Source organism: Xanthomonas phaseoli pv. dieffenbachiae (assembly GCF_008639345.1).
Lineage (GTDB): Bacteria > Pseudomonadota > Gammaproteobacteria > Xanthomonadales > Xanthomonadaceae > Xanthomonas > Xanthomonas phaseoli.
The window spans coordinates 2355332-2468951 of the sequence record NZ_CP041380.1; the positions used below are offsets into that span (position 1 = coordinate 2355332).

At 64.8% G+C, this 113620-nt stretch carries 103 protein-coding genes, 9 tRNA genes and 3 pseudogenes (2 of these 115 cut by a window edge); 43 read left to right on the forward strand and 72 right to left on the reverse strand.

Going from position 1 to position 113620, the window contains the following annotated elements; translation table 11 throughout:
- Together FLG15_RS10685 and FLG15_RS10690 are read right to left on the reverse strand one after the other, a co-directional pair.
- Positions 1–635, reverse strand: partial view of a sulfurtransferase gene (locus tag FLG15_RS10685; RefSeq protein ID WP_057679749.1) — the 5' portion only. 127 nt of this gene lie to the left of the window's left edge; 635 of the gene's 762 nt are visible here — the first part of the coding sequence; the start codon lies at positions 633–635; its stop codon lies beyond the left edge, outside the window.
- Between the two features lie 99 nt (positions 636–734).
- A complete protein-coding gene (locus FLG15_RS10690; protein WP_017156626.1) occupies positions 735–1100 on the reverse strand; it encodes a DUF6164 family protein in 366 nt (121 codons plus the stop codon).
- Between the two features lie 59 nt (positions 1101–1159).
- On the opposite strand from FLG15_RS10690, the gene FLG15_RS10695 reads away from it, so the two are divergent.
- Together FLG15_RS10695 and FLG15_RS10700 are read left to right on the forward strand one after the other, a co-directional pair.
- Positions 1160–1591: an FKBP-type peptidyl-prolyl cis-trans isomerase gene (locus FLG15_RS10695; protein ID WP_061112154.1), complete on the forward strand. Its 432-nt coding sequence runs from the start codon at positions 1160–1162 to the stop codon at positions 1589–1591.
- Between the two features lie 10 nt (positions 1592–1601).
- Positions 1602–2864, forward strand: coding sequence for a TIGR03862 family flavoprotein (locus FLG15_RS10700; RefSeq protein WP_057679750.1), 1263 nt, complete (start codon positions 1602–1604; stop codon positions 2862–2864).
- On the opposite strand, the gene FLG15_RS10705 is transcribed toward FLG15_RS10700, so the two are convergent.
- Positions 2848–4140: a nucleotide sugar dehydrogenase gene (locus FLG15_RS10705; protein WP_057679751.1), complete on the reverse strand. Its 1293-nt coding sequence runs from the start codon at positions 4138–4140 to the stop codon at positions 2848–2850. The two genes, FLG15_RS10700 and FLG15_RS10705, sit on opposite strands and share 17 nt — an antisense overlap.
- 138 nt (positions 4141–4278) lie before the next feature.
- On the opposite strand from FLG15_RS10705, the gene FLG15_RS10710 reads away from it, so the two are divergent.
- A tRNA-Leu gene (locus tag FLG15_RS10710) sits at positions 4279–4362 on the forward strand.
- Between the two features lie 372 nt (positions 4363–4734).
- Here the strand turns inward: FLG15_RS10710 and FLG15_RS10715 are convergent.
- The 13 genes and pseudogenes from FLG15_RS10715 to FLG15_RS10775 form a co-directional block, all read right to left on the reverse strand.
- Positions 4735–4810 (reverse strand) — tRNA-Gly (locus FLG15_RS10715).
- Between the two features lie 78 nt (positions 4811–4888).
- Positions 4889–4962: transfer RNA gene (locus FLG15_RS10720), tRNA-Cys, on the reverse strand.
- A gap of 68 nt (positions 4963–5030) precedes the next feature.
- A tRNA-Gly gene (locus tag FLG15_RS10725) sits at positions 5031–5106 on the reverse strand.
- A 36-nt stretch (positions 5107–5142) separates the two neighbouring features.
- Complete coding sequence (gene pgsA / locus FLG15_RS10730; protein WP_005916703.1) at positions 5143–5775, reverse strand: CDP-diacylglycerol--glycerol-3-phosphate 3-phosphatidyltransferase; 633 nt, start codon at positions 5773–5775, stop codon at positions 5143–5145.
- A complete protein-coding gene (gene uvrC / locus FLG15_RS10735) occupies positions 5772–7631 on the reverse strand; it encodes an excinuclease ABC subunit UvrC (RefSeq protein WP_150146083.1) in 1860 nt (619 codons plus the stop codon). The genes pgsA and uvrC overlap by 4 nt, the downstream gene beginning before the upstream one ends.
- Complete coding sequence (locus tag FLG15_RS10740; protein WP_057677645.1) at positions 7628–9046, reverse strand: NHL repeat-containing thioredoxin family protein; 1419 nt, start codon at positions 9044–9046, stop codon at positions 7628–7630. Before FLG15_RS10740 ends, uvrC begins: the two co-directional genes overlap by 4 nt.
- Positions 9047–9069: 23 nt before the next feature.
- Positions 9070–9534, reverse strand: coding sequence for a low molecular weight protein-tyrosine-phosphatase (locus FLG15_RS10745; RefSeq protein WP_057677646.1), 465 nt, complete (start codon positions 9532–9534; stop codon positions 9070–9072).
- Positions 9531–10310, reverse strand: coding sequence for a 3-deoxy-manno-octulosonate cytidylyltransferase (kdsB, locus tag FLG15_RS10750; RefSeq protein WP_017156619.1), 780 nt, complete (start codon positions 10308–10310; stop codon positions 9531–9533). The genes FLG15_RS10745 and kdsB overlap by 4 nt, the downstream gene beginning before the upstream one ends.
- A 318-nt stretch (positions 10311–10628) precedes the next feature.
- Positions 10629–11657, reverse strand: coding sequence for a tetraacyldisaccharide 4'-kinase (lpxK, locus tag FLG15_RS10755; RefSeq protein WP_150146086.1), 1029 nt, complete (start codon positions 11655–11657; stop codon positions 10629–10631).
- Entirely contained in the window at positions 11654–13423 is a 1770-nt protein-coding gene (gene msbA, locus FLG15_RS10760; protein WP_057678647.1) for a lipid A export permease/ATP-binding protein MsbA, read from the reverse strand. The genes lpxK and msbA overlap by 4 nt, the downstream gene beginning before the upstream one ends.
- Positions 13420–13884, reverse strand: coding sequence for an ExbD/TolR family protein (locus FLG15_RS10765; RefSeq protein WP_017156616.1), 465 nt, complete (start codon positions 13882–13884; stop codon positions 13420–13422). Before FLG15_RS10765 ends, msbA begins: the two co-directional genes overlap by 4 nt.
- 3 nt (positions 13885–13887) lie before the next feature.
- Positions 13888–14550 (reverse strand): MotA/TolQ/ExbB proton channel family protein, encoded by a 663-nt coding sequence (locus FLG15_RS10770; protein WP_039574250.1) that lies wholly within the window; start codon positions 14548–14550, stop codon positions 13888–13890.
- Positions 14441–16989 (reverse strand): annotated as a pseudogene (locus FLG15_RS10775) (DNA internalization-related competence protein ComEC/Rec2). Before FLG15_RS10775 ends, FLG15_RS10770 begins: the two are co-directional and overlap by 110 nt.
- A gap of 295 nt (positions 16990–17284) precedes the next feature.
- Here FLG15_RS10775 and FLG15_RS10780 point away from each other — a divergent pair.
- On the forward strand, positions 17285–18349 hold the full coding sequence (locus FLG15_RS10780) for an SDR family oxidoreductase (protein WP_150146089.1): 1065 nt from the start codon (positions 17285–17287) through the stop codon (positions 18347–18349).
- Between the two features lie 208 nt (positions 18350–18557).
- Here the strand turns inward: FLG15_RS10780 and lolD are convergent, their stop codons facing one another.
- The 10 genes from lolD to FLG15_RS10830 all read right to left on the reverse strand — a co-directional run bounded on the left by lolD (position 18558) and on the right by FLG15_RS10830 (position 25291).
- Positions 18558–19268 carry a lipoprotein-releasing ABC transporter ATP-binding protein LolD gene (gene lolD, locus FLG15_RS10785; protein ID WP_484606950.1) on the reverse strand — a complete coding sequence of 237 codons (711 nt, stop codon included), beginning with the start codon at positions 19266–19268 and terminating at the stop codon, positions 18558–18560.
- A 16-nt stretch (positions 19269–19284) separates the two neighbouring features.
- Positions 19285–20526: a lipoprotein-releasing ABC transporter permease subunit gene (locus tag FLG15_RS10790; RefSeq protein WP_022559175.1), complete on the reverse strand. Its 1242-nt coding sequence runs from the start codon at positions 20524–20526 to the stop codon at positions 19285–19287.
- 23 nt (positions 20527–20549) lie between these two features.
- The gene (locus FLG15_RS10795) at positions 20550–21002 is read right to left on the reverse strand and encodes a hypothetical protein (protein WP_057678643.1); all 453 of its coding nucleotides are present in this window, start codon (positions 21000–21002) and stop codon (positions 20550–20552) included.
- Complete coding sequence (locus FLG15_RS10800; RefSeq protein ID WP_057678642.1) at positions 20953–21201, reverse strand: FAD assembly factor SdhE; 249 nt, start codon at positions 21199–21201, stop codon at positions 20953–20955. The genes FLG15_RS10795 and FLG15_RS10800 overlap by 50 nt, the downstream gene beginning before the upstream one ends.
- A gap of 110 nt (positions 21202–21311) precedes the next feature.
- The gene (locus FLG15_RS10805) at positions 21312–22094 is read right to left on the reverse strand and encodes a succinate dehydrogenase iron-sulfur subunit (protein ID WP_057678641.1); all 783 of its coding nucleotides are present in this window, start codon (positions 22092–22094) and stop codon (positions 21312–21314) included.
- A gap of 16 nt (positions 22095–22110) precedes the next feature.
- Positions 22111–22314 carry a hypothetical protein gene (locus FLG15_RS10810; RefSeq protein ID WP_057678640.1) on the reverse strand — a complete coding sequence of 68 codons (204 nt, stop codon included), beginning with the start codon at positions 22312–22314 and terminating at the stop codon, positions 22111–22113.
- 9 nt (positions 22315–22323) lie between these two features.
- Positions 22324–24114, reverse strand: a complete 1791-nt coding sequence (gene sdhA / locus FLG15_RS10815) for a succinate dehydrogenase flavoprotein subunit (RefSeq protein ID WP_057678639.1) — start codon at positions 24112–24114, stop codon at positions 22324–22326.
- Between the two features lie 33 nt (positions 24115–24147).
- Entirely contained in the window at positions 24148–24534 is a 387-nt protein-coding gene (gene sdhD, locus FLG15_RS10820; RefSeq protein WP_008576669.1) for a succinate dehydrogenase, hydrophobic membrane anchor protein, read from the reverse strand.
- Positions 24531–24926 carry a succinate dehydrogenase, cytochrome b556 subunit gene (gene sdhC, locus FLG15_RS10825; protein ID WP_057678638.1) on the reverse strand — a complete coding sequence of 132 codons (396 nt, stop codon included), beginning with the start codon at positions 24924–24926 and terminating at the stop codon, positions 24531–24533. The genes sdhD and sdhC overlap by 4 nt, the downstream gene beginning before the upstream one ends.
- Before the next feature lie 56 nt (positions 24927–24982).
- The gene (locus FLG15_RS10830) at positions 24983–25291 is read right to left on the reverse strand and encodes a DUF1674 domain-containing protein (protein WP_014090240.1); all 309 of its coding nucleotides are present in this window, start codon (positions 25289–25291) and stop codon (positions 24983–24985) included.
- Here FLG15_RS10830 and ygfZ point away from each other — a divergent pair.
- The gene (ygfZ, locus tag FLG15_RS10835; RefSeq protein ID WP_057678637.1) at positions 25193–26065 is read left to right on the forward strand and encodes a CAF17-like 4Fe-4S cluster assembly/insertion protein YgfZ; all 873 of its coding nucleotides are present in this window, start codon (positions 25193–25195) and stop codon (positions 26063–26065) included. The genes FLG15_RS10830 and ygfZ overlap by 99 nt on opposite strands.
- Before the next feature lie 127 nt (positions 26066–26192).
- On the opposite strand, the gene FLG15_RS10840 is transcribed toward ygfZ, so the two are convergent.
- A complete protein-coding gene (locus FLG15_RS10840; protein ID WP_057678636.1) occupies positions 26193–27281 on the reverse strand; it encodes an ABC transporter ATP-binding protein in 1089 nt (362 codons plus the stop codon).
- A 245-nt stretch (positions 27282–27526) separates the two neighbouring features.
- On the opposite strand from FLG15_RS10840, the gene zwf reads away from it, so the two are divergent.
- From zwf to FLG15_RS10865, 5 genes are all read left to right on the forward strand, one after another.
- Positions 27527–29134, forward strand: coding sequence for a glucose-6-phosphate dehydrogenase (zwf, locus tag FLG15_RS10845; RefSeq protein WP_170922393.1), 1608 nt, complete (start codon positions 27527–27529; stop codon positions 29132–29134).
- Positions 29131–30138: a glucokinase gene (glk, locus tag FLG15_RS10850; protein WP_017156603.1), complete on the forward strand. Its 1008-nt coding sequence runs from the start codon at positions 29131–29133 to the stop codon at positions 30136–30138. Before zwf ends, glk begins: the two co-directional genes overlap by 4 nt.
- Entirely contained in the window at positions 30135–30854 is a 720-nt protein-coding gene (gene pgl / locus FLG15_RS10855; protein ID WP_017156602.1) for a 6-phosphogluconolactonase, read from the forward strand. Before glk ends, pgl begins: the two co-directional genes overlap by 4 nt.
- 133 nt (positions 30855–30987) lie before the next feature.
- A complete protein-coding gene (gene edd, locus FLG15_RS10860; protein WP_057678634.1) occupies positions 30988–32904 on the forward strand; it encodes a phosphogluconate dehydratase in 1917 nt (638 codons plus the stop codon).
- Positions 32905–32956: 52 nt separating this feature from the next.
- Positions 32957–33616 carry a bifunctional 4-hydroxy-2-oxoglutarate aldolase/2-dehydro-3-deoxy-phosphogluconate aldolase gene (locus FLG15_RS10865; protein ID WP_017156600.1) on the forward strand — a complete coding sequence of 220 codons (660 nt, stop codon included), beginning with the start codon at positions 32957–32959 and terminating at the stop codon, positions 33614–33616.
- Positions 33617–34403: 787 nt separating this feature from the next.
- Here FLG15_RS10865 and FLG15_RS10875 read toward each other — a convergent pair.
- The 3 genes from FLG15_RS10875 to FLG15_RS10885 are packed head-to-tail and all read right to left on the reverse strand — an operon-like array spanning position 34404 to position 42126.
- On the reverse strand, positions 34404–37490 hold the full coding sequence (locus FLG15_RS10875) for an efflux RND transporter permease subunit (RefSeq protein WP_057678633.1): 3087 nt from the start codon (positions 37488–37490) through the stop codon (positions 34404–34406).
- On the reverse strand, positions 37487–40996 hold the full coding sequence (locus tag FLG15_RS10880; RefSeq protein WP_104622115.1) for an efflux RND transporter permease subunit: 3510 nt from the start codon (positions 40994–40996) through the stop codon (positions 37487–37489). Before FLG15_RS10880 ends, FLG15_RS10875 begins: the two co-directional genes overlap by 4 nt.
- Positions 40993–42126, reverse strand: a complete 1134-nt coding sequence (locus tag FLG15_RS10885) for an efflux RND transporter periplasmic adaptor subunit (RefSeq protein ID WP_057678631.1) — start codon at positions 42124–42126, stop codon at positions 40993–40995. The genes FLG15_RS10880 and FLG15_RS10885 overlap by 4 nt, the downstream gene beginning before the upstream one ends.
- A gap of 204 nt (positions 42127–42330) precedes the next feature.
- Here FLG15_RS10885 and FLG15_RS10890 point away from each other — a divergent pair, with 204 nt between their 5' ends.
- The 4 genes from FLG15_RS10890 to FLG15_RS10905 all read left to right on the forward strand — a co-directional run bounded on the left by FLG15_RS10890 (position 42331) and on the right by FLG15_RS10905 (position 43483).
- Positions 42331–42723: a c-type cytochrome gene (locus tag FLG15_RS10890; RefSeq protein WP_033473913.1), complete on the forward strand. Its 393-nt coding sequence runs from the start codon at positions 42331–42333 to the stop codon at positions 42721–42723.
- Between the two features lie 8 nt (positions 42724–42731).
- Positions 42732–43193 (forward strand): c-type cytochrome, encoded by a 462-nt coding sequence (locus FLG15_RS10895; RefSeq protein ID WP_039567510.1) that lies wholly within the window; start codon positions 42732–42734, stop codon positions 43191–43193.
- A 91-nt stretch (positions 43194–43284) separates the two neighbouring features.
- Positions 43285–43360: transfer RNA gene (locus FLG15_RS10900), tRNA-Ala, on the forward strand.
- Positions 43361–43407: 47 nt separating this feature from the next.
- Positions 43408–43483, forward strand: a tRNA-Glu gene (locus tag FLG15_RS10905).
- A 63-nt stretch (positions 43484–43546) separates the two neighbouring features.
- Here FLG15_RS10905 and FLG15_RS10910 read toward each other — a convergent pair.
- Complete coding sequence (locus FLG15_RS10910) at positions 43547–43876, reverse strand: hypothetical protein (RefSeq protein WP_150146092.1); 330 nt, start codon at positions 43874–43876, stop codon at positions 43547–43549.
- A gap of 362 nt (positions 43877–44238) precedes the next feature.
- Between FLG15_RS10910 and FLG15_RS10915 the strand changes: the two genes are divergently transcribed.
- Both FLG15_RS10915 and FLG15_RS10920 read left to right on the forward strand, forming a co-directional pair.
- Positions 44239–44314, forward strand: a tRNA-Ala gene (locus tag FLG15_RS10915).
- A gap of 47 nt (positions 44315–44361) precedes the next feature.
- Positions 44362–44437 (forward strand) — tRNA-Glu (locus FLG15_RS10920).
- 300 nt (positions 44438–44737) lie between these two features.
- On the opposite strand, the gene FLG15_RS10925 is transcribed toward FLG15_RS10920, so the two are convergent.
- Together FLG15_RS10925 and FLG15_RS10930 are read right to left on the reverse strand one after the other, a co-directional pair.
- Positions 44738–44914: a hypothetical protein gene (locus FLG15_RS10925; RefSeq protein ID WP_017157544.1), complete on the reverse strand. Its 177-nt coding sequence runs from the start codon at positions 44912–44914 to the stop codon at positions 44738–44740.
- 379 nt (positions 44915–45293) lie between these two features.
- A tRNA-Leu gene (locus FLG15_RS10930) sits at positions 45294–45380 on the reverse strand.
- A 138-nt stretch (positions 45381–45518) separates the two neighbouring features.
- On the opposite strand from FLG15_RS10930, the gene FLG15_RS10935 reads away from it, so the two are divergent.
- Both FLG15_RS10935 and FLG15_RS10940 read left to right on the forward strand, forming a co-directional pair.
- A complete protein-coding gene (locus FLG15_RS10935) occupies positions 45519–45899 on the forward strand; it encodes a response regulator (protein ID WP_057678629.1) in 381 nt (126 codons plus the stop codon).
- A gap of 191 nt (positions 45900–46090) precedes the next feature.
- Positions 46091–49486 carry a PAS domain S-box protein gene (locus FLG15_RS10940; RefSeq protein WP_057678628.1) on the forward strand — a complete coding sequence of 1132 codons (3396 nt, stop codon included), beginning with the start codon at positions 46091–46093 and terminating at the stop codon, positions 49484–49486.
- Positions 49487–50236: 750 nt separating this feature from the next.
- On the opposite strand, the gene FLG15_RS10945 is transcribed toward FLG15_RS10940, so the two are convergent.
- Positions 50237–52600 carry a Tex family protein gene (locus FLG15_RS10945; protein WP_150146094.1) on the reverse strand — a complete coding sequence of 788 codons (2364 nt, stop codon included), beginning with the start codon at positions 52598–52600 and terminating at the stop codon, positions 50237–50239.
- 102 nt (positions 52601–52702) lie between these two features.
- On the reverse strand, positions 52703–52930 hold the full coding sequence (locus FLG15_RS10950) for a hypothetical protein (protein ID WP_017157548.1): 228 nt from the start codon (positions 52928–52930) through the stop codon (positions 52703–52705).
- A gap of 192 nt (positions 52931–53122) precedes the next feature.
- Here FLG15_RS10950 and FLG15_RS10955 point away from each other — a divergent pair, with 192 nt between their 5' ends.
- Positions 53123–54334: an NAD(P)/FAD-dependent oxidoreductase gene (locus FLG15_RS10955; protein ID WP_150146097.1), complete on the forward strand. Its 1212-nt coding sequence runs from the start codon at positions 53123–53125 to the stop codon at positions 54332–54334.
- On the opposite strand, the pseudogene FLG15_RS10960 reads toward FLG15_RS10955, so the two are convergent.
- The 5 genes and pseudogenes from FLG15_RS10960 to FLG15_RS10980 form a co-directional block, all read right to left on the reverse strand.
- Positions 54292–54768 (reverse strand): annotated as a pseudogene (locus FLG15_RS10960) (hypothetical protein). The gene FLG15_RS10955 and the pseudogene FLG15_RS10960 sit on opposite strands and share 43 nt — an antisense overlap.
- 8 nt (positions 54769–54776) lie before the next feature.
- Positions 54777–54974 (reverse strand): PspC domain-containing protein, encoded by a 198-nt coding sequence (locus FLG15_RS10965; RefSeq protein WP_017157551.1) that lies wholly within the window; start codon positions 54972–54974, stop codon positions 54777–54779.
- Positions 54975–55089: 115 nt separating this feature from the next.
- Positions 55090–56166 carry a class III poly(R)-hydroxyalkanoic acid synthase subunit PhaC gene (locus tag FLG15_RS10970; RefSeq protein ID WP_057678625.1) on the reverse strand — a complete coding sequence of 359 codons (1077 nt, stop codon included), beginning with the start codon at positions 56164–56166 and terminating at the stop codon, positions 55090–55092.
- Complete coding sequence (phaE, locus tag FLG15_RS10975) at positions 56163–57389, reverse strand: class III poly(R)-hydroxyalkanoic acid synthase subunit PhaE (protein WP_150146100.1); 1227 nt, start codon at positions 57387–57389, stop codon at positions 56163–56165. Before phaE ends, FLG15_RS10970 begins: the two co-directional genes overlap by 4 nt.
- 54 nt (positions 57390–57443) lie before the next feature.
- Positions 57444–58106, reverse strand: a complete 663-nt coding sequence (locus FLG15_RS10980) for a CDP-alcohol phosphatidyltransferase family protein (RefSeq protein ID WP_170922388.1) — start codon at positions 58104–58106, stop codon at positions 57444–57446.
- A gap of 84 nt (positions 58107–58190) precedes the next feature.
- On the opposite strand from FLG15_RS10980, the gene FLG15_RS10985 reads away from it, so the two are divergent.
- Positions 58191–58949 (forward strand): 3-hydroxybutyrate dehydrogenase, encoded by a 759-nt coding sequence (locus FLG15_RS10985; RefSeq protein WP_057680088.1) that lies wholly within the window; start codon positions 58191–58193, stop codon positions 58947–58949.
- Positions 58950–59309: 360 nt separating this feature from the next.
- Here FLG15_RS10985 and FLG15_RS10990 read toward each other — a convergent pair whose 3' ends face one another.
- The 3 genes from FLG15_RS10990 to ppsR form a co-directional block, all read right to left on the reverse strand.
- Positions 59310–59798, reverse strand: coding sequence for an NUDIX hydrolase (locus FLG15_RS10990; protein ID WP_057680087.1), 489 nt, complete (start codon positions 59796–59798; stop codon positions 59310–59312).
- A gap of 70 nt (positions 59799–59868) precedes the next feature.
- Entirely contained in the window at positions 59869–60378 is a 510-nt protein-coding gene (locus FLG15_RS10995; RefSeq protein ID WP_008573198.1) for a DUF1249 domain-containing protein, read from the reverse strand.
- 200 nt (positions 60379–60578) lie between these two features.
- Positions 60579–61400: a posphoenolpyruvate synthetase regulatory kinase/phosphorylase PpsR gene (gene ppsR, locus FLG15_RS11000; RefSeq protein WP_017168777.1), complete on the reverse strand. Its 822-nt coding sequence runs from the start codon at positions 61398–61400 to the stop codon at positions 60579–60581.
- A 142-nt stretch (positions 61401–61542) separates the two neighbouring features.
- Between ppsR and ppsA the strand changes: the two genes are divergently transcribed.
- On the forward strand, positions 61543–63921 hold the full coding sequence (gene ppsA, locus FLG15_RS11005; RefSeq protein ID WP_150146103.1) for a phosphoenolpyruvate synthase: 2379 nt from the start codon (positions 61543–61545) through the stop codon (positions 63919–63921).
- Positions 63921–64913 carry a mechanosensitive ion channel family protein gene (locus FLG15_RS11010; RefSeq protein WP_057680085.1) on the forward strand — a complete coding sequence of 331 codons (993 nt, stop codon included), beginning with the start codon at positions 63921–63923 and terminating at the stop codon, positions 64911–64913. Before ppsA ends, FLG15_RS11010 begins: the two co-directional genes overlap by 1 nt.
- A 215-nt stretch (positions 64914–65128) precedes the next feature.
- On the opposite strand, the gene orn is transcribed toward FLG15_RS11010, so the two are convergent.
- The 3 genes from orn to mntR all read right to left on the reverse strand — a co-directional run bounded on the left by orn (position 65129) and on the right by mntR (position 66764).
- Complete coding sequence (orn, locus tag FLG15_RS11015; RefSeq protein ID WP_057680084.1) at positions 65129–65713, reverse strand: oligoribonuclease; 585 nt, start codon at positions 65711–65713, stop codon at positions 65129–65131.
- Between the two features lie 71 nt (positions 65714–65784).
- Positions 65785–66300: a tRNA adenosine(34) deaminase TadA gene (gene tadA, locus FLG15_RS11020; RefSeq protein ID WP_017157562.1), complete on the reverse strand. Its 516-nt coding sequence runs from the start codon at positions 66298–66300 to the stop codon at positions 65785–65787.
- Positions 66297–66764: a manganese-binding transcriptional regulator MntR gene (gene mntR, locus FLG15_RS11025; RefSeq protein ID WP_003482839.1), complete on the reverse strand. Its 468-nt coding sequence runs from the start codon at positions 66762–66764 to the stop codon at positions 66297–66299. The genes tadA and mntR overlap by 4 nt, the downstream gene beginning before the upstream one ends.
- A 142-nt stretch (positions 66765–66906) precedes the next feature.
- On the opposite strand from mntR, the gene FLG15_RS11030 reads away from it, so the two are divergent.
- Positions 66907–68241: an Nramp family divalent metal transporter gene (locus FLG15_RS11030; RefSeq protein ID WP_150146106.1), complete on the forward strand. Its 1335-nt coding sequence runs from the start codon at positions 66907–66909 to the stop codon at positions 68239–68241.
- Between the two features lie 781 nt (positions 68242–69022).
- Positions 69023–69847, forward strand: a complete 825-nt coding sequence (locus FLG15_RS11035; RefSeq protein WP_057680089.1) for an alpha/beta fold hydrolase — start codon at positions 69023–69025, stop codon at positions 69845–69847.
- A 292-nt stretch (positions 69848–70139) separates the two neighbouring features.
- Here FLG15_RS11035 and FLG15_RS11040 read toward each other — a convergent pair whose 3' ends face one another.
- From FLG15_RS11040 to FLG15_RS11070, 7 genes are all read right to left on the reverse strand, one after another.
- A complete protein-coding gene (locus FLG15_RS11040; RefSeq protein WP_057680082.1) occupies positions 70140–70298 on the reverse strand; it encodes a XapX domain-containing protein in 159 nt (52 codons plus the stop codon).
- On the reverse strand, positions 70295–70525 hold the full coding sequence (locus FLG15_RS11045) for a DUF1427 family protein (protein ID WP_017157567.1): 231 nt from the start codon (positions 70523–70525) through the stop codon (positions 70295–70297). Before FLG15_RS11045 ends, FLG15_RS11040 begins: the two co-directional genes overlap by 4 nt.
- Positions 70526–70530: 5 nt before the next feature.
- Positions 70531–72159, reverse strand: coding sequence for an MFS transporter (locus FLG15_RS11050; protein ID WP_150146108.1), 1629 nt, complete (start codon positions 72157–72159; stop codon positions 70531–70533).
- Between the two features lie 94 nt (positions 72160–72253).
- A complete protein-coding gene (locus FLG15_RS11055; RefSeq protein WP_209227784.1) occupies positions 72254–74101 on the reverse strand; it encodes an amidohydrolase in 1848 nt (615 codons plus the stop codon).
- 113 nt (positions 74102–74214) lie between these two features.
- On the reverse strand, positions 74215–74649 hold the full coding sequence (locus FLG15_RS11060) for a DoxX family protein (RefSeq protein ID WP_057678422.1): 435 nt from the start codon (positions 74647–74649) through the stop codon (positions 74215–74217).
- Positions 74646–75302 (reverse strand): hydrolase, encoded by a 657-nt coding sequence (locus FLG15_RS11065; RefSeq protein WP_057678423.1) that lies wholly within the window; start codon positions 75300–75302, stop codon positions 74646–74648. The genes FLG15_RS11060 and FLG15_RS11065 overlap by 4 nt, the downstream gene beginning before the upstream one ends.
- Positions 75299–75739 carry a helix-turn-helix transcriptional regulator gene (locus FLG15_RS11070; protein ID WP_081022979.1) on the reverse strand — a complete coding sequence of 147 codons (441 nt, stop codon included), beginning with the start codon at positions 75737–75739 and terminating at the stop codon, positions 75299–75301. The genes FLG15_RS11065 and FLG15_RS11070 overlap by 4 nt, the downstream gene beginning before the upstream one ends.
- Before the next feature lie 493 nt (positions 75740–76232).
- On the opposite strand from FLG15_RS11070, the gene FLG15_RS11075 reads away from it, so the two are divergent.
- From FLG15_RS11075 to FLG15_RS11090, 4 genes are all read left to right on the forward strand, one after another.
- Positions 76233–79325, forward strand: a complete 3093-nt coding sequence (locus tag FLG15_RS11075) for a sensor histidine kinase (RefSeq protein ID WP_150146114.1) — start codon at positions 76233–76235, stop codon at positions 79323–79325.
- A complete protein-coding gene (locus FLG15_RS11080) occupies positions 79318–79959 on the forward strand; it encodes a response regulator (protein WP_057678425.1) in 642 nt (213 codons plus the stop codon). Before FLG15_RS11075 ends, FLG15_RS11080 begins: the two co-directional genes overlap by 8 nt.
- 253 nt (positions 79960–80212) lie before the next feature.
- Positions 80213–81340, forward strand: a complete 1128-nt coding sequence (locus FLG15_RS11085) for a Cache 3/Cache 2 fusion domain-containing protein (protein ID WP_039574963.1) — start codon at positions 80213–80215, stop codon at positions 81338–81340.
- A 44-nt stretch (positions 81341–81384) separates the two neighbouring features.
- Positions 81385–82011, forward strand: coding sequence for a DUF8082 domain-containing protein (locus FLG15_RS11090; protein ID WP_057678426.1), 627 nt, complete (start codon positions 81385–81387; stop codon positions 82009–82011).
- A gap of 192 nt (positions 82012–82203) precedes the next feature.
- On the opposite strand, the gene FLG15_RS11095 is transcribed toward FLG15_RS11090, so the two are convergent.
- The gene (locus tag FLG15_RS11095; RefSeq protein ID WP_057678428.1) at positions 82204–82446 is read right to left on the reverse strand and encodes a hypothetical protein; all 243 of its coding nucleotides are present in this window, start codon (positions 82444–82446) and stop codon (positions 82204–82206) included.
- On the opposite strand from FLG15_RS11095, the pseudogene FLG15_RS11100 reads away from it, so the two are divergent.
- A pseudogene (locus FLG15_RS11100) lies at positions 82367–82746 on the forward strand (hypothetical protein); the annotation flags it as partial. The gene FLG15_RS11095 and the pseudogene FLG15_RS11100 sit on opposite strands and share 80 nt — an antisense overlap.
- Before the next feature lie 154 nt (positions 82747–82900).
- Positions 82901–83140 carry a hypothetical protein gene (locus FLG15_RS23435; RefSeq protein ID WP_237377023.1) on the forward strand — a complete coding sequence of 80 codons (240 nt, stop codon included), beginning with the start codon at positions 82901–82903 and terminating at the stop codon, positions 83138–83140.
- 568 nt (positions 83141–83708) lie between these two features.
- Here the strand turns inward: FLG15_RS23435 and FLG15_RS11110 are convergent.
- Positions 83709–84599, reverse strand: coding sequence for a LysR family transcriptional regulator (locus tag FLG15_RS11110; protein ID WP_057678430.1), 891 nt, complete (start codon positions 84597–84599; stop codon positions 83709–83711).
- 109 nt (positions 84600–84708) lie between these two features.
- On the opposite strand from FLG15_RS11110, the gene FLG15_RS11115 reads away from it, so the two are divergent.
- Entirely contained in the window at positions 84709–86280 is a 1572-nt protein-coding gene (locus FLG15_RS11115; RefSeq protein WP_057678431.1) for a proton-conducting transporter transmembrane domain-containing protein, read from the forward strand.
- 21 nt (positions 86281–86301) lie between these two features.
- Positions 86302–88722, forward strand: coding sequence for a YbcC family protein (locus tag FLG15_RS11120; protein ID WP_150146117.1), 2421 nt, complete (start codon positions 86302–86304; stop codon positions 88720–88722).
- 297 nt (positions 88723–89019) lie between these two features.
- Here FLG15_RS11120 and FLG15_RS11125 read toward each other — a convergent pair whose 3' ends face one another.
- From FLG15_RS11125 to FLG15_RS11135, 3 genes are all read right to left on the reverse strand, one after another.
- Complete coding sequence (locus tag FLG15_RS11125) at positions 89020–89379, reverse strand: DoxX family protein (protein WP_150146120.1); 360 nt, start codon at positions 89377–89379, stop codon at positions 89020–89022.
- A 193-nt stretch (positions 89380–89572) separates the two neighbouring features.
- A complete protein-coding gene (locus FLG15_RS11130) occupies positions 89573–90475 on the reverse strand; it encodes an NADP-dependent oxidoreductase (protein ID WP_150146123.1) in 903 nt (300 codons plus the stop codon).
- Positions 90472–91359, reverse strand: coding sequence for a DODA-type extradiol aromatic ring-opening family dioxygenase (locus tag FLG15_RS11135; RefSeq protein ID WP_081022978.1), 888 nt, complete (start codon positions 91357–91359; stop codon positions 90472–90474). The genes FLG15_RS11130 and FLG15_RS11135 overlap by 4 nt, the downstream gene beginning before the upstream one ends.
- Before the next feature lie 118 nt (positions 91360–91477).
- Between FLG15_RS11135 and FLG15_RS11140 the strand changes: the two genes are divergently transcribed.
- Positions 91478–92377, forward strand: coding sequence for a LysR family transcriptional regulator (locus FLG15_RS11140; RefSeq protein ID WP_057678436.1), 900 nt, complete (start codon positions 91478–91480; stop codon positions 92375–92377).
- Positions 92378–92667: 290 nt separating this feature from the next.
- A complete protein-coding gene (locus FLG15_RS11150) occupies positions 92668–93126 on the forward strand; it encodes a GNAT family N-acetyltransferase (RefSeq protein WP_244664188.1) in 459 nt (152 codons plus the stop codon).
- Between the two features lie 216 nt (positions 93127–93342).
- Here the strand turns inward: FLG15_RS11150 and FLG15_RS11155 are convergent, their stop codons facing one another.
- From FLG15_RS11155 to FLG15_RS11205, 10 genes are all read right to left on the reverse strand, one after another.
- Positions 93343–93567, reverse strand: coding sequence for a hypothetical protein (locus FLG15_RS11155; protein ID WP_150146125.1), 225 nt, complete (start codon positions 93565–93567; stop codon positions 93343–93345).
- Between the two features lie 230 nt (positions 93568–93797).
- Entirely contained in the window at positions 93798–94766 is a 969-nt protein-coding gene (locus FLG15_RS11160) for a caspase family protein (protein ID WP_150146128.1), read from the reverse strand.
- Positions 94766–95137 (reverse strand): TIR domain-containing protein, encoded by a 372-nt coding sequence (locus tag FLG15_RS11165; RefSeq protein ID WP_150146131.1) that lies wholly within the window; start codon positions 95135–95137, stop codon positions 94766–94768. Before FLG15_RS11165 ends, FLG15_RS11160 begins: the two co-directional genes overlap by 1 nt.
- A gap of 30 nt (positions 95138–95167) precedes the next feature.
- Complete coding sequence (locus tag FLG15_RS11170; protein WP_150146134.1) at positions 95168–95905, reverse strand: PaeR7I family type II restriction endonuclease; 738 nt, start codon at positions 95903–95905, stop codon at positions 95168–95170.
- Positions 95895–97631: an Eco57I restriction-modification methylase domain-containing protein gene (locus FLG15_RS11175; RefSeq protein ID WP_244665534.1), complete on the reverse strand. Its 1737-nt coding sequence runs from the start codon at positions 97629–97631 to the stop codon at positions 95895–95897. The genes FLG15_RS11170 and FLG15_RS11175 overlap by 11 nt, the downstream gene beginning before the upstream one ends.
- A gap of 1 nt (position 97632) precedes the next feature.
- Positions 97633–97977, reverse strand: coding sequence for a HigA family addiction module antitoxin (locus tag FLG15_RS11180; protein ID WP_209228159.1), 345 nt, complete (start codon positions 97975–97977; stop codon positions 97633–97635).
- 166 nt (positions 97978–98143) lie between these two features.
- Positions 98144–98263 carry a restriction endonuclease gene (locus tag FLG15_RS11185; RefSeq protein ID WP_150147643.1) on the reverse strand — a complete coding sequence of 40 codons (120 nt, stop codon included), beginning with the start codon at positions 98261–98263 and terminating at the stop codon, positions 98144–98146.
- 209 nt (positions 98264–98472) lie between these two features.
- Positions 98473–98691 (reverse strand): hypothetical protein, encoded by a 219-nt coding sequence (locus FLG15_RS23440; RefSeq protein ID WP_209228160.1) that lies wholly within the window; start codon positions 98689–98691, stop codon positions 98473–98475.
- A 347-nt stretch (positions 98692–99038) separates the two neighbouring features.
- Positions 99039–99347, reverse strand: a complete 309-nt coding sequence (locus tag FLG15_RS11200) for a hypothetical protein (RefSeq protein ID WP_150146137.1) — start codon at positions 99345–99347, stop codon at positions 99039–99041.
- Between the two features lie 9 nt (positions 99348–99356).
- Positions 99357–99812 (reverse strand): STY0301 family protein, encoded by a 456-nt coding sequence (locus FLG15_RS11205; RefSeq protein ID WP_244666103.1) that lies wholly within the window; start codon positions 99810–99812, stop codon positions 99357–99359.
- A 440-nt stretch (positions 99813–100252) separates the two neighbouring features.
- Here FLG15_RS11205 and FLG15_RS11210 point away from each other — a divergent pair, with 440 nt between their 5' ends.
- Together FLG15_RS11210 and FLG15_RS11215 are read left to right on the forward strand one after the other, a co-directional pair.
- A complete protein-coding gene (locus FLG15_RS11210; protein ID WP_150146140.1) occupies positions 100253–102433 on the forward strand; it encodes a TonB-dependent siderophore receptor in 2181 nt (726 codons plus the stop codon).
- 192 nt (positions 102434–102625) lie between these two features.
- Positions 102626–104131, forward strand: a complete 1506-nt coding sequence (locus tag FLG15_RS11215; RefSeq protein ID WP_150147649.1) for a conjugal transfer protein TraG N-terminal domain-containing protein — start codon at positions 102626–102628, stop codon at positions 104129–104131.
- A 4-nt stretch (positions 104132–104135) separates the two neighbouring features.
- Here the strand turns inward: FLG15_RS11215 and FLG15_RS11220 are convergent, their stop codons facing one another.
- From FLG15_RS11220 to FLG15_RS11230, 3 genes are read right to left on the reverse strand one after another with little or no spacing between them, the layout of a single operon-like run.
- Positions 104136–104510 (reverse strand): DUF3742 family protein, encoded by a 375-nt coding sequence (locus tag FLG15_RS11220; protein ID WP_150146143.1) that lies wholly within the window; start codon positions 104508–104510, stop codon positions 104136–104138.
- A 27-nt stretch (positions 104511–104537) separates the two neighbouring features.
- Positions 104538–104951 (reverse strand): PIN domain-containing protein, encoded by a 414-nt coding sequence (locus FLG15_RS11225; RefSeq protein WP_150146146.1) that lies wholly within the window; start codon positions 104949–104951, stop codon positions 104538–104540.
- Positions 104938–105171: an AbrB/MazE/SpoVT family DNA-binding domain-containing protein gene (locus FLG15_RS11230; protein ID WP_015463213.1), complete on the reverse strand. Its 234-nt coding sequence runs from the start codon at positions 105169–105171 to the stop codon at positions 104938–104940. Before FLG15_RS11230 ends, FLG15_RS11225 begins: the two co-directional genes overlap by 14 nt.
- A gap of 272 nt (positions 105172–105443) precedes the next feature.
- Here FLG15_RS11230 and FLG15_RS11235 point away from each other — a divergent pair, with 272 nt between their 5' ends.
- Positions 105444–106523 (forward strand): DUF4917 family protein, encoded by a 1080-nt coding sequence (locus FLG15_RS11235; protein ID WP_150146148.1) that lies wholly within the window; start codon positions 105444–105446, stop codon positions 106521–106523.
- Positions 106524–106607: 84 nt separating this feature from the next.
- On the opposite strand, the gene FLG15_RS11240 is transcribed toward FLG15_RS11235, so the two are convergent.
- On the reverse strand, positions 106608–107063 hold the full coding sequence (locus tag FLG15_RS11240; RefSeq protein ID WP_244665532.1) for a hypothetical protein: 456 nt from the start codon (positions 107061–107063) through the stop codon (positions 106608–106610).
- Positions 107064–107459: 396 nt separating this feature from the next.
- On the opposite strand from FLG15_RS11240, the gene FLG15_RS11245 reads away from it, so the two are divergent.
- From FLG15_RS11245 to mobH, 6 genes are all read left to right on the forward strand, one after another.
- Positions 107460–108035, forward strand: coding sequence for an RNA polymerase sigma factor (locus FLG15_RS11245; RefSeq protein ID WP_150146151.1), 576 nt, complete (start codon positions 107460–107462; stop codon positions 108033–108035).
- The gene (locus FLG15_RS11250) at positions 108016–109065 is read left to right on the forward strand and encodes a FecR family protein (protein ID WP_150146154.1); all 1050 of its coding nucleotides are present in this window, start codon (positions 108016–108018) and stop codon (positions 109063–109065) included. Before FLG15_RS11245 ends, FLG15_RS11250 begins: the two co-directional genes overlap by 20 nt.
- Before the next feature lie 116 nt (positions 109066–109181).
- Entirely contained in the window at positions 109182–112241 is a 3060-nt protein-coding gene (locus FLG15_RS11255; RefSeq protein WP_150146157.1) for a TonB-dependent receptor, read from the forward strand.
- A gap of 108 nt (positions 112242–112349) precedes the next feature.
- The gene (locus FLG15_RS11260; RefSeq protein ID WP_150146159.1) at positions 112350–112757 is read left to right on the forward strand and encodes a hypothetical protein; all 408 of its coding nucleotides are present in this window, start codon (positions 112350–112352) and stop codon (positions 112755–112757) included.
- 201 nt (positions 112758–112958) lie between these two features.
- The gene (locus FLG15_RS11265; RefSeq protein WP_057663896.1) at positions 112959–113360 is read left to right on the forward strand and encodes a DUF2628 domain-containing protein; all 402 of its coding nucleotides are present in this window, start codon (positions 112959–112961) and stop codon (positions 113358–113360) included.
- Between the two features lie 219 nt (positions 113361–113579).
- Positions 113580–113620, forward strand: the 5' end (the start) of a protein-coding gene (mobH, locus tag FLG15_RS11270; protein ID WP_150146162.1) for a MobH family relaxase. Its footprint extends 1846 nt past the window's final position; the window shows 41 of its 1887 coding nt (coding positions 1–41); it begins with the start codon at positions 113580–113582; the stop codon falls past the right edge of the window.

Sequence of the window (113620 nt, forward strand, 5' to 3'; positions counted from 1 at the left end):
TAGCCGAGGATGCCGCCCTCCAGTTGCAGCACGTTGTCCATGCCATCGGCCTGCATCCACAGTGCGGCCTTTTCGCAACGGATGCCACCGGTGCAGAAGCTGACCACCGTGGCATCGGCCAACGCGCCACGATGCGTTTCCAGCGCGCCAGGCAAGTCGGTGAACTTGTCGATCGGCAATGTCAGCGCACCCTGGAAGGTGCCGTATGCCACTTCCTGCGCATTGCGCGTGTCCAGCATCACCAACGGGCGACCACGATCGTCATGCCCGTTGCGCAGCCACTCGCGCAGCACGGCAGGCGTCACCGACGGCGCACGACCTTGCAGCGGCGATGCATCGTCGCGACGAAAACTGATGATCTCCGGCTTGATCTTGACCTTGAGCCGCGCGAACGGCTGATGCGCGCTTTCGCTGTACTTGATACGCATCTGCGCAAACCGCGGATCGGCCTGTAGCCAGGTATAGAACGCGCCGATCTGCTCGGCAGCGCCTGCCAGGAACAGGTTTATGCCCTCTTCGGCCACCAGCACCGATCCTTTCAGCGCATGCTGCTCGGCCTGCGCGAGCAGGCCGGCGGCAAGTGTCTGCGGACCCTGGATGGTGACGAACTGGTAGGCGGCAGTATTGGTAATCATGCGGCTATTTTAGGGCCGCGGGCAGCCCCTAGCGAGCGCTGTGAACGGGATACCCAGCACGTTGCAGCAACGTACCTGCACCCGCGTCATGCCGCGACCTCAGCCGCGCAACAGCACAAACGGCAGCAACACCAGCGAGGCGACGATCAGCATGCCGATCAGCGTGACCAGCACGAAGACCGGTCGCCTGCGCAGCAACGCGCCAAAGGTCTCCGCTGTGCCGGCCGCAAGTTCCTCCTGGCGCTGGGCGCGCGCAATCGCGCCGCGCTGCGCCTGGTAGGCATCCATCGCCGCCTTGGCGCGCGGATAGTCGGCATCGTCGCTGAGCCAGATACCGCCAGCGGAAATCCCCCAGTTGCTCGGGCGCGTTTCATAGATCTGCACGCGCTGCTCGCGCATCAGCGCCCGCACCTCGTCGGCTTCGTCGTCGGGGACATTGCGCAGATTGAGCAGTAGCTTGGCCATGCCGCGATGATACCGGGAGCCAGGTGCGATAATGGCCGCCTTTCTCCGTGGACCCTGCCATGCGCTTTCTGTTGACGCTCATTGCCGCCCTGTTGCTCGCAAGCTGCGCACCTGCCCTGCCGCCCTCCGGCGGCACCATCGCCAGTTTCGAGCGGATCGACCGCACCGTTGGGACCGGTGCAGAGGCCACACCAGGCGCAATGGTCACCGTGCACTACACCGGCTGGCTCTACGACGAAAAAGCCGCCGACAAACATGGCAAGAAGTTCGATAGTTCGCTGGATCGCGCCGAGCCGTTCCAGTTCGTACTCGGCGGCCACCAGGTCATCCGCGGCTGGGACGATGGCGTGGCCGGCATGCGTGTCGGCGGCAAGCGCACCTTGATGATCCCGCCCGATTACGGCTACGGCGACAACGGCGCAGGTGGCGTGATACCGCCCGGTGCATCGCTGGTGTTCGATGTCGAATTGCTGGGCGTGCAGCCGCGTTGAGTACCTGACGATGACTGATCTGAGCAGGCGGCGGCTGGCCGTGATCGGCGGTGGGCCGGCCGGTTTGATGGCGGCGGAAGTGGCTTGCGCGGCAGGCTTGGCGGTGGATCTGTACGAGGCCAAGGGCTCGGTGGGCCGCAAGTTCCTGATCGCTGGCAAAGGCGGCTTGAACCTCACGCATTCCGATTCGATGCCGCTGTTTGCGCAACGCTATCGCGAACGTGAGCAACCGGTTTCCGCGTGGTTGCAGGACTTCGATGCTGACGCGCTGCGCGACTGGGCGCGAGAGCTCGGTGTGGAGACCTACGTCGGTACTTCCGGCCGTGTCTTTCCAATGGACCGCAAGGCCGCCCCCCTGCTACGTGGCTGGGTGCGCCGGCTCAAGGAACAAGGCGTCGTGTTTCATGTGCAGCACCGCTGGCAGGGCTGGACTGAAAACGGCGCACTCCGTTTCGACTCGCCGACCGGCACGGTGGAGTGCAGTGCAGAGGCAGTGGTGCTGGCGCTTGGTGGTGGCAGCTGGCCGCAGCTGGGCTCCGACGGCCAGTGGCAAGCAACATTGCAGCAACGCGATATCGCGGTCGCGCCCCTGGTGCCGGCCAACTGTGGTTTCGATATCGATTGGAGTGCGCACTTCGTGCAGCGTCATGCAGGTGCACCGCTGAAACCGGTCGTTGCGCACTGGCAGGATGGCAACGGCATGCAGCACGCATTGCAGGGCGAATGCGTGGCCACTGCGAACGGCATCGAGGGCAGCTTGATCTACGCCTTGGCTGCGGACCTGCGCGAGCAGATCGACGCCCACGGCGTCGCCGAACTCGTGCTGGATCTGATTCCGGGCCGCTCGCTCGAACGCGTGCATGCTGAACTGGCCCAGCCGCGCAAGGGACGCAGTTTCAGCGAGCATCTGCGCCGCCAGGTCGGCATCGATGGCGTCAAAGCGGCGCTCCTCTACGAAGCACTCGGCAAGCAGGCGGGCGACGATGTGGCATTGGTCGCACGCACGCTCAAGCAGTTGCCGTTGCGCCTGTTGCGGCCACGTCCGCTTGCCGAAGCAATCAGTTCTGCAGGCGGCGTGCGGTTGGAGGCGCTGGACGATCAGCTGATGGCGCTCGCACAACCAGGGGTATTTTGCGCTGGCGAAATGCTCGATTGGGAAGCGCCAACCGGCGGCTATCTGCTCACCGCCTGTTTCGCCAGCGGCCGACGCGCCGCACGCGGTGCGGTAAGGTGGCTAGCGAAGCGCCACCCAAGCGCTACAGGCGATCGCTGACTGCCGCACGCGGCCATACCGATTTGACGTCGTATACCACCGCGCCCGGTTTGCCGAGCGCAGCGATCCGCGCGACGTCGTAGTCGCGATACTGCGCATGCGCCACCGCCAGCACCACGGCATCGTAGCTGCCCTCTTCCGGCGTCTCGCTTAAGTGCACACCGCCGTGCTGCAGCGCTTCAGCCGGGTCTGCCCACGGGTCGCAGGTATCCACCTGCACACCCGCGGCCTGCAGCAGCTGCACCAATTCCAGGGCGCGGCTGTTGCGCAGATCCGGGCAGTTTTCCTTGAAGGTGGCGCCCAGCACCAGCACCCTCGCCTGCGCAAGCGCGACGCCACGCATGGCCAGCATGCCGCACACGCGTTCGGCCACATGTCGGCCGACACGATTGTTGACCTGCCGCGCGGTGTGGATCAGGTCCGGGTGATAGCCCACGCTTTCGGATTTGTGCATCAGGTAGTACGGATCCACACCGATGCAATGCCCGCCGACCAGGCCAGGACGAAACGGCAGGAAATTCCACTTGGTTCCTGCGGCTTCGAGCACATCGAGCGTGTCGATTCCCAACTTGTCGAAAATCAACGCCAACTCGTTGACTAGCGCGATATTGACGTCGCGCTGGATGTTTTCGACCACCTTTGCCGCTTCTGCCACGCGCATCGACGGAGCGCGCCAGGTGCCTGCAGCGATGATGCTGGTGTATAGCGCATCGACGGCATCGGCAGCGTCCGCTGTCGAGCCCGAGGTGATCTTGCGGATGTCGCGCAGACGCCGCTGGCGATCGCCGGGATTGACGCGTTCGGGGCTGTAACCGCAAAAGAAGTCGTGGTTGAAGCGCAGCCCAGAGCCTGCTTCGAGCAAGGGCACGCAAACTTCCTCGGTGGTTCCTGGATAAACCGTGGATTCGTAGATCACCAAGTCGCCGGGCTTGAGTGCGGCGGCGATCAAGGCCGTGGCGCTACGCAACGGCTCCAGATCCGGTTGCTCGAAGCTGTCGATCGGCGTCGGCACGGTCACGATGAAAATGCGGCACGCGGCCAGATCCGCAGCGTTTGCGCTATAGCGCAACTGCGTTGCGGCAGCCAATTCGGCATCGTCCAGCTCCAGCGTGGCATCGTGGCCATCGCGCAATTGCGCAACACGCTGCGCATCGATGTCGAAGCCCAGGGTGTCACGTTGCTCCCCGAACGCAACCGCCAACGGCAGGCCGACATAACCTAAGCCGATGACGGCGATGCGCCGCTGTGCGGGGGCGAGAAGCGTAGTGCCAGACATGCGGTTCCTTGAATGGTGCGCAGCCGGTGGCGGCGCGCTATGCGGCGGCAGCATAGCGCAGGCCGCAGACGCCAGGCAGTGCAGGAAGTACGCTGCAAAGATTCACAATCGCCGCGCAATCAGGCACGCTATCGCAATGCCCGGGTGGCGAAATTGGTAGACGCAAGGGACTTAAAATCCCTCAGCCGCAAGGCTATGCGGGTTCGACCCCCGCCCCGGGCACGTATTTATGAGGTAATCGAGTCGGCGCATGCGCACTCGTCTTCGCGCCGCGCGACGCTTGCCCGCATGATGTCCATGCCCAGTCATTCGCATCGTGCAGCCAACGTGGTGGTCACCTGGCCCAGGATTGCATTCTCGATCTCGGCGTACACGCGACATCGCGTTGCGCCACGCTTCCCGACGCGATCAGTCACACGCATGTGTCCAAAGCACCCAAGCACGTGTGCGTGCACTGGAACAGGCATTCGTTATCGGACACCCCAGCGCCACTGCTCTTAGTTCACGGCAGCCGCCTAGTGAACGAACGTCCCCGGCCAATAAAAAACGGCCGATAAGAACCCCGGATATCGAGCGATATCCGGGGTTCGAATTTGGAGCGGGAAACGAGACTCGAACTCGCGACCTCAACCTTGGCAAGGTTGCGCTCTACCAACTGAGCTATTCCCGCGTGGAGCGAAATTGTACAGCGTGTTACTTCGTTGCGCTAGCCCTGTCGTCGTCGATGGCAGGAATACCGCATGCGATGTGGAGGCCTGGGCCGGAATTGAACCGGCGTACGCGGATTTGCAGTCCGCTGCATAACCACTCTACCACCAGGCCGAAACATCAAACCCAAGGCATCCTGCCTTGAAACAACGAGACCCCTGACGCGGGGTCTTGTCTACATCTGGAGCGGGAAACGAGACTCGAACTCGCGACCTCAACCTTGGCAAGGTTGCGCTCTACCAACTGAGCTATTCCCGCTTGGGAGGCGAAATTCTACAGCGAACAGGATAGCTGTCAACTGTTGCTTTCGATTTTTTTCGGCTTGTTGCTGATCGCTGCTTTTTCGTCGGCGCGCAGACTTGGCCAAGCAGCCTGCAGATACTGAAACCCCGACCACAGCGTCAGCAAGGCGGCAATGGCCAATGTCCAGTAGCCCGCACGAAATATCAGATTGCCCAGCCAGATCTCATGCGTGGGCATCTGCCCGGGCGTGACCGAATACAACAGGCACAGCAAGGCCACCATTTGTGCGGTGGTCTTGATCTTGCCGATTGCCGCCACGCGTACCTTGGCGCGCTGGCCGATTTCGGCCATCCACTCGCGCAGTGCAGAGACGGCAATCTCGCGTCCGACGATGACTGCTGCCCAGAACGCCATCCACGGCGTGGGATGGCCCTGCACAATCAGGAACAGCGCCACGGCGACCATCAGCTTGTCGGCGACCGGGTCCAGAAATGCGCCGAATGCGGAATATTGGTGATAACGCCGCGCGACCCAGCCATCCAGCCAGTCGGTGATGGCGGCCAGCGCGAACACGCCGGCGGACGCGAAATTCGTCCACGTGTACGGCAGGTAGAACACCACGACCAACACCGGGATCATCACGATCCTCAGCAGTGTCAGCCACGTGGGGATGGTCAACTTCATTGCGGACTTGCCTCGCCTGCCGCATCGGGAAGCGCCAGCCCGTGCAGGTTAGCGTAGATTCGCGCGGCAAGTGCGGCATTGACCCCTTCCACCCGCGCAATCTCGGCCTCGCCAGCGGCCTTGAGCCCGACCAGGCCGCCGAAGTGCTTGAGCAGACTCGCGCGGCGCCGGGGGCCGATGCCGGGGATATCCTCGAGCTTGCTGGTCATGCGCGCCTTCTGGCGGCGACCGCGGTGGCCGGTGATTGCAAAGCGGTGCGCTTCGTCACGCACTTGCTGGATGAATTGCAGCGCAGGCGACGCGGCGCCCGGCCGCAGCTCGCGGCCGTCGGCCATGATCAAGGCTTCGTGCCCTGCCCGGCGCTCTTCGCCCTTGGCCACGCCGACCAGCAAGACGTTTTCGACCCCAAGATCGGCCAGCGCGGCCTGCGCCTGCGCCAGCTGGCCCGCGCCACCGTCGATCAGCAGCACATCGGGCAGCACGCCATTCTCTTCCACGGCGCGCCGGAAGCGGCGCTCGATCGCCTGCCGCATGGCTGCGTAGTCGTCGCCCGGCGTGATGCCGGAAATATTGAAGCGCCGGTACTGGCCACGCACCGGGCCACTGGCGTCGAATACCACGCACGAGGCAACGGTCGCCTCGCCCATGGTGTGACTGATGTCGAAACACTCCACGCGCTTGACCGGCTCGGCAAGTCCAAGCATCTCGCGCAAGGCTTCGCTGCGTGCATGCTGCGCGCTCTGGCTGGTGAGCTCGGTGACCAGGGTCAGCTGCGCATTGCGCGTGGCCTGCAGCAGATAGCCGGCACGCTCGCCGCGCACGTTCCACTTCAGCGCCACCTTGTGCTCGGCGGCCGTACTGAGCGCGGCTTCGATCAGCTCGGCTTCCGGGATCTCGCGGTCGAGCAGGATTTCGCGCGGGGGAGAGTGCTCGGCGTAGTACTGCGATACGAACGCGCCAAGAATTTCGTCGGCGCTGTCCTCCCCATTGGTCTTGGGAAAGAACGAGCGCGTGCCGAGATTGCGGCCGTCGCGAAAACTCAGCAACAAGACGCAGGCCTGGCTGGATTGCGTGGCGCAGGCCAGCACGTCCAGATCAGCTGCACGCCCGTCGACGTACTGACGGTTCTGCATGCTGCGCAGCGAGGAGAGCAAATCGCGCAAACGCGCGGCGCGCTCGAATTCCAGTGCCTCGCTGGCCTGCTGCATCGAGTGCATGATCTCTTCGCCGAGCTGATCGCTCTTGCCTTCGAGAAACATGGTGGCGCGGCGTACCGATTCGGCGTAATCCGGAGCGGCCACCAAATCCACGCATGGGCCGCTGCAACGCCCGATCTGGTATTGCAGGCAAGGCCGCGAACGGTTGCGGAACACGCTGTCCTCGCAACTGCGCAGCTTGAACAGCTTGTGCATCAGGCTCAGCGTTTCGCGTACACCGGTGACGCCGGTGTAAGGGCCGAAATAACGCCCTTGTACCGCGCGTGGACCGCGGTGCAAGGCAATACGGGGCCATTGTTCGCGGGTCAGCAGCACGTATGGGTAGCTCTTGTCGTCGCGCAACGAAACGTTGTAGCGCGGCGACAACGATTTGATCAGCTGATTTTCCAGCAGTAGCGCTTCGGCTTCGCTGCGGGTGACGGTGACGTCCATGCGCGCGACCTGCGACAGCATCGAAGTCAACCGGGCGTTCTTCGGCGTCCCATTGAAATAGCTGCCCACACGTTTGCGCAACGCGCCCGCCTTGCCGACATACAGCAAGGTGTCGTCGCCCGCATACATGCGATAGACGCCAGGCGCGGTGCTCAGTTGCGCAGCGAACGCTTTTCCATCGAAATCGTTTTGGGGCCTAACGCTCATTCGTCTATCGAAACATCACTCAGTGCGCCGCTGGCAAGGTCGTATCGCAAGATGGCGTGCGCATCGGTTTCTGCAATCCAGACCGCATCTGCGGTGACCGCCAGCCCGGCCGGGCCATGCAGACGACGCGGCAGCGCGACCGTTGTCAATTCACCGCCGCCCAGGCGCAGGCAGCGCAGGCGGCCATTGCCGGTGTCGGCGATCCATAGCAGCGGCGAATCGGCCGCCAGTGCGATGGCCTGTGGGAACTGCAGGCGCGCCGTGCTGCGTGGACCGTCCTGATCCCCGAACTGCCAGGTACCCTGCCCACCAACCAAGGTCTGTACCAGATCGCCCCGCAACTGCATGGTGCGGATCGACGAGCCCAGCCCGTCGCAGACATAGGCCACCTGCTGCACCGACGCCAAACCGGCCGGCTGTGCGAAAGCAGCCAGATGGCCGCTGCCGTCGCGGGTTTCAAGGGCACCGGTGCCTGCGCGCGCGGTCAGTGCGGCGCGGCCCAGGTGATAACTCCAGATCCGGTTATCGCCGGCCATGGCGATCAATACCTGGTTGTCGGCGATCGCCAGACCTTGCGGGTAGTTCAGCGCAGAGGCACCGGGCGACGCCAGGGGGCCTTCGACCGGCTCGCCGGAGCGACCGGTGCCGCACAAGGTGTCCACCTGTCCGCTGCGCAGATTGATACGACGCAGCGCATGGTTGCCGGTATCGGCGACATACAACTGATCGCGTTCCAACGCCAACCCTTGCGGACGCCGGAATGCCGCCTCGCCGACGCCGCCGTCGATGAGATCGGCATTGCCATGCCCGAACTGGCGCAGTACGCGTCCGCTGTGCGTGCACTCCAGCACGCGGTGGTGGCCGGTATCGGCGACATACAACCGGTCCTCGGTCGCGGCCAAGCCGGTGGGAAAACGCAACGCCAGATGCGGCTCGGGCTCGCGCTCGGCCACACCGTGGAGGTCGGCGTCCGACGGCGGCTGCTGGCCCTCGCACAGGGCAGTCAGCGCCTTGTCCAGATCGCCGGTGACGCCCACCAGGCGCTGCCGCTCGCGGCCGTAGGCATCCAGCAGCACCAGCGTGGGCCAGGATTCGATACCGAAGCGACGCCAGGTTTCCCAATCCTTGTCGAGCAGGATCGGCGCACTCACGCCGTGTCCGCGCAGTTGTTTAAGCGAACGTTGCGGCAGGCGCTCGCTGTCGAAACGCGGCACCTGCACCACGATCACCTGGAGCCGGCCAGGGCTGCGCGCCTGCCAGTGGGCAAGCTCGGCCAGGCGTTCGGCGCACCACACCGAGCTGGCGTTGACGAACGCCAGCACCAGCGCACGGCCGCGATGCTCCTGCAAGGTGGAGGGCCTGGCATTGAGCCAGGTAGGAAATTCCGGCAGTTCCTGGGTGAGCTGGGCGTTCATGTGGTGATTATGCCCAAGCGCGATTAGCCGCGGGTGAGTCTGGCCACGGTCAGGCGCGCGGCAGCGTCGACCAGCTGCCATACCTGCTCGAAGTCATCCATGCCGCCGGTATACGGGTCGGGGATGTCATCGCGCGCGTCGATGCCGGCCCAGGGCAGCCACAAGGCGAGCTTGTCGCGCTGCGCCGCCGGGGCGAGCCGCTGCAGATCGCGCAGATTGCTGCCGTCTGCGCACAACAGCCAATCGAAATGCTCGAAATCCGAGTGCTTGACCTGGCGCGCACGAAGACCGGAGATATCCACGCCATGGCCGCGCGCGCAGCGGATCGCGCGCGGGTCCGGCGGATCGCCGGCATGCCAGTCGCCGGTCCCGGCCGAATCGACCTCGATGCGCCGCGACAGCCGCGCCTTGTCCAGTTGCGCGCGCAAGGTGCCCTCGCCCATCGGCGACCGGCAGATATTGCCCAGGCAGACGATCAGCACCTTCATGCCGAAGCTACACGCATCTGTGCGCGGACCAGATCGTCGGGGGTATCGATGCCTGGCGGAAACGGCTCGGGCGTCACCGCCACGGCGATGCGATAACCGGCTTCCATCGCGCGCAGCTGTTCCAGCGATTCGATGCGCTCCAGCATGCCGGGCGGCATGGCCGCGAAGCGTTGCAGGAAGCCTGCGCGATAGGCGTAGATGCCGATGTGGCGCAGCCAATGACCTTCTGCAGGCACGCTATCGCGCTGGCTGGCGAAGCTGTCGCGGTGCCAGGGAATCGGCGCACGGCTGAAATACAGCGCGTCGCCGCCGGCCGTGCGCACCAGCTTCACCACGTTGGGATCGAACAGGTCGTGCGCGTTGTCCACCGGTGCGGCCAGCGTGGCCATCTGGGCACCGGAATGCTGCAGCAGATCTGCAACGGCGCGGATACCTGCAGCCGGCGCAAACGGTTCGTCGCCTTGCAGATTGACCACGCAGGTCTGCTCGTCCCAGCCGGCAATGCGTGCGCATTCGGCCAGGCGGTCGGTGCCGGAAAGATGCGCGGCGCCGGTCATCGCCACATGCACGCCGGGAAGATGCTCGATCGCCGCGGCGATACGCGTGTCGTCGGTGGCCACCCACACCTCGCGCGCACCCGCCAGCAACGCACGCTCGGCCACATGCTGGATCATCGGGCGATCGCCGATTCGTTGTAGCGGTTTACCCGGCAGCCGCGTGGAGGCGTAACGGGCGGGAATGGCGACGACGAAATCGGCAGGCGTGGTGGGTGTCATACGTGCGCGCTCTGGAGACAATGAGAAGTGGAGAAACGAGAGAACCGAATCGTTTGATGCCGATGTGTGATTGAACGGGGGTCGCGGTAGTCGTCGGCGCTGCGCTGCACGAGACCAGCACTCAGAACGCCTTTGCATGCGCGGCTTGCAGCCATGCGCACCGCTCTTAGGGTAGACCGTTGCCCAAGCACTGCGAGACTTCATGCAGCATGGATGCCCCATCACAAACGCAAGAGCGTACTCAACGCGTGGCGCACGATGGTTGGCCAGCGACGTCCAGCTGCAAGCTCACAACGGCCGGCGACGCACTCACACGCCCTACCGGCTCGCCAATTTGTTCAAGCGATCCAGCAGACTCACCCAGAACGCAGCCGGCAGCTCCGCCTTCAGTGGCACGCTGTACAGCCACTCGTCGGCGAACGGACGGCATTTCACCGCGTCCTTCTCGGTCATCAGCACCGGCAGGCGGCTTCCGAAGCTGAAATCCGCGGCGCGATAGACGTGATGATCCGGAAACGCGTGCGGCACCACGCCAATGCCGCGCGCGCGCAGCATGGCGAAGAAACGTTCCGGATGCGCGATGCCCGCCACCGCATGCACGCGCTGCCCGGCAAGCATGCTCAAGGGCTGCGCACGCTTGCCATCCATCGGCTGCACGCTGTCGATGCTCAAACGCATCTGCCACTCGCCGAAACCGGCATCATCGGGCACCTGCGGTGCGGCAGTTGCACTGGCCTGGCCAAGATTGACCACGCGGAAATCGCAATCGCGTGCCCGCGTCGCCGGTTCGCGCAACGGCCCAGCAGGCAGCAGGCGTCCGTTGCCGTAGCGCCGCTGGCCATCGACCACTTCGATTTCGACATCGCGCGCCAGACGGTAATGCTGCAGCCCGTCGTCGCAGATCACGATGTCGCAGCCCGCCTCGACCAGCGCCCGTGCAGCAGCGAGCCGGTCGCTGTCGACACGCACGCGCGCACCGGTCTTCCAGGCGATCAACACCGGCTCATCGCCGCCGAGCGCCACCGGGGTATCCGCTTCGACCCAGCGTGCGGTACCGGCGTCATCGCGGCCGTAGCCGCGGCTGGCAACGCCAGGCGTCCAGCCGGCTTCCTGCAGCTTTGCGACCAGGGCAATCGTCAGCGGCGTCTTGCCGGTGCCGCCAGCGGTGACATTGCCGACCACGATCACCGGCACCGGCACGCCATGGCGCCTACGCCAACCGCGGCGATACAGCGCCCGCCGCAATGCGATCGCAGCGCCGTAGACCGGCGCCAGCATGCGCGCCGGCAAGGGGATCGGCGTGTTGTCGTACCAATAGCCCGGCGTGCGGGTGCCGCGCTTGCTCATGCCTGGCGTTCGCGGAATTGCATGCCGTGCAAGTGCGAATACAAGCCGCCCTGCGCCAGCAATTGGTGGTGCGTACCGCGCTCGACGATCCGGCCCTGGTCCATCACCAGCACCTGATCGGCATGCTCGATGGTGGAAAGGCGATGGGCGATGACCAGCGTGGTGCGGTCCGGCATTAGCTTGTGCAGGGCGTCCTGCACCAAGCGCTCGGATTCGTTGTCCAGCGCTGCGGTGGCCTCGTCCAGAATCAGGACCGGCGCATCCTTGAGCATGGCGCGTGCGATCGCCAGGCGCTGGCGCTGGCCGCCGGACAGGCGCCCCCCCTTGGTGCCGACATGCGACTGCAGACCTTCGGGCAGTTGCGCAACAAATTCCATTGCATTGGCGCCCATGATCGCGCGCTCCAGCTGGCCGGCATCGGCGTTGCGCATTTCGCCGAACGCCACGTTGTCGGCAATGCTGCCGTCGAACAACATCACCTGCTGGCCCACCAGCGCAATCTGCCTGCGCAGATCCGCCAGGGCATACGCCTGCACCGGATGACCGTCGAGCAGGATCTGGCCTGCCTCGGCTTCGTAAAAACGCGGAATCAGCTTGATCAGACTGGATTTGCCGCTCCCGGAACGCCCGACGATGGCAGTGACAGTGCCCGGTTGCGCGACGAAGCTGACATCGGCCAGCGCCGGATTGACCTGGCCCGGGTAGCGCGCCGTGACATCGCGAAATTCGATCAAGCCCTTGGCACGCGTCAGCGGCACGGTTCCTTGATCCGGCTCGTCCGGGCTGTCGAGCACCGAAAACAGGCGCTCGGCCGATGCCAGGCCGCGTTGCACCATGTTCTGCACATTGGTGAGCTGCTTGAGGCCCGGAATGATGGTCAGCATCGACGTCATCAGCACCACGAAATCGCCGGCCGTCAGGCGCCCGGCCAATGCCTGCGCACCGGCCACGAACAGCAATGCCGACAGGCCGATCGCACCGATCATCTGCACCGTCGCGGTGGAAATGCCGCGGGTGGATTCGACCTTCATTGCCAGCCGCAGGTTGCGATTGGCCAGCGCGCCATAGCGCTCCATTTCGGTCTGCTGGGCCCCGTAGATCTTGACCTCCTGATGGCTGGACAAGGTCTGGTCGGCAGCCTGCAGCAGCTGGGCCCCGCTTTCCTGGATGCTGTGGCTGATACGGCGGTAGCGCCGCGCCACCTTGTCCATCACCCAGGCCAGCACCGGGGCGAGCACCAGGATGGTCAATGTCACCTGCCAGCTATGCCACAGCATCAGTGCCAGCGCACCGATCACCTGCAGCGATTGCTGGATCATGACCTTGACCGCATCCACTGCGGCCTGCGCGACCTGGTCCGAGTCCGAGCCCAGGCGTATCAGCATCGACGGCACCGGCTCCGAATCGAAGCGTGACCCCGGCAATCGCAGATACTTGGCCATCACCTTGATACGCAGATCGCGCGCGATGCTGCGTGCGGATTTGCCCATCGCCATGTCGGTGATGTAGCCGGCGACGCCGCGCACCACGAACAGCAGGATGATCTGCACCGGCAGCCAGCGGCTGACCTCGGCGTTCTTGTAGATGAAGGTCTCGTCGGTGATCGGCTTCATCAACGCCAGAAAACCGGTGGTGCCGGCCGCTTCGATCAACGCGGCGATCAGTGCGGCCACCAGCAACAAGCGATACGGCTTGGCGAATGCCAGCAGGCGACGGTACGTGCGCCAGGAAGACACTGGCGCCGGGCGGTCGGTGGAGAGGGTCACTGGCGGGTTCCGTTGGTGCTTGTCTTGCCGGTCGTACTGGTGGCGCTGGCCGGCGGCGCGGTGGCAATGGCAATGCGCCGGAAGCCGAGCTGGCCCAGCGCATCCTGCGCGGTCACCACGGCCTGGTACGGGGTCCGCGCATCGGCGCGCATCAGCACGGTCTGTTCGCGGTCATCGCCGGCGATCTGGGCAATGGTCTGCTTGAGCGAATCCACATCCGAGCGCAGCACTTCCTGATCGTTGATGAAATAACGCCCATCGGCATTGACCAGCACGCTCAAGGAACGCGGCGGCGCACTGGTGTGCTGGTCGCTGGCGGTCGGCAACTGCAATTGCAGCGTGGAGCGTGCGTCGAAGGTCGTGGTCACCACGAAAAAGATGATGAGGACGAGGATGACGTCAATCAATGGCACCAAGTCGATATGCGGCTCGTCCTGGCTTCGGTCGCTGCCGATGCGCATCCGTCAACCCTTCGCCGTGACGGGCTTGGCGCCCGCTGCGGCCGGCGCGACGGCTGCAGGCACGACTCGGCCATCGATGGTGTCCAGCAACAAGGTGGCTTCCTGCTCCATTTCGATGATGTAACCGGCGATGCGCCCCTTGAAGAAGCGATGTGCCATCAATGCCGGCACAGCGATGATCATGCCGGTGGCAGTGCATACCAGCGCCTTGCCGATGCCGCCGGCGAGCTGATTCACATCGCCTACGCCGTGATCGAGGATGCCCAAGAACATCTGGATCATGCCGACCACGGTACCAAGCAGACCCAACAACGGCCCGGCCGATGCAATCGTGCCCAACGCGTTCAGATAGCGCTCCATGCGATGCACCACATGCCGGCCGGTGTCTTCGATACGTTCGCGAATCACATCGCGCGGGCGGCCGCGCACGTCCAGCGCGGCGGCCAGCAAGGCGCCCAGCGGCGAATTGCGGCGCAGCGACTCGATGTGGGTGGGATCCAGATTGCCGCGCGCGGCCCAATTGCGCACCTCTTCCCCCAGGCCCGGCGGCGTCACCTCATTGCGGCGCAAGCTCCACAGACGCTCCAGCACGATCGCCAGGGCGATTACGCCCAGCAACAGCAACGGCACCATCGGCCAACCGCCTGCCTTGACCAGCTCCAACACGATTTGATTCCTCCGGCAACGCGGCCGCCTGTTCGCTGACCGATAGGATAGCAGCCGACCGCCGCCGTTCCGCAGCATCCCATAGCCGCGGCTGCCAGCGCCGTCGCTCGCGCAGTTGCAGGCCTCCGGCACCGAGCCAAACCCGGATCGCTCCCGCCTGGGCGCGGTGTCCAGCACCTCTGCCCCGCCCGACTTCCAGCGTTGCACGACCTCGGCGCGCGGATGGCCGAATCTGTTGCCATGACCGGACGCGACCAGCGCCAGGCGTGCACCGGTCGCGGCGATGAAGGCGGCTTGCGAGCCGTCGGCGCTGCCGTGGTGCGGGACGATCACCAGGTCGGCGCGCAGGTCCGCGGCGTGCCCGCGCAGCAGTCGGCGCTCGACGACTTCGCCGATATCGCCCGGCAACAGTGCGCTCGCAGACGCGGTCTCGACCCGCAGCACGCAGCTGGATTGATTGCGCAGGTAAGGAAAGCCCACGTCGGGATGCAGGAAGCGGAAGCGCACCCCGTCCCACTCCCACTGCTGCCCGGCGCGACAACGCGCGGTGACGTCCAGCGGCGCACCCGGTGGCGCAGCCGTGCGTGCCACTGGAAGTCCCGTGCGCACCGCGGCATAGCCACCGGCATGATCGGCGTCGGCATGGCTGAGCACGATGGCGTCCAGCCGGCGCACGCCAAGCGCGCGCAACGCCGGCAGCACCACGCGCTCGCCAGCATCGAACCCGTCGCGTACCGCCGGACCGGTATCGAACAACAGCGCATGGCGTTGCGTGCGCACCAGCACCGCCAAGCCCTGGCCCACATCCAGCACCTGCACATCCGCCTCGCCTGCGGCGGGCAGTTCACGATCCGGCCAGAGCAGCGGCAACCACAGCAGCGCCGCCAACGATTTACCCGGCGTCGCGCGCGGCAGCAACAGCCAGAACGCACCGAGCAAGGCGGCGATCAGGGCAACCCCGTCGGACTCGGGCACCCACCACAACGCGACCCCGGTCTGCCCGAGCCAGACGAACCCCGGCCAGGTCAGCTCAAAGCACCAGCCGGCAAGCTGCCATGCCCACACGCCGCTACCTGGGCAGATCGCTTCGAGGGCAGTCCCCAACAGGCACAGCGGCACCACCACGAAGGTCCACCACGGAATGGCGACCAAATTGGCGAATGGCCCGACCAGCGACGCCTGCCCGAACAGGCTGACCGTCAACGGCAGCAGGCCAACGGTGGCCACGGTCTGCGCAGACAGGAAGCCGCGCATGATGGCGCGATTGTCGGACGGCAGGCACCAGACCAGCCATGCCACGCCGGCGAAGCTGAGCCAGAAGCCAGCCACCAGCACGCTGAGCGGGTCCCACAGCAACACCGCCAACAAGGCGAGCGAGAGGACATGCGCGGTCGAGGCGCGTCGCCGCAGCACCCTGGCGAGGGCCACCACCCCAATCATCAACACGGTGCGTACCGTGGGCAGCGCCAGGCCAGCCAACAGCGCGTAGGCCGCAGCGCCGAGCAGCGCGGCAATCGATGCCGCATGCAGACGCGGCATGAATGTGCCCAGTCGCGGCTGCCAGCGCCAGATGCCAGCGACCAGCAGCGCGAAGAATGCCCCGACCAGCCCGACATGAAATCCAGAGATGGCGATCAGATGACTGAGCCCGGTCGCGCGCAACGTTGCCCACGCCGTATCGTCCAGCCCGCGGGTATCTCCAAGCGCGAGCGCCCGCAGGTACGGCGCAGAAGGGCCGCCGACACGCCCGGCGATGCGTTGCGACATCCGTTCGCGCCACGCATCCACGCCTTGCGGCGGCGCGATCTGGCGTGCGGTTGCAGGCATGCGCACATAGCCCGTCGCAGCGATGCGCTGCGCCAGTGCCTGGCGCTCGGCATCGAAGCCTCCGGGATTGCGCAAGCCGCGTGGCGCACGCAGCTTGAGCCGAAGCTGCCAACGCGCACCTGCATGTAGCGCCGCGCGCGGGCCGATGCGCTCGGCGCCAAAGTCGTCGTACCAGGCCAGCTGCAGGAGCTTGCCGCGCAGTGCCGCCGGCTGCGCCGGCGCCTGGTCCACGCGCAGCTGAAAACGGGTACGGCGTTGCTCGGCGGTCGGTAGCCCGACAATCTGTCCGCGCACGGTGATATCGCGCGTTTCATCCTGCGGGGGCAGTTGCGACTGCAGGGCATCGGTTACCTGCCACCCCATCGTTCCGAATCCGAAGAGTGTCGCTGCCCCGGCCAGCAATAGCGCACTCCGGCGCGGGCGCAGCCACACCGTCACGCCGCTGCCCAGCAACGCGACACACACGCAGACGACGTAAACCATGCGCGGAAGCAGTATGGGCGACCAGGCGCACGCCGCCACGCCCAGCAATAACGTGGCCGCACTGGCCACCGCCGATCCCATCTGCCGCGGCGCTGCGTGCGCTGACACCTCCATGCTGTCGGTCGCCATCCCTGACCCTATCGATCAACGTCTCCACCTTAGATCGCGACACCTTCCGCGCACAGCGGAGATCTGCCCAAGCCTGGGTAGGAAGAACACGGCCGCGGCGGTCGCTGATTGCAAATACGAAAGAAGGACTGCGACACGCAACCACTTGATGCAGTGCGTGGAACCGTGCACGCGTGACGATGCATGCCGCGCCAGCTCGAGGGATCAACGGCCCAGCACGCCCTGTGGCACAGCGTTCGCCCCGATTTCATGGTGTCGCCGCTAAGGTGAAATACGTTTCTCAGGAGCCTCCCCCATGCGTAAAGGCATTGCATTGATCGTCGGTGTGACCGGCATCTCCGGTTACAACCTTGCCAACGTGCTGCTCGCCGACGGCTGGACCGTGTACGGCCTCGCACGCCGACCACTGCCCCACGACGGTGTCATTCCGGTCGCAGCGGATTTGCTGGACGCCGACAGCACCAACAGCGCGTTACGTGGTCTACCGATTACCCACGTGTTCTTCTGCACCTGGACCCGTCGCGATACCGAGCGCGAGAACGTCCAGGCCAATGGCGCGATGATGCGGCACCTGTGCGATGCGCTCAGCGATGCGCCGTTGCAGCACATGGCGCTGGTCACCGGCACCAAGCACTACCTGGGCGCGTTCGAAAATTACGGAAGCGGCAAGGCCGAAACGCCGTTTCGCGAAAGCGAGCCGCGCCAGCCGGGCGAAAACTTCTACTACACGCTGGAAGACCTGCTGTTTGCGCATGCGCAGCAGCATGGCTTCGGCTGGAGCGTACATCGCTCGCACACCATGATCGGCATGGCCAACGGCAGCAACGCCATGAACATGGGCGTGACGCTGGCGGTGTATGCATCGCTGTGCAAGCACACCGGGCAGCCGTTCGTGTTCCCCGGCTCGCAAGCGCAGTGGAACAGCCTCACCGACCTCACCGATGCCGGGCTGCTGGGCCGCCAACTGGCCTGGGCCGGGCTTAGCCCCGCGGCGCGCAATCAGGCCTTCAACACCGTCAATGGCGATGTGTTCCGCTGGCGCTGGATGTGGGGCGAGATTGCGAAGTTCTTCGAACTCGACGCTGCGCCCTGCCCCGCTGTGCCGGAACCGATGGAGCCACGCATGAGTCAAACCGCACCTGCCCTGTGGGCTGAGGTGGCCGCGCAACACGCGTTGGTAGAGTCCGACGTCAATCGGCTTGCATCGTGGTGGCATACCGATGCCGACCTGGGCCGCGAGATCGAGTGCGTCAACGACATGACCAAGAGCCGCGAACTGGGCTTCCTCGACTTCTACGACAGCCGCGCCTCGTTCTTTGAACTGTTTACCCGCCTGCGGGCGCTGCGCATCATTCCTTGACCGATGCCGTGGCATCGCCGCAGGCTGCATTGGCCTGCGGCGAGCAGCGGCATGTGCCCTGGCAATCGCGCAGCATGCAATCGTATGCTGCCACTGCACTGCAAAAGCGCCACCAATTCGGCTAACGGTCACGGCACCGGCGCCCGCCGAAGTTTCCACGCTCATCGGCAATGCGATCGGTCTGCCAGCCGACCGCTTCGCCATGCGCTTACACCGCAGACGGCGCTAATTCGCGCAGCTTGCCCTGGTGTAGCTCCAGTACGCGGTCCAGGCGCCGTGCCAGGCCGCGGTCGTGCGTCACCAACACCAGGCTGGTGCGCTGGGCGCGGTTGAGCTCCAGCATCAGCTCGAACACGGTGCCCGCGGTCTTGTCGTCGAGATTGCCGGTGGGCTCGTCGCCCAATACGCAGCCTGGCCTGTTGACCAATGCACGCGCCACCGCACAGCGCTGGCGCTCGCCGCCGGAGAGCTCGCTGGGCTTGTGTTCGACGCGATGCCCAAGCCCGACCGATTCCAGCAGTTGCAGCGCCTGACTTTTGGCAACGGCAACATCCTTGCCGGACAACAGCACCGGCATCATCACGTTCTCCAACGCGGTGAATTCCGGCAGCAGGTGATGGAACTGGTAGACGAAGCCAAGCGCCTGGTTACGCAGCTTGCCACGCTGCGCGTCGGACAGCGCCGACATGCGCTCGCCGGCCACATACACTTCGCCGGAAGTGGGAATATCCAGACCGCCGAGCAGATGCAGCAAGGTGCTCTTGCCGGCGCCGGAGGCGCCCACGATCGCCACGGTTTCGCCGGTGGCCACCGACAGGTCCAGGCCATCGAATACCGGCGTGCGCATCTTGCCTTCGGCGTAGGTCTTGGCCAGCGCTTCGGCGCGGATCACCGCAGTTGCCTGTTCTGGTGTTTGCACGGACGTTTCCCGGATCTCATTCATAACGCAGCGCCTCCGCCGGCTGGGTGCGCGAGGCGCGCCACGCCGGGTACAAGGTCGCCAGGAAACTCATCACCAATGCCACCACGGTGATCACCACCACGTCCTGGGTCTGCATATCGGTCGGCAGGCCGGTGATGTAGTACACGTCCTCGGGTAGCAACTTGACGCTGAAAATCGTCTCGATCACACCGAGGATGCGTTCAAGGTTGAGCGTCAGCACGATGCCGCCGATCACGCCCATGAAGGTACCCATGAAGCCGATCAACGAGCCCTGCACCATGAATACCTGCATCACCCCGCCCGGCGACAGCCCGAGCGTGCGCAAGATGGCGATATCGGCCTGCTTGTCGGTCACCAGCATCACCTGCGAGGACACCAGGTTGAACGCCCCCATCGCCACGATCAGCGACAGCAGGATGCCCATCACGGTCTTTTCCATCTTCAACGAGTGATACAGGTTGGCGTTTTCCTGGGTCCAGTCGCTGACCCGATACGGGCCGTGCAACTTCACCGCCAGATCGCGCGCCACCGGCCAGGCCTGATCCATGTCATGCAGGCGCAGACGCACGCCGGTGACGCCATCCATGCGCAGCACGCGCGCCAGGTCCTGCATGTTCACCACGGCGAGGCCGCGGTCGATCTCGTTGTATCCGGCCTCGAAAATACCGCTCACGGTGAAACGCTTGAGCCGCGGCATCGCGCCCAGCGGCGTCGCCTGGGTGTCGCTGAGCAACACGACGATGCTGTCGCCGACATCCACGCCAAGCCACAACGCCAGCTCCTTGCCGATGACGATGTTGTACGACCCAGGCGTCAGGCTGTCGACCGAGCCCTGTTGCATCTTCTTGGCCAGCACCGACACCTTGCCTTCTTCGGCAGGAATCACGCCGCGCACGATGGCCGGCTGCTTGCGCGGCCCCTGCAATAAGGATTCGGTTTCGATGTAAGGCGCGGCACCGGCCACGCGCGGATCGGACATGGCGACCTCGACCGCATGCTGCCAATCGCGCATCGGCGCACCCTCTGCACTGACCGTGGCGTGGGCAGCCATCTGCAACAGGCGGTCGCGGATTTCCTTCTGGAAACCGCTCATCACTGCAAGCGTGGTGATCAGCACGGTCACGCCCAGGGCGATTCCCAGGATCGACGCCATCGAAATAAACGAGATGAAGCCATTGCGCCGCTTGGCACGCAGATAGCGCAGGCCGATGGCAACCGGAATAGGTTTGAACATGCGGTTCAACCGGGAAAGGGACGCTATGGTGCCACTAGCGGCCGCCCGGACGAAATGGCGTGGGCCTGAGCGGCCAGACGCAGTTCACGTCGTTGCGGCGCCGGCAAGGTGTCCGGCCAGAAATGCAGGCGCTCGCGCCGGCCATCCGTTCGCCTCCACGACACCACCGCAAGCGGCCCGCGCCAGCGTACCTGCAGCCCTTCCACCTGCACATCGTCAATGCTGGCGGGTGTTTGCGTCCATGGCACCAGCACTCGCCTCACTGGCGAACGCAACAGCTGGTGCAATGCTCGCCCGCCTGCAAGCAGCGCGTACGCCGACAGCAACGCGGCCAGCCACAGTGGTGCGCCGCTGCGCCACACCGCCCACACGGCGAGCGCCACCAACACGCTCAACGCGCAAATCAGCCAGCGCGAGGGGCGCCACTCAAGCCGGCAAGGCGCGAATATCGGCGATGAGTGCGGCGTTGTCGGCATCGGGGCAAGCCTCGTATCCCATGAACCAGCGCCACAACTTATCGTCTTCGCAATCCAGTAGCTGTAGGAAAACAGCGCGCTCGGCGTCGGGAGCCTGCCCCCAGCGTTGATCGAGGTAGCGCCCGAACAATTGATCGAGTTCGCGCATGCCGCGCCGGCAACGCCAACGCAATTTTTTCAGCAGGGTTTGTTCGTCCATCTCAGTCTCCACCGCACCGCATGGCGGGCCAAAAACGACAGCGGCACCTGACCCAAGGGCCGGTGCCGCTGCGAACCACTTCCCCGTGGTGGGGAATCATTGCCGTGCGATCAGGCGCGACGCGCCATCATCAACTTCTTGATTTCGGCGATCGCCAACGCCGGGTTCAAGCCCTTCGGGCAGGTCCGTGCGCAGTTCATGATGGTGTGGCAGCGATACAGCTTGAACGGGTCTTCCAGATCGTCCAGACGCGTACCGGTGTCTTCGTCGCGCGAATCGATGATCCAGCGATAAGCCTGCAACAGGATCGCCGGACCCAGATACCGCTCGCCATTCCACCAGTAGCTTGGGCAACTGGTCGAGCAGCACGCGCACAGGATGCATTCGTACAATCCATCGAGCTTGCGGCGGTCTTCCGGCGACTGCAGGCGCTCGCGGTCCGGCGGCGGCGGCGTCTGGGTGCGGATCCACGGCTTGATCGAGGCGTACTGCGCGTAGAAATGCGTCAGATCCGGCACCAGGTCCTTGATCACGCTCATGTGCGGCAGCGGGTAGATCGGCACCTCGGACTTGCCGCACGCGGCAATCGCCTTGGTGCAGGCCAGCGTGTTGGTACCGTCGATGTTCATCGCGCACGAGCCGCAAATGCCCTCGCGGCAGGAGCGACGGAACGCCAGCGTCGGGTCGATCTCATTCTTGATCTTGATCAGCGCGTCCAGAACCATCGGGCCGCATTTATCCAGATCGATCTCGTAGCTGTCGGTGCGCGGGTTAGCGTCGACGTCCGGATCCCAGCGGTAGACCTTGAAGGTGCGCGTGTTCTTGGCGCCCTTTGCAGGGTAATGCTTGCCCTTGCCGATCTTTGAATTCTTGGGGAGGGTGAACTCTGCCATAGCTGCTCTCGTTGGCTCAGGCGATGCGCGGTGCAGACGAAAACCGCACCGTGCGCATGAAGGTAAAGATGACGGATGCCACTGCCGAAGCAGTCGCGCAGCGGCCGGCCATGTGCCGGCGCTGCTCCAGCGTCATGCGACGACCAAACTGCTGCACCGACTCGCTGCCACGCACAGAGGCGATGGCGGGCGATGCCAAGGCAACGGTGGGTCGCTGCATGCGCATCGATCAGTAAACGCGCGGCTTCGGCGGGACCACGTCCACGTCCTTGCTCAGCGTGTACATGTGCACAGGGCGGTAATCGAACTCGCACTTGCCCTTGTCGTCGACGGTCACCAGCGTGTGCTTCTGCCAGTTGACGTCGTCGCGGTCCGGGAAGTCCTCGTGCGAATGCGCGCCACGGCTTTCCTTGCGCTGTTCGGCCGAATTGATCGTTGCTACCGCGTTGAGCAGCAGGTTGTTCAATTCGTAGGTCTCGAGCAGGTCCGAATTCCACACCAGCGAGCGGTCCGACACCTTGACGTCCTCGAAGGTGGCGAAGATCTCGGCCATCTTGTCCACGCCTTCTTTCAGCGTCTTGCTGGTGCGGAACACGGCGGCGTCCGACTGCATGGTGCGCTGCATGTTGTCGCGGATCACGGCGGTCGGCGTGGAGCCGTTGGCATGACGCAGCTTGTCCAGCAGGCCCAAGGCCTTGTCGCAGGCATCGGACGGCAGGGTCTTGTGCGGCTGATTGGGCTTGACCGTCTCGGCGCAGCGGTTGGCGACCGCGCGACCGAACACCACCAAGTCCAGCAGCGAATTCGAACCCAGGCGGTTTGCACCATGGACCGAGACGCACGCTGCCTCGCCGATGGCATACAGGCCCGGCACCACGGCATCCGCATCGTCGCCCTGCTTGCGCACGACCTCGCCGTAGAAGTTGGTCGGAATGCCGCCCATGTTGTAGTGCACGGTCGGCAGCACCGGGATCGGCTGCTTGGTCACGTCCACGCCGGCAAAGATGTGTGCGCTTTCGGCAATACCGGGCAGCTTTTCGTTGATCACTTCCGGACCAAGGTGGGTCAGGTCGAGCAGGATGTGATCCTTGTGCTCGCCCACGCCACGGCCTTCGCGAATTTCCACCGTCATCGAACGCGACACCACGTCGCGCGACGCCAGATCCTTGTAATGCGGTGCGTAGCGCTCCATGAAGCGCTCGCCATTGCTGTTGCGCAGGATGCCGCCTTCGCCGCGCACGCCTTCGGTGATCAGGCAGCCCGCACCGTAGATGCCGGTGGGGTGGAACTGCACGAATTCCATGTCCTGCACAGGCAGGCCGGCCCGCATCACCAGGCCGCCGCCGTCACCGGTGCAAGTGTGGGCGGAGGTGGCGCTGAAGTAGGCACGGCCGTAACCGCCGGTCGCCAGCACCACGCCGTGGGCACGGAACAGATGCAGCGAACCTTCGGCCATGTCCAGTGCGAGCACGCCACGGCAAACGCCTTCTTCGTCGAAGATCAGATCGAGCGCGAAGTACTCGATCATGAAGCGTGCGTTGTGCGCCAACGACTGCTGATACAACGTATGCAGCATGGCGTGGCCGGTCCGGTCGGCCGCGGCGCAGGTACGCTGCGCAGACGGGCCTTCGCCGTACTTGGTGGTCATGCCGCCGAACGGGCGCTGGTAGATCTTGCCATCTTCGGTCCGCGAGAACGGCACACCGTAGTGTTCGAGTTCGATGATGGCCGGAATGGCTTCGCGACACATGTACTCGATCGCGTCTTGGTCGCCCAGCCAATCGGAGCCCTTGATGGTGTCGTAAAAGTGATAACGCCAGTCGTCTTCGCCCATGTTGCCCAGCGCTGCAGAAATACCGCCTTGCGCTGCCACGGTGTGCGAACGGGTCGGAAAGACCTTGGTCAGGCAGACCGTCTGCAGCCCCTTCTGGGCCAGGCCGAACGTGGCGCGCAGGCCGGCGCCACCGGCGCCCACCACGACCATGTCGTACTTGTGTTCTGTGATCTTGTAAGCGGACATCGAATTATGGGTTCCTGTTTGGTCGCTGACGACTCAGCTCATGCCCAGCGCGATACGCGCCACGGCAAACACGCTGACGATGGCGCCCAGCACGGCAACAAAACGCACGAGGGTCTGCGCAATCAGTGCGAGCAGCGAGTCGTGCACGTAGTCTTCCAGTACCACCTGCATGCCCAGCTGCGCATGCCAGAACGAGGCAATGAGGAAGGCGACCAGCAGAATCGCATTCCACGGCTTGGCCACTGCGGCGGTGGCGGCAGCGTGATCGGCACCGATCAGGCTCAGCACGAAGATCAGGAACCAGATCGACAGCGGCACCAGTGCGGCCGCGGTCAAGCGCTGGATCACGAAATGTTCGGTACCGGTCTTGGCGGCACCCAGGCCGCGCACATTCTTCAGCGGGGTACGGTAGCGACTCATACGGCACCTCCAGACAGCAATACGTAAGCCCAGATGGCAGCGGTCAGCACAAGACTCAGAACCACCGACAGCCAGCCCATGCTGATGAACGAGCGAACGGCATAGCCTTGCCCGAAGTCCTGCAGCAAGTGGCGCAGGCCACCAAACAGGTGGAAGGCGAACGACCAGGTCCAGCCAAACAGGAAGACCTGGCCATACCAGGTTGCAGCCTGGTCACGGAAACAATTCCAATGGTCGGGACCAAGCATCAATGCGAGCAAGGCAGCGGCAATTCCCAGTGCTCCGACGGACAGTACGATGCCGGTGGCTCGATTGAGAATCGAGGTCACCATCTGTATCTGCCAGCGGTATACCTGGAGATGCGGGGAGAGAGGACGTTCGCGGATCGCCATTCGCTGGGCTCGTTTTCTCGGCTGGGCGGCACTAGGCCGCTGTGGCTAAAGGCTGCTCAAAAATCGATGCAGCGTCCATTTTTTTCCCAGTCGCCGTAGCGCGTTGGCTCGGGGCCGTCGCGCCCACCAATCTCCTTCGGCAGTGGCTTTTTCTCGGGAATATGCTCCTGAGAAGAAGGCTGCGTCTCGGAATCCTGCGCTGGGGTGGGGGTTGGATGGCCTATCATAGTGCTCTCACAACTTGGCGATTTTAGTCCTCCCCTTCCGTGGCTGACAACTTGAATCTTATTCCGCAGGGTTTTGGCTCCCTGCACGACATGCAATACGTCCGATTGGCCGGTACGGATGCAGTGGCGTTTGCGCATGCCCAATTTGCCAACGACGTACAGGCGCTGGCGGTTGGGCAGTGGCAGTGGAACGCGTGGCTGACGGCGAAGGGGCGCGTGATTGCCATCTTCGCACTCCTGCGTGAGGACGACGCACACTTGCTGATGCTGCTGCCGGACGGCAACGCGGCCGAGATCGCCGCGCAACTCGGCCGTTTCGTGTTCCGTCGCAAGCTGAAAATCAGTACTGCCGCGCTGTTTGCCTACGGCGGCTTCGTCGCGCCGGAGCACGCACATGCCGCGCAAGCCGATATCGGAACGCAGCGTATCGAGCTGGATCTGGGGAGCGCCGCGCTGCCGCGCACGCTATTGCTCTACAGCCCGGATGCATTGGCGACGCCTATCGAACTACCGAGCGTAGAGGCGCAGTGGCGGAGGACCGATCTGCAACTGGGACTCGCCCGCCTGGTCGAAGGCCAGCGCGAACAGTGGACGCCGCAGCAGTTGGCACTGGACCGCCTGCAGGCATACAGCGTCAAGAAAGGCTGCTACCCGGGCCAGGAAATCGTGGCGCGGACGCACTTTCTGGGCAAGGCCAAGCGCGCTTTGCAGCTGCTGGAAACGGATGTGGCCGTGGATGCAGGCGCTGCCGTCGCATTGGACGGTAGCGCGATCGGCACAGTGGTGAGCGTGGCCGGCAACCTTGCGCTGGCGGTATTGCCGTTGGAGCTGACGCTGGACGCAGGCACCGTGTTGCAGGCTGGCACCCAGAGCGCCCGGCTATGTGCACTCACGACTGGACTTGCGCGTTAGCGGCAAAACCTAGCGGGCCGTGCCAGGCGGGACGTCGCGCAGCAACCGCAATGGGCGAGCGTTACACGCCCAATCCGCGCGCTGGCCCTGTTCGTCTGGCGGCTAGGTCGCTGTTTGACCGGTTGGTCTAAGCCGCCTCCAGCCGCTGGCCGGTGGCTGGATCGAAAAAGTGCAGGGCCTCGCTACGCAATGCCAGGCGCAACGGCTGGCCCACCGCCGGCAAGCTCTGCGGCGGGACACGGATCACCAGCGGCTGACCGCCATGGTCGAGATTGAGGAAGATTTCGTTGCCGACCGGCTCGATCACATCGACGCGCGCATCGAAGCCCAGTACCGCATCGTCGGAAGGCTGCAAATGCTCGGGACGCACGCCGACGATCACGTCCTGGCCGAACCAAGCCGCATCGACCCGCGCCGCGCCCAGCGGCACGCGCCAACCGTCGGCCATGACCAGGTGCAGGCCGTCCTGCGCGTCCAGACGCCCCTGCAGCACGTTCATCGCCGGGCTGCCGAGGAAACCGGCCACGAACAGATTGGCCGGACGGTCGTATAGCGCCATCGGGCTGTCGATCTGCTGGATCACGCCATCCTTGAGCACCACGATGCGCTGGCCAAGCGTCATCGCTTCCACCTGATCGTGGGTGACGTAGATCATGGTGGTGCCCAGCTTGCGGTGCAGCTGCGCGATCTCGGTGCGCACGCTGTGGCGCAACTTGGCGTCCAGGTTGGACAGCGGCTCGTCGAGCAGGAACACCGAGGATTCGCGCACCATCGCCCGGCCCAGCGCCACGCGCTGACGCTGACCGCCGGACATCGCCTTGGGCAGCTTGTCCAGCATCGGGGTCAGGCCCAACAACTCTGCGGCGTTGTTGACGCGTTCGGCGATGACCTGCTTCGGATGCCCGCGCAGCTTGAGCCCGAACGCCAGGTTTTCGGCCACGGTCATGTGCGGGTACAGCGCGTAGCTCTGGAACACCATGGCGATGTCGCGATCCTTCGGCGCCACGTCGTTGACCACGCGCTCGCCGATCTTCAGCGTGCCGGCACTGATGTCTTCGAGCCCGGCGATCATGCGCAACAGGGTCGATTTGCCGCAGCCGGATGGCCCCACCAGCACCATCAGCTCGCCGTCGGCGACTTCGAAGCTCGCGCCCTGCACCGCCACCTGGCCATTGTCGTAGACCTTGCGGACACCTTCCAACTGCACTTTCGCCATCGTTTGGCCTCAACGTAAAGTTGTGCGCCCTGCCCTCGGCCCTCCCGATGGCGGTGACGCCGCATGCGCTTGCCAGGAATTACCTGCAAACGAATGCATTGGTTTATTCTGACATGTAATCGTTTTCACATGGCAACATCGAACTCCGGAGGACTATGCCGCCAGGCAGCGAGGACGTCATTGCCTGCAGTGCGGCACGCCGTACGAAGCATGGCATGCCGTCACGCAGGTGCAGCTATGCCGCCATGGCGCTAACCGCTGGTCACCAGTTGCTGCAACAATCCGGGATTGGGTGTCAGCGTCCATCCCCCCGCTGCGCGCACGCAAGTGTCGCTCAGGAACAGACGTACCGACCGCCGGCCGACCGGCGCCTTTCCGACAAGCTGCTGATAACGATGTCTCCAGAATCTGAAACGCGGTCCATGCACAACACCCTGATCCTGTTTGGCGCCACCGGCGATCTTGCCCAGCGCTATCTGTTTCCCTCCCTGCTGCGTCTGTTCATCGACGGCCTGCTGCCGGAGGACTTCCGCATCCGTGCATTGGCGCTGTCGCCGCACGACACCGATGCATTTCGCCAAGTGCTGCAGCCGCGTTTGACCGAAGCATTGCCGATCGCGACCGCCGAACAGATCGACACGTTGCTGCAGCGGGTCGACTATCGCTCGGTGGATCTACGCGATGCCGATTCGGTGGCCAACGCGGTCCGCGAACTGGCCAGCCGCCGGTGCGTGAGCTATCTGGCGATCCCGCCGGGCCTGTACATCAGCACCTGCCAGGGCCTGGCGCTGGGTGGCGCGCTGGCGGCACCGCATCGCTTGATGCTGGAAAAACCGATCGGCCACGACTCGGATAGCGCCCGCGACATCCTGCAGTCGATCGGTGCGCTGATCGACGAAGACCGCGTGTTCCGCCTGGACCATTATCTGGGCAAGGCGGCGGTGCAGAACCTGATCGCGCTGCGCTTCGGCAACACGCTGCTGGAAGCGGTCTGGAACCGGACCTACATCGAGTCGGTGCAGATCCTGGTCGCCGAAAGCGAAGGCGTCGACGGGCGCGATGCCTACTACGCCCGCTCCGGCGCACTGCGCGACATGGTGCAGAGCCATATCCTGCAGCTGTTGTGCCTGGTGGCAATGGAGCCGCCGGCCTCGCTGGAGGCCGACCGCATCCGCGATGAGAAGGTCAAGGTGCTGCGCGCCCTGCGCCCGATGACCGCCGAGCATGCCGCGCATGACTGCGTGCGCGGCCGCTACACCGCCGGCAGCATCAACGGCCAGCCGGCGCAGGCCTATCACCCGCCCGAAGGCAGCGATGTGGAAACCTTCGTCGCGGTGACCGCGCATATCGACAACTGGCGCTGGGCCGGGGTGCCGTTCCACCTGTGCACCGGCAAGCGCCTGGCCGAGCGCTCCACCCGCATCGTGGTGACGCTCAAGCCGGTGACGCACTGGCTGTTCGAACGCCCCGACCGTCAGAACGCGGTACCCAACCGTCTGACCTTCCAGTTGCAGCCGCAGGAAAACATCGAACTCGGCCTGATGAGCAGCCTGGCTGGCCCGGAATGGGGCGCGATCGAACTGCAGCCGCTGGAACTGGAACTGTCGGTGCCGACCGGCCTGCACCGTCGCATCGCCTACGAACGCCTGTTTGTGGACGCCTTCAACGGCAACCCGGCGCTGTTCGTGCGCGACGACGAGGTCAAGGCGGCGTGGTCGTGGATCGACAGCGTCAGCGACGCCTGGAAAGACGCCGCGCTGCCGCTGCAGCCCTACCCGGCCGGCAGCTGGGGTCCCGAATCCGCCGCCCACTTCCTGCCTCCGGCCACCGACGCACAGGGAAACAACGCATGACCGCTCCTTCCAAGCCGGTGCTGGTTGCCGATATCGGCGGAACCAATGCGCGCTTCGCGCTGGCCGATGTCGACGCTTCGGTGCCGTTGCTGGATGACACCTCGCGCGAATTCGCCGTGGTGGACTTCGGTTCGCTGGGCGAAGCGGCGCGCTATTACCTCGACCAGATCGGCGTGACGGCCACCCAGGGCGTGTTCGCCGTGGCAGGCCGCGTGGATGGCGACGAGGCGCGCATCACCAACCATCCCTGGGTGATCTCGCGCACGCGCACCGCCACCATGCTGGGTTTCAGTACCTTGCATTTGATTAACGACTTCGCCGCGCAGGCAATGGCCATCAGCCTGCTGCGTCCACAGGACGTGGTGCAGGTGGGCGGCGCCAGCTGGCGGCCGGCACCGATCGATCAGCCGCGCAACTACGGCGTGATCGGCCCGGGCACCGGCCTGGGTGTGGGTGGCCTGATCATCCGCAATGGGCGCTGCTTTCCGCTGGAAACCGAAGGCGGCCATGTCAGCTTTCCGCCCGGCACGCCGGAAGAAATCCGGATCCTGGAAATCCTGTCCGAGCAGTTCGGCCGGGTGTCCAACGAGCGCCTGATCTGCGGCCCTGGCCTGGTCAACATCCATCGTGCGCTCAGCGAGATCGCCGGCGTCGATCCCGGCCCGCTGCAACCCAAGGACATCACCGCACGCGCGGCCGCTGGCGACCCGCGTTCGTCGCGCACCATCGATCTGTTCTGCGCCATCTTCGGTGCGATCGCCGGCGACATGGTGTTGATGCAGGGCGCCTGGGACGGCGTGTTCCTCACCGGCGGGCTGGTGCCCAAGGTGCTGGATTCGCTGCAGCATTCCGGCTTTCGCCAGCGCTTCGAACACAAGGGCCGCTTCTCCGCGATCATGTCGAAGGTGCCATCGCTGGCGGTCATGCACCCGCATGCCGGCCTGCTGGGCGCCGCCGCGTACGCAGTGGATGCACAACGTCAGCACCCCGGGGAGCAGCGATGAACCTGCAGGACAACCCGCGCATCGCGCTGGTGCGCTACGACGACCCGGCCGAGTGGACCGAGGCGGTGGCCAGCGAGATGGCCGACCTGCTGGAACAGGAAATCTCCCGGCGCGGCCAGGCACGCATGCTGTTGTCCGGCGGTACCACGCCTGCGCCGGTGTACGAGTCCCTCGCCCATCGGCCGCTGGACTGGTCGCGGGTGGAGGTGGGCCTGGTGGATGAGCGCTGGCTCTCGCCGCAGGATCAGGACAGCAATGCCTGGCTGGTGAATCACAGCTTCCTGACCCACGCACCGGCGGCGACCTTCATCCCGCTGGTTCGCCCGGGCAAGCAACTGCCCGAATGCGTGCATACCGCCAACCTGCAGGCCACCCATGCCGAACCGGCCTGCCTGGCGGTGCTGGGCATGGGCGGCGACGGGCATACCGCTTCGTTGTTCCCGGGGGCCACCGACCTGCCCAAGGCGCTCGCCAGCCCGCAGCCGTACGCGTCGCTGGATGCCACCGGCTGCCCGGGCTCGAACCAATGGCCGTTGCGCATCACCCTGACGCCCGCCGGGCTTGCCAGCATTCCGACGCGCCTGCTGCTGTTGCGTGGCAAGCAGAAGCTGGACGTGCTGCAGGCTGCGCTGGCAGGCGACGATGTCAACGAATATCCCATCCGCGTGGCGCTGCAGCAGCCTGGTCCACGGTTGCGGGTGCACTGGTGTGCTTGAGTGCGAGTGGTTTGTTGCGAGTCCCTCGAAACAGCCGATGTGATGCGAGTCCCTCGCAAAAACCCGCACATCCATGTGCGGGGAATTAAAAGAGCATTTCCTTCCCTCCCCCGTTTCTCATAGCCGGTAGCCAATGAGCCTGCATCCGAATATCCAAGCCGTCACCGACCGTATCCGCAAGCGCAGCGCTCCCTCGCGCGCGGCGTATCTGGCCGGTCTCGATGCCGCCCTGCGTGAGGGTCCGTTCCGTAGCCGGTTGAGCTGCGGCAATCTCGCGCACGGCTTCGCTGCGTCCGAACCGGGCGACAAATCGCGCCTGCGCGGTGCGGCCACGCCGAACCTGGGCATCATCACTGCCTATAACGACATGTTGTCGGCACATCAGCCGTTCGAGCACTACCCGCAGCTGATCCGCGAGACGGCCCGCGCGCTCGGTGCCACCGCACAAGTGGCCGGTGGCGTGCCGGCGATGTGCGACGGCGTGACCCAGGGCCGCGCGGGCATGGAGCTGTCGCTGTTTTCGCGCGACAACATCGCCCAGGCGACAGCCATCGGCCTGAGCCACGACATGTTCGACAGCGTGGTGTACCTGGGCGTGTGCGACAAGATCGTGCCGGGCCTGCTGATCGGTGCGCTGGCGTTCGGCCATTTGCCGGCGATCTTCATGCCGGCCGGCCCGATGACGCCGGGCATTCCGAACAAGCAGAAGGCCGAAGTGCGCGAACGCTATGCCGCTGGCGAAGCCACGCGCGCCGAGCTGCTGGAAGCCGAAGCCTCGTCCTACCACTCGCCCGGGACCTGCACCTTCTACGGCACGGCCAACTCCAACCAGGTATTGCTCGAAGCAATGGGCGTGCAGCTGCCCGGCGCCTCGTTCGTCAATCCGGAGCTGCCGTTGCGTGATGCGTTGACCCGCGAAGGCACCGCACGCGCGTTGGCGATCTCCGCGCTTGGTCAGGACTTCCGCCCATTCGGTCGCCTGATCGACGAGCGCGCCATCGTCAACGCCGTGGTCGCGCTGATGGCGACCGGTGGCTCGACCAACCACACCATCCACTGGATCGCGGTGGCGCGTGCAGCCGGCATCGTGCTGACCTGGGACGACATGGACCTGATCTCGCAGACGGTACCGCTGTTGACGCGCATCTACCCGAACGGCGAAGCCGACGTGAATCGCTTCCAGGCCACGGGTGGCACGGCGTTCGTGTTCCGCGAGCTGATGGACGCCGGCTACATGCACGACGATCTGCCCACCGTGGTGGAAGGCGGCATGCGTGCCTACGTCAATGAGCCGCGCCTGCAGGACGGCAAGGTGAGCTACGTGCCGGGCACTGCCACCACCGCCGACGACAGCGTGGCGCGTCCGGTCGGCGATGCCTTCGAATCGCAAGGCGGGCTGCGCCTGCTGCGCGGCAACCTCGGCCGCTCGTTGATCAAGCTGTCGGCCGTCAAGCCGCAGCACCGCAGCATCCAGGCACCGGCCGTGGTGATCGATACCCCGCAGGTGCTCAACAAGCTGCACGCCGCCGGCGTGCTGCCGCACGATTTCGTGGTGGTGTTGCGCTATCAGGGCCCGCGCGCAAACGGCATGCCGGAGCTGCATTCGATGGCGCCGCTGCTGGGCCTGCTGCAGAACCAGGGCCGACGGGTGGCATTGGTCACCGACGGTCGCCTGTCCGGTGCCTCGGGCAAGTTCCCGGCCGCAATCCACCTGACGCCCGAAGCGGCGCGCGGTGGCCCGATCGGCCGCGTACGCGAAGGCGACATCGTGCGCCTGGACGGTGAAGCCGGCACGCTGGAAGTGCTGGTCTCGGCCGAAGAATGGGCATCGCGCGAGGTTGCACCCAATACGTCCGTTGCCGGCAACGACCTGGGACGCAATCTGTTCGCCATCAACCGCCAGGTTGTCGGCCCCGCCGACCAGGGCGCGATTTCGATTTCCTGCGGCCCGACCCATCCGGACGGCGCGCTATGGAGCTACGACGCCGAGTACGAACTCGGTGCCGATGCCGCTGCCGCGGCAGCACCGCACGAGTCCAAGGACGCCTGATCCCTTTCCCTCTCTGCGACCGCTCCGGCGGTCGCCGTCACCCGGAGTTGCAATGACGATCGCCCAGACCCAGAACACCGCCGAACAGTTGCTACGCGATGCCGGCATCTTGCCGGTGGTCACCGTGGACACGCTGGACCAGGCGCGCCGCGTCGCCGATGCGCTGCTCGAAGGCGGCCTGCCTGCGATCGAGCTGACCCTGCGCACGCCGGTGGCGATCGACGCGCTGGCGATGCTCAAGCGCGAACTGCCCAACATCGTGATCGGCGCCGGCACGGTGCTCAGCGAGCTGCAACTGCGCCAGTCGGTGGATGCCGGTGCAGACTTCCTGGTGACCCCGGGCACGCCGGCACCGCTGGCGCGCCTGCTGGCGGATGCGCCGATTCCCGCCGTACCTGGCGCAGCCACGCCGACCGAACTGTTGACCCTGATGGGCCTGGGCTTCCGCGTCTGCAAGCTGTTCCCGGCCACCGCCGTGGGCGGCCTGCAGATGCTCAAGGGCCTGGCCGGTCCGTTGTCCGAGCTCAAGCTCTGCCCCACCGGCGGCATCAGCGAGGCCAACGCGGCCGAGTTCCTGGCGCAGCCGAACGTACTGTGCATCGGCGGTTCGTGGATGGTGCCCAAGGACTGGCTGGCGCAAGGCCAGTGGGACAAGGTCAAGGAAAGTTCGGCCAAGGCGGCCGCGATCGTGCGGCAGGTGCGGGCGGGCTGATTGGCTGGCCGGCGTATCCAGCGGCTTAGAAGCCAGGTTGCCGGGAAAGCTGGAGAGCCGAGGGAAAGTTGATCCGCTGGCGCTTTGGTTTTGAATGAGGAACGCCGGGTTTGCTGGCGCTTTGCTTTTGGTCGAGGAAAGATTGCTGGCGGACGCCTTTGTTTCATGCGTTGGCGGAACGGTGAGCAGCGATGGCCGCAGGGCATGCTCGACCTAGATGTTGATCGTTGCCTCGGCTGTTGAGGCAGGCGCCTCTTCGCGTCCCTCTTGAAGGCGGCGGATTAGGAGCGGCGGAAGAAACCGCGCGCTTCTAAATAGTTGGCGTCGGGGCGGTTTGTCTGAAGCTGCGAAGTCAAAGGTCCAGAAGACGTGCAGCGAACTTGGCGGATGATTGGCACGTACCAAAGTCGAACACTGAATCAGCTGCCTTTTTTTCTCACTCAACGCGATAACGACTCGCAGAGGCGGCAGCGTGGCCGGGGATTGGCGGAGAGCGGCACAGGGATGTGCCGCGACGGCGCGTCAGACAGGATGTCTGCCGCGCCGAAGAGCCGATGCCCGGCCGCGCTGCCGCCTGCTGCCGAAGTCAGTGTCTGACAGCCGCATGCTTGGCACGAACCGGGAAACCGCACCCTCACCCCAACCCCCGCTCCGCGCCCCGGCCCGCGCTAACGGCGCGGGCGCTCCAAGGCACGCGCGCCGGTGGCGCGCAAGCTGTGCCTTCTCGCCCCAAGGGGAGAGGGGCTTCAGGCGCCTCACATCGTTCAAGACTTCAGCACGGTTGATTTCAAGACTCTAACGCGGCGTTCGCTGGCGTTGTCTTCGGCACGCCGCGCGCACGGCGTACCAGTGCCGCTGCGCCGCTACTCATGTCGTCGAGGATTGCGTAGATAGTCGGCAGGAACAGCAGGCTCACCACCGTCGAAAACGCCAGGCCGCCGGCGATGGCGCGCGCCATCGGGAAGTACGGCGGGCCATCGCTGAACATCGTGGTGCTGGTCAGCGAAATCGGCACCATCGCCAGGATCGCAGTGCCCATCGTCATCATGATGGGACGCAAACGCTCGCGGGAACCTTCGACCAGGGCCTGTGTCCGCCCCATCCCGCGACGGCGCAGGTTGTTGATGTGCTCGATCATCACGATGCCGTTGTTCACCACTACACCCATCAGCACCAGGATGCCGATGAAGGACATGATGCCGAACGAGGTACCGGTGATCCAGAACAGCCAGAACACCCCGAAAATCGAGAACAGCACCCCGCTCATGATCGCTGCCGGGAACAGCAGCGACTCGAACACCGCGGCCATCACCACGTAGATCATCACCAACGCAATCACCAGGTTGAACACCATCTGGTTCATTGCCTCGCCGTCGTTCTGGTAATCGCCGCCATCGAAGGTGTAGCTGTAGCCGGCGGGAAAACTCATCGCCTTGAGCGGCGCTTCCATCGCCGCGCGCGCTTCCGGCATCGTGACCTTTTCGGCGAGATTGGCCTTGATGGTCAACGTGGTCTGCCGATTGGTGCGCCCGATCTGGGTGGCGGCCGGACGGATTTGCACCTCCACCAGACTCAGCAACGGCACGCTGCGGCCATCCTTGGTGCGCACGGTGAAGCTGGCCAGATCTTCCGGCTTGCTCTGCTCGGCGCCGGCGAACCGTACCCACACCGGCACTTCGTTGTCGCCGCGGCGGAACTCGCGCAGCGGTGTGCCGCGCAAGGCCAACCCGACGAAGCTGGCCACCTGCTCGGCACTGAACCCGAACGCGGCTGCGCGCTCGCGGTCGACGCGAATCGCCAGCTCGCTGGTGCGGTCGCCCGTATCCACATGCACGTCGCGCAGCTCCTTGCGCTGCGCCAGCAGTGGAATCACATCGTCGGCCAGCGCCTTCAGTGCGTCGGTGGAATCGCCGACCAACTGCACTTGCACGCCTTGGTTGCCATTGCCGCCATCGCCCTGGTTACCGATGCTGTAATCGGCGCGCGCAGAGCGCGGCAGCTCCTTGCGGATTTTTTCCAGCAGCGGCGGCAGGTCCTTGACCTTGCTCGCATCGAAGGTCACCACCGTATTGCTGCCTTCCACCTCGCTAAACCACGAATAGATCTGCGTGATGTGGTACTTGGCGCGATTGGCTTGGAGGTAGTTTTCGACACGGCCGATCTCTTCGCCCAGCTGCTCGCGCGTGTACGAGCCTTTCCACTGGTATTGGATGAAGGCCTCGTTGCCGCCGTCGCCACCGAACATGTCGACCTTGGTCAACTTCATGGGCACCAGGCTGATCGCGCTGACCAGGATGATGCCGGCCACGCTCCAGCCGCGATGCGCCAACGTCCACGCCAGCACCTTGGCGTAACGGCGCTGCAGCCGCGCAATCACGCCGTGCTCGGAGGTCACCATCGGCGGCGTTTTCATGCGTGCCGACAACATCGGAATCAAGCTGATGGCCACCAGCCACGACGCCAGCAACGACACCGAGATGGTGATCGCAATCTGCGCCATGAAAATGCTGATGTTGTTGGTTTCGCCGAACAAATTCGGCACGAACACGATGCAATGGCACAAGGTGCCGGCGCTGAGCGCAATGGCCACGCTGCGCGTTCCCAGCAGCGCGGCAAGCTGCGGTTGATCGGGCATGCGCTCGCGTTCCTGGTAGATGCTTTCCACCACCACCACCGCGTTGTCCACCAACATGCCCACTGCCAGCAGCAAGCCCATCATGGTCAGGATGTTGAGCGTGACTCCGACGAAATACATGAAGCCCAGCGTGATCGCAAAGCAGATCGGAATCGCCAGCGTCACCATCAGCGTCGATGGCCAATGCCGCAGGAAGAAGAACAGCACCGTGATCGACAGCAGCAGCCCCACCGCGCCGGCTTCAGCCAGTTCGGCCAGCGACGAGGTCACCGCCTTGCCCTGGTTGTCGATCACCTTGACCTGCACGTCGCGTAGCGCCGGTTGGGCGCGGATGTCTTCAACCTCTTTCAATGCCGCCTTCGATACCTCCACCAGATTGGCGCTGCGCTCCTTGTAGACATCCAGGCCGATGGCCGGGCGCCCATCCAGGCGCCGCCCATAATTCATGCGCGTCGGCTTGAGCCGCACCTCGGCAATGTCGCCCAGCCGCACGCCCTTGGCATTGAGCACCAGCTCGCGCAATTCCTGCAGGTCGCGCAGCTCGCCGATTGGCTGCACCCGGATGCGCTGGCCGTTGTCGTCGATCTGGCCTGCAGACACCGAGAAATTCAGCTTGCCCAGGCGCTCGCTCAGATCGTTGAGGCTGAGGTCGTGCGCGGTGAGCCGATCCGGTGCGATCGCGATTTCGACCTCGTTCGGCGGCGCACCGGAAATCTCCACCTTGGCCACGCCGGGGATACGCTCGATGCGCCGCTTGAACTCGCGGTCGAGCATGTCGTACGCGCCGGTCAGATCGGTCTGGCTGGCCAGGCGCACCTTGAGCACCGGCTCGTCGCTGCTGGACCATTTGAAGACGTGGAAGCGCTGCAGATCCTCCGGGAAATCGTCGCGCACCGCGTCCAATCGCTCGCGCGCATCGGATGCGGCGATGGCGATGTCGCGGTCCCAGTCGGAGAATTCGATGAAGATGTTCGCGCCGTCGGCGGTGGCGGTCGAGCGCATGCGCTTGATGCCGGTCATCGTCGCCAGCGCTTCCTCGGCGGGCCGCACCAGGTTGCGTTCCACCTCGTCCGGCGTGGAGCCGGTGTAGGGCAATTGCACGAACAGGAATGGCGCGGAAATATCCGGCAGCGCCTCCAGCGGCAGGCGGAACGCCGCGATCAAGCCCACCACCACCAGCGACACGAAGCACATGATGGTGGTGACCGGCCGGCGGATGCTGAAGGCGGCAACGCTCATAGTGCCTCCAGCCCGTCGGCGTTGCCCGCCGCCTGCGCGCGTTGCCCGGCCATGCGCCGGCCACGCTCCAGGTAATACGCATCGGCACGGCGATCCAGCAGGTCGTATACCACCGGTATCACCAGCAGGGTCAGCAAGGTCGAGACCAGCAACCCGCCGATCACGGTAATGGCCATCGGCGCGCGCACCTCAGCGCCTTCGCCCATCGCCACCGCCAGCGGGAGGAAGCCGAACAGAGTGCACAAGGTGGTCATGATGATCGGCCGCAGGCGTGAACGCGCGCCTTCGATCAGCGCCTCGCGCTTGGGCACGCCGTCTTCGCGCAGCTGGTTGACCTTGTCGATCAGGATGATCGCGTTCTTGGTCACCAGGCCCACCAGCAAAATCAGGCCGATGAACACCACCACCGAGATCGGCTTGCCGGTCATCAGCAGGGCCAGCACCGCACCGACCATTGCCAGCGGAATGGTGAACAGGATGACGAACGGATGCAGCAACGACTCGAACTGCGAAGCCATCACCAGGTACACCAGGAAGATCGCCAGCCCGAACGCAAACAGCAACGACTTCACCGATTGCGCCAGCTCCTCGCCCTGCCCGCCGATGTGCATGCCCACGCCGGCCGCAAGCGGGTCCTTGCGCACCATCGTTTCCACTTCGCGCACCGCACCGCCCAGGTCGATGTCCTTCAGGCTCGCCGATACGATCGCCACGCGGGTCTGGTCGGCACGATGGATCTCGCTCGGCCCCGTCGTCGCCAACACCTCGGCAACTGCTGCCAAGCGCACCGGCCGGCTGCTGCCCGGGTTGACGATCAGCTGACGGATCGCATCGACACTGGCGCGGTCGGCTTGCTGCGCACGCACCAGCACATCGATCTTGCGATCGCGGAAGCTGTAGCGCGTGGCCACATCGCCGCGCACCTTCTTGACGATGACATCGGCGATCTGCCGCGTGGTCAGCCCCAAGGCACCGGCGCGCTCCTGGTCGAAACGGATCTGGATTTCCGGGAAGCCCTCTTCCACCGTCGATTTGACGTCGGCGTAGTGGCCGTTGGCGCGCAGCATCGCGGCCAACTTCTGCCCGGCGCGTTCCAGCTCGCCCAGATCCTGGCCGCGCAGTTCCACTTCCAGCGGTGTCGAAAAGCTGAACAATGCCGGCCGCGCGAAATCCACCTGCGCGCCCGGGTGCCCGACCATGCTGCTGCGCAGTCGCTCGGTCGCCGCCGCTTCCACCGCCGGGCTACCGCCGCCAGCCATCACCACGGTGAGCTTGCCGATGTTCTCGCCGCTCTCGGTGGGGTTGGCATCCAACCGCGTGCCGCTACCGCTGACGCCGTACAGCGAGGCAACGCCCGGGTCCTTGTCGTGCGCCAGCTGCAACTCGCGTACCACTGCATCGGTCTGCGCCAGCGGCGTGCCGGAAGGCAGCTTGACGGTCATTTCGAAGCGGTCCTGCGCCAGCTGCGGAATCAGATCCGCGCCCAGCATCGGCACCAGAAACACCGTCCCGATAAACGCCGCCGCAGCCAGTCCCAGCACCAACCAGGGCCGCCGCAACGCCGCCGGCAACATCGCCAGATAGCCACGCTCGGCACGGGCATACGGCGCCATCGCCAGGTCGCTGGCCTTGCGCATTACCGGCCCCACCACGCGGCTCAACCCGCGCCACACCTTCACCACGGCCCATGCCGCACCGAAAAAGCCATAGCGCACGCTCGCGCCTGCACCACGCCGGCCAGCCGCCACCGGCTTGAGCCAACGCTGCTCCGGCTGCCAATCCGGGTGGCTCGGCTCGTCCGGGAACGCCATCGGCGGCGCGCCCTTGAGCGAGCTCAGCATCGGGATCAGCGTCATCGACACCACCAGCGAGATCGCGATCGCGATCGCCACCGTCAACGCCTGGTCGCGGAACAACTGCCCGGCGATGCCTTCGACGAAGACCAACGGCAGGAACACCGCAATGGTAGTCAAGGTGGACGCCATCACCGCCATGCTCACTTCCCGGGTACCGGCGATTGCCGCATCCAGCACGCTCAGGCCGCGTTCGCGCGCCTTGGCAATGCTTTCCAGTACCACGATCGAATCGTCCACCACCAGGCCGGTGGCCAGCGCCAGCCCGCCCAGCGACATCACGTTGAGGCTCAGCCCAAGCTGGCCCATGAAGAAGAACGTGGTGATGATCGACACCGGCAACGACAGGCTGATCACGAACGTGCTCCAGCCATCGCGCAGGAACAGGAAGATGATCAGGATCGCCAGCACGCCGCCAATCACCGCATCTTTTTTGACATCGCTGATCGCATGCTCGATGAAGTGCGATTGGTCCTCGATCGTGGTGATTTCCACATCGCCCGGCACCGTCGCCTTGAGTTGCTCCAGGCGCTTGCGCAGCGCCGCCGCCGTGGACACGGTATTGGCATCGCCTTCCTTGTAGATCGCCAGCTCCACCGCTTCCTTGCCGCCAAGCCGGATGATTGCTTCGCGTTCCTTGTAGCCCTGGCGCACCTGCGCCACGTCCTTCAGCCGTACCGGCATGCCACCGGCAATGCTGCTGCTGGACGACGACGAGGTGCTCTGCACTTCGGCCGCTGCCGCCAGCGCCGCCTGCGAACCGGTGGACGCCGCAATGGCGTACATCTGCTGCATCGCCGCTTCGGCCGCGCTGCCGCTGCTGCTTTGCGTGGTCACCAGCATGTTGCGAATCTCGTCCAGATCCACGAACTGATTGACCGTCCGCACCAGATAGCGCTGCGAGCCTTCTTCCAGCCGACCGCCGGAGATGTTGACGTTCTCCTCCTTGAGCCGGGTGATCACGTTGTCGATCGGCAGATTGAGCTGGGCCAGCTTCTGCTGGTCGATGTCGACCTGGATCTCGTCTTCCAGCCCGCCGCCGACCTTCACCGCGGCCACGCCGGCCACTGGTTCGAGCTTCTTTTTCAGGTCTTCGTCGGCATAGCGGCGCAAGCCGGTGAGCTGGCGGATCGCATCGGTGTCGGAGGCCGGCGCCTGCTTGGGCGACAACGCCAGCCGCATGATCGGCTCGGTGGAGGGATTGAAGCGCAGCAGCACCGGCGGCTTGGTTTCCAGCGGCAGCGACAAGGCTTCCATCTTGTCGCGCACCTCCAGGCTGGCCTGGTCCATATTGGTGCCCCAGGCAAACTCCAGCACCACATCGCTCTGCCCTGTGCGCGAGATCGACTTGAGCTTGCGCAGGTTCTTAACCACGCCGACGGCTTCTTCCACCGGCTCGGTCACCAGCGTTTCGATTTCCGCCGGCGCAGCGCCGGTGTATTCGGTGCGTACGGTGAGCGTGGGATAGCTCAGATCCGGCAGCAGATTGACCTTGAGGCTGCGCAACGCGATCAGCCCGAACAGCAGCATGGTCACGGTGATCATGGCGATGGTCACACGCCGCCGCGTGGCGAAGGCCACCAGGCCACCGCCGCCAGGCAGTGGCGCATGCGGATCGTGCACGGGTCCGTGCGGGTTGCCGTTCTCGCTCATGCGTGCGTCTCGTCATGTGCGGGTGCAGCAGTCTTGGTCGCGACCGGCTTGCGATCGGGTTGGCCGATCACTTGCACCGCAGTGCCGTCGCGCAGCGCCACCTTGCCGGCAGTCACCACCTGGTCGCCTTCCTTCAGGCCCTGCCGCACTTCCAGCCACGGCCCTTCGGCATAGCCCAGTTTCACCGGAACGCGGCTGGCCTTGCCGTTGCGCACCACGAAGACAGCCGGTTCGCCATCGTCCAACAACGCCAGGCGCGGGATCACCAACGCATCCTTGCGCTGGTCGTAATCGATGCGGATGCGCCCGAACATGCCCGGCTGCAACGCTTCGGCCCCCTGGCCGAATGCGCACACCACACGAAACGTGCCGCTGCCCGAGTCCACCACCGGCGCAATACGGTCCACCTTGCCGACGAATTGCTGGCCCGGTAGCGCATCGGCCAGCAAGGTCACCGGCTGGCCCGATTTGAGCGTGGCCAATTCGCGTTCGGGCACGTTGAGCGTGGCCTCCAGCTGCGAATCGTCGACGATGCGGAAGATCGGCGTGTTGATCTGCACGAAGTTGCCGGTCTTGATCGAGCGCGATGCGATCACGCCGGAGATCGGCGCCTGCACCGTGGTGTACGACAGCTCCAACGATGCAAGCCGGTGCTGCGCACGGCTGTTTTCGACATCGAATTTAAGTTGGTCCACATCTGCGGCGCTGACCAACTGCTGCCCCACCAACTGCGTGGCGCGGCGATAGCTGTTTTCCAACTTGCGCAGCTGCGCTTCGCTCTGCGCCACCGCCAGATGCGCGCGATCCGGATCCAGGCGCACCAGCGCCTGGCCCGCCGACACCTTCTGCCCCTCTTCCACCATCACCGACAGCGCAACGCCCGAGGTCTTGGCCACCACTTGCGCCTCGGCGCGTGGTTCCAGCGCAGCGGTGCCGGTGTAACTGGCGGCCACCGCACGGCGCGCAGCCTTGGCGATTTCCACCGGCACTGCATCGACGGCCTTCTTTTCCTCGGCCGCCTTGGCCTCTCCCTCTCCAGCCTTACAACCGCCCAGCAACAGGCTTGTGGTGATCAACAATGCAGCGGCGCAGGTTCCGCTGCGGCCCGGCAAAAAGGAGAGTGGCGACATCGTCGTGTCCTAGTGGATGCGTGAACAGGTGTTGTAGGCAAGTAGACCACCCAAATGCACATTCCGCCAATGCGCCAAAGGTCATGGTCTATTCAACTTGGCCTATTCACCCGGTTTGCGCCGCGCCAATTCGCAGGCATACTCGGTCCGGTTCCGTCACGCCCCCACGTGCGGACGCTCAATCAGTCTTCCGGATACGAAACCATGCGCCCGCAGCCGCTCGCCGCTTGTCTCGCTCTGGTCGTCTTCCTGCCGTTTGGGGGCGCATCAGCAACACCGCAAGCCACACCCGCAGCGCCGGCCACCCCGGCGCCCGCTGCCACGGTGGCAACCCCCGCCGCGCCGACCGGCAACCCGTCGAATGGGCGCTTGCTCGCCTATACCTGCCAGGGCTGCCACGGCGTCACCGGCTATAAGAACGCCTACCCCAGTTATCGCGTGCCCAAGATCGGCGGCCAGACCAGCCAGTATCTGACCCAGGCATTGACCGAATATCGCCAGGGCAAGCGCAAACATCCAACCATGCAGGCACAGGCGCAGAGCTTTTCCGAGCAGGACATCGCCGACATCTCCGCCTTTCTGTCCACCCTCAAGTAAGCGCCCACATGCCGAACGCCCTGCACGCTCCGCGTCTAGCCATCGTCCTGGTCGCTGCCCTTACGTTGGCGGCCTGCTCCCAATCCCAGGTTGAGTCCACCGACCACTCCGCTGGCGATCCGGGCCACGCCAGCGGCGAGCACGGCTCCGGCTCGTCGGCAGGTCTGCCCACCGGCCGCGCCGACGCTGGCGACAAACTCGCCCATGCCAAGGGCAAGGCAACCGGCCAGAGCTGCGTGGACTGTCACGGTGCCGATGGCAATGCGCCGATCGATCCCAGTTATCCCAAACTCGGCGGCCAATACGGCGACTACCTTGCGCATGCGCTTCAGGCCTATCGCAGCGGTGACCGCCAGCACCCGTTGATGACCGCGCAGGCCACCGCGCTCAGCGATCAGGACATCGCCGACCTGGCGGCGTACTTCGGCGCGCGTCAGACGCAGTTGCGCGATCTGCACGGCGTCAACTGAGTCCGAGGCGGAGATCGCACCGTCTCATTCGGAATGAGAAAGCGCTTGCGCGAACATTAACAGGCCGCTATCATTTCGTTCTCAGTTTCGTGGGGCCATAGCTCAGCTGGGAGAGCGCCTGCATGGCATGCAGGAGGTCGGCGGTTCGATCCCGCCTGGCTCCACCACTTCAGACATTAGGCCGTCTCAAGTGGACAACGAGGTTTTGATACGCGTCCCCATCGTCTAGAGGCCTAGGACACCACCCTTTCACGGTGGACACCGGGGTTCGAATCCCCGTGGGGACGCCAATCATCCAAAAGCCCCGGCACTGCCGGGGCTTTTTTTTGCCCGTCACCACGCAGAATCTGGTTCTAAGCGACGTTGGACATGCCCTGCTTCATCAGCATGATGCGGCGGATAGAAAGAGTTGAATATCTCCCGCGGAAGACGCAGCGCTTGGTGTTTGCATCGATCGAGCGCACGGCTGTTCGATCGGCCATTAGCACTGCCAACGTCCACTTGATCCAGGCAACTGACGAGTTGCGGCGTTCCTCAAGCGTATGAGCGCTCGCATGCCGGCTCCCCATGCCGAAGATGGCACTGCCCGCCATCGCAGTTGCACGTTGTGACCTTTCCAGCGACGTCGCTAAAGATCGCGACGCCGAAAACGCAATGTGCGCGATGTTCGTGCTCTCACGCATACCGCGATGACGGCGAGCCCGGGACGCAAGATCTGGTGCCGCGTGTAAACCGGATGCAGCGCATGCTGACGCGCGGGGCGGCATAGCCGTTGCTCGCAACTCGACAGCTGAAAAGTAAGCGCACGCTGGCGATGCATCCAGTGCGCTCATATCACTACCTCCACAATCCATTGCGACGCAAGCACCGAGGCATTGAGATGCTCCATGTACTCCAGGTGCGCGCCGTCGCTATTCAATCGACGCGCTCGATGCGTGCGGCCCAGCAGCTCGTCCGGCGGCGGTGCTTTTTGCCAAAACTTTTTTGCTCAGACCACTTCCCATCGCGTGGCGATGTCGCTATGATTGCCGGCTCGCAGCAACGCGGGGCCATAGCTCAGCTGGGAGAGCGCCTGCATGGCATGCAGGAGGTCGGCGGTTCGATCCCGCCTGGCTCCACCACTTCAGACATTAGGCCGTCTCAAGTGGACAACGAGGTTTTGATACGCGTCCCCATCGTCTAGAGGCCTAGGACACCACCCTTTCACGGTGGACACCGGGGTTCGAATCCCCGTGGGGACGCCAATCATCTAAAAGCCCCGGCACTGCCGGGGCTTTTTTTGCCTGTGCCTCACCTGCGTGCGGACGCATTGCGGCCCTTGCGGGCTGGAGCCAGTACACGTGTAAGCGCGTCTGGCTGGCGAAAGTTGCATGCAACACCCCGCTGCACGCGAAAGCCGCCACATCGCTGGCTGATCATCTCGCCACCTCGCAATACGTTCTGAGCGCGATGCAGGAACCCATCGTAGGCTATTGCAATAAATAAAGCCTACGCTCGATCTCAACCGATCTCAACGCCAGCGCACAAAGCACTGTGCGGAACGCTCAGGTCTGCCCGCTATCCAGCGCCTTGCGACCCTCGTGCGTCAGGTCGATGTCGCCATCTTCGGCTTGCGTGGCATAGCCGGCGCGTACCGCCCAGTTTCCCTCTTCGTCGGCCACCGGCTTGGTGTCGTGGATGTCGCGCAGGATGCGCAGCTGTTGCGAAGTATCGAAGTCCATGGGGTCACCTGCTCGAAAGAGACTCCCACGGTACGCAAGCAGCGTGACGGTCGCGTGCCTGCAACGTCGCACACTGCATGGCGCGCGGCAGCTGTGTGCCTGTTGCGTGGCGTGCCGACGGACGAACTTGGCAATCAGGCATCTGCGCCACGCAGAAGCACCTGCAAGCCAATCGACTCCCGACGTCAGCCAGTCGAGCATGCGCCGATCACGCCCCCCCGCTCTCGTGCTCAGCTCTTCCGCGTCCTGGGTGCGCCGAGGTCGCCATCCTCGTTGGCTGCGCAATGGTCAACCAAGCCCTACATCCTGCCGAAACGCCACACAGCAAAAAGCCCCACCGGACTTCTCCAGAAGGGCTTTCGCTGGTACTGCAATAACTTGGTGCCGAAGGTGGGACTCGAACCCACACGCTTTTAAGGGCGGCGGATTTTGAGTCCGCTGCGTCTACCGATTCCGCCACTTCGGCGTGGCCGCGCAGTATAGCGACTTGTTGTTGAAACGAACAGTGGCAGTTTGCGCCTGACGAATTCAGGTGCAAGCGGGGTCTGCAGCGCTGCGTACGGGCAGTCCCGATATACTGGCCGACTAAGTGAAGGAGTAAGCAATGTCGGTGTTGCGTGGAGTTCGGGTACTCGTGGTCGAAAACGATGACATGAATGCCATGCTGCTCGATCTGCAGCTAGTTCAGGCCGGTGCCGTCGTCATGGGCCCGGTCGGCGAAGTGCGCGATGCCCTCCAGCTGATCAGCACCGACGCACCGGATATCGCAGTGCTGGACTATCGCCTGGGCAATGGCGAAACCAGCGAACCGGTCGCACGCCTGTTGTCCGAGCGTGGTATCCCGTTTGTGCTGGCGACCGGCGTTGCCATTGGCAGCATCCCGAGCGGATTCGAACATGGCGTCATCCTGATCAAGCCGTATCTGTCCGAAGAACTGGTTGGCGCCCTGTCCAGAGCGCACGAGTTGCGCGACGACGGGAGCTGAGCAGCAGCACCGGCCGCACTGCCCCGTTGCGGCCCGCATGCCCCCTCTCCAACACCCGATCTTCCTGCCATCGACGCGCTGTTCTGCCGTGCGTGGGCATCGATTAGCTGAATCGCCGTTTCCGCGGCGCTGCCGGTGCAGGCCGCTTACTACTAGAATTTGCCATCGAAGAATGACGGGCGGGTCGCTGGATGGAGATCGCCGTGTGGCCGTTGGCCGGCTTGCTGCCGGAGACGAGCGAAACTGCAGCATTGCTAGCCGCTTCCGTGCACGTTGCGGATGCGCTGTTGGGCAACAGCCCCGCGCTGCGCACAGCACTATCGATCTGCTTGCATGCGCACGTTCCGATGCTGCTCGTTTGGGGCCGCGACGATCGCTGCATCTACAACGATGCCTGCATTGCACGACTGGGGCCGCGCCATCCGGCCGCATTCGGGCAGCCGCTTGCGGCGCTGAAATGCGCTGCTGACGGCGATAGCGAGCCAGTGGCGACAATGGCCCTGGATCTGGCGAGTTGGTCATGCAGCCCAGTGCTGCAAACGGGCGAGCAGTTAGGCGCGCTCTACATCGGCGTTGCAGGCTCAACGCCTCATGTCAGCGAACAACGTCGCAGCGATAGTCGCGATAGTTTTTTATTGATGCTGGAAGACGCACTGCAGCATGTGTCCGATCCGCGGCAGATCATCGACACCAGCGTGCGCTTGCTTGGCGAACATCTACAGGCGAACCGTTGCGCATTCGGTCTGGTCGCTGCCGATGGCAGCACCATGCATGTCATCAGCGACCATGTGCAGGATATGCCGAGCCTGCAGGGTGATTTCCCGCTGGAGGCCGCACAGGGCCTGCGCGATGCGCTGCTGGAAAACCGCCCCTGGTTCACGACCGATGCGATGGCGCCGGGTGCGCCGGACTATGTGGCCGAGCAGTACCGTCGCTCCGGCTTGCGCGCTTCGCTGGCCATTCCGTTGCACAAGCACGACCGATTGGTGGCCGCGATCGGCGTCCATCAGCGCGCACCGCGGCGCTGGCTATCGGCGGAGATCGAACTGGTGCGATTGGTCGTGGCCCGCTGCTGGGAATCGATGCAACGGGCCAAGGCGCAGCAACAACTCGCGGCCAACGAAGCGCGCCTGCGCCGCCTCGCCAATACGCTGCCGCAGATCATCTTCATTGCCGATCCGGACGGACGGCCGCACTACTTCAATCAGCGCTGGTACGAGTACACCGGCCTGGATCGTTCCAACAACGAAGATGCCGCCTGGCACCGCGCGCATACTGCCGATGGTCTGCGCCTGTCCGAGCAGGCCTGGAGCCTGGCATTGAAGGGCCAGCACGCCTTCGAAGTAGAGTGCGAACTGCTGCGTCACGATGGGCAATCGCGCTGGCACCTGGTACGCGCGCTACCGGTGCGCGGCGACGATGGCAGCATCAGCGAGTGGATCGGTACCTACACCGACATTCATGACCGGCGCGCATTCGAACAGCAGTTACGCGAAAGCGAAGTGCGCTTCCGTGCACTCTGCGAGACAGTGCCCGCGATGATCTGGATGGCCGACGCGCAAGGCGATTGCGTGTACTGGAATCCACGCTGGTACAACTTCACCGGACAGGGGGAAGACCAGGCACTGGACCAGGGCTGGTGGGATGTGATGCATCCCGACGATGCAGCACGCGTGCGACATGCCTTCGAACAGGCCCTCAATCAACGCGGCGAATTCCTCGCCGAATACCGCGTGCGCCGCCACGACGGGCAATACCGCTGGTGCATCGACACTGCGTCGCCGCACTTCGCCAGTGACGGACGGTTTCTGGGGCACATCGGCTCGCTCACCGACATCTCCGAACGCAAGCACATCGAAGACGCCACCGCTTCCGACCGCGCGATCCTGAGTTTGATCACCACCGGCGCACCATTGCCCGTGGTGCTGGATGCGATCGCACTGAGTGTGGAGGCCCGCGGGGAAATCCCGTTGTACTGCTCGGTGATGGTACGTGATGAGGTCCGCCACACCTTGAGTTTCGGCTCGGCACCGCATTTTCCGATCGAGTACAGCGGGCACTTCGAGCCATCGCCGATCGGACCGGAGGGTCCGCCCTGCGCCCTGTCGGCGCACTTGGGTCGTCAGGTGATCTGTGCCGATATCCAGGCCGATGCAAGCTTCAGCAGCCACCATGCGATCTCGGCGGCGATGGGCATCGCCGCGTGTTGCGTCACCCCGATCCTGGCCAGCAACGGGCAGGTATTGGGCACGCTCAATATCTATTACGACCGCCCTCACCTACCGTCATTACGCGAGCAGGCGATGGCGCGCTCGGCCTCGCACCTGGCCGGCATCGTGATCGAACGCACCCGGGTGGATGCCAAGCTCAAGCTGTCGTTGCAGGCGGAAACCGCCGCGCGCGCACAGGCCGAACATGCCAACCGGGTCAAGGACGAATTCCTGGCCACGCTCAGCCATGAGTTGCGTACGCCACTCAACGCGATCCTGGGTTGGTCGCGGTTGATGCAGTCGGACATCGCAGATCCGGCCAATCTGGGCCGGGGCCTGGTGATCATCGAACGCAGTGCACGCGCGCAGACGCAGATCATCGACGACCTGCTGGATATGAGCGCAATCCTGTCCGGCAAGATCCGCCTGCAGGCAGAGCATTTCGATATTGCAGGGTTGGTGCGCAGCGTGCTGGAACTCATGCAACCCACTGCGTTGACGCGCAAGATCGCGCTGGAGCTGGATGCGCCTTGCGATGGCGAACTGTGGTTCTTCGGCGATGCCGGGCGACTGCAGCAGGTGCTGACCAACCTGCTCAGCAATGCGCTGAAGTTCACCCCTGCCGGCGGCACGGTGCGAGTGGCGATGGACGTCGAAGACGAGCGCCTGCGGCTGTGCGTGCAGGACACCGGGATCGGCATTGCGGCGGATTTCCTGCCGCATGTGTTCGACCGTTTTCGTCAGGCCGATGCAGGCACTACCCGGCGCGTGGGCGGCCTGGGGTTGGGCCTGTCGATCTCGCGTCAGTTGGTGGACCTGCATGGCGGCAGCCTGGGCGCCTCCAGCGCGGGCGAAGGCCAGGGCGCGCTATTTACCATCGTGTTGCCGTTCCAGCACGGCGTGAGCGACCTGCGCCCTGCCTCGGCAGACACTACCCACGTGGGCGCGCTGCCGGACGAGTGCCGCGACCGCCTGGCTGGCGTGCGCGTCCTGCTGGTCGACGACGATCAGGATTCGCGCGAAGCGGTGATGCAGTTCCTGATGCTGGCCGGGGCGCAGGTGCAGGCTGCCGGGTCGGTGGACGCGGCCGAGCACTGCTTGGCGAACGCGCACTTCGATGTATTGGTCAGCGATATCGCAATGCCCTTGCGCGATGGCTACGACTTGATCCGCACCGTGCGTTCGGGCCGCGCCGATCTGCCGCGCCATATCCCGGCGATCGCCCTTACCGCCTATGTCCGCGAAGAAGACCGCGACCGCGCGGTAGTCGCTGGCTTCGATGCGCACATGGGCAAGCCGGTGGAACCACCCGGGCTAGTCGATCTGATCGAACGCCTGATCTTGCCCACGCACGCGGTGCGGGCTGCGCTGGAATAGCACTGGAGCGTGCTCGGTCGATGACTTCGCCGCCGACCGGCAGACTCAGGATGCTTGCCTGTACCGAAGTCGTTTACTTATTGCAGTGTTGAGACGGTGAAACGCTTGGTGAGTCGGCGGTGCGATGCCTCGCCGCTCGCGTAGGTAGCTCAGCAAATCACCTGTCCACTGATCGGCGAAATTGACGAAGCCTGGCTGCACGGCGTGCGCTCACTTTCTGGTGAAAGCTCGGCTGGTCGAGCCTTCGGTGCCCTCGCCACGTGCGGGATACGCCGTGAACCCATCCCTAGGGGCTCGATGGCGGCATCCCTGCCATCAACGGTCCCGCAAGTGGCGAGGACACCGTACCAGGCAGCTGGCGGGTGGTTTGTTGAAAAGCCAGGGACACCGCGTCGCTGGTTGTCAGCTGCTTTGAAGCGCTGCACACCTACCAATGCAACTGGTCTTTGCCCGGCCACCGTCGCGGGACCCTTGGCGGCATGGATGCCGCCACGGAGCTTACAAGGACGTACTTGCAGCGTGTCCAGCGATGGCGGGCGGGCGAAGACCCTGCAGCCAAGCCGCAGATCACCCCATGACGTCAGGTGGCGTGCCAGCCGCCAAGGAACCCAACCAGGGTTGCTCCCCACCTATCGCGTCATGATCTGCGGCCAAGACATTGAAGCCAAACCGCAGACCACTCCATCGCCGTACTAGATCCACGCCACGCCACCCAACCACGCCGATCACCCGACAAATCAAACGCGCGACTTAGCTACGTTTGGCACGTGCGAATGCGGCGGCCAGCGCATTGTCGGCCGGCGGCGCGGTGATCCGCGGTTTGTTGTTGGCCTGCGCCTGAGCACGCCCGCCACCGTCGCGCCTGCCCTGCCCCGGACCGCCGCTGCCACGGGCTTCGCGCGGTTGCGCTGCGCCATCGGCCGCTGGCGGCGTGTCGGACAGACGACAGGTCAGCGCGATGCGCTTGCGCGCCACATCCACTTCCAGCACCTTGACCTTGACGATGTCGCCGGCCTTGACCACGTCGCGCGGGTCCTTGACGAAGGTCTCCGACAACGCCGAGATGTGCACCAGTCCATCCTGATGCACGCCGATATCGACGAACGCACCGAACGCGGCCACATTGCTGACCACACCTTCGAGCACCATGCCCGGCTTGAGGTGCTTGATGTCCTCGATGCCTTCGGCGAACTGCGCCGCCTTGAACTCGGGGCGCGGATCGCGGCCGGGTTTTTCCAGCTCCTTGAGGATGTCGCGCACCGTCGGCACACCGAATTGGTCGTCGGTGAACGTCTCCGGCTTCAGGCCACGCAGAAAACTGCCGTCGCCCAGCAATGCCTTGATCGGTTTGCCGGTGCTGCTGACGATGCGTTCCACCACCGGATACGCTTCCGGATGCACCGCCGAGACGTCCAGCGGCTCGTCGCCATCGGCAATGCGCAGGAAACCGGCGCACTGCTCGAAGGTCTTCTCGCCCAGCCGCGGCACCTTGAGCAAGTCCTTGCGTCGCTTGAACGGGCCATTGTCGTCGCGATGACGCACGATATTTTCCGCCACCGTGCTCGACAGCCCGGATACGCGCGACAGCAACGCCGCCGAGGCGGTATTGACGTACACGCCGACCGCGTTGACGCAGTCTTCCACCCGCGCTTCCAACGCCTTGGCTAGACGGTATTGATCCACATCGTGCTGATACTGGCCTACGCCGATCGCCTTGGGCTCGATCTTCACTAATTCGGCCAATGGATCCTGCAGACGGCGCGCGATCGACACGGCGCCACGCAGCGACACATCCAGATTCGGGAATTCCTTGGCCGCGAACTCCGAGGCCGAATACACCGACGCGCCCGCCTCGCTCACCACCACCTTCTGCAACTTGGCAGGGCCGCACAGCGCGATCGCCTCGCCAGCCAGCTTGTCGGTCTCGCGGCTGGCGGTGCCGTTGCCGATCGCGATCAGCTCCACGTTGTGCTGCATGCATAACTTTTTGATGGTCTGCAGCGACTGATCCCACTGCCGCTTGGGCTCGTGCGGATAGATCGTTTCGGTGGCCACCAGCTTGCCGGTGGCATCGACCACGGCGATCTTGCAACCAGTGCGGATGCCCGGATCCAGCCCAAGCACCACGCGCGGACCGGCCGGCGCCGCCAGCATCAGGTCCTTCAGGTTGTCGCCGAACACCGCGATCGCTTCGGCCTCGGCCTTTTCGCGCGCCTGGTTGAACAGGTCCAGCAGCAAGTGCATATGCAGCTTGGCCCGCCAGGTCAGCCGGCACGCGTCCAGCAACCAGCGATCGGCCGCACGGCCTTCGTTGGAGATACCGGCATTGCGGGCCACGCGGCCTTCGGCGTACTGGTGCCCGGCTTCGGCATCGCTGCCCGGATCAAGATCCAGGTAAAGGATTTCTTCGCGGCGTGCGCGAAACAGCGCCAGCAAGCGGTGCGAAGGAATCTTCGCCAGTGTTTCGGCGTGATCGAAGTAATCGCGGTACTTGGCACCGGCCTCTTCCTTGCCCTCGGCAACCCGTGCGCGGATCACGCCGTTGTCGCTCAGCCAGCTGCGCAATTCACCGACCAGCGCCGCATCTTCACCCCAGCGCTCCATCAGGATGGCGCGCGCGCCTTCCAGCGCCGCCTTGCCGTCGGCGACGCCCTTCTCGGCATCGACGAAGGCCGCCGCCGCCACGTCCGGGGACTGTGTCGGGTCCGCCAACAGACCGTCGGCCAGTGGCTCCAGCCCGGCTTCGCGCGCGATCTGCGCGCGGGTGCGGCGCTTGGGCTTGTAGGGCAGGTACAAGTCTTCCAGCCGCGACTTGGTGTCGGCCGCCACGATCTCGTTGCGCAATTCCTCGCTGAGCTTGCCCTGCTCGCCAATGCTGGACAGGATCGCCGCGCGGCGCTCTTCCAGCTCGCGCAGATAGGTCAGGCGCGTTTCCAGATTGCGTAGTTGGGTGTCGTCCAGGCCGCCGGTCACTTCCTTGCGATAGCGGGCGATGAAGGGGACGCTGGCGCCTTCGTCGAGCAGGGCGATGGCGGCGTGCGCCTGGGCGGGCTGGGCACCGATCTCATCGGCGATGGTGCGAGCAATCTGCTGGGCAAGCTGGCTATCGTGCATGACGGCGCGGGATGACCCGCTTCACTGAAAAATGCATTTTCGCAGTGCTGGCCCGCCACGGAAACCCGTTGACAACGCCGCCGTGAACCTATGCTGCCGCGCTCAGCTGACCTGACGTGCGTAATGGGTGGCGGCGCGTTCGACCAGAATGCTTTCGTGCAGCGATTCCAGCGCCATCACGCGGACCTTGCCGACATCCTTCAGCGGCACCATGCGTTCGACATACACCTCCGGGCCAGCATCGGTCATCGCACGCGACTTGCTGAAACCGTAAGGCACCACGCCCTTGTCGCCATCTTTGCTGCCACCGACGTACAGGACAATCGACATACCCACACCCTCTTCTGCTGCTGTTGCTGCGTTGTGGCGGCAGGATAACCAGCACGCCGTGAGGAGCTTTCCACGCACGTTAACGCTGGCTGTTTGCCGTTTGGTGACGGCGGCAAGGCCGGGCTCGCCTCACGGCCGCTTCACCCCGCTTGACGGTCAATCGCCGTCCATCTGCTTGCTGATCGACACCGCATGGACCTCAACAGTGGCTACGCGTTCTGGTCGATCCGCAATGGATTGATGCGCGCCTACCCGCGCCTGGAGCAAGACACCGCCTGCGAGGTCGCCATCGTCGGTGGTGGGGTGACCGCCGCACTGATCGCGCACAAATTGGTGCGCCATGGGCACGAGGTGGTGGTGATCGAACAGCGCGACATCGGCTGGGGCAGCACCTCGGCCAGCACCGCATTGCTCCAGTACGAAATCGACACGCCGATGATTGAACTGGCCAAACGGCACGGCATGCAGGCAGCGGCGCTGGCCTATGGCGCGTGCGCGCAGGCCATCCTCGACCTACAGGGCCTGTGCAACACCTTCGGCGGAACCGACTTCACGCGCCAGGATAGCCTTTACTACGCCAGCCGCTCGCGCGATATAAAAGACCTGCGCAGCGAACTGGAGACCCGCAAGGCGCACAGACTGCCGGTGGAATGGATTGAACGCGAGCCGCTTTGGCATCACTACGGCGTGCATTCGGAAGGCGCAATTCTGAGCCGCCTGGCCGCCAGCGTGGACCCGTACCGCCTTTGCTACCGCCTGTTTTCCGAGTGCGAGCAATACGGCGCACGCATCTACGACCGCACCGCCATTGCCTCGATCGAACCGCATCACCTGCACGTCGACCTGCGCACTGAAGACGGCGTGAGCGTGCGTGCCCGTCACGTGATCCTGGCAGCCGGCTATGGCAACCAGCGCTGGCTCTCACAGCCGGTGGCGCGCAATCGCAGCAGCTACGCCTTCGTGACCGACCCGCTGCACGACAGCGAAATGGGCGCGCTCAAGCACACCATGATGTGGGAGACCGCGCGCCCGTACCTGTATTTGCGCAGCACACCGGACGGACGCGTGGTCGCGGGTGGCGAAGACAACAACATCGACATTCCTGCGCGCCGCGACGCACGCGTGCAGGGCAAGCTCAAGACGCTGCTGAAGAAAATTGGCAAGTCCATGCCGGACATGCGCCTGCGCCCGGCGTTCGCATGGGCCGGCACCTTCGCAGAGACGGCCGATGGATTGCCGTTCTTCGGGCCGCATGCCGAACTGGGGCCACGCGTGTCGTTCGCGATGGCCTATGGCGGCAACGGCATCACCTATAGCGCCATTGGCGCAGGCTTGCTGCGCGCACAACTGGAGGGCACGCCTCACCCGCTGTCCGAATTGTTCGGCTTCGCGCGCCTGGGTTGAAACCACCACGGCCACCAACCGTGGCCGTGCATCGCATACGCATCGGCAGCCCGCTCCAGCGGATTGCGCACATGGATACCGCCGCACAGTAAATAAACGGGCAAAAACAGCGGCCCCAGCAGCATGTACTGATAGACATGCGCGCGCTCGTGGTCGCCCAGTCGCACCGGTGGATGCTCGCAACGGCCTGCAGCGTGCGCGTAGGTACTGCACTACAGGTCCAGCGTTGCACCCTTCAGCAAGATCACGTTGCCCAACGTCATCGCGCCGCCCGGGCCCCATGGCCAGGCGTGGAAGACCACGGCATGCTCCCGCGGCGACCAGACCGGACGCGCACCAAAGCACGCCCCGGCCGCGCCGATCGCGAGCCCGATCAAGGTGTTGGGCAACGTCCACAACGCGCCCAGCGCCTGCACTGCAGGCAGGCCGCGCATTACCGGCTTCAGTCGGCCTGGTTGGGGATCAGCAGCCACAGAATCAGATACACCAGGATGCCGGGAAACGCAGCCGAGGCAATCGACACGATGACGAACAGCACACGCAGCAGCGTCGCGCTCCAGCCAAAACGACGCGCAATGCCGCCAACCACACCGGCGATCATGCGGTCGTTGAGGGAGCGGGACAGCGTGGTGGTAGACATGGCAAGACTCCTGCAAAACGTAGCCAACAGTCTAAAAAACGCGGCCGCTGCAGATCGTGACGGCCGCGTGGCCTGCTCAGCGCGGCGTCACCTGCCCGGCGTGCAGGCAGCAATCTCAGGCAGTGCCGCCACGTTCCTGCAGCCAGCGATGGATCGCCACCGGCACCTCGCGCTGCGCACGCCCGGAGACGTAGATTCCGATGTGGCCGCCACGGAAGCTCAGTTCGCTGTAGTCGTCGCTGCCGACCAGCCCACCGAGCGCTCGTGAGGCATCCGGCGGCACCAGGTGGTCGTGTTCGGCGTAGATATTCAGCACCGGCATGTCGAGCGCCTGCAGATCGACCACCTGCCCCCCAATGCTCACCTGCCCGGTGACCAGCCCGTTGCGCTGATAGAACAACGTGACAAATTCGCGGAAAGCCTCGCCGGCCAGGTCGGGCGAATCGAAGATCCACTTTTCCATGCGCAGAAAATCTTCCAGCGCCTGCTTGTCGTCGAGGATGTCGAGCAGGCCCACGTATTTCTGCAGATTCAGCCGGAACGGCTTGAGCATCAGGTAGCTGGCGTTCATCAGGTCCGCCGGCACGTTGCCCATGGTGTCCACGAACAGATCCACATCGACCATGCGTGCCCAGTTGGACAGCATGTTGTCCGGCGTATGGAAATCCACCGGCGTCACCATGGTGATCAGGTTGCGCACCTTGTCGCGCTGCAGCGCGGCGTAGCACAACGAAAACGTGCCGCCCTGACAGATGCCGAGCACATCGATCGCTTCCAGGCCCGACTGCGCCCGCAGATGATCCACCGCGCCGTCGATGTAGCGCAGCAAATAGTCTTCCAGTGTGAGGTAGCGCTCGGAGCGGTCCGGATAGCCCCAATCCAGCACGTAGACATCCTGGCCGTGACTCAATAACCCTTTCACCAGCGAGCGATCCGCCTGCAGATCGACCATGTAGGGGCGATTGACCAATGCATACACGATCAACAGCGGCGTCTTGGCCACCGGTGCCTGCTCGCCGATGAAGCGGTATAGCACCACCTTGCCATCGCGCCAGATTTCTTCGCGCTCGGTGACGCCGTAATCCACATCGTCAACGCCCGGCAGCAGCTTGAGCCCTTCGCGCAACTTGCGTTGCATCGACAAGGTTTCCTGCATCAGGTCTTCGGCACTGAATCCCAACGGACCTTTCATGCCTGCGCTCCACGTTTTTTACCTGCCGCGTGTTTACGAGCCGCAGGCTTGGGCGAGGATGTCGCGCCACCGCCCTTCTTAACCGAGGCCGTTTTCGGCGACGTGGAGACGGGTGGCGCCTTTTTCGGAGCCGCCTTTCTAGGCGCGGCGCTGCCGACGGACGCCTTCTTCGATACGCCCGGCTTGACCGCCTGCGCCGCCCGGGCCGGCCGCACGACCGTGCTGGCCCGGGCGGACGGCGCGCGCTTGCCGGCTGCCGGCGTCACCGGTCCAGGCTGCGCCGCTGCAGCGGGCCTGCTGGCCGGTGAAGTTGCATTACGCAGCATCCGCCTGACCAGGCGCTCCAGTTCGGCAATGCGGCGATGCGCGGCGTCCATCTCCGAACGCGTGGGCATGCCGAAGCGTTCGCTGAGTTGCTCGACCTCTTCCTGCAGCGCAGCGCGCAGGCGCATGTGCGCGTTGGCAAAACCGCCGTACACCTTGCGGAACTGCTCCGATAAGGCGACATCGGCATAGGACTCTTCGGCCGCCTCGATCCACAGATCGAACAGGGCACGGGCGCTGGTCAGCTGGCTGCCGCTGCTCTCGTGCTCGCTCAGCTTGGACGCGAAGCGCGCAAACGCCTGCTCGATCGCCGCCTTGAGTTGCTCGCCATAGGCCTCCGACTGGGCCTGGAACTCCTGTTGCGCACGTGCCAGTTTCTGCAGGCGCGACTGGTGGTTGCGGTTCAACCCGAACGCCGGCATGTCCAGCCAGGGCGCATTTTCCTCGCGCCACTTTTGCAGCGTCTGCGCCGCGTCCTGCAACCACGGGTCGAACCCGCCCGGGCTGCCGCCGCGCAGCGACCCCAGCGTCCATTGCATCAACTGTTCGCCCTGCCCTTGTACGGCCTGGCGCCAGGCATCGGCCACTTCATTGGCCGAGGTGTCGCGCCCGGCAAACTGCGCGGCCACCTGCTGCATGGTGCCGAACCAGTCGCCGGCCTGGGTACGAAATCGGTCGATGGCCTCCTGCGCCTGCGGGGCGGCCTGGGTGGGCAACAACTGCGACCACCAATCCACGGCCTTGCGCCAATCCTGCGGGGCATCGCTACCGGACGCGGGCGGTGGTTGTTGCGCAGCGGCGCCGGCTTGGCCGTGGCGCATGGCATCTCCCCAGGCAGCCCAGTATTGGCGCGCCTTGTCGTCGAAGTTGCCGTTATCCGAACCGCTGCTTGCCATCATCCCGTCCAGTGACCTCTACCCAGCCATCCTACCGCGTGCAAGGCGGTGTGCCGCTCAGGGTTTGGGGATACGCAGCGTCTTGCTGATCATCAGCGAGCCAGACACCGCAAACAGCAGCACCAGCGGATGGAGCTGCCACGGCCCTAGCTGCCATTGCCCCCACCACAAGGTGTCGCCGATATGGCCGCTGCTGGCGGCAACCGCGAGCAGGATCACCAGTACCAGGCTGGTCGGAATGGGCGTGCCTTCGAAATACGGCACCTTGTCGGCCTCGCCAGCGATCTCTTCGGCAGTGACGTTGTAGCGCGCCAGCCGGCTGACCCCGCAGCAGACGAAGTAGCTCAGCACCAGCCAGTCCCAACCACCGCGCATGCCGCAGGCATAACCCAGCGCCGCCGGCGCCACGCCAAAGGAGATCACGTCTGCCAGCGAATCCAGTTCGCGGCCCAGCGTGGAAGAGGCTTTGCGCCAGCGCGCCACGTGCCCGTCCAGCGCATCGAACACGAACGCGAGCGGTATCAATGCCATGCCCAGCAGCAGATCGCCGCGATGCCCCTCTTGCAGGAACCGCATGGCCGCAAACACTGCGCCGGTGCCGCAGAACGCGTTGGCGAGTGTGAACCAGTCCGCGAGTTGGAAATCGCGCAGCATCGAAAAATGGCGTTTCATGCGGAACCTGAGGTGAGCAAGGCGCAAAGGGTAACGCGCGCGCGTCATGCAGGCGACCGTTTCGCTGCACTCGGCTAGGCTGGCGATTGGCGTGACCGCTCCCGGCCGCGCACGACTTTTCGAGGACACCCCATGCGCAGCATCCTGATCACCGGCGCGGGCAGCGGCATTGGCGCCGGTATCGCCAGCCAACTGGCGGCCGACGGCCATCATCTGCTCGTCAGCGATGTGCAGCTGGCGGCCGCCGAGCGCACGGCCGATGCGTTGCGCCAGGTAGGCGGCTCGGCCGAGGCGCTGGCGTTGGACGTGACCGATGCAAACAGCATCGCGCAGGCGCTGGCCCACGCATCACGTGCCCCGCAGGTGCTGGTAAACAATGCCGGCCTGCAGCAGGTGGCCGCACTGGAGGAGTTCCCGATGCAGCAATGGGCGCTGCTGGTGGATGTCATGCTCACCGGCGCCGCACGCCTCAGTCGCGCGGTGCTGCCCGGCATGCGTGCGGCCGGCTATGGCCGCATCGTCAATATCGGCAGCATCCACTCGCTGGTGGCCAGCCCATACAAAAGTGCCTATGTCGCCGCCAAGCATGGCCTGGTCGGCCTGGCCAAGGTCATCGCGCTGGAAACCGCCGATTGCGACATCACCGTCAACACGCTCTGCCCCAGCTATGTGCGCACGCCGCTGGTGGAGCGGCAGATTGCCGATCAGGCACGCACCCGCGGCATCGCCGAGGATGCGGTGGTGCGCGATGTGATGCTCAAGCCGATGCCCAAGGGCGCCTTCATCGAGTACGACGAGCTGGCCGGCACGGTGGCGTTTCTGATGTCGCATGCCGCGCGCAACATCACAGGGCAATCGATCGCCATCGATGGCGGCTGGACGGCCCAATGAGCATGCTGGCGAAATTTTGATCAGCCGTCGCCCGCGCCAGATGCCGCAAGGGGTGCGCGCACTTGTCCACAGACTTGCGCAGTGTCCATCCACAGGGGGTGTGGAGAAGTGGACCAGACCGGCCATTCCTCGGAGCACCGGAACGCTCTGCAATGTTCGATGTTCAATCCCGGACGGTTGAGCCTGGCTGGACTCGGTGCTGCGCTGCTAGCAGCATGGGCCGCTGATCGGAGGGAAGCACTGGTCCGCTGACCCATCGCGCGCGCCGAGGATGTCGACCTGCAGCAGTCGGGCTCGGTCAGCTGTCCGACGGTGCTGTGTCGGCGGCACGCGACCCATTGCGCTGCGCACGCGCAGCGATCAGATCCGCGAATACGTCCACGACTGCATGCGCCCATCGCGATACGGCATGACGCCGTGGAACGGGCGTGGGTCGCCATCGAATACCAGCGGCAGGAAATGGCGGTCGCCTTCCCACATTGGCACCTGGTCCATCCGCTCGATCGCAATCCACTCCAGCGTCCCCTCCGGATTGGCGGTGTGGGGTGTGCCGTCGAAGCTGTGGATCAGGAATACGAAGCCCAGCCAGTCTTCGCCCTGCTTGCCGAAGCCCGGCCAGCTGATGGTGCCGCGCAACTGCATCCGGCCGCAGTCGACGCCGGCCTCCTCGCGTATCTCGCGGCGCATGCAGGCCAGCACGTCTTCGTCCGGCTCCATCTTTCCGCCCAGGCCGTTGTATTTGCCCAGATGCCGGTCGCCGGGACGGGCATTGCGATGGATCATCAGCACCTGGGTGCCATCCGGCGACAACAGGTAGCCGAGCGTGGCGACAATCGGGGTATAGGGCATGGCATGCGATCTGACACGAAGCGCATCAGTATGACTGAAGCAGCCCGCCGTACGCGGCGGTAACGCCGGCTCAGCCGACCGCGGCCTGCGGGTTCGGGCGCGGCGGTGCCACGTGATCGGTATCCAGCCGCAGGGTCGCAACACCGTGGCCGCGTTCGGCCAGGTACTCCAGCCACTTGCCAAGGAATGTATTCATGCGCATGCGGTGGCTGATCAGCTCGGCCGGCGGCGGGAACATGCCCATCACATCCTGCCAGCGCCGACCCACATAGCAATGCGTGGTCTCGGCCTGGCGCGCGTCGCGGTACAGCCGCACATACGCCGACGGGTCCGGCTCGCCGGTGACCGGGTCGCACAGGTCGTAGGTCAGGCGCAGCTCCACCGTGTAGCGGTGGCATTCGATCACGTCCAGCCGCAGGTTCAGGCCATCGCCGATCGAGGACACGTACGAGCCCGGCGCCAGATCGGCTGGGGCGAACAACCGGGTCAGATGTTGGAAGTTTTCTGCATACAAGCCCATCAGCCAGCCGAAGCGGCTCAGTTTGGGAATGCGTTCGAGTTTGCTCAGTGCTTGCGCCATGGACCGATCCTACACGCTGCGCTGCCGCACGGGCAGCATTGACGAGGGCCCAACGGCAGGCCTACCTTGGCGGAGCACTGCCCCACCCGTTTCGTACCCCCAGCCGCCAACCACTGCCGGTTGCTCTTTCGACCGATGGGCACGGCGGCCGAAACGTGAGTAACGGCTACCGATCCTGAAGATCCGATCCCGATCTCCGCTCAGAACATCTCGCGCTGCAGGCCCAGGGTGGACAACACCTTGCTGGAGATTTCTTCGATCGAGGTATTGGTGGTGCTGAGCGAGGGAATGCGCTCCATCTGGAACATGCGCTCGGCGATCGCGACTTCGCGCCGGCAGGTCTCTGCCGCGCTGTAGCGAGAATTGGCGCGCCGCTCCTGACGAATTTGCTGCAACCGCTCAGGGTCAATGGTCAAACCGAACAACTTGCTGCGGTAATTACGCAACCGCGGGGGCAACTGCTCGTTTTCCAGATCTTCCTCGGTGAGCGGATAGTTGGCGGCGCGAATGCCGTAATGCAAGGCCAGATAGATGCAGGTCGGTGTCTTGCCGGCGCGCGACACCGCCACCAGGATCACATCGGCCTCGTCGTAATTGAGCGCAATGCCATCGTCGTGACTGAGCGCGAAGTTCATCGCGTTGATGCGGCGGTGATAGGTTTCGAAGTCGACCATGCCGTGCGCGCGGCCCACACGCGAATGACGCGGCGCATTGAGCTCGCGCTCCAGCGGCTCGATGAAGGGCGCGAATACATCCAGCATCAGCGCGCCACTTTCAGCCAGGATCATGCTCAATTGTGGATCGACGCACGAATTGACCACGACCGGGCGCACCTGGTACCGCTCGCCTGCAGCACGCACCCGCATGGCGGCATCGCGCGCTTTATCTGCATCGTCAATGAACGACATGCGGTCGGTGACGAAGTTGAAACCGCTGAACTGCGTGAGCAGGCTATGCCCAATCGTTTCAGCGGTGATACCGGTTCCATCGGAGACGTAAAACACCGGCCGAATTGTTGACATCAAGACCACCTCTTTGAACTGGTGTCCAAAACTTACGGATTCATGCTTGTGCAGGCTCCGCTGTGCACTGCATCATAGCGGCTTCTTCCTACGGTCGCGGCCATTCAGCCCGCTCGGGCGATGGCCTTACGGAGCATCGCGCTTGAACGAGAATATCCTGTGGTTGCATGAGCTACGCCTGGCCGACCTGGCCCGCGTAGGCGGTAAAAATTCCTCGCTTGGCGAGATGATCGGCAACCTGGCTGGGTTGGGCGTCTCGGTTCCCGGTGGATATGCGACCACTGCCGAGGCTTTCAAGGACTTCATCGCGCACAACGATCTGTCCAAGCGCATCTTCGACAAGCTGGCAACGCTGGATGTCGAAGACGTCAACGCACTCACGCTGGCCGGCAAGGAAATCCGCGGCTGGGTAATCGACGCCCCGCTGCAGCCGGAACTGGACCGCGACATCCGCACCGCCTACGCGCAGTTGTGCGCCGAAAACGGCGGCGGCGACGTTGCCGTGGCCGTGCGCTCCTCGGCAACCGCCGAAGACCTGCCGGACGCCTCCTTCGCAGGCCAGCAGGAGACCTTCCTCAATGTGACTGGCGCCGACGATGTGGTGCACAAGGTCAAGGAAGTGTTCGCCAGCCTCTATAACGATCGTGCGATTGCCTACCGCGTGCATCACGGCTTCAAGCATGAAGACGTGTTCCTGTCGGCCGGCGTGCAGCTGATGGTGCGATCGGGCGTCGGCGCGGCAGGCGTGTTGTTTACGCTGGACACCGAATCCGGCTTCCGCGACGTGGTGTTCGTCACCTCCAGCTTCGGCCTGGGCGAGATGGTCGTGCAGGGCGCGGTCAATCCGGACGAGTTTTACGTCTACAAGCCCACGCTCACTGCGGGCAAGCCGGCAATCCTGCGCCGCTCGCTCGGCAGCAAAGCCATCCGCATGGTGTATTCGGATGTGCCCGGCGAGCGCGTGCGCACCGAAGATACCCCGGCGGAACTGCGCAGCACCTTCTCGATCAGCGACGAAGACGTGCAGGAGCTGTCCAAGCAGGCGCTTGTGATCGAAAAGCATTACGGCCGCCCGATGGACATCGAGTGGGCCAAGGACGGTGTCAGCGGCAAGCTGTTCATCGTGCAGGCGCGTCCGGAAACTGTGAAGTCGCGTAGCCACGCGACCCAGATCGAGCGGTTTGCGCTGGAGGCCAAGGGCGCCAAGATCCTGGCCGAAGGCCGCGCCGTCGGCGCCAAGATCGGTAGCGGTGTGGCACGCGTGGTGCGCTCGCTGGACGACATGAATCGTGTCCAGGCTGGCGATGTGTTGATCGCCGACATGACCGACCCCGATTGGGAGCCGGTGATGAAGCGCGCCTCGGCCATCGTCACCAACCGCGGCGGGCGCACTTGCCATGCAGCGATCATCGCGCGCGAGCTGGGCGTGCCGGCCGTGGTCGGCTCGGGCAATGCGACCGCCGTGATCAAGGACGGCCAGGAAGTCACCGTCAGCTGCGCCGAGGGCGACACCGGCTTCATCTACGAAGGCAAGCTGGCGTTCGAGCGCACCACGACCGATCTGGGCAACATGCCGCCTGCCCCGCTGAAGATCATGATGAACGTCGCCAACCCGGAGCGTGCGTTCGACTTCGGTCAGCTGCCCAACGCCGGCATCGGCCTGGCACGGCTGGAGATGATCATCGCCTCGCATATCGGCGTGCATCCCAACGCCCTGCTGGAATACGACAAGCAGGATGCCGATGTCCGCAAGAAGATCGACGCCAAGATCGCCGGCTATGGCGACCCGGTCAGCTTCTACGTCAACCGCCTGGCCGAAGGCATCGCCACGCTGACCGCCTCGGTGGCGCCGAATACGGTGATCGTGCGCTTGTCGGACTTCAAGTCCAACGAGTACGCCAACCTGATCGGCGGTTCGCGCTACGAGCCGCATGAAGAGAACCCGATGATCGGCTTCCGTGGCGCCAGCCGCTACGTCGCCCCGTCCTTCACCAAGGCCTTCGCGCTGGAGTGCAAGGCGGTGCTGAATGTGCGCAACGAGATGGGCCTGGACAACCTCTGGGTGATGATCCCGTTCGTGCGCACGCTGGAGGAAGGCCGCAAGGTGATCGAAGTGCTGGAGCAGAACGGGCTCAAGCAGGGCGAGAACGGTTTGAAGATCATCATGATGTGCGAGCTGCCCTCCAACGCGCTGCTGGCCGACGAGTTCCTGGAGATCTTCGACGGCTTCTCGATCGGCTCCAACGACCTGACCCAGCTCACCCTGGGCCTGGACCGCGATTCGTCGATCGTCGCGCACCTGTTCGATGAGCGGAACCTGGCGGTCAAGAAGCTGCTGTCGTTGGCGATCAAGTCGGCGCGCGCCAAGGGCAAGTACGTGGGTATCTGCGGCCAGGGGCCGTCCGACCACCCGGAACTGGCCGAGTGGCTGATGCAGGAAGGAATCGAATCGGTGTCGCTGAATCCGGACACCGTGGTCGACACCTGGCTGCGTCTGGCCAAGCTCAAGAGCGAGGGCTGATGGGACTGATGGGTGCGATGTGGGCAGCAGCTGCAGGAGCGGCTGCTGCAAAGCCGGTTGCTGCAGCGGGAGCGGCAGCTGCGAAGCCGGCCACCACCAGCGAGCCGGCATTCAATTGGGCCGCCATTCCGTGGGCGCAGTACGCGGTCAACTGGGGAGTGGCATTGCTGATCGTCGTGGTCGGCATGTGGCTGGCCCGGCAACTCAGTCAATGGCTGCACCGCGCGCTCACCCGCGCGCGCGTCGAGATCACGCTGACCAACTTCCTGCGCAACGTGATGTACGCGTTGTTGCTGGTGTTGGTCTTCGTCAGCGCATTGAGTCAGATCGGAGTGCCACCGACCTCGCTGATCGCAGTGCTCGGCGCGGCAGGTCTGGCGGTTGGCCTTGCACTGAAGGATTCGCTGTCCAACATTGCTGCCGGCGTGATGCTCATCGTGCTGCGGCCGATGCGCGATGGCGACCACGTGTTGATCGCCGGGCAGGAAGGCATCGTCGACGAGATCCGGATCTTCCAGACCCGGATCCGTTCGTTCGACGAACGCATGATCACCCTGCCGAACAGCACGATTACCACCGCCCCCATCGTCAACTACAGCACCCTGCCCAACCGCCGCCTGGAAGTGACGGTCGGCGTGGGCTACGAAGACGATCTGAAGAAGGCGCAGCAACTGTTGCTGCAGATCGCCAAGGACAACCCGAACATCCTGGAGTCGCCTGCACCATTCGTGCAGGTGACCAACCTGGGCGAGAGTACGGTCGACCTGATGCTGTTCGCATATGCGACCAACGGCAACTTCGGCGCAGCCAAGAGCACCACGCTGGAGCAGATCCGCAACGAGTTGCTGGAAAACGGACTCAACATCCCCTATCCGCAGCGCGACCTGCACGTGTATCACCACGATGCCGATGGCAAGCCGATCTCCGACCTGTTACTGAAAGGCATCGCCGACGATGGCGACCTGGGCAAGGGACCTTCGTTGGCGCGCTGACGTACACAGTGGCGTGATGGAAAGCAAAAGGCCGCATCGAACGATGCGGCCTTTTTGTTGATGCTTTTTATTGGATGCTTTTGTTGGACGCGTCGCCACCGAGTGGTTTGTAACCCGCGCGGTCGGCTGAGAAATTAAGCGACGTACGCAGGCGTGCCATTGGGATGGGACACCTCCGACACGCCCACAGCATGCAACGACGCCATGGCCAGCGCTCAGGCCGGCACGTCGGCCTGGGAATCGCCACCGAGCGCGCCCATGAACTGACGATAGTGGCGCAACTCGTCGATCGAATCGCGCACATCGCTCAGGGCGGTATGCGCCGAACTCTTGGCGAACCCGTTGGCGACCGTCGGCGCCCAACGTCGCGCGAGCTCCTTGATGGTGGACACGTCCAGGTTGCGGTAATGGAAATAGCGCTCCAGGCGCGACATCTGTCGGTGCAGGAAGCGGCGATCCTGGCAGATCGAGTTGCCGCACATCGGCGAGGCGCCGGCACGGATCCACTCGCTCAGGAATGCCACGGTCTGCGCTTCAGCCTGCGCGTGGGTCACCTGGCTGTCGAGCACGCGCTGCCACAGACCCGAACGGCGGTGCTGATTGCGGTTCCACTCGTCCATCGCTTCCAGGGTTTCCAGCGGATGCGCAATGGCCAATTCCGGCCCCTCGGCAAGCACGTTCAACTGCGCATCGGTCACGATGGTGGCGATCTCGATGATGGAATCGCGATCGGTATCCAGGCCGGTCATTTCCAGATCGATCCAGATCAGTCGGTCGTTGCCTGCAAGGTTCTCTGCCATATCGCCGTCCTGTGGAGGCCGTCGCCGGCCGGATGCTGAAGAGGGCGCGCATCATACCGCGGCCACGTCGCTCAGGGCGCAAGTGGCGGCTTGCCGCGCTTGGCCCTGAAGTAATTGGTCAGGCGCAAGCTCGCCTCGGCTGCAAGTACGCCACCGCACACCTGCACGCGATGATTGTGGCGCGGGTCGGCCAGCAGGTCGAAGACGCTGCCGCAGGCACCGGTCTTGGGATCGCTGGCGGCGAACACCACGCGCGCGATCCGCGCATGAATCATCGCCATCGCGCACATCGCGCACGGCTCCAGGGTGACGTACAGCGTGCAGCCGATCAGGCGGTGATTGGCCAGGCGGCGCCCGGCTTGTCGCATTGCCACGATTTCGGCATGCGCGCTGGGATCGTGGCTGGCGATATTGAAATTCCAGCCTTCGCCAAGCACGTTGCCTTGCGCATCGACCAGCAGCGCGCCGACCGGGATTTCGTCATAGTCGCGCTCGGCACGCTCTGCCAATTGCAAGGCGTGCTGCATCCAGTGCACGTCGATCGCCGCGTGCGGCGTGTGGGTCGGCGCATCGGTGGGCACGCTCACGTGGCCGAACCGCCCTGGCGGTCCAGGAACGCGGCGAACGCGGCAACCGTGGCTTCGCTGACATGGTGTTCGATGCCCTCCGCGTCGCGGCGCGCGGTGGCCTCGTCGATGCCAAGCGCAAGCAAAAAGCGCTCCACGATCTGGTGGCGCTGCCGGCTGGAGGCGGCCAGCGCCTCGCCGGCAGGGGTCAGGAACACCCCGCGGTAGGGACGCTGCACGACCCACCCATCGCGCACCAGCCGCTTGAGCATCTTGGCCACGGTGGGCTGCGCCACGCCCAGTCGCGCAGCAATATCGACCTGACGTGCCTCGCCGCCGTCCACCAGCAGATCGGAGATCAGCTCCACATAGTCTTCGACCAGCTCGGCGCGGCGCGCTTCGCGCACCTGACGGAAGCTCTCCATATGCACCTGCGCATCGATCAGGACCGGCGCGGCCGCTTCCACCTTTTCGCTCTTGCCCACCCTCTTCCTCGTCATCGTCGCCGGCGTCGATGCCGGGGCGCATAGTTTGAAGCACGCAGCAGATCAATACGATTGAAATTGCCAATGCTCAACAGCATAGCAACTGCTATATCATGCGTGTAACCCGTCTCTACCCACCTGCATGTCCGCCGACACCGCCGCCTCAGCGCCATCGTCAGCCACCGCCACCGGCGGTCTGGGCGACCACCAGGCCAGCGTCGCCGTGCCCAAGGGCGGCCATTGGTGGTTCCGCCTGCTGGCCTTCCTGGGACCGGGCTACATGGTGTCGGTGGGCTATATGGACCCGGGCAACTGGGCCACCGATCTGGCCGGCGGCTCGCAGTTCGGCTATCTGCTGCTGTCGGTGATCCTGTTGTCGAACCTGATGGCGATCGTGCTGCAGGGCTTGTCGGCGCGGCTGGGCATCGCGACCGGGCTGGACCTGGCGCAGGCCTGTCGCGTGCGTTATCCGCGTCGCGTCAATCTGGCGCTGTGGGGCATCTGCGAGCTGGCCATCATCGCGTGCGATCTGGCCGAGGTCATCGGTACCGCGATTGCGTTGAAGCTCTTGTTCGGGATTCCGCTCACCGTGGGCGCGATCATCACCGCGGTGGATGTGGTGCTGGTGTTGTTGCTGATGAACCGTGGTTTCCGGGCGCTGGAAGCGTTCGTGATCGCGCTGCTGTTGATCATCTTCTTGTGTTTCGGCATCCAGATCGCGCTGGCCGCACCGCCGATCGCGGCGGTACTGGGCGGTTTCATCCCGCGTGCGCAGGTGGTCACCGACCCGAAGGCGCTGTATCTGGCGATCGGCATCATCGGGGCGACGGTGATGCCGCACAACCTGTATCTGCACTCGTCGATCGTGCAGACGCGCGCGTATCCACGGACCGATATCGGCCGGAAATCGGCGCTGCGTTGGGCGGTCACCGACAGCACGGTGGCGTTGATGTTCGCGTTGTTCATCAATGCCTCGATCCTGATCCTGGCCGCGGCGGTGTTCCATGCGCAGGGCCGCACCGACGTACAGGAGATCGAACAGGCGCATGCGTTGCTGGCGCCGATGCTGGGCGTTGGCCTGGCCTCGACACTGTTTGCGGTGGCGCTGCTCGCCTCCGGCATCAACTCCACCGTGACCGCAACGCTGGCCGGGCAGATCGTGATGGAAGGGTTCCTGCAATTACGCCTGCCGCCGTGGATACGACGCTTGCTCACCCGCGGCATCGCCATCGTGCCGGTGGTCATCGTGACCTGGTTGTACGGCGAGGCTGGTACGGCGCGGTTGCTGGTGCTCAGCCAGGTGGTGTTGTCGATGCAGCTGCCGTTCGCGGTGATTCCGCTGGTGCGCTTCGTATCCGACCGGCAGTTGATGGGCGCGCTGGTAGCGCCAGCATGGCTGGTACGCATCGCGTGGGGGATTGCGGCGGTGATCGTCTGCCTCAATCTGAAGCTGCTGTGGGATACCGCGCTGCATTGAAATGCGGCATCGGCCCGGGCGTTGCGCCTGTGCGCGATCAATTGCTTCGTATCGCCAGCACAGCTGCAGGACGATGCCGCGCTTTCCTGCCTTCAACGCGCATTAGCGCTGTGGATGATGCTTGAGAGCTTACAAAGTCTGTCCTGCACTGGTGGGGGGGCGAGGTCTCTTCAGCAGACTCGACTGAGCCCAGGGCGCGGTGCGCTCGCCGCGCGCGGGACACGCCGCAAGGACATCCATGCAGGCTCGATGGCGGCATCCATGCCGTCGAAAGTCCCGCACGCAGCAAACACACCGCGCCAGACAGGTGATGGGTGACATCGAAGAGCGCAATGCGGCGCCAGACGCGCTCGAGGCCGCTGCAAGCGCTGCGCGCCTGTTGGCGCTTCTTCCATTACGGCCTGCGCATCGCTCGAATCGATTACATTCTGCGCCAGTTCGCGCAGTGCGCACGCGCGTGCAATCTGCCTCGCGCCGCACGCGCTCTACTTGGCGCATGCACCGGTTTGTCCGTTGCCTGCAGTGGCCTTGCGCTGCGTGGGCATGCCATACATGACGCGCCAACACGCACATGCGACTGCCGGGCTGCATGCCCTCGCCTGCAGGAGTTCTTATGGATCCGTTCGAGGCGCATCCGGCCGATGCCGGGCGCCGCCACTTTCTCATTTCCGGCACGGCAGCCGTGGCAGCGTTATCGCTGCCACATCTCGCCAGCGCTGCCGCAGCCACGCGCATGCCATCCACCTCGTCGCCCCACCCTTCCACTCACGGAGTCAAGCAGATGTCCAATTTCGTCAAACGTCCCGACGGCGCCAACATTTTTTACAAGGACTGGGGCAAGGGCCAACCGGTCGTGTTTTCGCACGGCTGGCCGCTCAGCGCTGATGCCTGGGATGCGCAGATGTTGTTCATGGGCCAGCACGGTTTCCGCGTGATTGCGCATGACCGCCGCAGCCACGGCCGTTCGTCGCAGACCTGGGACGGCAACGATATGGATACCTATGCCGACGATCTGGCTGCGGTGATCGAGGCGCTGGATCTGAAGGACGCGATCCTGGTAGGCCATTCCACCGGCGGTGGCGAAGTGGCGCATTACGTTGGCCGCCATGGCAGCAAGCGCGTGGCCAAGGTGGTGCTGGTAGGCGCCGTGCCGCCGCAGATGGTCAAGAGCCCGACCAACCCGGGCGGCCTGCCGATGAGCGTCTTTGACGGCATTCGCGACGGTGTGGCCAAGGATCGTTCGCAGTTTTATCAGGACCTGACCACGCCTTTCTTTGGCGCCAACCGCGATGGCAACAAGGTCACCCAGGGCATGCGCGATGCGTTCTGGCTGCAGGGCATGTTGGGTGGGCACAAGGGTCAGTACGACTGCATCAGGGAATTTTCCGAAGTCGATTACACGCCCGACCTGAAGAAGATCGATGTGCCGGCGTTGGTGGTACACGGCGACGACGATCAGATCGTGCCGATCGATGCGTCCGGCAAGATGTCGGCAAAGATCATCAAGAATGCCGAACTGAAGATCTACGCCGGCGCGCCGCACGGTCTGACCTTTACCCACACGGACCAGTTCAACAAGGATCTGTTGGCGTTCGCAAAAGCCTGATCGAGGTGAATGGATCAGCGAAGGGCCGGCTCGAGAGAGCCGGCCTTTTTGATCTTGCGCTAGTGATCGTGCAAGAACAGCTCACGCACCCGGATAGATTGTTGTCATGCGGTATCGATGCGCTCGGAGCCGCACATTGGCAGTGACAGATCCCGATTCGCACACCGGCGACGTTCGCCTGATGGTGAATGTCGTCGCTGTTCGCTGCGCTTCCCAGACTCAGTCGAGATGTAAGGGCATCACGCGCTCGCCGCTTTCAGGACACGTCGCGTGCTACCGACACCTTGCCGCTTCAGCGCAGCAACCGGTCGGCCAGCAGGAATCCGCCGCTCATCGCCACGACGAGCAATGCACCGGTCAGACGTGGCGGAGCGGGCAACGGCAAGTCGAGCAACCGGCAACCGATGCCGATAGCCAATGCGAGCAGTACCCCGAGCACTGCCAGGCTCATGCGTCGCCCTGCCGGCCAACGCGGCCGCTGGGTCCGCCGCAATGCCTCAGATTCCTTGCGGCATGCCGCGCCAGGAAGCGGTCGGCTAGTGCATAGCCGCACGTCATTGCCAGCACCAGCAACGCGCCGACGAAGGCCGTGGGTGCAGGCGATGGAATGCCGGCCACACGGCAGCCGAAGCCGATTGCCACGCCCAGCGCGACACCGCTGATGAACTTCCAATTCATGGGCATCAGATATCCGAGTGCGCGTGCGGCGGCAGCGCCGCACCGCCGCCACCGACGAAGTGGCGCACCACCGGTGCGCGCTCGCCGTGATGCAGGGCGCGGATCTGCTCCTGTAACTGACGGTCGTCGCCGGTGACGCGTTCGTGCTGCCGCAGATGTTCCAGCCATGAGGCGACGAGGAAGTATTCCAGTTGCACACCTGGCGTTGCAGCGTCTTCGGCAATGCCCCAGACCACGGCGCCGTCGCGACGGCGCGCGTTGCCCAGTTGCGCCATCAACTGCAGGAACATCACGCGTGCCTCGGCAGCGATACGGTATTCCACCGTGACCAGCACCGGGCCGCGGTCATGCTCGAGGCGATCGGCTTGCGCAGGTGCAGGCCAATGTCCGCCGGGGGCGAGGTCCAGCTGTTCGGTCCCGGCAATCCGCGCGCGTTTGACCAATAGCGCGGCGATCACTGCACCGGCCGCGGCGATCTGCAGCGCCGTGGCAATCGACGTGCGTTGCGCCAACGCGCCCCATACCAGCGAGCCGCTGGCCATGCCTGCGGAAAACACCACGATGTACAACGACAATGCACGCGCACGCACCCACGCAGGGACGGCGGTCTGTGCGGCGATCTGCAACGACGACAGCACCGTGATCCAGGCCAGACCGTTCACCACCATCACCACGCACAACACGCCAAGCAGCCGCGACAACGCCAAGCCCAGCAGCGATGCGGCGCACACCAGGGTGGCGACGAACACCAGCAGATCGCGGTCGTAGCGCGCACGCAGGCGCGGCAACAACAAGGCGCCGCTGATCGCGCCCATGCCGATACAGCCCAGCAAAATGCCGTAGCTGCCGGCGCCCAGCTGCATGTCGCGGCGGACCACCAACGGCAGCAGCGCGGTCAACGCGCTGGCGAACACGAAAAACCCGGCGGCCTTGATCAGCACCGCCTGCAGGCGACCGGCGCGCGCGGCGTAGCGCAACCCTGCGCGCAGGCCTGCGCCAAAGCTCTCCGGCGGCAGCGCCGAGGCATGCACATCGCGGCGCCATCGCCACAGCACGCACAGCATCATGCCGAAGGTCAGCCCGTTGAGCAGAAAGGCCCACGGCGGGCCGAACTGGGCCACGATCAGCCCACCCACGGCCGGGCCGATCGATCGGGCGATGTTCATGCCGATCGAATTGAGCGCCACCGCCGAAGCCAGCATCGGGCGCGGCACCAGTTCCGACACGATCGCCGCCTGAGCCGGCATCGCCATTGCTGCGCCTACGCCCATTGCAAAGGTGAGCGCCACCAAGACCCAAGGCGTCAGCAACTGCAGATGCGCCAGTAATGCGAGCAGACCGGCCACCAGCAGCATCCAGGCCTGGGTCAACAGCAAGTAGCGACGACGGTCGACGATGTCGGCCAGCGTGCCGGCGACCAGTGCCAATAGCACCACCGGCAAGGTGGTCGCCGACTGCACCGCTGCCACCATCAACGGCGAGCCGGTCTGTTCGGCCATCACCCAGGAAGCGGCGACATCGTTGATCCAGGTCCCGATATTGCTGCCCAGGATCGCCAGCCACAAGGCGCGAAAGACCGGCTCACGCAGCGGCGCCCAGGCACCACCTTCGGCAGGTGCGGCAGAAACAGTCATCGCGGCAAGGCTCCAGGCAATGGGATGAAACAGACAAGGCGAAGGTGTGCCGCGCGCAACGTGCAGGCACGCAGATGTGCTGCCGATAACGCCATCAGAACGCGAAGCACGCGCATCCCAAAGCGCCCCAGAAGCTACGCAGATCATCGCTGGGGACGGCGTGTTGCCCCGCATGCGCGTGCGCGCCGTGGGCGCGACACGCGTGGCCGTGCGCATGCGTGTGCGTTGCAGCGGACAGCCCGCTTACCCCGCCTCCAACCTGGTAGCCGCCGAACCGATTCACCGGCGACCAGTCCGGCATGGCAGGCGGCAACGTGGGGGCGAGCGCGGCAAAGTCGCCATCGCCATGCACGACACGCCCGCCCAGCACGGTCAGCACGCTGGTGATGTCGGCGATGGCCGCATCGTCGATGCGGAAGTAATCGTCAGACAACACGATGAAGTCGGCCAACTGCCCCACCGCCAAGGTACCCTTGCGGGTCTCGTCGCCGGAAAACCAGGCGCTGCCCTGTGTCCACAAGCGCAACGCCTGTTCGCGATCGAGCAGATTCTCGTCGCCGTACAGGGCCAGACCGCCCACCGTGCGGCCGGTGACCAGCCACGACAGCGCCACCCAGGGGTTGTAGCTGGCCACGCGCGTGGCATCGGTGCCTGCGCCGACCGGAATTCCCGCCGCGAGCATGCGTCGCACTGGCGGCGTCTGCCTTGCAGCCTGCACGCCGTAGCGCTGCACGAACGCCTCGCCCTGGTAGGCCATGCGATGTTGCACGGCGATGCCGCCGTTCAAGGCGCGGATGCGCTCGATATTGCGCGGGGTAATCGTTTCGGCATGGTCGATGAACCAGTGCAGGCCATCGAACGGGATGTCGGCGTTGACCTTTTCATAGACATCGAGAATGCGCGCGATGCTTTCGTCGTATGTCGCATGGATACGGAACGGCCAGCGTTTTTCCACCAGCAGCCGCACCACTTGCTCCAGCTCGGGTTCCAGCTCCGCCGGCAGCTCCGGGCGCGGCTCGCTGAATTGTTCGAAGTCTGCAGCGGAAAACACCAGCATCTCGCCGGCGCCGTTGTGACGCAGCAGGTCATCGCCCTTGCGCACCGGCAGTAATTCGGTCCAGCCGCGGAAGTCCTCGACCTCCTTGCCCTTGTTCTGGGTGAACAGGTTGTAGGCAATGCGCACGCTCAGTTGGCCGGCTGCGTGCAGCTGTTCGATGACCTGGTAATCCTCCGGATAGTTCTGGAAACCACCACCGGCATCGATCACCGAGGTAATCCCGAGCCGGTTGAGCTCGCGCATGAAATGGCGCGTGGAGTTGGCCTGGTATTCCAGCGGAAGACGCGGGCCTTTGGCCAGGCTCGCGTACAGGATCAACGCGTTGGGCTTGGCCAGCAGCAGACCCGTGGGGTTGCCCAACTTGTCGCGCTCGATGCGCCCGCCCAGCGGATCCGGCGTGGTCTTGTCGTAGCCGCAGGCTCGCAGCGCAGCACGATTGAGCAAGGCACGGTCGTACAGATGCAACAGAAACACCGGCGTGTCCGGCGCGATGGCGTTGATCTCCTCGAGCGTGGGCAGGCGTTTTTCAGCGAACTGATATGCAGTGAAGCCGCCCACCACGCGCACCCACTGCGGCGCTGGCGTGCGATCGACCTGCGCCTTCAGCATCGCCATCGCATCGGCCAGCGAGCGCACGCCATCCCAGCGCAGCTCCAGGTTGTAGTTCAGGCCACCCCGGATCAGATGGGTGTGGCTGTCGTTGAGGCCGGGCAGCAGACGCCGCCCCTGCGCATCGATGGCGCGCACGCCCCGCGCCAAGGCCATGATCTTTGCATCGTCGCCGACTGCCACGATGCGTCCATCGGCAACGGCGATGGCCGTGGCAGTGGGCTGGCGCGGATCGAGCGTGGTGATGCGCGCATTGCGAACGACGAGATCGACCATTGGAGACTTTCCTGGCGCAGACGAGGCAGCCGGCAATGCACCCAACGCAAGACCGGCTGCGGCGCCCTGCATCCACCAGCGTCGACCGGCATCGTGATCGCCCGGTGTGCGACTCATGCCGCAGGCCTGCGCAGACGATCCAGCGACCATTCGCCCCCACCGGCTGCAGCGACTGCCAGCAACACCACCATCCACATCAGCGGATATTCCATACCGCCGTGCATCCAGAACCATCCCTTGGGCACGGCCACCAGCACGGTGGTTGCGATGAACAGCGCTGCCAGTGCGGCGCTGGCACGCGTCCACACCCCGAGCAAGACCGCCAGCCCGGACAGGCTCTGTACCAGGGCCAGCAGCAGCGGCAACGGTGCAGCGGATGGAAGGCCGAACTGCTGCAACTCAGCGGCAAACCCGGTCAAGCCCGGTCCACCGAACCAGCCCAGCAACTTCCCAAGCCCGTGCGGCAGCAGGAAGCCGCCACCAGCGATGCGCAGCATCAGCAACGCTGACGAAAGTCCGGCGCTGCCACGTGGTGCCGATCGGTTCAATGCCCGCCTTCCTGCGCGCCGAACATGCTTTTGGCGTACTGGATGCCGATGCCGTAGCCGCCGGCATGCGCGCGTGCAATGCCGGTGGTCAGCGCATAGGTGTCGCTACGTGCCCAGTCGCGCTGCAATTCCAGCAGGTACTGCACACTGGTCATGGGCGCAGCGCCGGCCTGCACCATGCGCGTGACGGCACGTTCGTGTGCCTCGTCGCTCACATCGCCGCAAGCATCGGTGATGACGTACACCTGGAACCCTTGTTCGATCGCCGACAGTGTCGGACCCACGATGCACACGCTGGTCCATAGGCCGGCGATCACCAGACGCTGCTTGCCGAGTGCGTTGACGCGATCGATCACGCCCTGGTCTTCCCAGGCGTTCATGCTGGTGCGATCGAATACCGGCTCACCCGGAAAGATGTCCGGCAACTCGGGGAACAACGGGCCGGAAAACGATTTTTCTGCGACGGTGGTCAGGATCACCGGCACCTTGAACCCTTTGGCACCCTTTGCAATCAAGGACACGTTGTTGCGCAGCGCCGAAATGTCGATGGTGTGCGTGGCGAACGCCATCTGCGATTGATGGTCGATCAGAATCAGGGTGTGATCGCCAGGCGATAGCAAGGATGCGCCGGGCACGGCAGTTGCAGTGGTCATGCGGGTTGCTCCATGGAAAGTGAAACCGGTTCACCGCCGCGCCGCTGCGATGGGGGCATGTGTGCAGCGCCGCATGCTTGCATTGCCATCTGCGCGGCGAAACGCGCCGGCGTGCACCCGGTGGCATTGCGGAAACTGCGAACGAAGTGGCTTTGATCGAAGAAGCACAGATCGGTCGCGATCTGGCTGATGGTGTGGCCGCCTTCGCGCAACATCGCCTGGGCACGTTCGAGCCGACGAAGACGCAGGTATTCCATTGGACTGGCCCCGACCGCATCGCGAAACACGCGGGCGAAATGGAAACGGCTCATGCAGGCCGCTTGCGCAAGATGCGCCACGCTGACAGGTTCGTACAGATGCGTATCGATGTACTGCATTGCGCGCGCAACGGCGCGCACACGCGGCGCCTGCGTTTGCATGCGCCCTGCAGCATGCATATCGGGGCAGGCAACAGCAAGCAGAGGTGCCATGGGGCGTCTCCGGGGGGAATGAGCGCATGGTGACGGGAACAGCCGCGCTGCCCAACCCCTGATGGTGAGGCGAATCGTTCCCTCTTTCGGGGGAGCGCTTGCTCGTCTTCGCCGCAGGCAGCCGCCTGGATGCGATGCGCGTTCGATAGAGCGCGGCGTCATGCGCCGATGCAGTGCCAATGCGAGCGAGAGAACGCAGACGCATCGCCGACACCGCGCGGATCAGGCAGCGCAGCTTTTCAGTCTCGCGATCAACATGAAACCGCGCGTCGAAGCAGGCGGGAAGCAAACGCAACCGCAACGCGGCGCGGTCGTGCTGCAGCATGAGGCGTGACGCGCTGCCCTACAGTTCCCGCATCACGCGTGCGGCGCGCGTCGGTCGCTAAACGAATTCGCCCCGTACGTCCCTCCCCCGAAAGAGGTGTTGGTGCTTCCCCCGATCCCGCCCGACAATGATGCGATGCCGCATGAGTCCGTCATCCATTCGCTGTCCGCATCGCGCTTGCGCGCGGCAACGGTCGTGGCGCTGTGGTGGCTGCTCCTGCTCTGCCGCCCCGCCTGCGCAGCCGGCATCGCCGCGACCCGCGACGGGCTGCTGCAGTTCCACCACACGGCTTGGAGCATCGAGCGCGGTGCGCCGGCCGACATCTGGGACATCCAGCAAGCCGATGGCGGCGCGCTGTGGCTGGCGACTGGCTTTGGGCTGTTCAAGTTCGACGGCGAACACTTCACCCGGCAGGCAGCGCCGGAGGGCGAAGCCTATGCGTCGCACAACATGACCGCGCTGTCGCTGACCACCGACGACGGCGCGTGGATCGGCTATTTCAATGCCGGCATCGATCGCCTGGCCGACGGCCATCTCACCCATTTCGTCCCCGGCAAGGATGTGCCGGATGGGATGGTCTTCCGCATCGAGCGCGATGGCAGCGGCCGCCTGTGGGCCGCCATCGATGGCGGGCTGTGCTGGTTCGACGGACGGCGCTGGCATCGCGCCGGTGCCGACTGGGGCTACCCGGAATCCAGCGCGCAGTGGCTGCTGCGCGATCGCCGCGGCATCCTGTGGGTGAGCGATGGCAGCCGCATCCTGTCGCTGCAACCGGGTGCACGACGCTTTGAATTCAGTGGCCAGCAGATTGGGCACTTCACCACCATGGCCGAGCACCCGGACGGCACGATCTGGGTTGCCGATCCGCACCGCGGCGTGTTCGCGCTCACCGATGCGCACGGTGCGGTGTTGCCTGCCGTGGCACGCAACCAGCTGCAGTTTCCCGGCTTGTTCGCGCACCGCATCGGTTTCATGCGCGACGGCGCGCTGTGGGGTAGCGACTACATCGCAGGCGGGGTGTTCCGTGTCGCCCACCCCACATCGCCGGCGCCGGTGCTCGAACGCTATGGCCCGCTGCAGGGTCTGACTTCCTCCACGGCCGGCCCGCTGTTGGAAGACCACGAAGGCAATCTCTGGGCCGGCACCAATCTGGGGCTCAACCGCTTCCGCCATCGTGCCCTGCTCCCGCTGGCGGCCTTGCTGCCCGGCCAGACCACCGCGGTGGCGGTCTTCGCAACCGTCGCCACGCCAAGCGCACCGGTGTTGCTGGCGGTCCTGCGCGACGAGCGCCAGCTGGCATTGACGCGCACCGGCATCCAGGCCCTGCAACGCGGCGCGCCTGTCAGCGTGCTGCAGGTGCCGTCCAACGCCAACGGCTGGTTGCTCGGCGACAACCGCCTGCTGCGCCTGCACGCAGGCCGCACGCACTCCCTGCCCTTGCCGCAGGACGCGCGCACCGGATCGATCCGCGCGTTTGCCGTCGATGCCCAGGACGCGCCCTGGGCTTGTCCCGATGCCAGCGGCCCGCAGCGCTGGGACGGCCTGCGTTGGCAGCCGATTGCCAGCTTGCAGGACCACCCCTGTTCGGTCCTGCTGGCCGCGCCCGATGGCGCGCTGTGGGTGGGCAGCGTCACAGGCGAGCTCAGCGTGCTGCGTGGCGCGCAGGTGCGGCACTACAGCGCCAACCATGGCCTGTCAGTCGGCCCGATCACCGCCATTTGGCACAGCGCGTCCCTCACCCTGGTGGCCGGCGAAAGCGGGCTGGCCGTACTCGGCAGCGATGGCCGCTTCCAGCAGGTGGCCGATCAGGCCAATCCGGTGTTGCAAGGCATCACCGGCATCGTGCGCGACCGTCACGACACCTTCTGGTTGAACGGCAATCGCGGCGTCGTCCAAATCGGCCGGCAGGCACTGCTGCGCAGCCTGCGCAACGGCGTGGTCAGCCCCTCGCTGCGCCTGTACGACATCATGGATGGCCTGCCCGGCGTCGCCCAGCAGGCGACCCCGGTGCCCACCGCGATCGCCGCGGCCGATGGCCTGCTCTGGTTCACCACCAACCAGGGCCTGGCCTGGCTCGATCCCGAGCAAACTTATCGCAACCCCACCGCGCCCAAGGTCTTCATCACCGACGTGGTGGCCAACGACCGGCCTTACCCGCGTCAGGACGGCCTGCACCTGCCCAAGTGGACCGACCGTCTGCGCATCGGCTACGACGCGATCAGCCTCACCCGCCCGGAGCGCGTGCGGTTCCGCTACCGGCTGGAAGGGGTGGATGCACGTTGGCAGGACGCCGGCAACCGCAACGAGGCCTTCTATACCAACCTTGCGCCCGGGCGTTACCGCTTCCGTATCGCGGCCGCCAACAACGACGGCCTGTGGAATGCGCGCGGCGACACCCTGGCCTTCGTCATCGAACCGGCCTTCATCCAGACCTGGCAGTTCAAGGCCTGCTGCGCGCTGGCGTTGCTGCTGGCGCTGGGCATTGCCTGGCGCATGCGTACCCGGCAGGTGGCCGGGCGCCTGCGCGCGCGTCTGGAAGAGCGGTACCGCGAACGCGAACGCATCGCCCGCGAACTGCACGACACCCTGCTGCAGGGCACCCAGGGGCTGATCCTGCGGCTGCATGCCGCCAGCCGCTCGCTCCCCTGGAACGATCCGCGCCGGCTAGAGCTGGAACAGGCGGTGGATCTGGCCGAAAACGCCCTTGCCGAAGGCCGCGATCGCGTCAACGGCCTGCGCGACAGCCAGTCCCTGCACGAAGACCTGGCCGCCGCCCTGCAACGGGCGCGCAACGCCACCATGCCGCCGCCCACGGCCGCGCTGCAGGTTGCCGTCGAAGGCCGGCCCGTGCGCCTGCGTCCCCTGGTGGCCGACGAGCTGTTCCAGCTCGGGCGCGAAGCACTCGCCAATGCCGACCGGCACGCCGATGCCGCCGGCATCGCGCTGGAACTGCGTTACGGTTCTCGTGACTTCACGCTGCGCATCCGCGACGATGGCCGCGGCCTGGACCCGGATGTACTGCACGGCCATGCCCGCACCGGGCACTGGGGCCTGACCGGCATGCAGGAACGCGCGCAGCGCATCGGCGCCAAGATGCAGCTGTGGTCGCGTCCCGGCAGCGGCACCGAAATCCAGATCACCCTGCCCGCCCATGCCGCCTACCTGCACGCCAAGCGGTGGTGGTGGCCATTTCACACCGCACGATCCACGGAGAGCTCCAATGGCTGACAGGGTCCGACCAACCGAGGTGCTGGTGGTAGACGACCATCCGCTGCTGCGCGATGGGCTCAGCGCCATGCTCGCCGCCGAGCACGACATGCGCGTGGTCGGCGAAGCGGAAGACGGCGAACAGGCAGTGGCCTGCTATACCCGGCTGCGCCCGGACGTGGTGTTGATGGATCTGCAGATGCCGCGCGTGGACGGTGTCCAAGCCATCCAGCGCATCCGCCAGGTCGACTCCGCCGCCAAGGTCATCGTGCTGACCACCTATACCGGCGACGTACGCGCGGTGCGCGCCCTGCAGGCAGGTGCCTGCGGCTACCTGCTCAAGAGTGCGCTGCGCCGCGAGCTGGTCGACACCATCCGCGACGTGCGCCGCGGTCAGCGCCGACATGTGCCGGCCTCGGTAGCCGAAAATATCGCCGCCCATGTGCTCGACGATGCGCTGTCCGCCCGCGAGACCGAAGTGCTGAACCTGGTCGCCACCGGCTGCTCCAACAAGCAGATCGGCAGTGCATTGAGCATCTCCGAGGAAACGGTCAAGGCACATATGAAGAACATCCTGGGCAAGCTCGGCGTGCGCGATCGCACCCACGCGGTCACCGTCGCGCTGCGGCGCGGGATCCTGTCGCTGGAGACCTGAGCGGCGGCTTGGCCATCCTGGGCCCAGCCAGGGGCGGCTTTTGCTACACGGTCGACCATTCTTGAACGCGAGGCGACGGGCGCGATAGCTCCGCGCGCTCAAACCGATCGGCTTACGCTATCGTATGCACCGCCAAGCGGCATGGGGGCCGCTTCAGCATCTGGTTCGGCAGCCGATAACGGCTACGTCCAGCCGCCGCACTGCGCTGCGGCGGCACTCGACTTAATCATTAAACGCGTTCAGGGGAATTGCGATGCTTCGTCACTCTTTGCGGGTGCGCCTGCTGTTGCCGGTGCTGGCCTTGGTGCTGGTTGTGGTGGTGGCACTGACGGTCATTCTGGCCATTACCGAAGCGAACCGGGTCAAGTTCGAAGCCGGCGACGCGATCGAGCGCCAGTCGGTGTCCTTGCAGACCTTGTTCGCGGTCACCCGCGCCATGATGCTGGACCGCGTCAATTCCTCCATGCGCCAGCTGCGCAAGGAAGCCAGCAAGGAAGGCGCGCCCAGCGTCGGCAACGACGTCCGCGTGGCCGATCGTAGCGCCAACGACCTGCTGCTGGGCCAGCGCTCGCAGGCAAATGCCTTCACCTTGGTCGATGATGTCACCGCCATCCACGAAGGTACCGCCACGCTGTTCTCGCGTACCGGCGACGACTTCGTGCGTATCTCCACCAACGTCAAGAAGGACGACGGCAGCCGCGCCATCGGCACCGTGCTCGATCCGAACGGCCAGGCCGCTGCCAAGCTGCGTAACGGCGAAAGCTTCTACGGCGTGGTCGATATTCTCGGCAACCCGTACGTCACCGGCTACGAGCCGATCTTTGCCGGCAACGACAAGCGCGTGATCGGTGCCTGGTACGTCGGGTACAAGGCCGACACCCAAGCGCTGGAAAACGTGGTCAGCAGCCGTCGCGTGCTCGACTCCGGCTTCATTGCCGTGTTTGACAGCAAGAACAAGCTGCGCTTCCAGTCCACCACTGGCGCCACCACCGATACCGCCACCATCGAGCGTATCGTCAAGGACACCCCGGATGATTGGGTCGTCACCAAGGAACAGGTACCCGATTGGGGCTTCACCCTGGTCTCGGCCTATCCCAAAAGCGACGTCAATGGCGTGATCGTGCGCCAGTCGCTGTGGATCGCCGGCATCGGTCTGCTGGTGTGCGCCCTGTTGCTCGGCCTGCAGTGGGCCTTGATCTGGAGCCGCGTGTTGCGCCCGATCCAGCACTTGACCACCGTGGCCGAAGAACTGAGCCTGGGCAAGTGGAACCACACCATCGCAGAGGTCAACCTCAAAGATGAAATCGGTACTCTGGCGCGCGCCATCTCCCGCTTGTCCAACAGCGTCCGGTTGGCCATGGAGCGCCTCAGCAAACGCTGAGTCGCTGTCACCCATTCCGTACCTGATGCTGCAAGGAAGACGCCATGTCCACTGAATTCCGTCCGCTGATCGAGATCCTGCGCGAGCTCAGAGCGCTGGCATTGAAGAAGGCGTCCGGCTTTCTGTTCATCGTCACCGAGGAAAACCACTCCTGCATCGTCCGCATCAACAGCGGGCAGATCGAAGAAGTGGTGTTCCGCATGCTGCGCAACGATGAGGCGGTACAACGCCTCACCATGGTCAACGCGGCCAAGGCGCGCTTCCAGGCCGACCCCGGTGCCGGCCTGGGCAAGCCCTCGCTGTTGAGCGACGACTCGCGGCAATGGTTGATGGGCGGTTTTGAACAGGATCTGGGCGGCGCACCGTCGCCGGTGCGTGCGCCGGCTGCCCCGGCACCGACACCCGCACCTGCTGCAACCGTCGCAAGCGCGAGTGCGGCGCCGGTTGCCAGTGGCGACAACGCCGGGCCAGACGAGCGCGTTCGCGGTGCACTGGAAGCGGTCGCGTTGAACTACCTGGGCCCGATCGCCGGCATGCTGTGCGATGAAGCCTGGGACGCCTCCGGCGACATCGAGCAGGTGCTCAACCAGCTCGCCGCCAACCTGGGAACACCGCAGGAAGCACAGAAGTTCATGGCCGATGCCCGCGTGGCATTGGCCAAGGTTCGCTGAGAAGCATCTTCAGTTCGGGCCATGCATCAAGCCGCGCACTGCGCGGCTTTTTTGTGGGCGCGGCAGTGGCGCTGGCCATGCGCTGCAACGTCACACAACGTCAGCGCAGGCCGAACATCGGCTATGCGTTGCTGGTTTGCGAAGCGTACTCAAAGGCCAGCGTGGCGATAGATCATGGCATCCGACGCTAGCTCAGCACGGCGGCCATCCGCAAACGCGCAGCTCATGCAGATCGCCATGCGCACCGGAGCGTTGCAGATTGCTCCACAGACGTTTTTGCCGGTGCTGGATCCGGTAGAAGCGCCGCGTCAGCCGCGGCAAGGTGGTCTGCACAATCACCGGCCGGCCCAGCGTCGCCGATGCGCTGGAGCGTGAGCCGGATGCGCCCAGCCCAATCGACCAGGCAGTCCAGGCGCGGGCCGGCAGCCGCCGCAAACGGTCTGGATCGGAAAAGTCTGTCACCCGCTCCTCCGCACACTACGCTGTCGAGGTGCCCGTTCGCGAACAGTACGCTGCGCTGGATTGGCTTCCCCCAGCTGGGGCGCAAAACGCCCGCGTACCAGAATCGGGGGCGGCCCTGCGGACCCCGGTACGCCCATGCATGCCGACCTGGCAGCGTCCAGCACCGTGACTTGGGAACACGATGCGGCCCCCTTCGCCGCAGCGGCCGCGGGTGATTTGCCGGCATTCAACGACGAGGAGCTCGCATGGTTGATGGAACTAGTTCCTCTGTGAGGCTCGGTCGGGAACGACCCGAGCGTTGGCAGGGACTCGTGCAATAAAGCTTGCGCTGTCGGCGAGCGCGCTCACTTTTAGCTGTTTTTTGCGCGAATCCCCACCGGCCCTCATCTAGGCCTGTCGCCGTCGGCACTGCGCCAGACCATCCGACATGGAAGGCCGCATCGGCGCGCGACTGTTGAACCGCGCGACGCGCAGCCTGGCACCCTCGGCGAGTGGCGAACTGCTCAACAGCAGCATCGCGCCGCTATTTCGCAAGATGACGGCTGCCGTCGCCGACGCCGGTGAGGCGACAGGCCAGATGTGTGGCGCGGCGCATCAACACGCTGGGGATGGCTGCACGCACCATCATTGCGCCGCGACTTGCGCGCTTCCATCACCCACACCCTGATGTCGTGCTCGACATCGTGCTCGAAGACGCGCTCGCCACACGCGTGGTTGGCCGTTTTGATGCGGGCATCCGCGTCGGCGACCAGCCGGAGAAAGACGTGGTAGCGGTCCGCCCGACGCCGGATTTGCCGTCAGGTCGCCGGACGACCTGGCACGTCGAGGAACGCCCGAGTCGCCCGCCCAACTGCATGACCACGCCTGCATCACTGGCGGCTCAAATGGATGGCAGGCACCATCGCTGGAGTTCGACAAGTGCGGGCAACGCCTTGAGGTGGCGGTGGGCGGCCCGTTGGCCACCAAGCGCGCCGATATCGGCATTGCTGCTGCGGCGAACGGGCTCGACGTCACCTATCACGTCGAGCGGGATGGCGTGGGCGAATGATGGGCCCGGGGGCGTTTGGTGCAGATCCTGGCGGACTGGTCGATCGCGCCCGGGGCTGTTTCTGTGCTACCCGAACAGGCAGCATCGACCAGCGCTCCTTGGCGCCTTCATCGATTGCCTATTGGACCGACCACCGTTCGATCCGGTTTAGGGTTGGGCCTGCGCCACCGCTGGAGAGGGAACCGAGCTACAGGTTTGCAGACGGAGCCGCGGGCTGCAGCAACACGCGAACCAGCGGATTCGGGAAGCGCCGCGACATCGTGACCGCATGGAACGTCTCCACGATCGCCGGCAATTGATCGCCTTCCATCAGCGCGCCAGCGGCAATCTCGTCCTTGACCACGATCGGCGGCAGGACCGCCAGGCCGATGTCCTCGCGGGCAAGCAGTCGCATCATCGCCATGTCTTCCACTTCCGCCACGATCTGCGGCCGCACGCCCAGGCGGTCGGCCAGCGCATCGAAGCCGATGCGCACGCTGCTATCCACCGTTGGCAGGATGATGGGATGGCTGCGAAGGCGGTCGGCGAAGCGGGCCGCATGGCCCAGGCGGTCCGGCGTGCCCACCAGGCTGACCGGATACTCCGCGAGCCGGTGGGTGACGAAGGGGGACAGCGCATCGCCGGCCGGCGCCCGGTTCAGCAGCACCACGTCGAGATTGAGCGCCTCCAGCGCGCGCAGCAGTTCACCCGCGCTGCCCGACCGCAGAATGAGGTCGATGTCGGTGCGGCCCAGCAGTGGGCGCAGGAACTCCATCTGGAAGTTGCGCGACAGCGTGGCCAGCGAGCCGACCCGCAGCGCCTGCCGCGCCGCACCTGTCTGCCGCAGCGTGCCGAGCAGCTCATCGCCAGTGGCGAAAATCGCATCGGCATGGTCGAGCGCGATCTGCCCGGCCTCGGTCAGGTGCAGTTGTCGCCCGCGGCGTTCGAACAGCGCGTGGCCCAGGCGCTCCTCCAATTTGCGGATTTGCACCGATAGCGCCGACTGGGTGAGGTTCAGACGCTCGGCAGTACGGGTGAGGTTCCCGTCGTGCGCGACCGTCCAGAAGTAGCGCAGGTGGTTGTAGTTCAAGGCGGCCATATCATTCGATAATAGCGAACGAATCTGCAATAACAATGAATTTTTATTCAATCCCACCGATCGATATCGTGGCGCGGCCCTCCACCACGCTCGTTCCTAGGGGATTGCCTTGTCGCTCTATCTACTCCCACTGTTCGCACCACTCCTGCTGCTGACCGCCGCTGTCGTCGCCCTGGTTCTCGACGGTCGCCGTCCACGCAAAATCCCCCTGCTCGCCGAAGGCGCCGCGCTCGGCGCGCTCTGCATCGCGATCGCATCGCTGGCGCTGGTGCTGGTGCGAGGCACCGGCGCCAGCCCACTGATCGGATGGGGCGATGTCGGCCTGTCTGCGCGGCTGGACGCGGTCAGCGTGACGATGCTGCTGCTGGTGGCCTTCGTTGGCTGGATCGTGGTGCGGTACGCACGCACCTATCTCGACGGCGAGGCACGCCAGGGCTATTTCACCGGCTGGCTGTGCATGGCGCTGGCCGCGGTGCTGCTGCTGGTGCAGGCCGGCAACCTGGTCCAGGTCGTCGTCGCCTGGATCGCCACCAGCATTGCGATGCATCGCCTGCTGCTGTTCTATCCCGAGCGCGTGGAGGCGCAGCGCGCAGCCCGCAAGAAGCGCGTGTTCTCCACCACCGGCGGTATCGCCCTGACCTGCGCCGCGGCGCTGATCTGGAAAAGCATGGGCACGACCGATATCGCCACGATAAATACGCTGGCCGCGCGCGGGCAGCACTCCTGGGCGCTGGTCGCGGCGGCCGCCCTGATCGCACTTGCGGCGGTGCTGAAATCGGCGCAGTTCCCCACCCACGGCTGGCTCACCGAGATGATGGAAGCGCCCACGCCGGTATCGGCCTTGCTGCACGCCGGCATGGTCAACGGCGGCGGCTTCCTGCTGATCCGCTTTGCCGACCTGATGCTTGCCGCCCCCGGCGTGCTCGCCGTGCTGGCCATGCTGGGCGGGTTCACCGCCCTGTTCGGTGCGCTGGTGATGCTGACCCAGCCGGCGGTCAAGACCTCGCTGGCCTGGTCCACGGTCGCGCAGATGGGATTCATGATGCTCCAATGCGGCCTGGCGCTGTTCCCGCTGGCCCTGCTGCACATCGTGGCGCACTCGCTCTACAAGGCGCATGCGTTCCTGGCCTCGGGTGGAGCAGTCGAGCAAGTGGCGGCCATTCGCCGGCCCGGACCGGTCGCCGTTCCGAATGGGTCGGCGGTCGGCCGCGCATTTCTGATCGCACTGGCGATCTATCTCGGCATCGGCACGGCCTTCGGGTTCACCTTCGGCTTCGGGCACAAGTCGCCGCAGGCGCTGGCACTGGGCGCGATCCTGATCTTCGGTGTCGCCTACCTGCTGGCCCAGGGCCTTGCCGATGCCGCCCCACGCCCCCTCACCCGCAGGACCGCGATCTACGCCAGCGCCGCGGCGATCGGCTACTTCGCGCTGCAGACCGCCGCCGAATGGCTGACGGCCGGCGTGCTGCCGGCGACACCGGCACCAGGACGGCTGGAGTGGACGCTGATGACGCTGGCGGTGCTGAGCTTCGGGCTGGTGGCGGTCGCACAGGCGCTGTTTCCGCTCTGGGCATCGCACCCCGCTGCCGCCGGGCTCCGCGTCCACCTCTCCAATGGGCTGTATGCCAACGCCACGATCGATCGCCTGCTTGGCGGCTGGTCCGTTCGCAAGACCTCCTGACCCTCCCACCGCCAGGCACCCATGCTGATGACCACCACGACCGCCACCTTGTCTCCGTCCCTCTCCCACGATGCGGTCATCGCCGCCGCCCAGCGTGCGGCACGCGCCATCCCGCCGCTGTGGCCGCTCGCCTCCAGCGTTGCGGTCAACCCCTTCCTCGGCCAGGCCGGCGAGCCGCTGCAAATGGCGGCGGCGCGGCTGCGGCGTGCCTCCGGTATCGCCGTCACCATGCCGCGGCACTGGTATGCAGAACGGCTACAGTCCGGCGCGATCACCGAAAACGATCTGCAGGCGGCTTTGCAGAACGCGCCGGCCGCGCTGCGCCCGCCAAGCGTGTCCGCGCTCGAACACGCCATCCAAGCCGCACGCCCTGCCCCGCAAGCGATCCCCACGGTCGCCGAGCTGGCCCGCGACGCCGCCGCGATCGACTGGCCCGGCATCGTCAACGAGCGTATCGGTCACTGGGCCGCCGGCTACTTCGACCAGGGCCAGGCGCTCTGGGCGCTCGGCCAGTCCGGTGGCGCTTACGGCACCTGGCGCCTCATCGCGACCCACGACCTGACTCCGGAAATCGCCGGCCTGTCAGGTTTCGCACGGTATGTGGCAGAGGCGCCAGCCAATGCCGAAGACGCCATTGTCGACTGCGTCGCTCGCCTGGGACTTTCGCAGGACGCGCTGGAGGGGTATTTCCACCGCTTGCTGACCACGCTGGGCGGCTGGGGCCAGCTCGCCCGGTATCGGCTCTGGCAGGCAGAGTTGAACGGCGCCACCGATGCATGCGTCACCGACCTGCTCGCCATCCGCATGCTCTGGGAGGCCGCGCTGCTGGGTCACGGCGGCTGCGCGCTGGTGCCTGGCTGGCAGACGGCCGTTGCCGCCTACGCCGAGCCGGTCGCTGCGACGTCGGACGATGTCATCGACAGCATCCTGCAGGAAGCGGCCGAACGTGCCGCGCAGCGCAAGCTCAACGCCGTGCTGGCCGCGCCAGCGCCGGCCCAGGTCGCACCTGGCCGTGCGCAGCTGCAAATGGCGTTCTGCATCGATGTACGCTCGGAAGTGTTTCGCCGGGCGCTGGAAAGCCTCGATGCGGGCATCCAGACCCTCGGGTTTGCAGGATTTTTCGGCTTGGGCGTCGGCCATCGCCGGTTTGCCTCGGACGTGGTCGAGGCGCGCCTGCCGGTGCTGCTCACTCCAGGTGTAATTACCTGCGCAGGTGACGCGAGCTCCCCGGCCGCCACGTCCGAACGCAGCGCACGGATCGCAGCACGTGCCAAGCGCGCCTGGGGCCGCTTCAGGCTGGCGGCCATTTCCTCGTTCGCCTTCGTCGAGGCCACCGGCCCGATCTACGTCGCCAAGCTGCTGCGCGACGGCTTGGGGCTGGCTCGCCGGCATGCGCCGAACGAGCCTGCGCCGCGTGCTGCCAACGGGCTGGACCTGGACACCCGGCTGACCGTGGCCACGCGCATTCTCAAGGCGATGTCGTTCACCGGCGGCTTCGCCCGGCTGGTGGTCATCGCCGGCCACGGTGCAAACGTGGTCAACAACCCGCATGCGAGCGCGCTGCACTGCGGCGCATGCGGTGGCTATTCGGGCGAAGTGAACGCGCGGTTGCTGGCGTCGCTGCTCAACGACAGCGAGGTGCGCGCCGGTCTTGCCGCACGCGGCATCGTCATTCCCGCCGACACGTTATTCCTGGCCGCACTGCACGACACCACGACCGATGCGGTCACCCTGTACACCGCCGATCACGCTTCGCCCGGGCATGCCGCCGATCTCGCCCAAGCGGCGCAGTGGCTGGCCGCAGCCGGGGCACTGACGCGCGGGGAACGTGCCACGCGCCTGCCGCGGGCGCATCGCAGCCAGGACATCGCACACCGCGCCCGCGACTGGGCCGAGATCCGCCCCGAATGGGCACTTGCCGGCTGCCAGGCCTTCATCGCCGCGCCGCGCTCGCGCACTGCCGGACGCGACCTGGCCGGACGGGCCTTCCTGCACGACTACGACTGGCGATATGACGACGGCTTCGGCGTGCTGGAGTTGATCCTGACCGCGCCGGTCGTCGTGGCCAGCTGGATCAGCCTGCAGTACTACGGATCGACCGTCGCGCCCGAACGTTTCGGCGCCGGCAACAAACTGCTGCATAACGTCACCGGCGGCATTGGCGTGGTCGAGGGCAACGGCGGCATCCTGCGCACGGGGTTGCCGTGGCAATCGGTGCATGACGGCCAACGCCTGACCCACGAACCGCTGCGGCTCTCGGTGCTGATCGAAGCACCGCCCGAAGCGATCGCCAACGTCCTCGAACGTCACCCGCAGGTCCGCGCGCTGTTCGACAATCGGTGGCTGCATCTTTTCAGCCTGGACGACGCAGGCCGCATGGCGCACCGCTACATCGGCGACCTGCAATGGGAGCCGTGCCTCGGCGATGCGCAGCACGCCTAGCGCAATGTCGCGCCGGTGCTCGTGAAGCATCTTCTCGCCCTTCCCGCCGCGACCGTCAGCAGCGGGAGGGCTGGCTTGACGTCTTCTCCCAAGCCAGGCAATACCGCTGGGATCAAAGCAACACGGCAATGCTTGCGCCCAGACGCGGAACCTTCAAGCCCATTTTCCGCTGTCGATTGGGCCATCAAGGCACACGACTTGGTTCGGGCAATCGCAGGATGTACGGCGCCAAGCCGGGGCCAGCGTCGACCGCCGGCTGCCCGTCTAGACGCAAGGATGGCGCACCCGTCGTCCCGCTCAGGCCGCCACTCGACCGGGACGGTAGCTGTATACGAGCCAGCACATCGCTGCGGCGAACACCAGCGTGTGGATCACATCGCCGTGCAGCACCATCAGTTGGGTGACGAATGCGCCGATGGATACACAGGTCAGGAGCGCGGCACCGATTGCGACCGTTGGTCGGCGGATCAGCAGCAGCGCGCCGATCAGCTCGATGCTGCCGGTCAGCAGGCGAAACCACTGGCCCAGGCCGATCTGCTGGAACTCGGCCACCATCTGCGGCTGGCCGCTGAGCTTCATTACGGATGCGGCGAGAAACGCCAGGCCGAATAGCACGCGCAGCGCGATCAGCGACTTGGATTTCAGTGAGCTAGACATGGCATTCCTCGGTGTGACGTTGTGGGATTCGTTGAAGATGGAGATCGGCCGCGCTCAATGTGGTGATCGATGCCGCCGCTGCACAGAGACAACCGTGCTTCGTCATGGACCGCAGGGTGCGGTCTTCCAGCGCGCTATCAGGTCGCAACAGACGCTCGCAGCGCCACCACCGGATGCAGCAGCGCCGCGGCGTTCAATGGGTCAGGACGATCTTTCCTTGCGCGCCGGCTGCGGCGGCTTGCTGCGCATCGCCGAGTTGCTCGAGCGTGAATGTCCTGGCGATCGGAACGACCAGCTCACCGCGAACGGCGGCGTCCAGCACCGCATCGAGCGTCGCGGCATCGGTGCGGTGGTAGATCTCCTGGATCGTCACGCGATCGTTCGCATTCGCTCCTTCCGGCACTGGCACGATGCTGACCACACGGCCGCCGTCGCGAACCTGCGCGATGAGGTGACCCGCCACCGGCGCCGCTGCGCTGATGCCGAAATCGAACGCAGGAGCGTCGACCTGCGCCGTAATGTCCAGGGCTTCGCCCGCCAGCTCGCGCGCTTCGGCGATCCGCTGCGGCCGCACCCCGGCCACGGGCTGGGCACCCAGTTGCCGAAGGTATTGAATCGCCACCCGTCCCACTGCGCCCAGCCCGCCGGAGACAAGGACACGTTGCCCCGCCTTGACACCCAGCGCATCGACGGCCTGCCGTCCGGTCAGCCCTGCCTTGACCAGCGCCGCGCCCTGCTCGAAGCCCAGGCTCGCCGGCAGCCGGGCGATCGAGCTTGCGGGTAGCACCCCGTATTCGGCATGCGCGCCCTTGCCGCTCGCCGCAAAGTCCGCGACGACACGGTCGCCGACCGCCCAACCGGTGACGCCGGGGCCCAGCGCAGCCACGGTGCCAGCGGCGTCGCCACCGAGGATGGCGGGTAGCGGCAACGGAACGTATTGGGCCATGAAGCCTTGCCGCAGGAGGAGGTCGAACGGATTGACCGCAGACGCGGCGATCTTGATCAGCACCTCGCCCGGTCCGGGTTTCGGCGCGGGCACGTCCTCGATCGAGAATTGATCGACGCCGCCATAGGATTTGAGCAGTACAGCCTTCATTGCGAATCTCCTGGAGTTGAACGGCGGCCTGGCGAGGTCGCCGGGCCGACGGAGCGATCGATGGACACCGGCGTCTGGCCGAATCGAACGCTCGATACGGTCAGTCCGCCGAAGAAGTCCGTTTGCTGGTAGGTGGTGGCGCCAGGGTCGTCCCAGGCCGCGCCCACCGCGACCATCAACGGAAGCAGATGGTCCTCTCGCGGATGTGCGATACGGGCCGCAGGAGCGTCCTCCCAACGACGCAGCCGCGCCGCCCGCTCGTCCGAGACCGTCTGGACCAGCGTCTGCTGCAGCCAGGCGTCGAATTTCTGCGACGGTTCTTGGCCGCCCTCGCCGAACATGAGCCGCAGGTTGTGAAAGCTCAGGCCGCTGCCGACGATCAACACCCCCTCCTTGCGCAGCGGCGCCAAGGCGCGGCCAGCTGCCAGATGCAATGCCGGATCGAGGGCTGCGTCGAGCGACAGTTGGACGATGGGGATGTCTTCGTCGGGATACAGCGGCTTCATGATGCTGAAAGTGCCGTGGTCGAAACCGCGCAAGGGGTCTGGCCGCGCGGTGAGGCCTCCGGCGTGCAGCAGCGACAGCACACGCTGCGCGAGCGCAGGGGAACCCGGTGCGCCGTACTTGATCGTGTACAGGTGCTCGGGAAATCCGTTGTAGTCGTAGACCATGCCTGGACGCGCGCCCGAGGAGACGGCAAATCCCACCTCCTCCCAATGGCCGGAGACGACCAGGATCGCCCTGGGCACCGTGCCGAGCTCGGCACGCATGTCGATCAGCGACTGCTCGAGCACGGAAAAGTTGGCGCGAAGATGGCCGCTCATGTACGGCCAGGGACCACCGCCATGACTGATGAAGTAGGTTGGAAGCGTTGTCTCGCGCATGTCGCGTTCCTGAAGCCGCACCGGTCTCGGGCATCCGGCGAATTGATGGGGCCAGGATCGTGATCTTTCGCTGGTTGATCAACGCACGTAGAGTGGATGGATCATTTCTTTTCAGTTGATGATCCTGGACACAATGACCAGTCTGCGGGTGTTCTGCACAGTCGCCGAGCTGCGCAGCTTCACCGCCGCCGCAAGGCGCCTGAACCTGTCGCCAGCGATGGTCAGCAGGCACGTGGCGCATGTCGAAAGCCGCGTCGGCAGCCGCTTGCTCAATCGCACCAGCCGACACGTGAGCCTGACCGAAGCCGGTGCGCTCTACGTCGCCCAGGCCAGGCAGCTGATCGAAGGACTGGACGAGGTGGAGGCGGCGATCGGCAATGTCACGCAAACGCCGCGAGGCACCTTGCGGCTCAGCGCGCCGGTGTGGGTCGCCACCCCCTGCTTCTCGAGCCTGCTGGCAGACTACAACCGACGCTACCCGGACGTGTGCCTGGACATGGATCTGAGCGGGCGTCGGGTCAATCTCGTGGACGAGGGCTTCGACCTCGCGCTGCGTGCGACAGACACCAGCCGGCTCGACCCGGGCCTGGTCGCGCGGCCGCTCATGCAGATGAAGTTTCGCCTGATGGCATCACCGGCCTACCTCAATCGCGCAGGCCACCCGCGCACGTTGGCCGATCTCAACGGTCATGCGTTGCTGCGCTACAGCGGCATCGCCGGTAACGAGAGCATCGTGCTGGGCGATGCAGACGATCGGCAGACGGTGAACTTCCATACCGTGCTGCGAAGCGAGAACGAAACGCTGCTGCATCTGGCCGCGCTCGAAGGCATGGGCCTGGTGTTGCTGCCGACCTGGATGGTCCAACGCGACATCGATGCAGAACGGCTGACCATCGTGCTGCCCGATGCGTTCACGCTCAACTCGACGCTGCACGCGGTCTACCCCAGCCGGAAGTTCCTCTCGGCCAAGGTTCGGAGCTTCGTCGACTTCATTGCCTCCAGGGAACCGGTCGCATAGGTCGATCCAGGCAAGCCCCTCCTCCAGCTGTCAACCGGACGTGCGCTCGTTGCGGATGACCAAGCGACCTGGCGATGGTCTTCTTGGCTTCGATGCGCGTTTGGCCGGCCATCGCCAGCACAACCCGACAGACCCATCGGTGGCCATCGGCCCGGTCGGCATGTGTCGACAAGAGCGGCCCAGAGGTTCCAGCAGTTCACCGCGTTGCTTGATGCCCCACAAGACGCCAATCCGAGCCTTGAGCGCCTGATGGCAATAACGGCTCCGTGGAGTACGAGCAAGGCGTGGGGATGCAGCTTTCAGCACCCAAGCCACTGACCGCGCCGCATGTGCTCGATGGGTTCAACTGCGGCGAGCCATCACTGGACGATTGGCTGAAACGGCGTGCACTGGCCAACCGTCTCAACGGGGCCAGCCGGACCTTCGTCGTGGTTGATGCCAATCAATATGTGTTCGGGTATCACGCTCTTGAAACGGGTGCCGTCGCATACCGGCAAGCCGCCAGTGCCGTCCGGCGCAACATGCCTGATCCGGTACCGGTCATGGTGCTCGCAAGGCTCGCGGAGGATGCTCGCGCTCAACGCATCAAATTGGGCGCAGCCTTGCTTCAGGATGCAGTGACACGCGTGCGGTCCGTCGCGGAAAACGCGGGTGTCCGAGCATTGCTCGTACATGCATCGTACGAGCGTGCGAAGCAGTTCTACGAGCACGATGGCTTTCGCTCATCGCCAATACACCGAATGGCTTGATGCTACCGCTGCAACGACATCCGCAACAATGGCCTGAACAATCGGGGCGAAAACCGGCTTCGCCACTGTGTGGGACAGGCACAACGTCAAATCACTCCCACTCTATTGTCGTTTGCAAGAAAAAGCCATTCAAAATCAACATTTTAAAAATCCACTCACCCTCGATGCCATAAAAAATACCATTAGACGCAAAGAGAGGGAACGGGCTCGTCAGACCTAGTAATGCTGGCCAACCTGCCGGCGCTCAATCTCCCCCTTCGATAGCACGCTGGGCCAAGTTGCTAGCTCGTCGTCGGTGAGGCTCGCTAAGATTTCGGGGAGGCGCTTTGTACTGGCGTGGCCCGGTGGCTCGAACATGTGTCCGGCCGCGATCAGTTCGGCCTCGACTTCCTTGGTGATGAAAAACGGCTCGGCCTGGTCTTTCTGATGTGACGTTGTCATCCTGCTTCCTCCTGCCGTTCATCCTGGCCTACTGCTAGGGCTATTTATGCAGTACGCATGCCCCATGCTTTCACCAGCTTCGCAGCATTGGGATCGTAGATGTACTCGGTGATGCTGCCATCCTTGATGCGATGTACTCTCCTGACGGCCGCGATGAAGCCCTCGTGCGCTCAGCGATTTCGGTGCTTGTGGCCTGCCTGCCACGAGCTGCACGAATACTGCTATCGGGTTTAGATCAGGCCTTTGGCAATCAACCGCCTGTAGTGTTCTCCAAGCACTGTGAGCTTGCAGGTTTTGCTCCCCATGGCCGCGTGGTACATGTGCGGCGCGTCGACCGGAACCACCAGGTTGACCCGGTTGAATCTCTGCAGGATGGCAAAGACAACTGTCTTCGCAGGCTCCGGAGCGGGGCTCTCAGGCTCAAACCCAGGATCGAGCTGGAACTCAAAGCCTGCTGCGGGAAAAAACTCCGTGATCCGCTGCAGGTCGGTCAACTGGATGGGCGGGGAAACCTTCCGCAGCGAAACAAAGCTTTTGACATTCGTCTTGAACACCGGGCGCTGATCCCACGGACCAAGCGACTGGTCAATATGGGCATACACGCCCCCCGGCGTCACGTCGCCGACTAGGTTGCCAGCGGCCCCGTTGAGGGCGTCGATCAACAGGGTGGTGAACACGCCTGCTCCATTTTCTTCGGTCGCATACTGCTGAGCCGTGGAGGCGGTCAGGATCGTGAGGCCCTCGCTTAGCTCGGCGCTCTTCGTCTCGTCAGCCGCACTGGTGCCAGTGACGCCAGAGTGGCAGCTGTCCAGAACGATGATCTTGTTCTTGGCCTTCGACTTGTTGGCCAGCACGACAACTTCGTGCAGCGACAAACCATCGTCTCCGGTGGCGCAGTCGCTACCGCAGAGATAGCCGCCAGTTGCTTCGATGTGACCATGCCCCGCGAAGAAAAACAGAGCAATCTCGTTATCGTCGGTGTTGAACAGTTCGCGCAGCGCTTCCTTGATTTCAGCGCGGCTCAGCGTGTCGCCCGGTCCCGTAGCCGTCATCAGCTTGACCGCGAAATTCACGCTGCCATCCATGTGACGGTCAAGCACTGCCTTAACAGCGTGGGCGTCGTTCACGCATCCGTGCAGGCCGCCGATCTTTTCGTAGTGGTCAACGCCCACCACCAGGGCTTTACGCGTACCGGCCATTACAGGCTATCGATGAAGGCGGCAATGCCGTCCCACGTCCAGGCCTGAGTGTTGACGCCGGCCAGCTGGGTACGGTCTTCCTTGTAAATCCAGATGCCCATGACCGGCACCCCTTCCTCTTTGGCGCACTGAATTTCCCACTTCTGGCCAGTCGACGCGGGGGAGTTCTTGCTCACCAGGGCGATGACGCCGTGAGAACGACGGATGCGCGTGCGAACTTTGTCCTTCCAATTGGTCTCGTAGGCCTCCTTGACCGACATGTCGATGTACTCGAAAGGCGATCGTGTGTGCAGCGACTGCCCCTTAAGGAAATCGCGCTGGCGTTCGTCCTCGATAGCGAAAGCGACGAATACAACTTTCTTTTCAGCCATGGTTTCTCCTCCGTGGGCCGTTTTTAATAGTTACCTGGCAGCTTCGGCCGCGATGTGGCCGGCAAAGGCCACCACAAGGGATTTTAGGCTGGTCAGTTCAGACATGTCCGCGTATGTACCGGTGGTCGAAGCATCACGCGGAGAAACAAGCGTACAGGCAGCTGTGTAGAGGTTCTCCAGCACAAGCCGCCGGCAGAGCAGGTCGTAGCGCTGCAGGTAAGAGGCATTCCGAAACTCAGGAAAGATTGGGAAGTGCTGCGAGGCGTCGCGCGTGCCAGGGCGTCTCGAAGCTGGTGCATCCTCAACCATGACTAGCCATGCCGTGAATGGGCGAGCCTGGTCGCCAAAGGCCCCTTCCCGAAACGCTGTCCAGAAATCGTGCGCTGTACCGATCGCCTCCTCGGCGCGGTTGTTGGCGTTGTTGCCGAACGAAGGGCCGACATGGCTTTTCATCTCAATCGCAGCGATGAGGCGACCGTCGAGGATTACAAGCACGTCCCACAGCTTGGCCGGCCGGAAGTAGCCAGGGAGCGTCAGGGCGCGTCGGTGCTGATGCACTTCCGCATGGCCGAGGCCATTGGCCGCGACAAGATCGACGAGCAGCGCAACAAAGCCGTCCATCGTGTTGCCTGCCGTGACAGCCCCCCGCTCCCCCTGGTCGGTCTTGCCTGCTTCAATTTTTGCCTGCAGAGCCTTCTGGCGATTGCCCCAGAACGCCATGGTGGCGTCACGCGCCTTTTGTTCGTAATTCGCTAGATCAAGCGCCATTCTTAATCACCGTTTCCCCCAAGATAGCCCTCTCTTCGGGCGACAGTCCGTAGAGCTCGAACGCTGCCCGATTGCACGCCACGAGGTCTTGTTTTTTTGCTGCCGCGATCAGCTGCTGGCGAAGCTTCTTCGGCACGTCGGCCCACTGAGGTACTCGAATCCGACGAAGGTACTGCGCTTGAAAACGAAGAAACCCGCCGCGCATACGCGTTGAATAGGTCGCGACGAACAGCCTGGCCACGCCCGACATCAGAACAGCCTGAAGGGCACGCAGATCCCAAGCGTCGGCCGTGATGAAGTAAAGATTGTGGTGCGGATATAGCTGACCGTCTTCGTAGACGATGTGCGCCTGCCCCTTGATGTCAGGAACGAGCAGCTTCGGCCTCTTGGCCAGTGCCGGCGTGATGCGGTCAATCGTGCGATACCAGTTGGCAGGAGCCTTCTGCGCGCAGTGCCGGCCGGCAATTTTAGGCTTGCGGGCCTCGAGGTAGCGCTTAAGGCGCGGATAGTCCGCTAGGTCGACTAGGCCGGGTCCGTCGGCGAATGGGTTGACCACGCCGAAGCCACGCCACTCGACTTCACCCGAAGTGATGTCACGCGTCATCACAAGGGGCAGCTTGCGGTCTTCCTCAACATCGAGCTCGTCAAACTTCCCAATAAAAGCCTGATCAGCTCCCGTCGCCACGCCGATGCCGACTCCGCATCCAGCCATTTCAAGGGTCGGGAACCGCTCTTCGAGGCGTCGCACCAGCTCCAGTTGATCAGCGGATTCGAGAATCCAGGGTTCGGCCCCGGAGGTCACGCCAGGGAGCTCGCGCACCGGTCCTGGTTCCTTCGGCAGCGTTTGATCGAGCAGTTGCGCTGCCAGGTTCGTGAGCACAGCGCTGTCGATCGCCGGTCGATGGGCCAAGCGCGTGACGTTGCCCTTCTCGCGGGAAATGATCGTAATTGCCGGGTAGGCCATCACCTCGGCGTGAAACGCTGGGGTGTTGGTCATGTCTACATGGATCTTCAGGTGGAAGCCGTCGGCGACGAGAGCCCGCAGAGGGCCGCCATAGCGGTTCTTCATCCACCTATCGGCACAGATAAAACCCAAGGCTCCGCCCTTCACCAGGCTGCGCAGCGATCGTTCAATGAACGGGATGTAGAGATCCGACCGGTCGTACATGGTGGAGTAGCGGCTTCGGTATTCGGCGAGCAGCACGCCGGGGATCAGCTCCTGTCGGACGTAGGGCGGATTGCCGACCACAACGTCAAAAGTCTCAGGCAGGTCTGCAAGCAGGAAATCGCCGTGCTGCAGCCAGCGATCGGCAAGACTTGCGGCGGTCCGAACTGGAATGCCGGCCCCTACAAGGCGGGCGATCACAGCGGCTGAGGTCCGGGTGAAGGTGTCGCGATGCAGCTCGACAGCGCGGATGCAGTCTCTGAGAGCTTCGAGAGGACGAGAGGTCTGGTCGGTTGCCTTCCAAGCGGCAAGCAGGCGCTCGATCGCGGGAAAGAGGAAATCGCCATCGCCAAAAGATGGTTCCAGCAAACGCCGTTTGTGCAGCGGCTGGTCAGCGGTATAGCCCACCAGGTCGAGGATGAAATCGACAACCTCGCGACGCGTGAAGATGGCACCGCGCTCTTCAACGCCGCCAGCGCTGGCAAGCTCCTCAACGGCAGCGGACACGGGACACATGTCGGGAAACGAAGACTGGCGGGTCAACGCCTTGAGTGCGGTCATGTCAGAACAATTTGGGCTGGTTGTGGCGAGGCGGCTTGTCGGTCAGAGAATGGACTACAAGCTTAGAGCGACGGCGGCGTGCAGCGGCAAGGTCATGCTCGGTCTGTCGGTGCAGCCAGGCCTCTGCGCCCCCACCAAAAACCATGTCCAGGCGAAGCGCCATTTCGGGCGAGATGCCTGCCCTGCCGCTTAACAAATTCGATAGAGCTTGTCGGCTGACGCCCAGCACGTAGGCCGCGTCGGTGACGTTCAGGTTATGCCGTTCAAGGCAGTCGCGCCGGACGAACACGCCAGGATGAATCAAGAGTTTAGCCACGCCGTACCGTAGGACAATGTCAACCAACACTTTACACCCCTTAATTGCATTCCTCAATCATGAGAGATTTGGGCATTAACAGATCAAGAGGCTTTCCGTTCTCGGGCGATCATGGACAGAAGCTGGCGACCGTCGACCAGGTGCAGCGGTTTGCCGACCTCGAAAGCCTGGGCCGCTGTGGTGAAAGAGACGACCGTCACGACGAAAGCCCCTGGGCCTTCTCGTGGACGGATACGCTGACCATCTCACGCACAACCGGCGCGCCGACGCGGCCGGCGCGGTAGTGCTTGCACTGAACGACGAAGCGGCGGCACAGGCCGTGCCATTAATGCTGACGAGGTGCGCGCCCGACTGGCTGACGTCGCTTACGCTATCGAACTGAATCGAACTGACCCGCCGCGTCGATGCGGGCCTACAGCCCGTCATACCTTTTGACCCGGCCGATGACTTGCCAACCGCTGAAGCCGTGGCCACATTTCTGGCCGACGCCGATGCCACCTGGCCGCCGATCGTTTGGTTCATGCGCTACTGGAGGCCCTCTGCGAACTGCTCGGCCTCTCCCTTGAGCATGGCACCTGCGCCCTTCGCCAGCTCGCCGGCGGTGCCCGCTGCCAATGCTGCGACACGAGTCAAACCACCGGGGCCGGTGCTGCCTGGTGCGGCCTGCTGCCCCTGTCTTGCTCCGTCGGTGGACTTGGGTTCGCTCTTGCCGGCCTTGTCTGCACCGTTGCTGGTGCTGGCCATCGAGCTGCTGCTTTTGTCGCCGGCGCGGGCGTTGTCGTCACCCTTCGCGCTGGCTAAGCTGCTGCCGGGCCACGTGCTACTACCATCTGACGACAAGCCGCCAAAGCCTGCCGCCTGCGCGAACGGCGATGCCCCTACGGTGAATTCGTACTCACGTCGACGGTGCGCGTACTCACTCTGTCCGCGGTGGGGAAAACGCTCCCTCGCTCGTCTCTTCACTCTAAACAGCGCACAACACGCTCCCCACCTACAGCACCAATTCCGGATCAGGCATGCAGCGTCGCAGTACGACCTACAACGACCGCAGTCCCGGGGCAGATAGGCCGGAACGGCGCACCGCCACCGAATCAGTTCCATCGCACCCAGGCCAGGCAGGCAAACGCCATCAAGCCGAGGCAGATCCAGCGCACGCGCCTGCGAGAGGTACAAAGCGCATGGATCCCCTGGGTCAGCAGAAGCAACACCAAGATGCCCACGGTCGCGATGCGTGCATCTCCGTTGCTCTCGAATGCGTCAGCGGAAGTTTGTGGATCGATGTCGTCCACCCACTGGTATTGACTGCCCGAGATGACATAGAGCAACAGCATCCCGGCAGCGTAGCTTCCCCAAGACAGGACGGCGCATGCGATCCAGGCTGCTTTTCTCAGACGGGACATCTCCAGGACTCACTCACACTCGAAGGACGCGCCGAGGATGGCCTCGTGCGCCGCGTCTTTCTTCGCTTCTCCCGTACACGCAGCCACTGCATCGCCGATACGCTTATAGACCTGGACGCTCCCGGCGGGACCGTATGCGCACACCAAGTACTTGCCGTAGGGATAGGGTCCTTCGAATCTCCAGATGGAGATCGATCTTCCCCGCGGTTGCGGCTCTCCCTCATTGCTCGGAATCAACTGGGCTATGTCCCGGGGATGCCCCGAATACACCCCCATGGAGAACAGCCGCAACGAACCGTAGCGCTCCAAATCGATCCCGGTTCCGGCCGGCAGGTCCGGGCTTTGCAGCACCGCGTCGGAAACACGCAGCGTATCGGGACATTGGAGCGCCTCCTTCGCCGCGAGGGGCGTGCAGATCCAAACCAGCGCGAGTGCCCACAGCGGCTTCATTGCAGATCCATCCATTCCTTGCTCCCTCCCAGTAGTTGCGGCCTTCGCATCACCAAGAATCCGCATCCGACGCCTCTTAGTGCTACGCATGAAGGCGGCACGGCGCCATACCGCAGCGCGCACAAACTGCCAGCGCTGGCGATAAACGTCAACGAGCCGAATCGACCACAGCGGAACCCGCCACCTTCCTTTCGCTGCGCGCGCTCTTCGGCACAACCACGAGTTCCTAGGTCGATTCCTCTTCGATAGAGGGAAGTCAGCGCATGGAATCCATTTGATGCCACGCCCCGGACCGGCCTTGATCAAACATTGAATAAGCACCGTACCGCCTTTCGGTCAGCGGTTTGAACGTATCCCCGCCACCCAGGCCAGTGCCCAGGCAGCCCCTTCACCATCCCTTCTGGAAGCGGTGTATCCCGCCGCGACCGGGTCCTGCCATTGAAGGAGCCACCCTGATGACACACTCCCTGCCGCGCCGCCGCTTCCAGTACCGAGCGCTGCGCACCATGCCCATCGCGGCCATCGTCATCGCCAGCGTATTCACCCCGCCCAACGCGGCAGCGCAAGCGCAGGCCACCGCACCCGCACCTCCCACGGCCCTGCCCACCGTGACCGTAACCGAGCACTCCGATCCAAGGCAGCGCAGCTCAACCGGGACCAAAACCGACACGCCTTTGATCGAGACCCCCCAGTCGATTTCCGTGATCCCTGCCGATCGCATGACAACGCAAGGCGTGACCAACGTGAAAGAAGCGCTCAGCTACTCCCCGGGCGTGATTCCCACGCGCTTCGGCGCCGATTCGCGCTATGACTGGATCTCGCTGCGCGGCTTCGACGCGTATGCGCCGGGCTTCTACCTGGACGGCATGCCGCTGCGCAACAACGGCAACTGGGGCATCTGGCCGATCGAGAGCTACGGCGCGGAGCGCATCGAACTGCTGCGCGGCCCGGCCTCGGTGCTCTACGGCCAGAGCGGCCCCGGCGGCCTCGTGAACGCGGTGAGCAAGCGCCCGACGGCCGAGCCCCTGCGCGAGGTGCAGGCACAGGTGGGCGACCACGGGCGCAAGCAGATCGCGGGCGATTTCTCCGGCCCGCTGCGCGAGGACGGCACCCTGCTCTACCGCCTCACCGCGCTCACGCGCGATGCCGAACTGCCGGCCGGCGGCATGAAGGACGACCGCACGTTCATCGCGCCCTCGCTCACCTGGAAGCCTTCGAGCGACACCAGCCTCACGCTGCTTTCGCAGTTCGGCCGCACCCGCGCGGGCGTGTTCTCGCGCACGCGCCCCGCCGTGGGCTCGCTCGTGCCGACGGCCATCGGCACGTTCATCCCGAGCGGGCTCTTCGCCAGCGACCCGACGCACAACCGGTTCGACCTCGACACCTCGATGGTCGGCACTCTGTTCGAGCACCGCATCAACGAGGCCTTCACCGTGCGCCAGAACGCGCGCTACAGCCACCTGGACGTGGACTACAGCGCCGTCCAGGGCCGCAACTTCATCACCGTGAACCCCGCCAACCCGCGCGACCCGGCCAACTTCACGACGCTGCGCCGCACCGTGTCGGGCAGCAACGAGCGCATCCGCGCGTTGAACCTCGACAACCAGCTGGAGACGCGCCTGCGCTCGGGTGACGTGCAGCAGACGGTGCTCGTGGGCCTGGACTACCAGCGCACGCGCATCGACCAGACCAGCTACAGCGGCGGCTCGGCCAGCTCGCTCAACATCTACAACCCCGTGTACGGCGGCGCGGTGCAGATCCCGGCCCCGTGGTACGACGGCGTCGCCACGCTGGCACAGACTGGCTTCTACGTGCAGGACCAGATCAAGTGGCGCGACCGCTGGCTGCTGACCCTGGGCGCGCGCTACGACCGCGCCAGCAGCGAGGTGGACAGCCGCCTGGACGGCAGCCACACCAAGATCTCCGAGAGCCGCGCCACCAAGCGCGCCGGCCTCACCTACCTGGCGCCGAACGGCTGGGCGCCGTACGTGAGCTATACCGAATCCTTCGTGCCCACGGCCACGCGCAATCCCGCCACGGGCCAGCCGTTCAAGCCCGAGACCGGCCGCCAATACGAAGCCGGCGTGCGCTACCAGCCCGAAGGCGGCAAGCAGAGCTACAGCGCGGCGATCTTCGATCTGCGCCGCAAGAACTACCTGACCGCCGACGACAACTTCGTGCCGCGCCAGACCGGCGAGGTCCAGGTGCGCGGGCTCGAACTGGAAGCCTCGGCCGAGGTGCTGCCCCGCCTGAACATCGTGGGCTCCTACACCTACACGCCCACGGCCGAGATCACGGCCAGCAGCACCGCGCGCGAGATCGGCAAGCCGCTCACGGCCGTGTCGCGCAATGCCGCAGCGCTCTGGGCCGACTACCGCTTCCCGAACCGCATCAAGGTGGGCCTGGGTGCCCGCTTCACGGGGTCGAACTACGGCGACCTGAACGCCGCGCCGGGCAAGGTCCCGTGCTTCACGGTGTTCGACGCGATGATCGGCTACGACATCGATCGCTGGACCTTCGCGCTGAACGTGCGCAACCTGACCGACAAGACCTACATCGGCAACTGCGACCAGTACGGCAACTGCTATTACGGCGACCAGCGCCGCGTGATCGCCACCGCAACCTATCGATGGTGAGACGCAGGTGCCGGCCGCGGCGCCGGCCGTAACCTGCAGGGTGCGAGCCCGGTGGATCGAGCATCCACCGGGCCGCCGAAAAATCATCACCCTGCCGCAATACGGTTCTGCTGCCGCGCCTATTGCCTCGCACTGATGGATCCTTCGACCACCATGATGGCGCGCTGGTCACGAATGACGGCCGAGGCTCGCATGACGCTCTACACGACCGACTACCTTGAGTACTACCTCACCCTCGTGGGCTGGATCGTCCAGAACGGCGTCTGGAACATCCTCGTCGCGAGCGGCGCGTTCGCCCTGCCCTTCGTCGCCATCGTCGTCCAGGAATGGCTGCGGGCGCGGGGAGAGGGAGCGGACGAAGGCAACAAGGGCGTGCTGTCGGCCGCCCGCATCGAGAACCGCGTGTGGGCCGCCGTCGTGGTGATCCTGTTCGCCGGCATCCCCTTCATCGATGTGGATCTCCAGACGATCCAGTTCGATGCGAGCCGCTCCAAGCAATGCAAGGTCGATGTGGCGACACCCCAGGACACGCGGTGGTCGCAAGCCTTCACCACGCTCAACAACCAGAGTGCGCGGGTGCCGGTGTGGTGGTTCTTCATGCATGCCATCTCCAAGGCCGTGACCGGCGCGGCCGTCGCGGCGATCCCCTGCGGAACGGACCTGCGGCAGATGCGCATGGACATCGACAGCACGCGCATCGACGACCCGGTGCTGGCCCAGGAGGTGGCCGACTTCACGCGCGACTGTTACGGGCCCGCACGGGCGAAGTTCTTCATGGGACGGCCCGAACTCTCGGAGGCCCAGATGGACGATGTGACCTGGATCGGGTCCAGCTATTTTCTGGGCACGGGTGGCTTCTACGACAGCTACCACTCCCAGACACCCCGCGCGTCATGGCCTTACGACACGACCCGCGATGCAGGGCTGGCACAAGTGCAGAACGGCGGCGGCTACCCTACCTGCAGCCAATGGTGGAGCGATGGCGAGCGGGGTTTGCGCAGCCGGCTGCTGGCCCAGGTGGACCCAGGCCTGCTTGCCCGCGTGGGACGCTGGGCAAGCTTCGTTTCGCGGCAGCAGGCCGACGACTCGATCATTCGCGCCATCGCCGCGCCGCGCCAGCAGACGATGAATCAGGGACAGGCCTATGCCGACTATGGTGGCCAGGTGGACATGACCCTGCCCAACATCGTCACGCGAGGCGCGGCCGATGTGGGTCTCGCCGCTGGCTCCGTCGGGTTCTTCCCGGCCATGGACGTCGTCCGACAGGCCCTGCCGATGGTGCTGTCGTTCCTCAAGATGGCCATGGTGATCTGCGTGCCGCTCGTGCTTTTGTTCGGCACCTACGACCTCAAGGCCGTGGTGACGATGAGTTGCGTGCAGTTCGCACTCTTCTTCGTGGACTTCTGGTTTCAACTCGCCCGTTGGATCGACAGCACGATCCTGGACGCGCTTTACGGGTGGAATTCACCGCACAGCAACTTCAATCCATTGCTGGGACTCAACAACGCGTTTGGCGACATGCTGCTGAACTTCGTGATGGCGAGCATGTTTCTTGTGCTACCAACTTTCTGGGTCAGCGCGCTCGCGTGGGCAGGTGTACGCGCGGGAGCTTTCGTACAAGGACTCACCAGCAGCGTAGGCGACGCCAAAGCGGCTGGCAGCAAGGGCGGCGGGATAGCATTGAAGGCTCTGAAGTAGCCCGCTACTCCAACTCGTTCGGATCGTAGGGATCGATCCGAACGCCATCTTTGTCGTAAAGACCAAACCCCAGAAGACCGTTGCGCCATTGAGGCGGCTCATCCTCTTCCTCCAGCGCATCAGCAGCATTGGCAGCGAGCCAAAAGCCCAGAGCCAGAATCAAAACCGCGGCGGCAAGCCAGAACGCTGCGTAGAGCAGAACGCTGACCACCAGTAGCAGGACACAGGCACCCACGCCTCTTGCCAAACCGGCAGGCGCCCCTGCAGCAATCAGCCTTTCCGTGAACTGCCTATTCCGAAAGGTCAGCCAGCGCCATGCTCGTCCAGCCGCCCGCCCCGCCCTGCGGCTTAGTGTTGTTTTCGCCTGAGAAGGCGGCATATGGTGCCCTCCTGAAGTTCCTCGAAATCAGACGTTGAACGGGTTCCGGATCGACAGGCTTTCCTCGATGATGAGGCCGTGGTGCATGTCTTCGGAGTAGAGGGTCTGGCATCCCTCGATGGTTGCCGCCGCCACGATGCAGGCGTCGTAGAACGAAAGCCGGTGCCGCTGCGCCAACTGGCGAGCGCGGTCATGCACGTCGATCGTCAGGGGGACAATCTTGCAGAACGACCGCACGAGTGCAAGGAACTGTCCAACCTCGTCCCACCCCATTCTGAGCTTGCGCACGCAGACGTGGGTCACTTCATTGAGCACCTGGACGCTGATGACGGGTCTGCGCTGCAACAAGGCCTCCGCGCCGTCCGCCTTTGCCGCATCCTCCGACAGCAGGTAAAGCACCACATTGCTGTCGAGGAACACTTTGCCCTTACCCGCGGCCATTGGCCTCGTCCCGGTTGAATTTGAAGTCTGCTGGCAACTTGCCGCGGAAGGCACGGAGCCGCTCCAGCATGGCCTCTGGTCCCGGCTTCTTGCGTACCGCGAACAAGCGCGGGTCGTCGACGACGATCTCGATGTCATCTCCTTCCCGCAGTTCCAGCGCCTCCACCAGACTCGACGGCAGACGCACCGCCAAGCTGTTACCCCACTTCGCGACTTGCATAGCAACACCTCAAGATATACAAAGCAATGTATATCCTACACCCCCTATGGTCTGGCGCAAGTCGATCCTGCCTGCGTTGAATGCAAAAGGGGCAGCTTCGCCCCCGGATGCAAAGGGGCTGATGCAAAGGGGAATGGAAGGGGCATCAAGGGGAAAGGCTCTACCCAAAAAGGCCAAAAGGCTGGGTTCCAGCGCAAGGTGAATGGATTGCCTGAGTGCGCCACAATCCCTCCAAACATGGCCGTAAGAGCAACCAAAGGGAGGAACCCGAAGTGCCACATCCCATCGCGCAATGGATGCAGATCGCACCCCACTACCACCGAGGCACGATCCTGCTGGGTAACGGTGCCAGCATGGCCGTATCTCCCAGCTTCGACTATGGCTCGCTGCTTGCTCACGCCCAGCGAGAAGGTCTGATCACAGAGGAGGTGGATCGCTTGTTCCGTTTTTTTGGGACACCGGACTTCGAGCTGATCCTTCGCCTGGTCTGGCAGGCATCCAACGTCAACAAGTCGCTGCGAATTCCCGACGATCGCACGCACCAGGCCTACGTGCGTGTCAGAGACTGCTTGATACAGGCCGTTCGCGATGTGCATCCCCAGTACGAAGCGGTAAGTGGCCTGCTGCCGAGCATGTACCAGTTCCTGAAAGGGTTCGACACGGTCATTTCATTGAACTACGACTTGCTGGTCTACTGGACGATGACCTATGGGCTCAACGTCCAAGACGGTCATCGCTTCAAGGATTGCTTCCTCGGAAACGGCACGCACGGTGCGTTCGATGATGCCTGGCAGAGACTCCGTGAGCTCTATCGAGAGCAGACCAACACACTGGTTTTCTATCCGCACGGAAACCTGGCGCTCTGCCGCAATAGGGTCGAGCAGGAGTTGAAGATCCACAGCGCCGGAGCAGGCTTGCTGGAGGCCATTCTCGATGCTTGGCGCAGCGAACGGTTCGTTCCGCTATTCGTCAGCGAGGGAACGATGCAGCAGAAAGTTTCGTCGATCCAGAACAGCTACTACCTCGCTACCGTGTACCGAGAGGTGCTGACATCGCGCCGATCCACGCTGACGCTATTCGGGTGGGGAATTGGAGAGCATGACCGGCATCTGCTGAAACGGATGCATGGGACTGGAATTCAGCGCGTGGCAGTGTCTGTCTTTGGCGGCAGCCAAGCCTACTGCAACTACGCATACCAGGTCATTCAGGATGATCTCGGCCCTGTTCAGGTCGATTTCTTCGATTGTGAAAGTCAGGGATGCTGGACGCACGCAACGCCCCCTCCCCCTCCAGCCCTTGGCACGACTTTCGACAGGTGGGGATCTGGTCAATTCGGGATGTTGCCTAACTAGGAACATCCCTCGATCAGGACCGGATGGCGTTCGCGACCGAGAGGCACGGTCGCGCTTTGCAACAAGCAACGCTCCACTACGCGTCTATGGCTTGCCCTGCTGCTCGTAGTCCGTCAGGTAATGCTCGGGATTGCTCTGCGCGGAAAGGTACTCGTCGTAACGCACCCACGTAGGGTTCGGGGATCCGGGAACATAGAGCTCACCGGCACTTCCACTCAGGATCAGCAGCACATAGGGCCGGCCGTTGAGCTGCACCGTGTAGCGGGTGTCCTTCTCCGTCGCGCTGGTGGTCGCCAACAGAATCTTTTTGTCGATCGCGCTGTCGGAGTCCGTGACCTGGATCAACGCCTGGTACTTCTCGCGCGGTCCGTACCGCAGCGTCCATGCCTTGACGCCATCCTTGGACGCATAGGTCTTCACCTGCGAAGCGATTTCTGCACGCGGTGTGTCCGCGTGTGCGGATGCGACGGCACCGCCGAACAGCGCGGTAAGAAGCACAGCCGTTGCCGGGATTTGACGCAGACGATAACGAAGTTTCATCGATCTCTTCCTTGGTGGTTGGGTCAGGAAACACATGGGCAGATTCAGAGAGGCAGGCTGCACAGGCCAGTTCGAACTCCAACCGCCCGCGCCTTGCACTCAGCCGCCCTGCCTGTATCAAGACGAATGAAGAGCCGACTTCCCCACCGCGTGCCGCGGGCGATGTGCCCAATTCGCCGCATCCCAACCGCTCTCACCGATGCAGCAATTCAGGAAACCACCGCCGTTCCACCAGAGGAGGATTCGCTTGGCAATCCGTTGCCGGCAATCCTGCTTCGCCCCGTCCTGCAACAGAGCGCCTCTGCGACGGGCGTCGAACGAGCGCGCCATTTCCCTACCCTCCATCGGTGCGCGAACGGTGCTGCCAAGCGCGGCCGTTTGGGCTAATCTGGCCGGATGTCCAGCGCCGTCGACGAATGGTTTGTCCAGCACATCCTCATCCATGAGACCGCCTTGGTCGCCTATTTGAGGCGATGCTGGCCCAACCCCGATGACGTTCACGATCTCCGCCAGGAGGTCTATGCGCGCGTCTACGAGTCGGCCAGCCGCCAGCTTCCCGACATCCCCCGAGCGTTCCTTTTCAGCACCGCCAATCACCTGGTCACCGATCGCATCCGGCGCAGCCGGGTGGTCTCCATCGAAGCAGTGGGTGATCCGGACGCCCTGCTCGTCTTAGTGGAGGAGTGCACCCCGGAACGCTGGATGGGAGGACGCCAGTTGCTCGCCCGCCTGACCCACGCCTTCGATCGGTTGCCGGACCGCTGCCGCGAAGTGGTGTGGCTGCGCCGTGTGCAGGAACTGTCGCAGAAGGAGGTCGCCGTGCATCTGGGTATCAGCGAAAAAACCGTCGAGAAGCACATGGCCAAGGGCATCCGCCTGCTGGCCGATTATTTCCACGGCTCCACGGCCCCTCCGCTTGCGGCACCCGCCACGGCACTCAAGTCGGCGCGCGATGGACAGCAGGCAGATTGAGCACGCCGCCGCGCAGTGGCTGGCGCGGCGCGAGAGCGAGGCGTGGGATGCGAGCGACCAGGTGCAACTCGACGCCTGGCTGGCGCAGTCCACGGCGCACCGCGTCGCCTTCCTGCGCCTGGAGGCGGCCTGGCGGGAGACCGGCCGCCTGAGCGCGATCGCCGCCGGCCTCCCGAAGGGCGGGCCACCCGCACGCGGGCGCTTCACCGGCCGCACCCTTGCCGCCGCAGCCCATGGCGAGTCGGCGCACGCTCAGGCCCTCCCCCATGCCGTCCAGCACCAACGCCGCTGGAAGCTTTCGCTCGCCGTCGCGCTGGCCGGTGGCATCTTCATTGCCGGCGCGCTGTTCCTTGACCACACCCCACCCGAACAACGGCAGCAGGCGCATGCCTACCAGAGCATGCCCGGTGCGCTGCGATCGCTGTCGCTGGCCGATGGCTCGCGCTCCACGCTGGGCAGCGACACGCGCATCAGCGTCGAGCTGGACCGCCATGAGCGTCACATCGCGCTGCAACGGGGCGAGGCGTTCTTCGAGGTCGCCAAAGACACACGCCGCCCATTCGTCGTGCAGGTCGGCGCGCGCCGCGTCGTGGCCGTGGGCACGCAGTTCTCCGTACGCCGCGATGCCGACGAACTGCGGGTGGTCGTCACCGAGGGCACGGTGCGCCTGGATGCCGACCCGAAGGATGGCAAGCCCCAGCCTCCGGTGCTCGTCGCCGCGGGCGGTATCGCCGTGGCCGGACCCCACGGCGTCCTGGTGCGCAGCAGCACCATCGCGGAGGCGGAGCAGCAGGTGGACTGGCGATCGGGCTACCTCAGCTTCACCGACGCACCGCTGCGCGATGCGGTGGCCGAGTTCAACCGGTTCAACACGCGGCCCCTGGTGCTGGCCGATGCACAGCTGGGAGAGCTGCGCATCGGCGGGCGTTTCAGCTGGCGCAATGCCGAGGGGTTCGCGCGCCTGCTGGAGCACAGCTATCCGATCCGCGCCGAATCCCGCGCCGGACAGGTCATCCTCCACGCCCGCTGACCGGCAGCGGGCGACAGCCGCGCGGTGCCCCGCACTCCCGGATGGGGGATGCGGCACATTCGTTCGTCTTTACTAGCGGGCGCAACGGAGCGCCGTGATCGTCTGAGAAGGACTGGATGCCGCTGCGTGCGTGCCCGCGATGGTTTGGCCTGATCTGCGGTGCGCTCGCCCTGCAGGCCGTCGCGGCGACCGCCACGATCGACATCCCGCCCGGCCCGCTGGGCACGGCGCTCGACGCCCTTTCCCGGCAAGCCGGATTGCAACTGCTCTACCAGCCGCAGCAGATCCAGGGCCTCTCCAGCCGCGGCGCCCACGGGGCATCGAGCGCCGATCAGGCGCTGGAGCAATTGCTTCAGGACACTGGTCTGGTGGCGCACCGCGATGTTTCCGGCGCGGTCCTGCTTCAGCCGGCACCCCCGAAGGCACCCGCTCGCGCGCAGCCACCGCAAGCGGCGAACAGCCTTCCGCCCGCACCGGTCGCGCTGGAACCCGTCCAGGTCACCGGCTCGCGCATCGCACGCGCGCAGGTCGAGGGATCGGCGCCACTGGCGGTCATCAGCGCCGAGCAGATCCGGGCCGGTGCCTTCGCCACCGTGCCGGACGTGCTGCGCGCCATGACGCAGAACATCGGCCAGACGCAGAGCGAGCAGTCGTTCGGCAGCGCGGATTACAGCCCCGGATCGCAGCAGGTGAATCTGCGGGGGCTGGGGCCGAACCACACGCTGGTGCTGGTCAACGGCCGACGCATCGCCGACTTTCCGATGCCCTTCCAGGGCCGCAGCAACTTCGCCGATGTCTCCAACCTGCCTCTGGGCCTGGTCGAACGCATCGAGATACTGACCGGCAGTGGATCGGCGGTCTACGGCTCCGATGCCATCGCCGGCGTCGTCAACATCCTCCTCAAGCAGCGGGCCGACGGCACCACGGTGGGCGCGCGCGTGGGGCAGACGGACCGGGGCGATGCGCAGTCGTCGGAGCTGGCGGTCTCCAGCGGCTATTCGCACGGCGCCTTCGATGGCGTGTTCGGCCTGCAGGCGGTCTCCCAACAACCGCTCTGGGCCTATGAGCGCAGCCGCCAGGATTCGACCCGCGACGCACCGGCCGAACGCGCAGCGGCGCCGCGCCGCACCTTCCTGCGCACCGACGCCAGCGGCACCTACCTGGATCCGGGCGAGGCGGCCTGCGCGCCGCTCGCGCAGCTCAATGGCGGCAGCACTGGATACAGCGCGCGCGCCGGGCAAGGCGCGCTCGATCCGGCGACCGGCCGGCGCGGCCCCGGCCACTACTGCGGCAGCTCCACGTCGATCGGCTACGGCACCGTGCTCAATCGCCGCCGGGGCGCCAACGCCCATGCCTCGATGCGCTATGCGTTCAGCGATTCCCTGCAATGGTTCGCCGACGTGCAGCTGGGCGTGCATGCGGTTGCTCTGCTTCGCGATGTTCCCGGTTGGTCCTACATGGCGGCGGACGGCAACGAACAAGGCGAGTTCTACAACCGCGCGACCGGGCAGGTCGAATACTGGAGCCGGCAGTTCACCCCCGAGGAAATGGGCGGACTGGGAAGCAACCTGATCGAAACGCGTCAGAAGACCCTGGGAATCACGACCGGCTTCAAAGGCGCGTTCGGCGAGGCATGGTCCTACGAAACGACCCTGAGCCATGCCCAATACCGTGCCCGCATCAGTTGGCCGCGCATCGTCGCCGCGCGCGCGAATGCGCTGCTCCTCGGCCAGCCGTCCGGCACGGATCCGGACTCGGGCTATACCGTGTTCGATGCCGATCCCGCACGCCTCTATACGCCCTTGCGCCGCGCCGAGTACGACGCGATCGCCGCCCGCACGGACTACGCGCCGCGCTCGCGGACCGACACCCTGTCGGCCACGCTGACCAACGCGCAGTGGTGGAGCCTGCCCGGCGGACAGGCGGCCCTGTCGATGACGGCCGAGGTCGGCGGACAGTCCTACGACCTGCACCCCGACCCACTGGCGACGCAGTATTACTACTACAGCTGGCGCGATGCCGATGGCAGCGGGGACCGCGACCGCTGGGCGATCGCCAGCGAGCTGCGCCTGCCCGTGGCCGAACGGGTGAACCTCGGCATGGCCGCGCGCTTCGACCAGTACCGCTACGCCGGGCGGCGCGCCGGACGCTTCACCTGGAACGCGGGGTGGGAATGGCGGCCGCGCGACAGCCTGCTGTTGCGGGGATCCTACGGGCCGGGCTTCCGCGCCCCGGACCTGCACTACCTCTTCGCTGGCGAAGGCAATGACGAAGCCACAGGCGTGGACTACTACCGCTGCGCCACGCAGGACGGCCAGGCGAGTATCGCGGCATGCCGCTTCAACGACGAGGCGGGTGTGCGCCGCCGTCGCGGCAACCGGGCTCTCCGGCCGGAAACGAGCACCGCCTGGACCGCCGGTGTGGTGTGGTCCCCGCTGCAAGGCCTGGACCTGTCGGCGGACTATTACGCGATCGACATGCACGACCAGGTGCAGGACCTGCGCGTGGACCGCGTCCTGCGCGATGAGGCGGACTGTCGGCTGGGACAGCGCGACGCGGATTCCAGCGCCTGCAGAGAGGCGATGGGCCGCGTCGAACGCAGGGCGGATGGCACGCTGTCCGCCGTCTCGGTGGCGCCGATCAACATCGCGCGCGAGACCACCAGCGGCGTGGACGCCGCCCTCCATTACGAGGCGCAGACACGCTGGGGAGCCTTCGACCTCCTCATCAACTACACCTGGGTGCATCGCCATCGCATTCAGCGCGACGAGGATGCGGCGCTCGAAAGCGCGTTCGCGGTCAACAGCGGCTACGACGCGCCCCGCACGAAAGCCAACGCCACACTCCGCTGGTCGCGCAATGCCTGGTCGGCCAGCCTCCAAGGCCAGCGCCTGGGCCGCCTGCCCAGCGCGGACTCCTATCTGGAAATCCATGCGCCGGACAGCGGGACCGGCCCGTGGATCGCGGCGACCTACCGCTTCAACGGCACGCTGCAGTATCGCGTGACCGACCGCGCGCAGCTGTCGCTGGCGGTGACGAATCTCTTCGACGCCATGCCGCCGGTGGACCGCAGCGCGACGATCTACCCGTACTACGACGCGTCGTGGTTCGACACGACCGGACGGCGGTTCGCCCTGCAGTACACGCAGAAGTTCGGTGGCTTGCCTGGGCACTAGCGGCCCGGCGCTCCAGTGCATCCCCCTGCCACGCCGCCCGCACCACACGCACCACCCGCACCACCTGCCCCGAAGGGGCGCCCGTTCACACCACCCCAAGGAAAGGAAATGAAAGCACCCCGTCCCACCTCCCTCACCGTGATCGCCTGGTTGTTGATCGTCTCCTGCGTCCTGACGGTCGTCTCTTTCGCGATGGCCCATGGCAATCCCGCGGCCGAGAACGTCATGCGACAGGGATTGCTGCCGCTGTGGGCGCAGTACGCGATCGGATATTTCGGGCTGGCGGTGCAGTTCGTCTGCGCCCTCGCCTTCCTCAAGGGACTGGCCTGGGGGCGCACGCTCTACATCGGCTGGGGCGCCATCGGACTGGTGATCGGATTCGCGACCGCCCCCATGAAGCTGGCCCTGATTCCCGGCGCCATTCTGTTCGGCGTCGTCGTGTTCTTCCTCCTGCGGCCCGCGGCCAGTGCCTTCTTTGGCAAGGGCGGCCACGGCGCGGGCCTCGGCCAAGCCTGAGACGGTGAGGCGATGAGGCGATGAGGCCGGCGCCCATGCGATGGGCGCGTTCTCTCGCGCAACCCACACGACGTCCCGAAAGGCTTAGCGCCCTCCTTCGCTTGCCACAGCACGGGCACCTATCGATGACACCGCCTCCCCCCCGATCCATCCACCGATCCATCCACCGATCCATCCACTCCACCCGCAGGACACGCAACGATGAATGACACAGCGCAGGACTATTCGCAGTACAGCCCCACGTGGCAGTTTCGGTTCGATTTCTACGACCGCTATGGTGAGCCCAAGTCCTCCACCTTCAAAACCGCCATGCGCTCCAGCGCGCTGTCGTTCGGCCAGAAGGTCAAGCTCAACATGAACTTCTATGCCTTCTTCTTCGGCTTCATCTACTTCTTCATCCTCGGGATGTGGCGCAAGGCGCTGGTGCTGATCGGCGCATCGTTCGTGATCGGCTTCATCTGCTCGTTCCTTCCGGATTACGCGCTGCGCTCATTCGGTCTGGCGTACTCCCTGCTGGTGGGCATGACCGCCAATTACGCCTACTACCTCCACAAGATCAAGGGCAGCACGAGCTGGAATCCGCTGGAAGGTGTGCGCTGGTAGGCCGCGCAGGGCTTCCTGGACCCACGCCCTATTGGATGGCGATGGCACACGTCGCACTAGGAGGCACCAGCGGCCACCGCCATCGCGGTGGCACTGGCTGCCCGATTCAGTACTGACGCTGCGCGCGCGTTGCGCGAACCTTCGGTGCCGCGCGCCGCCCATGCCCATGGATGCGGCGAGCCTGCGGGCCATACCGGACGATCCAACGACCGCCATCCCATGTTCCGGCCATTCCAGCTATTCCAGCGCGCGGGCAGGCA

What these genes read in the sequence shown, in the direction of transcription:
- FLG15_RS11170 (WP_150146134.1), bottom strand. Translation starts at nt 95,905, where the DNA reads ATGGCGCTTGATCTAGCGAATTACGAACAAAAGGCGCGTGACGCCACC.
- FLG15_RS10935 (WP_057678629.1), top strand. Translation starts at nt 45,519, where the DNA reads ATGTCGGTGTTGCGTGGAGTTCGGGTACTCGTGGTCGAAAACGATGAC.
- FLG15_RS11130 (WP_150146123.1), bottom strand. Translation starts at nt 90,475, where the DNA reads ATGAAGGCTGTACTGCTCAAATCCTATGGCGGCGTCGATCAATTCTCG.
- FLG15_RS11220 (WP_150146143.1), bottom strand. Translation starts at nt 104,510, where the DNA reads ATGCCGCCTTCTCAGGCGAAAACAACACTAAGCCGCAGGGCGGGGCGG.
- FLG15_RS11260 (WP_150146159.1), top strand. Translation starts at nt 112,350, where the DNA reads ATGAAAGCACCCCGTCCCACCTCCCTCACCGTGATCGCCTGGTTGTTG.
- FLG15_RS10745 (WP_057677646.1), bottom strand. Translation starts at nt 9,534, where the DNA reads ATGAAGGTGCTGATCGTCTGCCTGGGCAATATCTGCCGGTCGCCGATG.
- FLG15_RS11265 (WP_057663896.1), top strand. Translation starts at nt 112,959, where the DNA reads ATGAATGACACAGCGCAGGACTATTCGCAGTACAGCCCCACGTGGCAG.
- FLG15_RS10980 (WP_170922388.1), bottom strand. Translation starts at nt 58,106, where the DNA reads ATGACGCGCGCGCGTTACCCTTTGCGCCTTGCTCACCTCAGGTTCCGC.
- FLG15_RS11245 (WP_150146151.1), top strand. Translation starts at nt 107,460, where the DNA reads ATGTCCAGCGCCGTCGACGAATGGTTTGTCCAGCACATCCTCATCCAT.
- FLG15_RS10800 (WP_057678642.1), bottom strand. Translation starts at nt 21,201, where the DNA reads ATGGACGAACAAACCCTGCTGAAAAAATTGCGTTGGCGTTGCCGGCGC.
- FLG15_RS11080 (WP_057678425.1), top strand. Translation starts at nt 79,318, where the DNA reads ATGGCTGACAGGGTCCGACCAACCGAGGTGCTGGTGGTAGACGACCAT.
- FLG15_RS11050 (WP_150146108.1), bottom strand. Translation starts at nt 72,159, where the DNA reads ATGACTGTTTCTGCCGCACCTGCCGAAGGTGGTGCCTGGGCGCCGCTG.
- FLG15_RS11045 (WP_017157567.1), bottom strand. Translation starts at nt 70,525, where the DNA reads ATGAATTGGAAGTTCATCAGCGGTGTCGCGCTGGGCGTGGCAATCGGC.
- FLG15_RS10955 (WP_150146097.1), top strand. Translation starts at nt 53,123, where the DNA reads ATGGACCTCAACAGTGGCTACGCGTTCTGGTCGATCCGCAATGGATTG.
- FLG15_RS10895 (WP_039567510.1), top strand. Translation starts at nt 42,732, where the DNA reads ATGCCGAACGCCCTGCACGCTCCGCGTCTAGCCATCGTCCTGGTCGCT.
- FLG15_RS10950 (WP_017157548.1), bottom strand. Translation starts at nt 52,930, where the DNA reads ATGTCGATTGTCCTGTACGTCGGTGGCAGCAAAGATGGCGACAAGGGC.
- FLG15_RS10880 (WP_104622115.1), bottom strand. Translation starts at nt 40,996, where the DNA reads ATGAGCGAGAACGGCAACCCGCACGGACCCGTGCACGATCCGCATGCG.
- FLG15_RS11175 (WP_244665534.1), bottom strand. Translation starts at nt 97,631, where the DNA reads ATGACCGCACTCAAGGCGTTGACCCGCCAGTCTTCGTTTCCCGACATG.
- FLG15_RS11040 (WP_057680082.1), bottom strand. Translation starts at nt 70,298, where the DNA reads ATGAGCCTGGCAGTGCTCGGGGTACTGCTCGCATTGGCTATCGGCATC.
- FLG15_RS10840 (WP_057678636.1), bottom strand. Translation starts at nt 27,281, where the DNA reads ATGGCGAAAGTGCAGTTGGAAGGTGTCCGCAAGGTCTACGACAATGGC.
- FLG15_RS11065 (WP_057678423.1), bottom strand. Translation starts at nt 75,302, where the DNA reads ATGACCACTGCAACTGCCGTGCCCGGCGCATCCTTGCTATCGCCTGGC.
- FLG15_RS10810 (WP_057678640.1), bottom strand. Translation starts at nt 22,314, where the DNA reads ATGCAGCGACCCACCGTTGCCTTGGCATCGCCCGCCATCGCCTCTGTG.
- FLG15_RS10690 (WP_017156626.1), bottom strand. Translation starts at nt 1,100, where the DNA reads ATGGCCAAGCTACTGCTCAATCTGCGCAATGTCCCCGACGACGAAGCC.
- FLG15_RS10985 (WP_057680088.1), top strand. Translation starts at nt 58,191, where the DNA reads ATGCGCAGCATCCTGATCACCGGCGCGGGCAGCGGCATTGGCGCCGGT.
- FLG15_RS11240 (WP_244665532.1), bottom strand. Translation starts at nt 107,063, where the DNA reads ATGAAACTTCGTTATCGTCTGCGTCAAATCCCGGCAACGGCTGTGCTT.
- FLG15_RS10865 (WP_017156600.1), top strand. Translation starts at nt 32,957, where the DNA reads ATGACGATCGCCCAGACCCAGAACACCGCCGAACAGTTGCTACGCGAT.
- FLG15_RS10925 (WP_017157544.1), bottom strand. Translation starts at nt 44,914, where the DNA reads ATGGACTTCGATACTTCGCAACAGCTGCGCATCCTGCGCGACATCCAC.
- FLG15_RS10970 (WP_057678625.1), bottom strand. Translation starts at nt 56,166, where the DNA reads ATGAAAGGTCCGTTGGGATTCAGTGCCGAAGACCTGATGCAGGAAACC.
- FLG15_RS11200 (WP_150146137.1), bottom strand. Translation starts at nt 99,347, where the DNA reads ATGTCCCGTCTGAGAAAAGCAGCCTGGATCGCATGCGCCGTCCTGTCT.
- FLG15_RS10885 (WP_057678631.1), bottom strand. Translation starts at nt 42,126, where the DNA reads ATGTCGCCACTCTCCTTTTTGCCGGGCCGCAGCGGAACCTGCGCCGCT.
- FLG15_RS10765 (WP_017156616.1), bottom strand. Translation starts at nt 13,884, where the DNA reads ATGCGCATCGGCAGCGACCGAAGCCAGGACGAGCCGCATATCGACTTG.
- FLG15_RS11230 (WP_015463213.1), bottom strand. Translation starts at nt 105,171, where the DNA reads ATGCAAGTCGCGAAGTGGGGTAACAGCTTGGCGGTGCGTCTGCCGTCG.
- FLG15_RS10830 (WP_014090240.1), bottom strand. Translation starts at nt 25,291, where the DNA reads ATGCGCAAACGCCACTGCATCCGTACCGGCCAATCGGACGTATTGCAT.
- FLG15_RS10945 (WP_150146094.1), bottom strand. Translation starts at nt 52,600, where the DNA reads ATGCACGATAGCCAGCTTGCCCAGCAGATTGCTCGCACCATCGCCGAT.
- FLG15_RS10890 (WP_033473913.1), top strand. Translation starts at nt 42,331, where the DNA reads ATGCGCCCGCAGCCGCTCGCCGCTTGTCTCGCTCTGGTCGTCTTCCTG.
- glk (WP_017156603.1), top strand. Translation starts at nt 29,131, where the DNA reads ATGACCGCTCCTTCCAAGCCGGTGCTGGTTGCCGATATCGGCGGAACC.
- FLG15_RS11135 (WP_081022978.1), bottom strand. Translation starts at nt 91,359, where the DNA reads ATGCGCGAGACAACGCTTCCAACCTACTTCATCAGTCATGGCGGTGGT.
- FLG15_RS10805 (WP_057678641.1), bottom strand. Translation starts at nt 22,094, where the DNA reads ATGGCAGAGTTCACCCTCCCCAAGAATTCAAAGATCGGCAAGGGCAAG.
- orn (WP_057680084.1), bottom strand. Translation starts at nt 65,713, where the DNA reads ATGGCAGAGAACCTTGCAGGCAACGACCGACTGATCTGGATCGATCTG.
- FLG15_RS11035 (WP_057680089.1), top strand. Translation starts at nt 69,023, where the DNA reads ATGTCCAATTTCGTCAAACGTCCCGACGGCGCCAACATTTTTTACAAG.
- edd (WP_057678634.1), top strand. Translation starts at nt 30,988, where the DNA reads ATGAGCCTGCATCCGAATATCCAAGCCGTCACCGACCGTATCCGCAAG.
- FLG15_RS11010 (WP_057680085.1), top strand. Translation starts at nt 63,921, where the DNA reads ATGGGACTGATGGGTGCGATGTGGGCAGCAGCTGCAGGAGCGGCTGCT.
- FLG15_RS11165 (WP_150146131.1), bottom strand. Translation starts at nt 95,137, where the DNA reads ATGGCTGAAAAGAAAGTTGTATTCGTCGCTTTCGCTATCGAGGACGAA.
- phaE (WP_150146100.1), bottom strand. Translation starts at nt 57,389, where the DNA reads ATGATGGCAAGCAGCGGTTCGGATAACGGCAACTTCGACGACAAGGCG.
- FLG15_RS10780 (WP_150146089.1), top strand. Translation starts at nt 17,285, where the DNA reads ATGCGTAAAGGCATTGCATTGATCGTCGGTGTGACCGGCATCTCCGGT.
- sdhC (WP_057678638.1), bottom strand. Translation starts at nt 24,926, where the DNA reads ATGGCGATCCGCGAACGTCCTCTCTCCCCGCATCTCCAGGTATACCGC.
- pgl (WP_017156602.1), top strand. Translation starts at nt 30,135, where the DNA reads ATGAACCTGCAGGACAACCCGCGCATCGCGCTGGTGCGCTACGACGAC.
- FLG15_RS11160 (WP_150146128.1), bottom strand. Translation starts at nt 94,766, where the DNA reads ATGGCCGGTACGCGTAAAGCCCTGGTGGTGGGCGTTGACCACTACGAA.
- uvrC (WP_150146083.1), bottom strand. Translation starts at nt 7,631, where the DNA reads ATGAGCGTTAGGCCCCAAAACGATTTCGATGGAAAAGCGTTCGCTGCG.
- FLG15_RS11085 (WP_039574963.1), top strand. Translation starts at nt 80,213, where the DNA reads ATGCTTCGTCACTCTTTGCGGGTGCGCCTGCTGTTGCCGGTGCTGGCC.
- FLG15_RS11255 (WP_150146157.1), top strand. Translation starts at nt 109,182, where the DNA reads ATGCCGCTGCGTGCGTGCCCGCGATGGTTTGGCCTGATCTGCGGTGCG.
- FLG15_RS10795 (WP_057678643.1), bottom strand. Translation starts at nt 21,002, where the DNA reads ATGCCGACAACGCCGCACTCATCGCCGATATTCGCGCCTTGCCGGCTT.
- FLG15_RS11075 (WP_150146114.1), top strand. Translation starts at nt 76,233, where the DNA reads ATGCCGCATGAGTCCGTCATCCATTCGCTGTCCGCATCGCGCTTGCGC.
- FLG15_RS11150 (WP_244664188.1), top strand. Translation starts at nt 92,668, where the DNA reads ATGCAGCTTTCAGCACCCAAGCCACTGACCGCGCCGCATGTGCTCGAT.
- FLG15_RS10740 (WP_057677645.1), bottom strand. Translation starts at nt 9,046, where the DNA reads ATGAACGCCCAGCTCACCCAGGAACTGCCGGAATTTCCTACCTGGCTC.
- FLG15_RS11140 (WP_057678436.1), top strand. Translation starts at nt 91,478, where the DNA reads ATGATCCTGGACACAATGACCAGTCTGCGGGTGTTCTGCACAGTCGCC.
- sdhD (WP_008576669.1), bottom strand. Translation starts at nt 24,534, where the DNA reads ATGAGTCGCTACCGTACCCCGCTGAAGAATGTGCGCGGCCTGGGTGCC.
- FLG15_RS10910 (WP_150146092.1), bottom strand. Translation starts at nt 43,876, where the DNA reads ATGCGTGAGAGCACGAACATCGCGCACATTGCGTTTTCGGCGTCGCGA.
- zwf (WP_170922393.1), top strand. Translation starts at nt 27,527, where the DNA reads ATGGCGCTAACCGCTGGTCACCAGTTGCTGCAACAATCCGGGATTGGG.
- pgsA (WP_005916703.1), bottom strand. Translation starts at nt 5,775, where the DNA reads ATGAAGTTGACCATCCCCACGTGGCTGACACTGCTGAGGATCGTGATG.
- FLG15_RS11125 (WP_150146120.1), bottom strand. Translation starts at nt 89,379, where the DNA reads ATGTCTAGCTCACTGAAATCCAAGTCGCTGATCGCGCTGCGCGTGCTA.
- FLG15_RS11225 (WP_150146146.1), bottom strand. Translation starts at nt 104,951, where the DNA reads ATGGCCGCGGGTAAGGGCAAAGTGTTCCTCGACAGCAATGTGGTGCTT.
- FLG15_RS11205 (WP_244666103.1), bottom strand. Translation starts at nt 99,812, where the DNA reads ATGGATGGATCTGCAATGAAGCCGCTGTGGGCACTCGCGCTGGTTTGG.
- FLG15_RS23435 (WP_237377023.1), top strand. Translation starts at nt 82,901, where the DNA reads ATGGAAGGCCGCATCGGCGCGCGACTGTTGAACCGCGCGACGCGCAGC.
- FLG15_RS11250 (WP_150146154.1), top strand. Translation starts at nt 108,016, where the DNA reads ATGGACAGCAGGCAGATTGAGCACGCCGCCGCGCAGTGGCTGGCGCGG.
- FLG15_RS11210 (WP_150146140.1), top strand. Translation starts at nt 100,253, where the DNA reads ATGACACACTCCCTGCCGCGCCGCCGCTTCCAGTACCGAGCGCTGCGC.
- FLG15_RS11055 (WP_209227784.1), bottom strand. Translation starts at nt 74,101, where the DNA reads ATGGTCGATCTCGTCGTTCGCAATGCGCGCATCACCACGCTCGATCCG.
- FLG15_RS10700 (WP_057679750.1), top strand. Translation starts at nt 1,602, where the DNA reads ATGACTGATCTGAGCAGGCGGCGGCTGGCCGTGATCGGCGGTGGGCCG.
- FLG15_RS11110 (WP_057678430.1), bottom strand. Translation starts at nt 84,599, where the DNA reads ATGGCCGCCTTGAACTACAACCACCTGCGCTACTTCTGGACGGTCGCG.
- FLG15_RS11090 (WP_057678426.1), top strand. Translation starts at nt 81,385, where the DNA reads ATGTCCACTGAATTCCGTCCGCTGATCGAGATCCTGCGCGAGCTCAGA.
- FLG15_RS10965 (WP_017157551.1), bottom strand. Translation starts at nt 54,974, where the DNA reads ATGTCTACCACCACGCTGTCCCGCTCCCTCAACGACCGCATGATCGCC.
- FLG15_RS10995 (WP_008573198.1), bottom strand. Translation starts at nt 60,378, where the DNA reads ATGGCGCAAGCACTGAGCAAACTCGAACGCATTCCCAAACTGAGCCGC.
- FLG15_RS11155 (WP_150146125.1), bottom strand. Translation starts at nt 93,567, where the DNA reads ATGACAACGTCACATCAGAAAGACCAGGCCGAGCCGTTTTTCATCACC.
- sdhA (WP_057678639.1), bottom strand. Translation starts at nt 24,114, where the DNA reads ATGTCCGCTTACAAGATCACAGAACACAAGTACGACATGGTCGTGGTG.
- FLG15_RS10790 (WP_022559175.1), bottom strand. Translation starts at nt 20,526, where the DNA reads ATGTTCAAACCTATTCCGGTTGCCATCGGCCTGCGCTATCTGCGTGCC.
- FLG15_RS11030 (WP_150146106.1), top strand. Translation starts at nt 66,907, where the DNA reads ATGTCCGCCGACACCGCCGCCTCAGCGCCATCGTCAGCCACCGCCACC.
- FLG15_RS11070 (WP_081022979.1), bottom strand. Translation starts at nt 75,739, where the DNA reads ATGCATGCTGCAGGGCGCATGCAAACGCAGGCGCCGCGTGTGCGCGCC.
- FLG15_RS10875 (WP_057678633.1), bottom strand. Translation starts at nt 37,490, where the DNA reads ATGAGCGTTGCCGCCTTCAGCATCCGCCGGCCGGTCACCACCATCATG.
- FLG15_RS11120 (WP_150146117.1), top strand. Translation starts at nt 86,302, where the DNA reads ATGCTGATGACCACCACGACCGCCACCTTGTCTCCGTCCCTCTCCCAC.
- lpxK (WP_150146086.1), bottom strand. Translation starts at nt 11,657, where the DNA reads ATGAGCAAGCGCGGCACCCGCACGCCGGGCTATTGGTACGACAACACG.
- ppsR (WP_017168777.1), bottom strand. Translation starts at nt 61,400, where the DNA reads ATGTCAACAATTCGGCCGGTGTTTTACGTCTCCGATGGAACCGGTATC.
- FLG15_RS10990 (WP_057680087.1), bottom strand. Translation starts at nt 59,798, where the DNA reads ATGCCCTATACCCCGATTGTCGCCACGCTCGGCTACCTGTTGTCGCCG.
- kdsB (WP_017156619.1), bottom strand. Translation starts at nt 10,310, where the DNA reads ATGACACCCACCACGCCTGCCGATTTCGTCGTCGCCATTCCCGCCCGT.
- FLG15_RS10940 (WP_057678628.1), top strand. Translation starts at nt 46,091, where the DNA reads ATGGAGATCGCCGTGTGGCCGTTGGCCGGCTTGCTGCCGGAGACGAGC.
- FLG15_RS23440 (WP_209228160.1), bottom strand. Translation starts at nt 98,691, where the DNA reads ATGGCCAGCACCAGCAACGGTGCAGACAAGGCCGGCAAGAGCGAACCC.
- FLG15_RS11215 (WP_150147649.1), top strand. Translation starts at nt 102,626, where the DNA reads ATGACGCTCTACACGACCGACTACCTTGAGTACTACCTCACCCTCGTG.
- FLG15_RS10695 (WP_061112154.1), top strand. Translation starts at nt 1,160, where the DNA reads ATGCGCTTTCTGTTGACGCTCATTGCCGCCCTGTTGCTCGCAAGCTGC.
- FLG15_RS10705 (WP_057679751.1), bottom strand. Translation starts at nt 4,140, where the DNA reads ATGTCTGGCACTACGCTTCTCGCCCCCGCACAGCGGCGCATCGCCGTC.